We start from the raw sequence: 84,448 nt of genomic DNA, 5'->3' as shown, positions 1-84,448 counted from the left end.
TTGGCGGTGAGGGAGGGATGATTCGCCACTGCGTGGCTCACCCCTTCGGGGCGGCCTACGGCCGTTCATCGCAGCAAGCTGCTCTGCTCGAACCCGGGCGAGGGTTCTCACCCTCCCTCTATTGGCATCAGGGAATGTGGTGCTCCCGGATGCAAAAAACCGACCCTGAGGTCGGTTTTTCAATTTGGCGGTGAGGGAGGGATTCGAACCCTCGATACGTTGCCGTATACACACTTTCCAGGCGTGCTCCTTCAGCCACTCGGACACCTCACCAATTTGTTTTAGTCATCTGCCTGTGGCTTGCGGAGCACGCGTTGCGTGCTTTCTTACCGATTTCATCGGCTGGCAGCCACTTGGGCACATCACCAAATTTTTGTCTGTTGTTTAAGGTGTTCAGCCAACACCGGTTCGTTGCGCCACTGCGCCGGAACGGGGCGTAATTTAGGGGAAAGGTCCGCCTGCGTCAACGGCTTTTTGGCTGCCGCGTTCCATTCGCACATTTAACGCACAGATTAATGGACAGACTCCGGTGCAACCTGGATTTCCGGCAGGTTCAGGAAGCCCAGTCGCTCGCACTCGCTCACCACCTCGTGGGTCGCCGCCGTGGTGCTCTCGACGAACAGCAAGAACTGCTCCACGGTGAGCCCGGCCTTGGTGAAGACGGTGTGGCCCACGATGAGGCGCGGCAGGTTGTCGTCGATGATGTCAAGGAACACCTTGAGGGAGGGGTATTGCATGTTGAGGCGACCCAGCTCGGCCATCAGCGGCAGCAGCGATGAGGGACGCACCTCCAGCTCGGATGAAAACAGCAGCCCTTCTTCTTCGACAAAGATCCGGCTCTCCTGAATGCTGTCGACCGACTGCAGGGAGACCATGTGGATGCCATGACACTGGTCGCACACATAGTGCTCGATCCGGGCCTGCTGCAACCAACGCATTATCATTTCAGAGCTGGGGATATTCATCATTTTCACGACACGATAAGGATCAAGGGGCGCAGTCTAAACCAATTTGCCGGCAACCAAAAGTGCGCTGGCCGGATCAGCCCCTGTCTCGCTTCTTTTTGGCAAGCGCTGTGCATATACTCAGCCATTCTCGCTCCTCAGCCGCCGCCAGATAAGGTCCGATGACCATCCAAGAAAAATACCGCCTGCACCTGAAATCCCTCTCGGATGAGTTGCTGAGCCTGCAAAAACCCATCCGCATCCTGGATGCCATCAAGTGGCCACGCCACCTGCAAACCGAGTTTCTGGCCAAGGGCGGGCGCGAGCTGCCCGCCATCGACGCGAACTTCTACCAGTCCCTCCCCCTGGGGTTCGATCCGCGCAACAAATACCTGGAGCTCAAAGAGCTCAGAGACAGGATCAGGCGCCGGCTCGGTCCCCAGGACGATCTGGGCCGCATCCTGCAGGAGACGGTGGATCAGTACATGGTGGTGATCGAGATGCTGCGCCAGCGCGGGCAGCCGGATTTCCAGCGCTACAGCCAGCTGCTGTACGGCTCGGCCAGCGACCACCTGCGCGGGGATCGCAAGACCCTCAAGGAGCTGGGTGCCCGCCTGTGCGACATTTTCTCCCTGCCCGGCGCCCGCCATCTGGTGCGCCCCTACCCCAAGGAGTTTGAGGGGGAAGCCGCGGTGGCCAAGCTGCAGGGCAAGCTGTCGAACTATTTCAGCGACGGCACCGTGCAGGTCAAGCTCAGCGATGGCATCGTCTCGGATGCCGCCGCCGGCGGGGATTACATCAAGCTCAGCTCCCACGCCCGCTTCTCGGAGCTGGACTTGCAGGTGCTGGAGGTGCACGAGGGTTGGGTCCACGTGGGCACCACCCTCAATGGCCGCCAGCAATCCTACGCCACCTGGCTCGGGGCGGGCTCGCCACGCATCACCGCCTGTCAGGAGGGGCTGGCCGTGCTCATCGAGACGCTGACGTTCAGTTCCTTCCCGGACCGGGCCAAGCGCATCTCGGATCGGGTGATGGCCATCGACATGGCCGAGCGCGGCGCCGACTTCATCGAGGTGTTCCGCCACTTCGTCGAGAAGGGGGCCAGCGAGCACGATGCCTACAAGATCACCCAGCGGGTGTTTAGGGGCGGCATGGTCCAGGGAGGCGCCTGCTTCACCAAGGATCTCTCCTACGTGAGAGGCTATGTGGAGACGGTCAACTTCATCCGCAGCGCCGTGCTGGAGGGGGTGCCGGAGATCCTGCCCATGCTGTTCGTCGGCAAGGTGACCCTGGATGACATCCCTGTGCTCTATCAGCACTATCTGGAGGGGCTCATCGATGCCCCGCGCTACCTGCCCCCCATGTTTCGCGATCTCACCGGCCTCTACGTCTGGTTCGGCTTCGCCTCCGGCATGTCGCTCATCGACATCGGCCGGGTACAGCAGCATTTTCGCCAGCTGTTCCAGCGCCTGCCGGTGGCCGATCCCATCATAACGCCGGTGGATATCGAGATAGACTAGGCCCCGCTACACTCTCGCCATGCACCACAAGAAAGGGCGCCCTGTCGGCGCCCTTTGTGATCCTGTCAGCCGTTACTTGAAGGCCCGCCCTTCCAGATAGTGTTTGCGGCAGAGGGACACATAGCGATCGTTGCCCCCTATCTCCACCTGCTCGCCGTCACGCATTACCAACCCGGCTTCGTTCACCCGGGAGTTCATGTGCGCCTTGTTGCCGCACCAGCAGATGCTTTTGAGCTCCTCGAACTTGTCCGCCAGACAGAGCAGGTGGTAGGAGCCGGGGAACAGCTCGCCGCGAAAATCGGTCTTGAGGCCGTAGGCCATGACCGGGATCTTGAGCTCATCGACGATGCGGGCCAGCTGATAGACCTGCTCGCGGGTCAGGAACTGCGCCTCGTCGACGATGAACACATCGATCTTCTTCTCGCCGTGGCGCGCCTTGACCATCTCGAACAGATCGCAGCTGTCACTGAACACCTCCACCTTCAGCTCCAGACCCACTCTGGCGCGGATCACCCCGACCCCGAAGCGGTCGTCGATGACCGGCGTCATGGCCAGCGGATTCATGCCGCGCTCCAGATAGTTGAAATGCGCCTGGATGAGCTGGGTCGACTTGCCCGAGTTCATGGTGGCAAATTTGTAGTGCAGTGAAGCCATGATGCTGTTCCGAAACTGAATTTATGGGGCGCATGCTAACCAAAGCCCCTGCCAAAACCAAGGGGCCCGTGGGCCCCTTGTTTAATTTATACGACCTGGCTTATGCGACGGCCAGCGCGCGATGTTGCCGGGACTTGCGCAGATGGTAGCTGGAGAAGATCACAAACCAGAGCCCGCTGACCGTGAAGCCCGCCAGCACCGAGTGCATCAGCCCCATCACCAGATAGCCGAGCGCCGCCCCGAAGGCAATGGCGAGCGCATAAGGCAGCTGGGTCATCACGTGATCGATGTGGTGACAACCAGCCCCGGTGGCCGAGAGGATACTGGTGCTGGAGATGGGCGAGCTGTGATCACCGAACACAGATCCCGCCAGCACCGCGGCCAGCATCGGCAGCATCAGGCTGATGTCGCTGGCGGCTGCCATGTCACCGGCGAGCGGCAGCATGATGCCGAAAGTGCCCCAGCTGGTCCCCGTGGCAAAGGCCATGGCGCAGGAGAGAATGAACACCACCGCTGGCAGCACCTCGATGGGCAGGTTGCCGTTGGCCATGGAGGCAAGGTACTTGCCGGTCTCCACGTCGCGCACCACGGCGCCTATGGTCCAGGCGAACAGCAGTATGTTGATGGCGGGCAGCATGGCCATGATCCCTTGCGGGGCGGCCTTCATCCAGTTCTTGGCACCGAGCTTGAGGCGCATGGCGAGACCGATGGAGACCACCAGGCTGCACAGGGCGCCATAGACCAGGGAGGAGCCGACGTTGGTGTTCTCGAACGACCCGAGCACGCTGAACGGCAAGCCCTTGCCTTCCAGCACGGCGGCACCGGAATCTATCATGAAGTAGACGGTCGCCAGGGTCAGGGTCAGGATCGGCAGCACCATGTCGATCATGCCACCGTTGCTCTCCTCCGGCGATTCCATGTCCAGCCCGATGGGGCGGCCCTTGGACTCATCCCACAGCTTGCCTTCCAGCGCCCACTGCTCGTGTTGACGCATGGAGCCGATGTCGAGCTGGAACGCGATCACCACCAGCACCATGATCAGGGTGAAGACCGCATAGAGGTTCATCGGGATCATCTCGACGAAGGCGGAGATGGGGCTCTGATCGGTCAGGCCATGGGCCGCCATGATGCCGCCCACCAGGGCGATGATGTAAGCGCCCCAGGAGGAGATGGGCATCAGCACGCAGACCGGCGCCGCGGTGGAATCGAGCAGATAGGCCAGCTTGGCGCGGGAGATCTGGAAGCGATCGGTGACCGGACGGCAGATGGCGCCCACCGACAGGCTGTGGAAGAAGTCATCGATGAAGAAGGCAAACACCATCATGCCGGTGAGCGCCTTGGCGCCCTTGCGGGTCTTGGCGCGGCGCTCGGCCCACTCGGCGAAGGCGCGGGTGGCGCCGGAGACGCTCATCAGACTGATGAGGCCGCCCAGCAGCAACATGAACAGGATCATGTTGACGTTGTCACGGTTGAGCGCACCCTCGACCCAGACGATCTTGAGCACAGTGTTCAACATGTAATGCAGGGAGTCGAGCGGCGAAAACTGGTTCAGCAGCAGGCTGCCGGCGACGATACCTACCCCGAGCGACACCAGGACGCGACGGGTGATGATCGCCAAAGCGACGGCCAACAAGGGAGGAATGACTGACCAACCGGAGTCGGCGTAGTGAACGATGTCCATGATCTCTTTGCACCTAAAGACAACAGGTGGAGATCTACCGAGAGGATAAAGAAACAAAACCCATGGGGAGGTAATACTCCTCAGCCCCTTCAGGTAGCGCTCCATAGTGGATGACTATGGCAGTCCTGCACCTGTTCGATGCAGAACCAGCAACCCGGTATGATGGCCTGGTCACTTCGGCGCCGACTCCTTTCCCCGAACATCGCAGGCATCACCCTCCGCTCGGTTACTCATAGGCAGCGCGCCTCTACTTAAAGGTATTCGGCGCACATTTTATCGAGGCACGGTGTGATAGCAAGTTTTTTGATTAAATTTCAATACTTGTATGGCGGCTGAACGGGAAATGGTAGTCAATTGGTGCGATAAAATTGATCTAGCCGATATTTTCATCTGCCAGGAACTCATTCGGAAATGAATGTCATCAAATAGTCGACATATACCCCTACCTATTATTCGCCAAGCTTAATTTATCCATCGAATTAATTAATTCGCCGTGCTTGACTTGATGCCGAACCACCCTATAAATTATCGAAAAACCATCCTGTCTCTTTAATATTTTCTCGCGTGGTAGCCAATATGAACGAATTTTTGAAAGTACTGCTGAATATCCGCAGCCTGCGAGCTGTCTGCCGTGAGCTGACCCTGGAACAACTGGAAGAGGGTCTGGAAAAATTCACCGCTATCGTCACCGAACGCCAACAGGATGAATCCGCCGATCGTCAGGCGCGCGAAGAGCATCAGAAGAAAATTGCCGAATATGCCGAAATGCTGAAGGCTGCGGGTATTGATCCGTCCGAATTGGTGGGCACAGTTGCCGTCGACAGCCCCAAGGCCAGCAAAGGCAAACGCGCCCCCCGCCCCGCCAAATATCGTTATCTGGACGATGGCGTGGAAAAGACCTGGACCGGTCAGGGTCGCATGCCCTCCACCATTGCCAAGGCCGTGGCCGAAGGTAAATCCGTGGAAGAATTTGCCATCTAATTTCCCGATGTTGGCCAAATAAAAAACCTCGCACTGGCGAGGTTTTTTATTATCCGTGTGACGGTGCTCAGCCCCGATCGGCGGCCTTGACCCAGAGCACCTCGGGGGTGTTGGTGCACACCAGCAGGTATCTCGCCACCGTGAAGAACCAGTCACTCAGCCGGTTCAGATAGGGCAAGACAGCCGGGTTGACCTGCTCGACGCGGCTCAAGCCCAGCAGCAGACGCTCGCAGCGACGGGTCAGGGTGCGCACCACATGAGCCTGTGCCGCCGCCCGGGAGCCGCTCGGCAAGATGAAATTACGCAATACCGGCAACTGGGCGCTATAGGCATCAATCTGTTGTTCGAGTCGCAGTGTCCAGCTTTCATTGACCTGCCACAGGGCCGCATTTTGCGCCTCGCTGGAAAAGGCCAGTTCACCGCCCAAATCAAACAGCTCCTGCTGCAACAATATCAACTCGGCCAATAATCCCGTCTCCTGCACCGGTATTTCGGCCATCAGCAGACCTATCTGGGAATTTAACTCATCGATGGCACCGTAGGTCTCGACGCGCCTGTCATCCTTGGCAAGCTGACTGCCATCGGCCAGTCGGGTGAGTCCCTTGTCGCCCTGCCGGGTATATATTCTCATACTGACATCCTGTTAATAATGGGAATAATCATGGACTCGAGTCCGTTGAGTTTTATCTCGTACGCCAGTGCCAAGGTTTGGCCCAGCGCGCCAGCCGGAAAACCGCTGCGCGCCATCCATACCAGATAGGGCTCGGGAATATCGATGATGCGTCGCCCCCGATATTTACCGTAGGGCATCTTGCCCGCCAGGCTAAGCAATACCCGCTCATCCGATAGATTGTCCATCTTAATCGATATTCAGATATTTATGGGTCTGGATGGAGAGCCGCCAATTACGGGCGATACAGGTTACCATGGCCAGCTCGGTGGCCCTGGGCTTCTGGCTGATGGGTTGCAGCGCGATGACCACGTCTTTGCGTAATTCAGCCGTCGCCAGCAAGACGTCGAGCTCCTCGATGTGGTGCTCGGTCGCCACCGGATGCTTGATCTCGTTGGCCCGCTCGAGGGCCGAGCGCAGCACCGGCAAGCCCCCTTTCATCCCGATCTTCGGCGAGACGGTGACCCAGGTGCTGTCGTGGGTCTGGATCTCGCTGGTGCCGCTGGTCTCGATCTGGACCTGGAAACCCGCCGTCACCAGCGCCGTCGAGAGCTCGGTGAGATCGTAGAGGCAGGGCTCGCCACCGGTTAACACCACATGGCGAGCCCGGTAGCCCAGGGTCTCGAAGCTCCCCAGGATCTCGTCCGTGCTCATCTTGCTCCAGCCATCGGACTCGTTGGAACGATCGAGCACCTCCTTGCTGTCTACCTCACGGGCCGGATCCACCACCCAGGTGTGGCGGGTATCGCACCAGGGACAGCCCACCGGGCAGCCTTGCAGGCGAACGAAGATGGCGGGCAGGCCGGTGAAGACCCCCTCCCCCTGGATGGTCTGGAAGATCTCGTTGATTGGGTAGTGCATGCTGGTCACGACTTGTTGCAAAAGGCGCGGATTATACCCCAAACAGCGGCAAGACTCACAATCCGGTTTTCTTGTGCAGGCGCGCCATGACGCCAACCCTGTCGGCCAGATACTGGTTCAGGCCACGACTGCGCAACGCGCAGGCGGGGCAAGTGCCGCAACCATCGCCCTGAATGCCGTTATAGCAGGTGAGTGTCTGCTGTCGCACGGTGTCGAGCTGACCATAGTGATCCGCCAGTGCCCAGGTTTCGGCCTTGTCGAGCCACATCAGCGGGGTCTCGAAACGAATGCCGCGATCCAGGCCCAGGGAGACTGCCTGATTGAGCGCCTTGACGAACTCGTCGCGGCAATCGGGATAGCCGGAGAAATCGGTCTCGCACACCCCGGTGATCACCGCCTCGGCACCGACCTGATAGGCATAGATGGCGGCCAGAGTCAGGAACAAGATGTTGCGGCCCGGCACGAAGGTATTGGGCAGGCCGTTGTCCTGCAGCTCGCCGCTGACCGGGATCTCGTCACGGGTCAGGGCCGAGATGGCGAGCTCACCCAGCATGCTCACGTCCATCACCTTGTGGGCCTTGATGCCAAACTGACTGGCCAGGCGGCGAGCCGTGTCTATCTCCTCGCGATGGCGCTGACCGTAGTCGAAGGTGATGGCGTGCACTTCGTCATAGCGGGCCTGTGCCTGCACCAGACAGGTGGTGCTGTCCTGACCTCCACTGAATACCACGACGGCTTTTTTCACGTTGTTCACTCCTTCTCTCGGTTCTAAATAAGCGGTTCTAAATGCTCGACTCTAAATACGCGGTGTTAAGTACGGCGGCCCTGGGCAAAGTCATGCCACTGCCGGTTTAAATGGGTAAAGAGGCTCATCAGCGGGGCGAAGCGCTCGGGCCCTCCCTCCCACTGGGATAACAGATGGTAGCCCGCCTCCAGGGTCGACAGGGCCTCGGGAAACGGCTTCTTGCGAATGGAATATTGCCCCGGAATGGCGCCGAGTTTGATCCTCGGCAGCCGCAGCAAGGCCGGGTTGCTGTGCAACATGCGGTAGGCCTTGCGCCAGGTGCCATCGAGCAGGATGAAATGCACCTCTTTGGCTTGCCCGCAGCCCTCGCGTACCTGCGCCAGTGTCAGGGCCTGATCGTCTGGCCACAGCAGACAACATTGCACCCCGGGGTCGCCGAGCAGGGCATTGAGCCAGTCGGCCTCGGCGAAGCTCTCTCCCACATGAATGCGGGCCTGGCTGAGAGAGGCGGCCAGCAAGGCGGCCGTCCCCTTGGGGTGAGCCACCTCGGTCGGATGCTGCAGAATGTGGAGCGGGGCAAGATGGGTCACCTGCTGAATATAATCACACAGGCAGGCTTTGAGGGCTCGGGTGCAGCGTGTACAGTAACGGCTCTCTTTGTCGTTGGGCCGTTTCATGTTGTCAGAAAAATCGGGGTTGCTCTGGGTCATCACGCTTTCGCTCGTCACTGCCTTGCTCTTCTTCACAGTACCAAATCACCTGCTCTCCTTCGATCGTACCCTGATAGCCCAGGGCGAAGGGTGGCGCATCATAACAGGCAATCTGGCCCATACCAATTTATGGCACCTGCTGCTCAACCTGAGCGGGCTGGCGGTGCTCTACAGCCTGTTTCGTGAATATCTCACCGGCTGGCACTTGCCCGCTCTGCTGCTACTGCTGAGCACGGCCGTCGGCCTCGGCATCTGGTGGTGGTGCCCGCAGACCCAGTGGTACATGGGGTTGTCCGGCGCCTTGCATGGCCTGTTCGTGTGGGGCGCGGTGCAGGATATTCGCCATCGCCGCCATTCCGGCTGGCTGATGCTGCTGGGCATTGTCATCAAGCTGGGGCTGGATTTTTACAGCGCGGGAGAGAGTCCGGTGGCCGCGCTTATCGGCGCCAGGGTACACATCGAATCACACCTCATCGGCTCGGTGGCCGGCCTGTTGCTCGGCCTCTTGCCCCTCAGCCTGGGGACTCAACCTCTCAAGTCTTGAAGCCGATGAGGGCGTGAAATGCAACAGGCCGGATCCAGGATCCGGCCTGTTGCATGTGGGCGCTATACGCTAGCCATTCAGCTCGGTGTTGATGCTGGTCAGCATGGCGGCCGGATCGACGGCCTGGGTGATGGGACGACCGATCACCAGATAGTCTGCCCCCGCCTCCACCGCCGCCCGCGGTGTCATGACCCGGCGCTGATCCCCTGCCGCCGCGCCGGTCGGACGAATGCCCGGCGTCACCAGCTTGAAGTCAGTCCCAAGCAAGGCTTTGAGCTCACGGGCCTCCTCGGCGGAGCAGACCACCCCATCCAACCCCGCTTCCTTGGTCAGCTTGGCCAGCCGGATCACCTGTTCGGCCGGGCCGACGCTGAGACCCAGCGGCGCCATGTCGGATTGCTCCATGCTGGTCAGCACCGTCACGGCGATCAGCAGGGGGGCCTTGTCACCATAGGGGACGAGCGCCTCCCTGGCGGCCCGCATCATGCGCTCGCCGCCGCTGGCGTGTACGTTGACCATCCAGACCCCGAGCTCGGCACTGGCCGCCACGGCCTTGGCAACGGTGTTGGGGATGTCGTGAAACTTCAGATCCAGGAAGACATCGAAGCCCTTGGCCACCAGCTGGCGCACGAATTGGGGGCCAAACAGGGTAAACATCTCCTTGCCCACCTTGAGGCGGCATTGGGCCGGGGAGATCTGCTCTATGAAGGCGAAGGCATCGGCCTCGTGCTGATAATCGAGCGCAACCAGTACTTTGGGATCTTGCATGTCACTTCCTATGGGTTGGTATTTCAGGGCCCGCCCCGGGCTTCGCCTGCTGGCACCCGGTCGAGCCCCGCGAGATTCAAGCGTCACGGCTCATGAGCGGCTATTCGCCGTCGAGGCCACGAATGGGTTTGATGGTGCCCCATTGACGGCAGGAGGGGCACTGCCAGAACAGCGAATGGGTGGCGAAGCCACACTGACGGCACTTGTGGGTCGATTTTATCTTGATCTGCTCGCCAACCAGCTGCTGCAGCAGCTCCAGGCTCTCCTTGGCGGGACCCTCTTCGGCGCTGGCCAGCTGGAAGCCGACCAGCTGATAGAACCCCTTCATGGACGGGTGGCGGCGCAGCTGGCGCAGCACCAGCGCACGGGCCTGGTTCAGGCCGTCACGCGCCTCCACCAGATTGGCCAGGGCCAAGGTCACGCTGACACCGGCATGATCCTCCACCGCCTTCTCCAGCAGCGGGATCAGCTCCTGGCTGCGCCCCATCTGTTGATAGCAGACCAATAATTTCGGCATGGCTTCGGAGGCAAAATCCATGTCCTGCTCGAACACCCGCAACAGATCCTTGCTGGCCTCCTCGAACTTGCCCTCCTCCATGGTGAGTTCGGCCAGACGCAGGCTGGCGCGAGCGCAGGCAGGATTGACGCTGAGCGCCCGTTTCAGGCGGGTACGCCCAGTGGCCAAGTCCCCGTCACGCAGGGCACTCTCAGCCTGCTCGCAATAGAAGTGGGAGATGGGATCGGCCAGCTTCTTGCCCTGGAACTTCTGCAGACGCACGGCGACCTCGATGGCCTTGTCCCAGTCACGCAGCTGTTGATGGATGACGAGCAGTTGCGCCAGCGCCGTCTCCTCGTAATCACCGTCCTCGCACAGCTCGTTCCAGATGGCCTCGGCCCTGTCCAGCAACCCGGCCGCAAGAAAATCGCGGGCCAGCTCCTGCAGCGCAAGTTGACGTTGCTCCCGGGTCAGCTGGCGGGTAACGAGGTTCTGGTGGATCTTGATGGCGCGATCGACCTCGCCACGCTGACGAAACAGATTGCCGAGGGAGAGGTGCGTTTCGATGGTGTCGCTGTCGACTTCCAGCAGCTGGATGAAGAGATCCACCGCCTTGTCCGACTCGTCAGACAGCAAATAGTTGAGGCCCGCCACATACTGGCGGGAAAACTGGTTACTCTGTTGCTGGGTGTCCTGGCGAACACTCCTGCGTCCCATGTACCAACCATAACCAGCGGCAATTGGCAACAGCAGGAAAAGCAGTTCAAGCATCGAGGGACATTATTCCTTGGTAGCCGACCGGGCCAGCTCCAACTCGCGGGATTGACGACGCATGGTGCGACTGAGAGTGCGATTTTGCAGCTTGAGGCGCAGGAAGAGCAGACCGAATACCAGCCATCCCAGCAAGAATCCGCCGGCGAAGAAGAATCCCAGCAGCATGGAGAGCGAGAACTCACCTTGTGCTATCAGATAATTGAACTGCACCTGCTGGCCGTTTTGTGAACCTATGGCGAGGGTCAGCACAAACACCAGCACCAATGGGATGAGGGCCAAGATACGCTTCATAAGAGCTCCCTGTCTGTAGCTAATGAGAGACCGATTATCCTTAAAATCATCGGCAGACTCTAGAGCGAATGGGAAAAGACTTTGATAAACCCGACAATTGGCGTAACCAATGTCGCAAAAATAAAAAAGGCATACCCAGGTATGCCATTTTCTGCATTATTCGATGATGTTCACGCGCTCGCGTAACTCTTTACCCGGCTTGAAGTGAGGGACATATTTCCCGGTCAGTTCAACCTTGTCCCCGGTCTTGGGGTTGCGACCCACTCGGGGGGCACGATAGTGCAGTGAAAAACTTCCAAATCCTCGGATTTCAATCCTGTCGCCGTTTTGCAAGGTCGACGCCATCTGCTCAAGGATCTCCTTGATGGCGGCTTCGACATCTTTGGCCGGCATATGCATGCGGTTGGCAGCCAATTTTTCGATGAGATCTGATTTGGTCATAAGGTTAAATCTCCTTCCCCGATCACATGCAATATTCATTTTGCCAAGATAAAAAAGGGCGGCGTAAAGCCGCCCTTTTCTTGCATCAAGGATTACTCACCCTTGGCGGCTTTGAACGCTTCCATCATAGCATTGCTGAACACAACTTCTTCTTGTTGGTTCAGGCTATCGATAGCAACACGCTCGTCAGCTTCGTCCTTAGCACGGACAGACAGGCTTACGGTGCGGTTCTTACGATCAACGCCCATGAATTTAGCTTCAACTTCGTCACCAACAGACAGCACCAGAGTGGCGTCTTCTACACGGTCACGAGCAGCGTCGGAGGCACGCAGGTAGCCTTCTACGCCATCAGCCAGTTCGATCACGGCACCCTTGGCATCAACCTCGGTAACCTTACCCTTCACGATAGCACCTTTCTTGTTATCAGACAGGTACTTATTGAACGGGTCTTCTTCGATCTGCTTGACACCCAGGGAGATGCGCTCGCGCTCCGGGTCCACTTGCAGAACAACGGCTTCGATCTCGTCGCCCTTCTTGAATTCACGCACGGCTTCTTCGCCCTGGTTGTTCCAGGAGATGTCAGACAGGTGAACCAGGCCGTCGATGCCGCCATCCAGACCGATGAAGATACCGAAGTCAGTGATGGACTTGATCTTGCCGGAAACACGGTCGCCCTTGGCGTGAGTTTCGGCAAACAGCTGCCACGGGTTGGATTTGCACTGCTTCAGACCCAGGGAGATACGACGACGCTCTTCGTCGATGTCCAGAACCATCACGTCAACCACGTCGCCAACGTTAACAACCTTGGACGGGTGGATGTTCTTGTTGGTCCAATCCATCTCGGATACGTGTACTAGGCCTTCCACGCCTTCTTCGATTTCAACGAAGCAGCCGTAGTCGGTCAGGTTGGTCACGCGGCCAGACAGACGGGTGGTCTCCGGGTAACGCTTGGCGATAGCAACCCAGGGATCTTCGCCCAGCTGCTTCAGACCCAGGGATACACGGGTACGCTCGCGGTCGAACTTCAGAACCTTGACAGCGATCTCGTCGCCAACGTTGACGATTTCGGAAGGATGCTTAACGCGCTTCCACGCCATGTCGGTGATGTGCAGCAGGCCGTCAACACCACCCAGATCTACGAATGCACCGTAGTCGGTCAGGTTCTTGACGATACCCTTAACTTCTTGACCTTCTTGCAGGTTGGCCAGCAGGCTTTCGCGCTCGGAGGTGTTCTCGGTTTCGATCACGGCACGACGGGAAACCACAACGTTGTTGCGCTTCTGGTCCAGCTTGATGACTTTGAACTCGAGTTCTTTGTTTTCCAGGTGAGCGGTGTCACGGATCGGACGCACGTCAACCAGAGAACCCGGCAGGAAGGCACGGATGCCGTTCAGCTCAACGGTGAAACCACCCTTGACCTTGCCGTTGATGATACCGATAACGGTAGCTTGCTCTTCGTATGCCTTCTCAAGCTGCAGCCAGGCTTCGTGGCGCTTGGCTTTTTCGCGGGACAGCTTGGTTTCGCCGAAACCATCTTCGATAGAGTCCAGAGCCACGTCAACGGTGTCGCCTACATTGATTTCCAGCTCGCCCAGGGCGTTCTTGAACTCTTCAGCAGGGATGGCAGACTCGGATTTCAGACCGGCGTCAACCAGTACAAAACCGTTCTCGATAGCAACGACGGTACCCTTGACGATGGAACCTTGACGGGTTTCAACGGCGTTCAGGGACTCTTCAAAGAGTTGAGCAAAAGATTCGATCATTGTTTGTGTCACAAATGAAACATCCACTCGCAATCCGGCACAAGCGGGGTTGTTTTAAATTATCTGCGCCATCCATGGTGCAGACGACTGACATCAACTTGCGCTGATATCACCAAGTTGTTGCTCTGCATAGGCCAGTACCGTCACCAGCACTTCGTCTATGGTCATCGACGTTGAGTCTACGACGAGCGCGTCTTCTGCGGGTTTCAGGGGGGCAACGGCGCGATTTCTGTCGCGATCATCACGTTCCCGAATCTCGGTTAAAAGACGCTCAAAGTTAACATCAAAGCCCTTATCTTGCAACTGCTTATAGCGGCGCTGCGCCCGCTCTTCCGCGCTGGCGTCGAGGAAAATCTTCACCTCGGCCTCGGGAAAAACCACGGTACCCATGTCGCGGCCATCGGCGATGAGACCCGGTTGCTGACGAAAAGCGCGCTGACGACGCAGCAGGGCTTCGCGCACCCGGGGGAAGACCGCAATCTTGCTGGCGGCGTCGCTCACTTCCTGAGAGCGGATGGTACGGGAGACATCCTCCCCTTCCAGCACCACCTTCACCTGGTCACCCTCGACCTGGAATTGCACATCCAGATTCGCGGCCAGGGGCACCAGCGCCGCCTCGGCGTCAAGCTCGACATCGTGGTGCAGGGCGGCCAGCGCCAACACCCGGTAGATGGCGCCGGAGTCGAGCAGGTGCCAGCCCAGTTTCTCCGCCAACAACTGGCACAGAGTGCCTTTGCCGGCACCGCTCGGGCCATCGATTGTCATCATGGGGGCCATCTGGGGCATAATTTTTCTCCTGCGCACGCTGCATGTTGACGGGTTGCACACATCCCTGCCGGGATGGGGTAATGGGCGCCGATTATACCCGAATGCACGGAGTCTGGCAGTTGTCAGACCACAGATTTGCGCGGAAGTCGTCGTGATTGCGCCTATTATGACCAATCCGGCCAAGCAGTCCTCACGGCAAGGTTTTGTTCTTATGGTTGTTATGGATGAGGCGCGCTAAACTAGCCGCCTTTTTTAAGCAGTTGTAGTCAGGAGCAACCCTATGAGCAGCATTAGCCTGGTGGCTAAATCCAAGTTGCCGACCCCTTGGGGCACCTTCACGCTAGTTGGCTTTCAGGAAATCGGTACAGGCAAGGATCACGCCGCACTGGTGATGGGTGATATCGCCGACGGCGAGCCCGTGCTTGGACGCATTCACTCCGAGTGTCTGACCGGAGACGCCCTGTTCAGCCTGCGCTGCGACTGTGGCTTCCAATTGCAGGCCGCCATGCAGAACATCGCCAAGGCTGGCCGTGGCGTCTTGCTGTATGTCCGTCAAGAGGGCCGTGGCATCGGCCTGCTCAACAAGATCCGGGCCTATCATCTGCAGGATCAGGGCGCCGACACCGTCGAGGCCAACGTGGCGCTCGGATTTGCCGCCGACATGCGCGATTACACCATCTGCGCCGACATGCTCAAGGCGCTGGAGGTCAAGAGTCTCAAGCTGATGACCAACAACCCGCGCAAGCTGAAGGCGATGGAGAGCTTCGGCATCCCGGTGGCCGAGCGCGTTCCCCTGCAGGAGGGACGCAACCCCCACAATGAGTTCTACCTCTCCACCAAGGCGAACAAGCTGGATCACCTGCTCAAGAAGTAGTGCTTAATTCTCTTGCGCCCCTTGAGAAACGCCTCCCAACGGGAGGCGTTTCTATTGGATAAAACGGCATTCAACAAGATCCCATGCTGTCTATCTTGCTTGTGACAGCAGGAAATCTCTCAGCGCCCGGTTGGCCATGGAGAGGGGATCCCCACGCCGCCAGGCCACGCAGAGATCGAGGAAGATCGGCGGCGCGAAGGGCACGCCGATCAGGGCTGTCTCCTCGTCCAGCGCCATGCGCAGGAAGGTGGTCACCGCAAAACCCTGCCTCACCACCGCCTTGAGCAGCGGGATCAGGTTGCTCTCGAACGCGATGTTCGGCTCACAGCCCAGCCCCTGCGCCAGCACCTCCATGTGTTCGCGATGATAGAAGCCACGTCTGAACATGGCGAGCTCCTGGCCGAAGAATTGCGGCAGCGAGACGCTGGTGGCCTGGCGCAGCGGATGCTCCTCCCCCACCACCATCAGCATCTCTTCGCGCAGCAGCTGAGCGCCCTCCAGCGCCGGCGGCAGATCGCTGGTGATGAGGATCGCCAGATCCAGGCTGCCGTCCACCATGCGGCTGAGCAGCTCCCGGGAGCCCGCCTCCTCCACCCGGATCTTGAGGCCGGGATAACGGTGCTTGAACGCCATCAGGATCGGGGGGAAATAATAGGAACCCATCATATAAGGGATGCCGATGCGCACCTCCCCCCGCTCCAGCCCCTTGAGCTCCGCCATCTCCGCCTCGGCCTGATGCATCTGCAATAGCAGCCGTTCGGCGTGGCGGCAGAGCACCTCCCCCTCCGGGGTGAGCCGCACATTGCGATCCTGCCTGTCGAACAGACGCAGATCGAGTTGGCTCTCCAGCTTGGCGATGGCCATGCTGACGGCCGGCTGCGCCACGTGCAGCGCGCTGGCGGCCCGGGTGAAGGAACCCGCATCGCGCACCGCCAGCAAATAGGTCAACTGCTTCAGGTCCATATCAATTTCATTTATGAGGTGGATAACATAAATATATTATATTTATATTCAGCACCGCACTATTCTGCCAAAAAGTCATCGGGACAACCGCATATGATCGAAATCGGCAGCCGCGAATGGATACGCGCCACCTTGGCCCTCAGCCTGGGTTCCTTCCTGGTGTTTCTCAATCTCTATCAGACCCACCCCCTGCTGCCCCTGCTGGCGCAGGTGTTCTCCGTCAGCTCCCTGTCGGCCGGCTGGACCCTGGCGGGTTGCACCGCCGGCCTCGCGGCCTCGTTGCTGCTCTGCGCCCGGCTGGCGGATCGTTTCGGCCGCCGCCGGATCATGCTGTGGAGCCTGGCCGGCGCCATCCTGCTCTCCCTGTGCATCCCGCTGATCAGCCAGTTCGATCAGCTGGTGATGCTGCGCATCCTGCAAGGCGTGCTGCTGGCTGGGCTGCCTGCCACCGCCATCGCCTACATGGGAGAGGAGTTCAGCAAACGCGCCCTGCTCTCGGCGGTGGGCGTCTACATCGCCGCCAACTCCCTCGGCGGGATCGCGGGCCGGGTAGTGGGCGGCCTGCTGGCTGGCTGGTTTGGAGATTGGCAGCATACCTTCTTCGGGATCGGGCTGATAAGCCTCGCGCTGCTGCCGCTGGTCATCTGGCTGCTGCCGCCCCAGACCCGCTTCGTGGCCGTGGTGGCCGAACCCGGCCAGTTGCGCCGCGCCATCGCCAGTCACCTCGGCAATCCGCTGCTGGTGGGCGCCTATCTCATCGGCGGCCTCAACTTCATGGTGTTCCTGAATCAATACAGCTACCTCACCTTCCTGCTGGCGGAAGCCCCCTTCTCCCTGCCGACCCAGTGGCTCGGTATGCTGTTTCTGACCTATCTCACCGGCACCGTCGCTTCCTCCTTGAGCGGTCGCTGCGCCAATCGCTGGGGGGCCCAGCGGCTGCTGCTGGCCGGTATCGTGCTGATGGCCATTGGCAGCCTGGCGCTGCTACAAGGCTCCCTCACCGCCATCCTCATCGGTCTGCTCATCTCGAGCTTCGGTTTCTTCCTCGCTCACGCCTGTGCCAGCGCCTGGGTCGGCCAACACGTGGAGCACAACAGGGCGTTGGCCTCGTCGCTCTATCTGGTGGGGTACTATCTGGGGGCCAGTCTGGGGGGGCTGTATTTGCACCCCTTCTGGGAGCGCGGGGGGCTTGGGGGATTGGTGCTCGGCATCGAGCTGGTATTGTGCGTCACCGCCGCCTTGAGTCTCTGGCTCGGTCAGCTGAAGGGACGCGCGGCGCGTCCCCTCTCCTGCCATTCCGCGCCCTAGCACATCCGAGGCCCTGCTCATCGAAGCAAGGGCCTGGCATCACGAATTTATATGCCGTCGTAATAGTCCGGCGGCACCGGCACCACGGCGCCGGTACCCAGCTCCTCGTCGATCACCTCGCTTAAGGGACGCAAGTGGAATTTCACCTGACCCGAGGGCAGCATCAATCCCAGGTCCGGGTTGCGACCATCATCAATATTGCCTGTCTTGAACGGCAGAGCCGGGTGCGCGGCCAGTAGCGCGTGCAGTGAGGGCACCACCAGCTCGATGTGTTCCAGCCCCGCCTGATGGCTGCGACCCGGTTTGGGGGCGGCCAGCTCGATGCAGGGCACGCTCACCTCGTTGACGCAGACCGGCTGATGCAATCGATAGGTGGCGATGGGTCGCCCGCCAATCATGCCCTCCACCAGCAAGACCCCGTGGCGCGCGAGCTGCTCTTTCAATTCGAGGTACTCGGGCAGGCTGGCGGCGCGGTAGCAGAGGTGATCCACCTGCGGGGCGCCTTGCTCCCCCATGAGGGCGTGCATTTCAGTGAGCAGTTGGCAAACAAATGGGGCCATGGGCCCCAGTGTGGTATCCAGTGGATGAGACATGATCACCATTTCTTCTTGGGTTGGAACAGGACATCCAGCTCGTCCGCCTCTTTGTCCTTGAGGTGTTGCAGCTCTTTCTCGCTGTGCTGCTGCAGGTGCTCTTCCAGCTGACGCATCCCCTGACGCATGTCTTCTTCCCGCGCCAGCAGGTAGGCGTCCTTGTCGGAGACGCTGGCCAAGGCACCCAGCCCCTTGGTAAAGAGCTGACGACAGGTACCGTATTGCCCCTGGATCTGGGCATCCATGGCCCGCTTGACCAGGTTGGCGATGTTGATCTTGAGCTGCATCAGCTCGAGGCGCCGATCCTCCTGGGCAAAGCCATGGGGATCTATCTTGCCCTTGTTGTGCTCGACCCGCAGCACGGCCCGCATCTTCTTGGCCAGCTGCAACATCTGGATCGCCTGCCGATCGGACTCCGGGGTCTTGAAGTGCCCCTCGTCCTGGCTGCTGTAGTTCTCCTGCACGTTCTTGATCTGGGTCTGGACGTCGGCGATACGCTGCTTGATCTGATTGCCGGGCATCACTTGTGCTATGGCACGATAGGCATCCAGGATCCTGTGCTGCAACAGCAGCACCATGTTCTTGGAGAAGGGCACCAGGTTGACGTTCAGCAGCACCTCTTCGGTCTCGTCCGCCACGGCCTTGTGGCGCGCGATGGCCTGGCGCTTGTCGGCTTCGGCCTTCTGTTTGTATTGCTGCACCACGTTATAGGCGATGACCAGAAACAGGAGTGCGCCAATCGACAGCAATATCAAGGTCAAAATCATAGGGTGTACAAACTCCTGTCCCAATCCAATTGCGTGATCCTACAACAGCTTACCCGCATAAGGTAGCGCGGGGTTCTGCCCTGTCTCACAGAATGCAAGCCGGCTCCGCCGCGGGTCGCGACAGGCACGTCGCCACCACTCATATCGCCCTCGCCCCTCATTACTTGAGGCAAAAACCCTTGGAATGCAGGAATCCCAGCATGAAGGGGCGCGCCTCCTTGCCGAGGATGGCCTTGATCTGGCCGCTCCAGGTCTGCTGCTTGTTGTTGCCGCTGCGGGCCAGGTAGTAGTCGTGGATCTGCTCATCATATTGGGCAAGCAGAGCGCGATCCAGGGTCTCTGGATAGCGGTTCTCGTGCACCACCAGCCCCCTCGGCAGACGCGGTTTCTGCTCCGGCTGCTGGGCGGGATGACCGAGGCAGAGGCCAAACAGCGGGATCACCAGATGGGGCAACCCGACCGCCTCGCTCACCGCCGCCACATTGTTGCGAATGCCGCCGATGTAGACGCCGCCCAGCCCCAGGGACTGGGCCGCCAGCAAGGCATTCTGGGCCATCAGGGCGCCGTCGATGGCGCCGATCAGGAGCTGCTCCGCATAGCCGGTCTGAGCATCGGGCACTATCTGGCTGTGGCGCTGGTAGTCGGCGCAAAACAGCAGGAACTCTGCCGCCTCCGCCACATAGGCCTGGTGCCCGGCGAGCTCGGCCAGGGTGGCGCGCAGCCCCTTGTCCGTCACCCGGATGATGCTGTTGGCCTGCAGGAAGCTGGAGCTGGAGGCGCACTGGGCGGCGCTCAAGATCTGATCGAGCTGCCTGGTCGTGATGGGCTCGGGGGTGAACTGACGAATGGAGCGATGGGAAAGGATGAGATCGATGGTCGGGTTCATGAGGCCTCCAGGAAGAAGGCCACACTGTACCCAAAAAAAGCGAGGGGCCCAAGGCCCCTCTTTCCCCTTAAGGGACAGGATACACATACGGCGCCTGCAACCCGAGGGGGAAGCCCAGCGCCCAGTACAGCAGCAGGAAGCAGGTCCAGCTCACCAGGAAGGCCAGGGAGTAAGGCAGCATCATGGAAACCAGGGTGCCAATCCCGGTGCTCTTCACATACTGCTGGCAATAGACCACCACCAGCGGGAAGAACACCATCAGCGGGGTGATGATGTTGGAGGAGGAATCTCCCACCCGGTAGGCCGCCTGGGTCAGTTCGGGGGAGATCCCCACCGCCATCAGCATGGGCACCAGAATGGGGCTGATCAGCGCCCACTTGGCGGAGGCCGAGCCCACCACCAGGTTGACGGTGGCGGTGAGCAGGATCATGCCGACTATGGTCACCTCCCCCGGCAGCGCCAGGGCATGGAGCACCTCGGCGCCGGACAGCGCCAACAGGGTGCCGAGGTTGGAGTCACCGAAGGCCTTGATGAAGAGCGCGCAGAAGAAGGCCATCACCATGTAGGAACCCATCTTGTTCATGGTGGCCGACATGGCGTCGATCACGTCCTTGCCGCTCTTGAAGTTGCCCGCCACGAAGCCATAGACGATGCCGGGCAGGATGAACAGCAGGAAGATGAGCGGGACGATGGACTTCATCACGGGGGCGGCGAAGGTGGTGAGCGAGCCATCCGCGGCCCGCATCGGCGAGTCGTCCGGTGTCAGGGCCAGCCCCAACAGGACGATGGCCGCCAGCATGGCGAAGCCGGCCCAGTTGAAGGCCCGACTCTCCCGTGCACTGTAGCGCCCCATCTCGTCGGCACTCGCCAGATCCGTGTTGAGCGGCACATGCTGGAGGCGCGGCTCCACCACCTTCTCGGTGACAAACCAGCCCACGCAGATGATCAGCAGGGAGGAGGCGCCGGTGAAAAAGATGTTGCACAGGGTGTTGACCAGATAATCGGGGTCGAGCAACTGGGCCGCCGACTGGGTGAAGCCTTGCAGCAGAGCGTCCCCGCCGGAGGGCAGGAAGTTCGCGGCAAAGCCACCGGAGACCCCGGCGAAGGCGGCGGCTATCCCCGCCAGCGGGTGGCGTCCGGCGGCGTGGAAGATGATGCCGCCGATGGGGATGACCAGCACATAACCCGCGTCCGCCGCGGTGTGGCTGACGATGGCCACCAGGATCAGCATGGGGGTCAGGAAACGGGCCGGGGTGACCTTCAGCAGCTTCTTCAGGCCGGTATTGATGAAGCCGGACTGCTCGGCGACGCCGACCCCCAGCATGGCCACCAGCACTATGCCGAGCGGCGCGAAGCTGGTGAAGGTGGTGACCATGCTGGCGAGGAACTCGGCCAGCCCGGTCCCGGTCAGCAGGTTGTTGACCACCACGACCTCCCCGCTGCGGGGATTGACCAGATCGAAGGAGAACCGGGAGAGGACCCAGGAGCCGACCCAGACGATCAGCAGGGCGTAGAGGAACAACATGGCAGGATCGGGCAGCTTGTTGCCCGCTTTCTCGACCCCGTTCAGGAAGCGATTCAACCAACCCTTTGACGGGTTGGCAGAACGCTCGTTGGTAGTAGCCTGACTCATTTGGTGATACTCCATGACCAAGGAATGAGCGCGCATACTAGCGATAACGTCTAATGAATCCCATAACGTGAGACAAAAATTAGATTAATTATGTTTAATTTGGCATGTCGCGCTTCAAAAACGCGACATACCGCACATTATCTGCGGCAGCGTCAGCCGCTCGTCAGCGGAAAATGCCCCACCTTGCAGCGGATCCCGAAGCCCGTCTCCGCCACCTCGGCCGGTGTCATGGGGGTGCTGAACAGGAAACCCTGGAAGACGTGACAGCCCTGGGCGCGCAGGGCCGCCAGCTCGTGCTCTTCCTCCACCCCTTCCGCCAGGATCCCGAGCCCGAGGCTGGTGGCCATGGCGACCGTGGCCCGGATCACCGGCAGGTTCAGGCCGACCACGAAGGAGCGATCCAGCTTGATGGTGTCGATGGGCAGCCGGTTGAGATAGGCCAGGGAGGAGTAGCCAGTGCCAAAGTCGTCGATGGCTATCTTGATCCCCTGCTCGCTCAGGGCGTCGAGGATTTCGATACAGCCCTTCATGTCCAGCATCAGCACGGTTTCCGTCAGCTCCAGGGTCAGCAGGCTGGCCTCGACGCCAAACGCCTTGAGCTGCTGCGCCACCAACGCGGGCAGGCTGGCGGATAGCTGGAAGCCGGACAGGTTGACCGACATCGGCACCCGCACCTGCCACTGGCGCTGCCAGGCCCCCATCTGGCACAAGGCGGTGGAGAGCACCCAGTTGCCGACCTCGCGAATGAGCCCCATCTCCTCGGCCAGCGGAATAAACTCCGCCGGCGAGACGTGCCCCAGCACAGGGTTGTACCAACGCAGCAGGGCCTCGAAGCCGATGAGCTTGCCCTGGGCCACGTCAACCTGGGGTTGATAACGCAGGCTCAGCTCGCCCCGGCCTATGGCCTTGGCCAGAAACTGTTTCAGGGTGAGCTTGCGGTGCAGGGTCTGCTGCATGCTGGGGGTGAAGCGCTGCCAGCGCAGGCGGCCCATCTGCTTCGCCTGGTACATGGCCATGTCGGCGCGGGTGATGAGGTTGTCGCCGTCGTCCGCATCGTCCGGGTAGATGGCGATGCCGATGCTGCCGCCGATAGTGACCTCGGGCACGCCGCTCAGCTGCAGCGGCTTGGTCATCTGGGAGAGCATGAGATCCGCCACCTCCTGCGCCCTGTCGCTGGAGTTGCTAAGCGGCACCAGGGCGGTGAACTCGTCCCCGCCGAGGCGCGCCAGCTCCACGTCCCGCGGACAGATCTGCTTGAGCCGCCCAGCCACCCGCTCCAGCAGGCGATCCCCCGCCTTGTGGCCGTAGTTGTCGTTGACCAGCTTGAAGTTGTCGAGATCCATGAACACCAGGGCGAAGCGCCCCCCCAGGCCGCAATAGGCCTCGAGGGATTTCATCAGTCCGTAGCGGTTGAGCAGGCCGGTGAGGGAGTCGTGCCAGGCCAGGTGACGGTGCTCAAGCTCCTCGAGCTTGCGATCCGTGATGTCACGCATGGTGAGCAGGATCCGGGCCCCTTGCTGGATGTGGCGAAACTGGTATTGAAACCAGCGCATCCCCTTGAGGGTGCGGCACTCCCCCTCGGCCACCACCTCGTCAAGGCGAGACAGGCGCCGATAAAAGACCTCGTCACAACCGGAGAAAATCTGGGTCAGCTGGGTGGTGCCCGCCCCGAAACACATGTCGAAATGGTGGTTGCCGCTTTCGAGGCGCCCCTCGTTGTCGAACAAGCAAGCCAGGGTGTCGCCGGTGGCGAGGGAGGATTCCTGATAGAGGGTGTCGGCATCGATCACCGCCTCCGTCATCATCATCAGCCGTCCGGCTATCTCGACCCCGGAGAGCCGCAGATAGACCTGCTTTTTTACCCCCTTCGGGGAGAGGGTCCACCACTCGTTGTAGCTGCGACCCTGCTGAAAGTCGCCGAGATAGCGTTGCAGCAATAGATCGATGGCGGCGGCCATGTCGGCCGAGAAGTCGCGGGATTGCAGCTCGGCCAGGGAGCTCGACTCCCACAACCCCAGTGCGGGGCCATTGGCCCAATAGATGTGATGACGCTGGATGTCATAGACCCAGATGGGCGTATGGAGGACATCCATCCCATGGAGCAGGCGTTCGTCTAGCGTATTCATGTAAGGTGATGATTCATGCTGAGAGCTCATAGCAAACACCAGCCACGGCAGGCTCCTGAACGCTCCCCCGTGCTGGTACAAAATCCGATCCGGCCCATAATCTGGAAACATGCACGCGAGAAGGGGCAGACATCATATGAAAACGCTACATGTGATCCCCATGGTCAGAAGAAATGGACTCACACTGATATTGTTGGGCATGGTCATAACCATTGCTATGATTTTTATACTTTTTTTTCTCCATGAACAACTATTAATCCCTGCCATATCCGCCCTGCTGGTCGGCTTGCTGACAGTTCTTGTCGGGGTGCTGAAGTTGGGTGAGCCTCATTTTAGCCTCTCTCTGTGTCAGGATTGCCTGCAATATCACCACAAGTACGGTGGCTGGCTCCTGAAATGGAGAAATATTCAACGTATTGACCAACCGCGTATTCATTTGGGCTGGGATCTGGTGGCCCTGCCCTACATCGGGTTGAAGATAAAAGATTACGACGATTTTTTGACGCTGATCACACCCAGACTGGCCGTGCGTCTGCTGACCGAGCAGCGGGCCGTGCTGCTGCAGGCGATGCGCAGTGAAGGCTCCGATTGCCCCGCCGGTGGCTGCGGTGCCGGGCTGCTGGGAGAGGGTCTGCTGGAGGAGAGCCGCTTTCGCTCCCCCTCGGGTCAGCGCTACGAGGGGGTGATCGCCATGCTGGGCAACCGCATGGTCAGGCTGCGGGATCTGCTGGGGTATGATCTGCTGGTGCCGGACAACAGCCTGGACCGCCCCCCTGCCGATTTCGTCCATTTGCTGAACCAATACCGGCGCGAGTCGAATCTAATCCAGATCAATTAAACGCCGGATTGCGCTTGCCAAGCCCGGCGACTCTTCATAAGGTCTCCGGCTTGTTACAAACACCCCCTAAGCCGCTTATGAAGTACATCGAAGAGTTCTATCTGTTCGTCAAGGTGGTGCAAGAGGGCGGTTTCTCCCACGCCGCCGCCGCGCTGGGCATGCCGACCGGCACCATCAGTCGACGAATTTCCCAACTGGAAGAGCAGCTCGGCTGCAGCCTGCTACACAGATCCACCCGCAAGCTCCGCCTCACCGATGAAGGGCTGCGCTATTACGAACGCCTGTGCACTCCGCTCGCCGAGATAGAGCAGGCCACCGGCGAGATCCAGGGCCAGGAGCACGACATCAGCGGCCTGATCCGCCTCGCCGCCCCCATCGCCCTCTCCAATACCATCCTGGTCGACATGCTGGCGGACTTCGGTCTGCGCTATCCCCAGGTGCAATTTGACATCAGCCAGACCAATGATCACGCCCCCCTCTGTGATCAGGACAGGGATCTGGTGTTCTTCAACGGTGAGCTGCCCCAGTCTCTGCCCAACGCCCTCTGTCTTGGCCACATCCAGTACGGCCTGTTTGCCTCCCCCCTCTATCTGGAGAAGATGGGCACCCCCTCACACCCGGCCCAGCTGGAAGAGCACGATCTCATCCATTGCTGGCCCCACCAGCACTGGCAGTTGACCGGGCGGGACGATCAGGGCGAGCAGGTGGTGCAGATCAAGCGAGTCCCTCGCCTCAACGTCAATCAGACCCAGGCTGCCGTGCGAGCCGCCAGGCGCCACCTCGGCATCGTCAACGCCCCGCTGCACTATGTGCACCCCTTCTTGCAAGATGAGCAACTGGTCGCCGTCCTGCCGGACTGGCAATCGGGCCGTCGCCCCTTCTACATGCTGCTCTGCCAACCCCAATTCACCCCGCTGCGTGTTAAGATGTTCGCCGAATTCGTTGAAAAATATTCCGCACGCTACCGCAGCCATCAACGGGACGATCAATTTTTACCGGCGATGCCCCTGCCCATTGCATCTGACGATTGATGGCGCACACTTAGCGCAATGCTCGTTGCACAGGCCGCTAACACTATGAATGTATTGATATGTGATGACTCGGGGTTCGCTCGTAAACAATTGGCCCGCGCCCTGCCTGCCGACTGGCATGTCAACCTTCATCAGGCCGCAGACGGTCTGGAGGGGGTAGAGCAGATCCTGATGGGCCACGGGGACCTGATCTTTCTGGACCTGACCATGCCCCAGATGGATGGCTATGGCGTGCTGGAAACCCTCCAGCGGGAGGGATTGCGCAACAAGGTGATCGTGGTCTCCGGCGACATCCAGCCGGAAGCCTATCAGCGCGTGATGGCGCTGGGGGCCCTGGACTTCATCAAGAAACCCGCCTCCCCCGAGACTCTGCGAGCCCTCCTTCGTCAGCACGGTCTGTGGCAGACGGCCACGCCGGCGGCGCTCGCCGCCGCCCCGGATCTCAGCCCGTCCCCGCTGCAGAGCGCCATCTCGTTCACGCCCGAGCTGCGGGATGTCTATCAGGAGCTCGCCAACGTCGCCATGGGTCAGGCCGCCGATCTGCTGGCCCGCCTGCTCGATGCCTTCGTGCTGCTGCCCATCCCCAACGTGAATGTGCTGGAGGTCTCTGAGCTGCACATGGCGCTCTCGGCCGCCGCCGAGTCGGATACCCTCTCCGCCGTCTGCCAGGGCTTCATCGGCGCCGGTATCGCCGGCGAGGCCCTGCTGCTGTTCCACGATGCCAGCTTCCAGGATCTCGCCCGCTTGATGAACCACCAGGGCGAGCTGGATCACAACGCCGAGCTGGAGCTGCTGATGGACACCGCCAACGTGCTGATCGGCGCCTTCCTGCGCGGCTATGCCAACCAGCTCGACACCCCCTTTAGCCAGGGTCATCCTGTGGTGCTCGGTCAACACAGATCCATTCAGGATCTTATTCAGACCAACCAGAGCCGCTGGCGCCGTACCCTGGCCATCGAGATCAACTACCGGATCCAGGGGCATGCGGTGCAGTGCGATCTGTTGCTGCTGTTTACCGAAGATTCCATCGCCACCATGAACAATAAAATCATGCATATGCTCTAGCGGTTTGCTGACGATGCCATCGCCAACATCAATAACAACATCAGGCATATGCCCTAGTCGTTTACCGAAGAGCCTATTGCCAGCATCCATAACAACATCATGCGCATACCCCGGGAGTGACCATGGAAATCCGTGAATTTCATTGGCTGATGAACATAGTCCAGAACCTGGACGTGGGGCTGGTCGTGCTCGACAAGGGCTACAGGGTGCAGGTGTGGAACGGCTTCATGGAGAGTCACAGCGGCCGGCTGGCCGGTGCGGTGCGGGATCAGGTGCTGTTTGACCTCTTCCCCGACGTCGACAGGGCCTGGCTCGAGCGCAAGGCGAACATGGTGTTCAAACTCAACAACCGTGCTTTCAGCACCTGGGAGCAACGCCCCTACCTGCTGCGCTTCTCCAACTACCGCCCCATCACGGGCTCGGCGCCGCACATGTACCAGAACCTGACCCTGGTGCCCCTGGCCGATTTTGGCGGTGAGGTCACCCACCTGGCCATCATGATCTACGATGCCACCGATGAGGCCATGCTGATCATGGGCCAGCGCCAAGGCTGATCCCGCTCCTCACCCGCACAAGTAAAGAACCAAGAAGGGCGCCTCAAGGCGCCCTTCTTGTCATTGCTCTGAATGACCCTGCTTGATCTGCGAAGCCGCCACCATCAGGCGCTCAGGTACTCGGTGAAGGCATCGATCACCTCGTCGATGTCGTCGTCGGTGATCTGCAGGTGGGTCACCAGCCGCAGCTCGCCGTAGCCGGAGAAGAGGATGCCGCGCTCCTTCATGAAGACCAGCAGCGGGGCCGCTTCTCCCTCCTTCAAACGCAGGAACACCATGTTGGTCTGCACCTCGGCCAGATCCAGCACTATGCCGGGCAAGGTGGCCAACCCCTCTGCCAGCCGTCTGGCACGGCGGTGATCGTCGGCCAGCCTGGTCACGTGCTGATCCAGGGCAAACAGCGCGGCCTGGGCCAGGATCCCCGCCTGGCGCATGCCGCCCCCCAGCATCTTGCGCAGCCGTCTGGCACGGGCGATGAAATCCCGGGAGCCCACCAGCAGGGAGCCCACCGGGGCACCCAGCCCCTTGGAGAGGCAGATGGAAACACTGTCGAAGGGGGCGGCGATGGCCTGCACCGTTTCACCGCTCGCCACCACCGCATTGAACAGCCGGGCACCGTCCAGGTGCAGTTGCAGACCCCGGCTGTCGACGAAGGCCCGCACCTCGCGCAAATAGCGGAGCGGCAGCACCTTGCCGTTGTGGGTGTTCTCGAGGCAGACCAGCCGGGTCTGGGCGAAGTGAGCGTCATCGGGGGCCAGAGCAGCACTCAGGTCATGCAGCGCCAGGGAGCCATCGGCCTGCATGGGCACCGGTTGCAGGGCCACCGAGCCCAGCACGGCACTGCCTTGCGCCTCATAGCGGTAGATGTGGGAGGCCGAGCCGAGCACGGCCCCTTCGCCGCGCTGGCAATGGCTCATCATCGCCAGCAGGTTGGACATGGTGCCCGATGGCACGAACAGAGCCGCCTCCTTGCCCAGCAGCTCGGCACCCTGCTGCTCCAGCCTGTTGACGCTGGGATCCTCCCCGTAGACATCATCGCCTACCTCGGCGTGCAACATGCTCTGGCGCATGGCTTCCGTGGGTTGGGTCACGGTATCACTTCGTAAATCGATGTAGCGCATGGTCATCCTCCTGAATGCAGGGGGATGACATTAACCAGCCAGGGCGGAGCTGGCAAGGGATGGGACGCGGGAATGTGAGCCCGATGCTCACCAGGGCAGAGGCTGGCCCTGCAAGTCCAGGAAGCTGCCGGACTGGGCTGGCGTCAGGCCCGCGATGAGGTCAAGCAGCCGCGGGGCCACCTGGGTGGGATCCTGCAGCAAGGTCCTGTCGAGCTCACTCTTGAAGGGTTGTTGCATGGGGGTATCCATGAGCCCGGGATGCACGGTAATGACCCCCGCTCCGGGGAAGCGGTCGACCCACTCGGCGGCCAGGATCCTGGCTCCCATGTTGAGCGCCGCCTTGCTCATCCGGTAGCTATAGCGACTCGCACCCTGGCCGTTTGACTCGAGGCCGCCCAGGCTGCCCGCCAGATCGGAGAGGCTGCAGAGCCACAGGCGGGAGCTCGGCCCCATGAGTCGGCTCAAGTTGGCGCCAAGGGCGAGCTGGGGCCAGGCATTGGCTTGCAGGCTCTCGCAGAGCCACTGGGGTGTGACCTCCTCCACCCGCCGCTCTGGCATGTGGTTGAGATCAGACAGCAGGCCTATGGTGTTGATCACCACGGTCGGCAGACTGGCGCCGTCATAGAGGGTGAACAGTGCCTCGAAGGAGAGCGGGTCCACCTCCTGCAGCGGAAAGTAGCAGGTAGGATCCAGCCCCCTTGGCGACTGCCTGCCCGCCAGCAACCACTCTTCGCCACGGGCAGCCAATTCGTGCGCCAGCGCCGTGCCCAACCCACCACTGCCCAGGATCAGATAGCCCATCTCCATGTCCTTGGATTTGCCCTTTGTTTAGAGGGTATCAGAAGAATGAACGGCCGTGTCCGTACGCATCCCGAGGACTCAGGCCTCGGTCAGATGACGGCCAAATTCCCTCGCCCGCGCCAGATCCAGAAAACCGTCTGCCTGCTTGTGGCTGCGCAAAAACTGATAATACGCGAGCAGGATCACCAGCTGCTGCTCACCGGGCAACGGCTGCTCAGGGAGCCGCTCCTGCAGCAGGGAGCCCGCTGCCGCCAGCGCCTCTCTGTCCACCACCTCGGCCTGGCGATAGAGATAACCGCAGCCGGTGGCGAGCCACTCCAGCGAGCAGTTGGCCCCCATGGCGATCTGGTTCGCCTTGCCAAGGCCAGGCTCGGCTCCTTTCAGGTACTTGCGGATCAGCGCCTCACTCAGCCCCACCTTGCGGGCGAAGGCGCTGACACTGCCCTCCCCGATCAGGCTCTGCAGCCTGCCGGCAAATCCTTCCATGACAGTCTCCCCATATTCTGTCTGACTCCAGCCCTCTTTTCAGAACCAAAGTTCGAATTCACGAGGAGCGCATTATTGCCTTGTCCGCCAGATGAGACCAAGATGCTGACAGCATTTATTCTGCCTTTATTATCTATCCCCCAAGGAGTCATCATGTCTGTATCCCGCTTAGCCTTGCATGCCGAGGGCCCGACCTTCTCCCGCCTCATCATGGGTTACTGGCGCCTGATGGAGTGGCAGCTCTCCCCCACGGCCCTGCTGGATCTGATGAAATACCATCTGGATCTGGGGGTCACCACCATAGATCACGCCGACATCTATGGCGGCTATCAGTGCGAGGAGGCCTTCGGTCACGCCCTGCGCCTCGAGCCCTCGTTGCGTGAACGCATGGAGATCGTCAGCAAGTGCGGCATCGCCCTCACCGCCAAGCCGGAGCATGCCCTCAACCACTACAACACCGGCAAGGCCCACATCATTGCCAGTGCCGAGGCCTCATTGCAAAAACTCGGCACCGACCATCTGGATCTGCTGCTGATCCACCGCCCGGATCCCCTGATGGATGCCGACGAGGTGGCCGATGCCTTCATCAGCCTCAAACAGGCGGGCAAGATCAAACACGCTGGCGTCTCCAACTTCACCGCCCATCAATTCGAGCTGCTGCAGTCCCGCCTGCCCTTCCCGCTGGTCACCAACCAGTTGGAGATCTCGCCGCTCAACCAGGGCGCAACACTGGACGGTACTCTCGATCAGTGTCAGCAATTGCGCATCAAGCCGATGGCCTGGTCTTGTCTGGGTGGCGGCCAGTTGTTCAACGATCCGGCCTATGGCCCGCTGCGCGCCGAGCTCGAGCAGATCTGCCAGGAGGTGGGTGCCCAGCACATCGAGCAGGTGGTCTACGCTTGGGTGATGATGCTGCCGAGCCAGCCGCTGCCACTCATCGGCTCCGGCAAGCGGGAGCGGATCGCCGCCGCCGTCGCCGCCGAATCCATTCAGCTCAATCGCCAGCAGTGGTTCCGCATCCGCAAGGCCGCGCTCGGTTACGACGTGCCCTGATCCTCGCAGGCAAACCGCCCACAAACAAAAACGGCATGGAGTGATCCATGCCGTTTTGCGTTATCGAGACGATTCAACGATGGCGCTGGGGGCGACCACGAGGTGCATCTGTCTTTGGTTTGGCCTGATTGACTGTGATGGTGCGGCCGCCTATTTCGGTGCCATGCAATCCGGCGATGGCCTTCTCGGCATCCCCGTTGACAGGCATTTCAATGAAGCCAAATCCCTTGGACTGACCGGTATCGCGGTCGATGATGATATCGACCTTCTCTACCTCTCCAAATTGGCTGAACACATTTGTCAGTTCGTCGGCCGTCATCCGGTACGACAGATTACCTACGTAAATCTTCATGCCATCCACTCTCGATTCAAGGTGCCTTATCTATGCATCCACCAGCATAGAAGTAAGGGCACAACCCCCATGCCGGACCTGCCACGGCATCATGCCATGGCACTCCCCACCCCGTGGCCCAAGCCGTTGATCTCTTGGACTATCGGAGCAGAAAAGATCAATTCGAATCAGAGGCAGTATCTGAGCTTTGTGGCAAATTGTCGAGAAAATAGTCAACTTGGGGCGGTTGCAAGGCGCTCAGGATCCCATCGAGGGCACGACGACCGTGCCAGGCCCGCTTAAAGCCGAAACGATAGATGCCGGGCGCCACCTCATGAGTCGCCTCCCGGGTCAGGCCCAGCAAGGTGGTGGCATCGGCCAGGGCTTTGGGATCGAGCCGTAGATCCAGGCTGAACGCGAGCCACTGGCCATCGTGACCTATCTGGCGCGTCCGCTCGATGCCGACCAGCGCCGTCCTGGGCAGGGCCAGTGCCTTGTCGCTACCGCCGTTGAGCAGATAGAGGTGGCGCTCATCCCAGGCCAGCTCGGCCAGCCGCCAGCGCTGCCAGTTACGGGGCAGGATCATCATCAGCAGCACTATGCCGCCAAATACCAGACCGACCCAGGGCAGCAGCCCCATCTCGGGATACCCCAGCCCGACAGCGGCCACCACAGTCCCCAGGCTCGCCAGCAGCAGGCTGCTCATGACCCCGTAGAAGCGCACCACCGGCGGCATCAACCAGCAGATCCCTGCCTGTGATGCCAATTCACTGACTCTCATCTCATACTCCTCACATGGACTCGGGCAGCCGGGCTGCTCCTGCATTGCCGCGCATTGTGCGCGAGCCCGCCCACCCCTGGCAACCCGCGCGGCGGGACGGATGACGACGGCGCGGGCTTGTTGATATGATGGGAACCATCCAAGCCACTCTTAAGTCCACTTGAAGTGGCACCATTGCCGGACACCCTATGCTTGCCACCAGCCTGTTGTTCATGACCAGTGCCCTCTATGCCGAAGCCATCGGTGGCTATTCGGCCGGTTGCCTGAAAAATGCCGTGGCCCTGCCGCTGTCGGGACCCGGCTATCAGGTCATTCGCAGCAAGCGCCTGCGCTACTACGGCCACCCCGATCTAATTCACTACCTGCAGGGGCTGGCGAGCCGCACCAAGATGGCCGGCATGCCGGATCTCTACATCGCCGATCTGGCCATGGCGCGGGGCGGCCCCTTCAGCTCCGGCCACCGCAGCCACCAGACCGGCCTCGACGCCGACATCTGGTTTCGGATGGCCGACAGGCCCATCAGCAAATGGGAGCAGGATGCTCCCAAGGAGTGGGCGCTGATCGACGAGCCCAGCTACCGGGTATTGCCCGGTCGCTTCGGGCCCCAGCAGCTCACGCTGCTGCGCCTGGCAGCCAACCAGCCCGAGGTGGCGCGCATCTTCATCAACCCCGTGCTCAAGGCCGAAGTCTGCAAACGGGCGGGGGATGAGCCCTGGGTTGCCAAGCTGCGGCCCTGGGTCGGCCACTTCAGCCACTTCCATGTCCGGTTGCGCTGCCCCGCCGGTAGCCCCGATTGCCAGCCTCAGGCCCCTATCCCACCCGGCAACGGCTGCGGCGCCGAGCTAGCCTCCTGGCTGAAAGACAAACCCCAGTTGCCCAAGGTGTCGATGAGCTACCAGCCCCCGACCCTACCCAGCCGTTGTGGCGGCTGACCACAAGCTGGTATGGTGTCATACGCCAAACTTAATAGATCCAATGGAGACAACGAGATGGCCACTTCTCTCTGGCACAAGACCACCCAGAGCCTGTTGATGTTGACCCTGCTGCTGGGGCTGACCGGGTGCGGCATGAACAACATCCCGACCCTGGATGAGCAGGTCAAGGCGAGCTGGGGCCAGGTCGAGAACCAGTACCAGCGCCGTGCCGATCTCATCCCCAATCTGGTGGCCACCGTCAAGGGCTACGCCAGCCACGAGCAGGAGACCCTCAAGGCGGTTACCGATGCTCGTGCCCGGGTTGGCAGCGTGCAGGTGAGCGACCCTTCCCAGCTCAAGGAGTTTGAAACGGCCCAGAACCAGCTCTCCAGCGCCCTCTCCCGGTTGATGGTGGTGGTGGAGCGCTACCCGGATCTGAAAGCGGATCAGCAATTTCTCACCCTGCAGGCCCAGCTGGAAGGCACCGAGAACCGCATCGCCGTGGCTCGCCGCGACTACATAGAGGCGGTGCGTCAGTTCAATACCGAGATCCGCACCTTCCCGGGCGTCATCTGGTCCAAGCTGCTCTACTCGGATCTCACCGCCAAGCCGAGCTTCAGCGCCAAGCCAGGCACCGATGAGGCGCCCAAGGTCAGCTTCCAATGAGTTGGATGCTGCGCGCCCTGCTCCCCTGCCTGCTGCTGTGGACGGCGGCCCTGCACGCCGCCCCCAGCTTCCCTGCCCTCAGCGGCCGGGTGGTGGACCAGGCGAACCTGATGTCCCGCACGCAGGCCCACCAGCTGACCCAACAACTGGCGGCCTTTGAGAAACGCAGCGGTATCCAGCTGGTGGTGGTGTCCATCGATACCCTGGCCGGCGAGACCATCGAGGAGTACGGCTACCAGCTCGGTCGTCACTGGGGAATAGGCCAGAAGGACAAGAACAACGGCGTGCTGCTGCTGATCGCCCAGGATGAACGCAAGGTACGCATCGAGGTGGGCTATGGCCTGGAAGGCGCCCTGCCCGATGCCATCGCCGCCAACATCATTCAGACCCGGATCCTGCCCGCCTTCAAGCGCGGTGACATGGTGGCCGGCATCGTCGCCGGCAGTCAGGGCATCATGCAGGCCCTCGCCGGTGAGTACAAACCGACGGACGTCGCCAAGGAGGACAAGGGGGGCGGCCCCTGGCTGTTTATCCTGGTGGTGATCGCCATGATCGTTTTGCACAACCTGCGCGGTGGTGGTGGCGGTCCCGGTGGTCGTCGTCGAGCCGCCTATCTGGCCGGTGGCTTCGGTGCCGGACGCACCGGCGGCGGTTTCGGTGGCGGCGGCGGTTTTAGCGGCGGGGGTGGCAGTTTCGGTGGCGGCGGCGCCTCCGGCGGTTGGTAATCAGGGATCAAGAGACAACATAATGATTTCAAAACAGTTCTATCACACCCTCCAGGCCAAGGTGCGACAAGCCGAGCTGGCCACGGACGCCGAGCTGGTCACTGTGCTGGCCCCGGCCAGCGACGGTTACCGCTACATTCCGACCCTCTGGGCGGCCCTGCTGGCCATGCTCACTCCCTTGCTGGTGTTCCAACTCGGTTTCTGGCTCGGCTGGTACGAGATCCTGCTGGTGCAGTGGTCGGTCTGGCTGCTGCTCAGTCTCCTGTTTCACTGGACCCCCATCAAGATGCGGCTCATCCCGAAGAAGGTACGCCAGCACAGGGCGTCCCTGATGGCGCGCTTGCAGTTCGTCGAGCAGGGGCTGCACCGTACCCGGGACAGGCTCGGGGTGCTGATCTTCGTCTCGGTGGCCGAGCACTATGTGGAAATCCTGGTTGACGACGGTATCGCCCAGCACATCGACAATGCCCAGTGGCAGCAGATCATCGACGACTTCGTGGTGCGGGTGCGCAACAAGGAGGTCGAGCAAGGTTTCCTCGAATGTGTCGAGCGCACCAGCGCCATCCTGACCGATGCGTTCCCAGCCACCCGGGATCAGAACGAGTTGCCCGACAGCCTGATCATCCTGGACAAGCCTTGAAGGGTTTAAAAAACCGCCATTCTGCTCAAGGGATAAACACTCGATAAAGATTATGAAAAATAAGGGGAAAAGTGATTGACCCATGGCCAGCTTTCCCCTAAATTACGCCCCGTTCCGGCGCAACGGCGCAGCGAACTACGTGGCGATTGAACACGTTAAACAGCAGTAAAAAATTTGGTGAGGTGTCCGAGTGGCTGAAGGAGCACGCCTGGAAAGTGTGTATACGGCAACGTATCGAGGGTTCGAATCCCTCCCTCACCGCCAAATAAAGTAAAAGGGCCTGTCGCAAGACAGGCCCTTTTACTTTATCCGATGACGGGCGGCTCGATTCTAACCCTGGTTCGACAAGGGGGCAGGACAGCCGCAGGCTGCCCGCAGGGCGAGCGCCAGGGATGGCGCGAGTCAATCCCGACCCACCGCCAAATTAAAAAAACCGACCTCAGGGTCGGTTTTTTGCTTTCTGGTATCGATTTTAAGATAGCCATCCCGATACCCCCCCAGGCGGCCAGACACCCACAGGCCTCGCACTCCCCCATTACACCTGCTTTATTCTGCCGCCGGGCTGAAATCCATCAGCAGGATGTGATGGGAGTCTGAACCTAATGCTCATGATTCTGCCAGCCGGGCCGAAACAAGAGGGTCACCACATTCGGTTCAGCCTCTCGGATATTGCTCACCGATTGGATATCATTTTGAAAAACTGATAGTTAAGTGGATACACTAGCCACATTTTTCGCATAGGGACACGGACACATGAGTCTGATCGGTTTGCTGTTAGCCTTGGCAGCCATTTTGGGTGGCAACCTCATTGAGGGGGGGCATCCCAGCGCCCTGCTCGACTTGCCCGCCTTCCTCATCGTGATCGGGGGCACAGTGGGTGCCGCCCTGACGCAGTTTCCCTTCTCCGTGGTGGGTAAAACCTTGAAGCGCTTCAAGTGGCTCATCACCCCTCCTCGCCTCGACATGCTGGAGCAGGCCCAGTTGCTGGAGAATCTGGCGGGCAACGCACGGCGCAGCGGCATGCTGGCGCTGGAGGGCATGATCGATGACATCAAGGATCCCTTCCTGCAAAAGGGAGTGCAGATGATGGTCGACGGCTACGAGAAGACCAAGATCCACGAGGTGCTGGAGAACGAGATCGAATTCGAACACGAGGATCTCGAGCAAACCGTCAAATTTTACGAGGCCATGGGCGGCTACTGCCCGACCATGGGGATAGTCGGTGCGGTGTTCGGTCTGATCCACGCCATGGGACTGCTGGATGCACCGGACAAGCTCGGTGGTGCCATCGCTGTGGCCTTCATCGCCACCATCTACGGGGTCGGCGCCGCCAACCTGATCTTCCTGCCATTTGGCAACCGCTACAAGGGGTTCGCCCATCAAATCCGCCACTACAAGGAGATGACCCTGACCGGCATCCTCTGCATCGTGGATGGCGAGTCACAGCAGCGGCTGCAAGTGACCCTTGAACCCTACCTCGGAGGTCACGGTGGCCAAAAAGAAAAAGCCTGAGGCCCCGGAGAACCATGAGCGCTGGCTGGTCTCCTATGCCGACTTCATGACCCTGCTGTTTGCCTTGTTCGTGGTGCTCTACTCCTTCGCCATGGCCAAGCAGTCGGAGACCCGGGTACTGATCCAGGGCTTTATCGAATCCTTGGGTAAAATAGGCCTCATCTCCATGCCTGCGGGCTCCCCGGTGATGCAAGGCGGTACCGGGATCCTGGAGCCCGAGTCCAAGACTACCCCCGGCTCTTCCCAGAAGGAGCAGGTACTGGACACTCAGACCCCGGCCGCCGCGGCCGATCCCTTCAACGAGACCATAGGTGCTTCGGAGAAACCCAGCGCGACTCAGTCCTGGCCACACAAGACCAAGGAGCAGGATTGGGCCGCCATCACCAAACAGAAGCTGGAGCAGCAGCTCAAGAGCCAGATTGAATCCAAGGAGCTGGAGGTGGAGCAGCTCGGCAGCCAGCTGGTGATCCGGATCGGCGAGAAGACCCTGTTCCCCGCAGATTCAGCCTTCCTGCAGCCCCAGTTCATTCCACTGGTCAACAAGGTGTCCGATGTGTTGGCCAATATCCCCGGCAGGGTGGTGGTGACCGGCCACACCGACAACTCACAGGCACCGGTGGAGCTCTATCGCAACAACTGGGAGCTGTCGGTGCTGCGAGCCGCCACCATAGTCCACACCCTGCTCACCAACCCCAAGCTGGATTCACGGCGGGTCGTCGCCCAGGGGGCGGCCGACACTCAACCCCGCTACCCCAACGACACCCCTGCCCATCGCCAGGCCAACCGGCGAGTGGAGATAGTGCTCTCCCAAGGCAAGGCCGCAGAGCAGGCGCTTCCCCTCCTCACCCCCTGATAACAAGACCCCGCCACGCGGGGTTTTTCATCTTTTCGATTAGTTTATTTTTCCAACGATCCAGTGATTTACCCTGCACCGTAAAGCGATTGAAAATGATTCTCAAATAGGAACCTTGACCTCGCTAGCAAAAACCGATTTTCTTCCCCGCGATTAATAATTAATCCTTTGAAATGACATGTGAATCAACATCTCCATGGCATAATACGTAACACCCTTGTTAACTCACGTGATTAATTCGGTTAGGGAACACTCCTATGTTTGCTGATATTGCTGTCCAGCATTGGGCTTTTGCTGTCTATGTCGTTGGGGCCATCTGTATCTGCCTGACCATGATCGGCCTGGCGTCTTTGTTGGGGGGGCGAGCTTACGGCCGAGCCAAGAACAAGCCTTTCGAATCCGGCATCGACTCAGTCGGTAATGCCCGGCTGCGTTTCTCCGCCAAGTTTTATCTGGTTGCCATGTTCTTCGTCATCTTCGACGTCGAGGCACTCTACCTCTTCGCCTGGTCCGTTTCTGTTCGGGAAAGTGGCTGGGTCGGTTTCATCGAAGCCGCCATCTTTATCTCTCTGCTGCTGGTAGGCCTCATCTACCTGTGGCGCATCGGTGCGCTCGACTGGGCACCAAAGAAACCTGTCCTGACTGACAAGAAGCCAGACTGAATTACTGATACTCCCTTTGAGGTTGCACCATGAAGTACACCCTGACCCGGATTGACCCGGATGCGCCCGTTGAGCGCTACCCGCAGGAACAGCGCCAAACCGTCGAGGATCCCCTGGCCCAAGAGGCCTCCCGCGGCATCATGATCGGGCGCCTCGAAGAGGTGTTGCAAGACACAGTCAACTGGGGCCGCAAGAACTCCCTCTGGCCCTACAACTTCGGCATCTCCTGCTGTTATGTGGAGATGTGTACCGCCTTCACCTCCCCCCATGACGTCGCCCGTTTCGGCGCCGAAGTCATCCGGGCCTCGCCTCGTCAGGCGGATTTCATGGTGATAGCAGGGACCCCCTTCATCAAGATGGCACCTGTCATCCAGCGCCTGTATGAGCAGTTGCTCGAACCCAAATGGGTTATCTCCATGGGCGCCTGCGCGAACTCCGGCGGCATGTACGACATCTACTCAGTGGTACAGGGCGTGGACAAGTTCCTGCCGGTCGACGTCTACATTCCTGGCTGCCCGCCCCGCCCCGAGGCCTTCTTGCAGGCGCTGATGCTACTGCAGGACTCCATCGGCAAGGAGCGTCGCCCCCTCTCCTGGGTGGCCGGCGATCAGGGGATATACCGCCCGCAGATGCAGGCCGAGAAGGAACGCAAGCGCGGCGAACGGATCAACGTCACCAACCTGCGCACGCCGGATGAGATCTGATCATGAAACTGACCCGAGAATTTCCCAGTAACTACACCATGTCCCAGTGGCAGCCTTCCGATCACAGTGATGCCCAGGTGGTCGGCGAGTTGTTCGCTCACTTCGGTGCCGAGCGCTTCACCGTCCAGACCACCCGCACCGGCGTGCCGGTCATCTGGCTCTCCCGCGAGCTGCTGCTGGACGTGATCGGCTTCTTGCGCAAGCTCCCCTCCCCCTTCGTGATGCTGTTCGATTTGAGCGCCACCGACGAGCGGATGCGCAGCCATCGCGACGGCCTGCCCGAGAGCGACTTCACCGTCTTCTATCACCTCATCTCCATCGACCGTAACGCCGATGTGATGCTGAAGGTGCCGCTCAAAGAGAGCGATCTGAACCTGCCCACCATCAGCAAGCCCTTCCCAAACGCCAACTGGTACGAGCGGGAAGTCTGGGATCTGATGGGGATCACCTTCGAGGGCCACCCCCATCTGACCCGCATCATGATGCCCAAGAGCTGGCAGGGTCACCCGCTGCGCAAGGACTACCCGGCGCGCGCCACCGAATTCGATCCCTTCATGCTCGATGCGGTCAAGCAGGATCAGGAGCAGGACAACCTGCTGTTCAAGCCCGAAGAATGGGGCATGAGCCGGGGCAACGAGAACGAGGACTACATGTTCCTCAACCTCGGTCCGAACCACCCTTCCGCCCACGGCGCCTTCCGCCTGGTGCTGCAGCTCGATGGCGAAGAGATCCGCAACTGCGTCCCCGACATCGGCTATCACCACCGCGGCGCCGAAAAGATGGGTGAGCGCCAGTCCTGGCACAGCTACATCCCCTACACCGATCGGGTCGAGTATCTGGGCGGTTCGCTCAACAACATGCCTTACGTGCTGGCGGTAGAGAAGCTGGCAGGGATCAAGGTGCCGCAACGGGTCGACATGATCCGGGTGCTGATGTCGGAGCTGTTCCGCATCCAGAGCCACCTGCTGTTCATCGGCACCTACATCCAGGACGTGGGCGCCATGACCCCTGTGTTCTTCACCTTTACCGACCGCCAGAAGATCTACACCATCATCGAAGCCATCACGGGCGCACGCATGCACCCGGCCTGGTTCCGCATCGGTGGGGTGGCGCACGATCTGCCGGTGGGCTGGGCTCGCCTCATCCAGGAGAACCTGCTGGACTGGCTGCCCAAGCGGCTGATGGAGTATGAAAAAGCCGCCATGCGCAACAGCATCTTGCGTGGCCGCAGCATCGGCGTCGCCGCCTACTCGACCTCGCAGGCACTGGCCTGGGGCACCACAGGCGGTGGCCTGCGTGCCACCGGCCTCAACTTCGACGTGCGCAAATGGCGTCCCTACTCCGGCTACGATCAGTTCGAGTTCGAGGTGCCGGTGGGTGCCAACGGCGATGCCTATGACAGAGCCATGGTGCGCTTCGAGGAAATTCGCCAGAGTCTGCGCATCATAGAGCAGTGCGTGAAGAACATGCCGGAGGGACCGTTCAAGGCGGATCACCCGCTCACCACGCCACCGCCCAAAGAGCGCACCCTGCAGGACATCGAGACCCTGATCACCCACTTCCTGCAAGTGTCCTGGGGCCCGGTGATGCCGGCCGCCGAGTCCTTCCAGATGATAGAGGCGAGCAAGGGGATCAACAGTTACTACCTGACCAGCGACGGCTCCACCATGAGCTACCGGACCCGGATCCGCACCCCGAGCTTCGCTCACCTGCAGCAGATCCCCTCGGTGATCCGCGGCCAGATGGTGTCGGATCTCATCGTCTATCTGGGCAGTATCGATTTCGTTATGTCGGATGTGGATCGTTAAGTCCCCGCCGCGTTCGCACCAGAACGCAACGGGACAAGAAGAATAAGCGACAGAAGGTCAAGTCATGAGCCAGCAATGTCAGTGCCAAAATACAGCGTCCCCAGCGGGACAGGGCGGGTGCCAGGGCAAGGGGGACGGTTTCGTCCTGAGCCAGGCCGAACGCGACGCCATCGGGCATGAGATACACCACTACGAAGACCCCCGTGCCGCCAGCATCGAAGCGCTCAAGATAGTGCAGCAGGCCCGCGGATGGGTACCGGATGGTGCCATCCATGCCATCGCCGCCGAGCTCGGCATCCCCGCCAGTGACGTGGAAGGGGTCGCTACTTTCTATAGCCAGATCTTCCGCCAGCCGGTGGGTCGTCACATCATTCGTGTCTGTGACAGCATGGTCTGCTACATCAACGGTCACGAGCAGTTGTTGGCCGGCCTGAAAGAAGTCATGGATCTGGGCCCTGGCCAGACCTCGGCTGACGGTCGCTTCACCCTGCTGCCGGTCTGCTGCCTCGGCAACTGCGACAAGGGGCCGGCGCTGATGATCGACGACGACACCTATGGCGGGCTCGATGCCGTCAGCCTGCTCAAGACCCTGGAGGCTTATCCATGAGTTTGGCATCCTTTGGCACCGCCAACCGCATCGCCCGTGCGGCCGAGACCCATCCGCTCACCTGGCGGTTGCGCGATGACGGCCAGCCGGTCTGGCTGGACGAATACCAGAGCAAGCAGGGCTACGATGCGGCCCGCAAGGCACTGAGTCAGATGAGCCCTGATGAGATCGTCGGCACCGTCAAGGACGCCGGCCTCAAGGGCCGCGGCGGCGCCGGCTTCTCCACCGGTGTGAAGTGGGGCCTGATGCCCAAAGACGAGAGCATGAACATCCGTTACCTGCTCTGCAACGCCGACGAGATGGAGCCGAACACCTGGAAGGATCGTCTGCTGATGGAGCAACTGCCCCATCTGCTGATCGAGGGGATGATCATCTCCGCCAAGGCCCTCAAGGCCTACCGTGGCTACATCTTCCTGCGGGGCGAATACGTCGATGCCGCCATCAACCTGCGCCGCGCGGTGGAAGAAGCCAAGGCCGCCGGTCTGCTCGGCAAGAACATCCTGGGCTCTGGCTTTGACTTCGAGCTGTTCGTCCACACGGGCGCCGGGCGTTACATCTGCGGCGAAGAGACGGCGCTGATCAACTCCCTGGAAGGGCGCCGCGCCAACCCGCGCGCCAAGCCCCCCTTTCCAGCCGTCTCCGGCGTCTGGGGCAAGCCGACCTGCGTCAACAACGTCGAGACCCTGTGCAACGTGCCCGCCATCATCGGCAACGGCGTCGAGTGGTATCAGGGATTGGCGCTGCCGGGCTCGGAAGATCACGGCACCAAGCTGATGGGCTTCTCCGGCAAGGTCAACAACCCGGGTCTGTGGGAGCTGCCCTTTGGCATCACCGCCCGCGAGCTGTTTGAAAACTACGCCGGTGGCATGAAACCAGGCTATCGCCTCAAGGCCTGGCAACCGGGCGGCGCCGGCACCGGCTTCCTGCTGCCCGAGCACCTGGATGCCCAGATGTATGCCGGTGGCATCGGCAAGGTCGGCACCCGTATGGGGACGGGCCTCGCCATGGCGGTGGATGACAGCATCAACATGGTGGGACTCTTGCGCAACATGGAAGAGTTCTTCGCCCGTGAATCCTGTGGCTGGTGCACCCCCTGCCGCGATGGCCTGCCCTGGAGCGTCAAGCTGCTGCGCGCGCTGGAGCGTGGCGAGGGTCAGCAAGGAGATCTGGCCACGCTGGAACAGCTGGTCAGTTTCCTCGGCCCGGGCAAGACCTTCTGCGCCCATGCCCCTGGCGCCGTCGAGCCCCTTGGCAGTGCCCTCAAGTATTTCCGCGCCGAATTCGAGGCCGGGATCAAGGGACCGCAGGACAATCACAAGCTGCTCAAAGGGATCCAGCCCAATCTGCTGGGCGAACGCTGGTAAGACGCGACTGCGCGTCCGCAGCTGGTCCTCTGAACTAGCGCGAGCCAAAGATTTTATCTAATTGAAGTCAGGGAAGTTGTATGGCCACCATTCATGTAGACGGTAAAGAGTACGAGGTAGACGGGGCAGACAATCTGCTGCAAGCCTGTCTGTCCTTAGGGCTTGACGTCCCCTATTTTTGCTGGCATCCGGCGCTCGGTAGCGTCGGCGCCTGCCGCCAGTGTGCGGTCAAGCAATATCAGAATGCCGACGACAAGCGCGGCCGCCTGGTCATGTCCTGCATGACCCCCTCCACCGATGGCAGCTATATCTCCATCGAGGACGAAGAGGCGAAAGAGTTCCGCAAGACGGTGGTGGAGTGGCAGATGACCAACCACCCCCACGATTGCCCGGTGTGTGAAGAGGGCGGCGCCTGCCACCTGCAAGACATGACGGTGATGACGGGCCACAACAGCCGTCGCTACCGCTTCACCAAGCGCACCCACCAGAATCAGGATCTGGGCCCTTTCATCAATCACGAGATGAACCGCTGCATCGCCTGCTATCGCTGCGTCCGTTACTACAAGGACTACGCCGGTGGCGAGGATCTCGGTGTCTACGGTGCCCACGACAACGTCTATTTCGGCCGGGTCGAAGACGGCACCCTGGAGAGCGAGTTCTCCGGCAACCTGGTGGAGGTCTGCCCCACCGGCGTCTTCACCGACAAGACCCACTCAGAACGCTACAACCGCAAGTGGGACATGCAGTTCGCCCCCAGCATCTGCCAAGGCTGCGCGGTCGGCTGCAACATCAGCCCGGGTGAGCGTTATGGCGAGCTGCGCCGCATCGAGAACCGTTACCACGGCGCCCTGAACCACTACTTCCTGTGCGATCGCGGCCGCTTCGGCTACGGTCACGTCAACCTGGCCGATCGTCCGCGCCAGCCCCTGCTCCATGACGGCAGCGACAGACTCGCCATCACGGTGGACGGTGCCCTGAACCGCGCCGCCGATGCCCTGCGCACCGCCGCCGGCGTCATCGGCATCGGCTCGCCGCGCGCCTCGCTGGAGAGCAACTTCGCCCTGCGCGAGCTGGTGGGCGCCGCCAACTTCTACAGCGGCGTCGAGCAAAGCGAGTGGGAATGCCTGCAGAAGATGCTGCAGATCCTGCAACAGGGTGGCGTACGCACCCCGAGCCTGCGTGACATGGAAGAGGCCGACGCCGTGCTGGTGCTCGGCGAAGACGTCACCCAGACCGCCGCCCGCATCGCCCTGGCCCTGCGCCAGGCGGTCAAGGGCAAGGGGCGCGAGATCGCCCGCAAGCTGAAGGTGGACCTGTGGCAAGTCGCCGCGGTGCAGACCCTGGCCCAGAACGAGCGCTACCCGCTGCTGATCACCAGCCTGGATAGCACCCGTCTGGACGACGTGGCGAGCGGCACCCTGCACGCGCCCCACGCGGATCAGGCACGCCTCGGCTTCGCCATCGCCCACCTGCTCGACGGCTCGGCCCCTGCCCTGGCCGATCTGGCGCCCGAGCAGCAAGCCCTGGCCGAACGTTGGGCCGAGCTGCTTGGCAACGCCAAGAAGCCGCTCATCATCGCCGGCTCCGGCGCCCGCTCCCAGGCGCTGCTCGAGGCGGCCAGTAACATCGCCCGCGCCCTCAAGGGTCGTGGTCAGGCCGTGGAACTGGCGCTGGTGGCGCAAGAAGCCAACAGCCTGGGGCTGGCCATGCTGGCCGGGACCGCCGCACCGCTGGAAGCTGCCCTCGAGCGCATCGAAGGGGAGGAGAAGCTCGCGCTCATCACCCTGGAGAACGATCTCTATCGCCGTGCCGCCCGCAGCCGCGTCGATGCCGCCATCGACCGCCTGCAACACCTGCTGGTGGTCGATCATCAGGACACCGGCACCGCCCAGAAAGCGGGTCTGGTACTGCCCGCCGCCAGCTTCGCCGAGGCCGACGGTACCCTCATCAACATGGAAGGCCGCGCCCAGCGCTTCTTCCAGGTCTATGCCCCCGCCTTCTACGACGCCGACATTCAGGTGCGCGAGAGCTGGCGCTGGCTGGCCGCGCTGCAAGGCGCTCTGGACAGAAAACCGCTGCGCTGGAGCACCTTCGACGAGGTGAGCACGGCCTGCGCCGCCAGCGCCCCGCTGCTGGCTGCCATGCGTGAAGCCGCCCCCAACGCGGGTCTGCGCATCCGTGGCATGAAGCTCGCCCGCGAGCCGCACCGCTACAGCGGTCGCACCTCCATGCTGGCGGATCAGGACGTGAGCGAACCCCGGGTCGCGCAAGATCCCGACTCGCCGTTCGCCTTCTCCATGGAAGGCTACGCCGGTGCCCGCCAACCGATGCAACAGGTGCCCTTCGCCTGGGCGCCGGGCTGGAACTCCCCCTCTGCCTGGAACAAGTTCCAGGACGAAGTGGGTGGCAACCTGCGTGCCGGGGATCCCGGTCGCCGTCTGCTGGAACCGGGTGAGGACAACCTCGGCTGGTTCGACAGCATCCCGACTCCCTTCCAGGCCCAGGAGGCGCTGCAGGTGGTCAGTTACGATCAGCTGTTCGGTGGCGAAGAACTCTCCGCCAGGAGCCCGGTCATCCAGGCACGCATGAGCGAGCCCGTGCTGGTACTGAACCCGGCCGACGCCGCCCGTCTGGCCCTCAATGCCGGCAGCCTGATTGCCTTCTCCTGGGGTGGCCACCACTGGCGGCTGACCCTGCGCCTGAGCGACAAACTGGCCAAGGGCCTGCTCGGTCTGCCCCTCGGTGCCAATGGCCTGCCGACCGCGCTGCATCAGACCTATGTGAACAACTTGCAGGAGGCCATCGCATGAGCCACGTGCTGATCACCCTTTCTCAACGCGACAACCGGCAGGAGGTCCGCCTATGAGCGATTCGCTGATTGACCTGCTGCTGGAGGTGGGCAAGGCCCTGATCGTGCTGGTGGGGATCGTGGGGGCCGGTGCCTTCATGAGCTTCATCGAGCGTCGCCTGCTGGCGCTGTGGCAGGATCGCTACGGCCCCAACCGGGTGGGCCCCTTCGGCCTGCTGCAGCTGGCCGCCGACATGATCAAGATGTTCTTCAAGGAAGACTGGATCCCGCCGTTTGCCGATCGCCGGATCTTCGTGCTGGCCCCCATCATCGCCTTCACCGCCTTCATTCTGGCGTTTGCGGTGGTGCCCATCACCCCCACCTGGGGCGTGGCGGATCTCAACGTGGGCCTGCTCTACATCCTGGCCATCGCGGGGCTGGCGGTCTACGCCGTGCTGTTCGCCGGCTGGTCGAGCAACAACAAGTACTCCCTGCTCGGCAGCCTGCGGGCCTCGGCCCAGACCCTCTCCTACGAGGTGTTCCTCGGCCTGTCCCTGATGGGCATAGTGATCCAGACCGGCAGCTTCAACCTGCGGGAGATCGTCGAGGCGCAAGCCGGGCTCTGGAACGTGGTACCCCAGATCCTGGGCTTCGTCACCTTCCTGTTTGCCGGCGTCGCCGTCACTCACCGTCACCCGTTCGATCAGCCTGAGGCCGAGCAGGAGCTCGCCGATGGCTATCACATCGAGTATGCGGGCATGAAGTGGGGCCTGTTCTTCGTGGGTGAGTACATCGGCATAGTGCTGATCTCCTCCCTCATCGTGACCCTGTTCTTCGGTGGCTGGCACGGCCCCTGGCTGCCGCCCTTCATCTGGTTCGCCCTGAAGACCGCCTGTTTCATGGTGTTCTTCATCCTGCTGCGGGCTTCCCTGCCTCGCCCGCGCTTCGACCAGGTGATGTCCTTTGGCTGGAAAGTCTGCCTGCCGCTTACCTTGCTCAACATGCTGGTAACCGGCGCCGTAGTGCTGATGAACGTGCAGTGAGGCACCTATGAAAATCATTAATATCATCAAGGGTGTTGGCACCCAACTGCGGAGCCTCGGGATGGTGTTCTCCCATGCCTGGCGGCCCCGCGAGACCCTGAGCTACCCGGAGCAGGCCGTCTATGCGGCGCCCCGTTTCCGTGGCCGCATCGTCCTGACCCGGGATCCGGACGGTGACGAGCGCTGCGTGGCATGCAACCTGTGCGCCGTCGCCTGTCCGGTCGGCTGCATCTCGCTGCAAAAAGCGGAGCGGGACGATGGTCGCTGGTACCCGGAGTTCTTCCGCATCAACTTCTCCCGTTGCATCTTCTGCGGCCTGTGTGAGGAAGCCTGCCCCACCACCGCCATCCAGCTCACCCCGGATTTCGAGATGGGTGAGTATCGTCGCCAGGATCTGGTGTACGAGAAGGAAGATCTGCTGATCAGCGGCCCCGGCAAGTACCCGGACTACAACTTCTATCGCATGAGCGGTATGGCTATCGACGGCAAGCCCAAAGGGGATGCCGAGAACGAAGCCAAGCCCATCGATGTCAAGAGCCTGCTGCCCTAGGAGTCAATCATGGAATTGGCATTTTATGCCGCGGCCCTGGTCGCCATTTACAGCACGCTGCGGGTGATCAGCACCAGCAACCCGATGCACGCGCTGCTCAATCTCATCATCTCGCTCATCGCCGTGGCCATGATCTTCTTCTGCCTTGGTGCCTCCTTCGCGGGTGCCTTGCAGGTGATCGTCTACGCCGGCGCCATCATGGTGTTGTTCGTGTTCGTGGTGATGATGCTGAACCTGGGCTCGGCCCAGGATCAGGAACGCAACTGGCTCACCCCCAAGACCTGGGGCGGGCCAGCCCTGCTCTCCCTCATCCTGCTCGGCTTCCTGGCCTACGGCATCCTCGGCGTCACCGGGGGTGTGCTCGGTCTGACCGACGTCAGTGCCAAGGAAGTCGGCATCGCCCTGTTCGGCCCCTACGTGCTGGCGGTGGAGCTCGCCTCCATCCTGCTGCTGGCGGGCCTGGTCACCGCCTATCACCTGGGCCGTGAGGACAAGAACGGAGAGGTGCTCTCCGTGCCCAAAACCCCCGTGCGCCCATCTCAAGAAGGAGGTCAGCAATGAGTGGCATTCCCATGGAACACGGTTTGCTGCTTGCGGCCATCTTGTTCTGTATCGGCCTGTGCGGCCTGTTAATTCGCCGTAACTTGCTGTTTATCCTCATGAGTATCGAAATCATGATGAATGCGTCCGCACTGGCGTTCGTGGTGGCTGGCAGCCGCTGGGCCCAGGCCGACGGCCAGATCATGTACATACTGGTGATTTCTCTGGCGGCAGCGGAGGCCAGCATTGGCCTGGCCCTGTTACTGCTGCTCTATCGTCGTTACCACACCCTCAGCGTGGACACTGTGAGCGAGATGCGCGGATGAGCCTCCTATTCCTGACTTTCCTGTTCCCGCTGCTGGGATGGCTGGTGCTGGCCTTCTCCATCGGCCGTTTCGGCGAGCGCACCTCGGCGCTCATCGGTGTCGGCAGCATAGGCCTGTCGGCCCTGACCACCCTCTGGGTTGGCATCGATTTTCTCGGCAACATGCCGGAGGGCGGCGTCTACACCCAGACCCTGTGGCAGTGGATGGCGGTGGGTGAATTCACCCCCAGCTTCCGCCTGGCGCTGGACGGCCTGTCGCTGACCATGTTGGGAGTGGTGACCGGGGTGGGTTTCTTCATCCACCTGTTCGCCTCCTGGTACATGCGTGGGGAAGAAGGTTATTCGCGCTTCTTCACCTACACCAACCTGTTCATCGCCAGCATGGTGTTCCTGGTGCTGGCCGATGATCTGCTGTTCGTCTACCTCGGTTGGGAAGGCGTGGGCCTGTGCAGCTACCTGCTGATCGGCTTCTACTACCGCAATCCCGCCAACGGGGCCGCTGCCCTCAAGGCGTTCGTGGTGACCCGGGTCGGTGACGTCTTCCTCGCTATCGGTCTGTTCGTCCTGTACCGGGAGCTCGGTACCCTCAACATCCATGAGCTGCTGGTTCGCGCGCCCGCGATGTTTGCCGAAGGCTCCCCTGCCCTGTCGTTCGCCTGTCTGATGTTGCTCGGTGGCGCTGTCGGTAAATCCGCCCAGCTGCCGCTGCAGACCTGGCTGGCAGACGCCATGGCGGGTCCAACCCCGGTCTCGGCGCTGATCCACGCGGCCACCATGGTGACCGCTGGTGTCTATCTCATCGCCCGTACCCACGGACTGTTCCTGCTGGCCCCCGAGATCCTGCATCTGGTGGCGCTGGTGGGTGCCATCACGCTGGTGCTGGCGGGCTTCGCGGCCCTAGTGCAGACCGACATCAAGCGGATTTTGGCCTACTCCACCATGAGCCAGATCGGCTACATGTTCCTGGCCCTCGGGGTCGGTGCCTGGGATGGGGCCATCTTCCACCTGATGACCCACGCCTTCTTCAAGGCGCTGTTGTTCCTCTCCGCCGGTGCCGTCATCGTCGCGACCCACCACGAGCAGAACATCTTCAAGATGGGGGGCCTGCGCAAGAGCCTGCCGCTGGTCTATGCCTGCTTCCTGGTCGGGGGCTCGGCACTGGCCGCGCTGCCGCTGGTGACCGCCGGTTTCTACAGTAAGGACGCCATCCTCTGGCAGGTGCAGGCCAGTGGCCAGAACACCCTGCTGTGGGCCGGTCTGGTGGGGGCCTTCCTGACCTCCCTCTACACCTTCCGTCTGATCTTCATCGCCTTCCACGGCAAGCCGCAGACGCAGGCCCATGCCGGTCACGGCCTGGCGCACAAGCTGCCGCTGCTGGTGCTGTTGGTGCTCTCCACCGCCATCGGCGCCTGGATCACCCCCCCCTTGGCGGGCGTACTGCCGGCGGGCCCTGGCGATCACATCGAAGAGGGTCGTCACAGCCTCGAGATCCTGTCCGGCGTCATCGCCGTGGCGGGGATAGCACTCGCCGCCTTCCTGTTCCTTGGCGAGCGTCGCCTGGCAAGAAGTATTGCCGAGAGCGCCCCTGGCCGTCTGCTCAGCACCCTCTGGTTCAACGCCTGGGGCTTTGACTGGTTGTATGAACGGCTCTGGGTCAAGCCCTACCTGCTGGCGACCCGCTTGCTTGGCAAGGATCCGCTGGACTGGATGATGAACCTGCCCGCCGTACTGGCATACAGTGGTCATCAGATGCTGGCCTGGACTGTCACCGGCAAGTTGCGCTGGTACGCAGCCTCCATGGGGATGGGCGCCGTCCTGATCCTGGCGCTGCTGCTGCTCGGTTGACGTCGATGCATTCCCTGAATTCACTGCAGGCCTGCGGGCCTGCACAGCGACTAGAACCTATGAGAGAGCTGATATCGTGACCTTACTCTGGATCTTGTTAATTCCTTTTATCGGCGGCTTGCTCTGCTGGCAGATGGAGCGCCTCGGTGGACAGTTCGTCCGCTGGGTAGCCCTGTTGTCCATGAGCGCCTGCTTGTTGCTCTCCGGCGCCATCTGGTTTAGTGGTGATTTCAGCCTGGCAAACCCCGGCCTCCCCGTCTGGGCGGCCGAGTGGCAATTGCCCTGGATCCCCCGCTTCGGCATCTCCCTGCATCTGGCGGTCGATGGCTTGTCGCTCTTGATGGTGATGCTCACCAGCTTCATCGGCGTGCTGGCCATCCTCTGTTCCTGGAAGGAAATCGTGCAGCGCATCGGCTTCTTCCACCTGAACCTGCTGTGGATTTTGGGCGGCGTGCTCGGCGTATTCATGGCGGTGGATCTGTTCCTGTTCTTCTTCTTCTGGGAGATGATGCTGGTGCCGATGTACTTCCTGATCGCGCTCTGGGGCCACTCGGTCACCGACGGTAAATCCCGTATCAACGCCGCCACCAAGTTCTTCATCTACACCCAGGCGAGCGGCCTCATCATGCTGGTCGCCATCCTGGGGCTGGTGCTGACCCACCACGCCGCCACCGGCGTCTTCACCTTCAACTACCTGGACCTGCTCAACACCCCGATGAGCACTGGTGTGCAGTGGTTGCTGATGCTGGGCTTCTTCATCGCCTTCGCGGTCAAGATGCCGCTGGTGCCGCTGCACGGCTGGCTGCCGGATGCCCACAGCCAGGCGCCGACCGCGGGTTCCGTGGATTTGGCGGGGATCCTGCTGAAGACCGCCGCCTACGGCCTGCTGCGCTTCACCCTGCCGCTGTTCCCCGAGGCGTCCGCCCAGTTCGCCCCCTATGCCATGGGGCTGGGTCTGTTCGGCATCGTCTACGGTGCCCTGCTGGCCTTCGCCCAGACCGACATCAAGCGACTGGTGGCCTACACCAGCATCTCCCACATGGGCTTCGTGATGATCGCCATCTATTCGGGTAGCGAGCTCGCGCTGCAAGGCGCCGTGGTACAGATGATCGCCCACGGCCTCTCCGCTGCCGGTCTGTTCATCCTGTGCGGCCAGCTCTACGAGCGTCTGCACACCCGTGATCTGCGCCAGATGGGCGGCCTGTGGGGGCGCCTGCGCTACCTGCCCGGTGTCATGCTGTTCTTCTCGGTCGCCTCACTGGGGATGCCGGGTACCGGCAACTTCATCGGCGAGTTCCTGATCCTCATCGGCAGCTTCCAGGTGGCGCCGATCATGACCATCATCGCGACCTTCGGTCTGGTGCTGGCCTCGGTCTACTCCCTCATCATGCTGCAACGGGCCTGCTTCGGTGCCCCCAAGGATGACAAACCCCTCAAGGGACTGGACAGCCGCGAGCTGGCCATGATGCTGACCATCGCCGGCCTGCTGGTGCTGCTCGGGGTCTATCCCCAGCCGGTGCTCGATACCGCCAGCAGCAGCCTGCTGAACGTGCTGCACTGGTATGCGCTGCCGAGCACAGGAGCCTTGCAATGATGCCTTCTCTTCTGATGCCTTCTCTTCTGCTGCCTTCCTTGTCCATTACAGGAGCACTGTCATGACGTTTACCGCAGCTCAACTGCTGGCCCTGCTGCCCCTGCTGCTGACCACGGGGGCCATGGTGGCCCTGATGCTGGCCATCGCCTGGAAGCGCTGTGATGACACCGCCTTCGTGGTGACCATCACGGGTCTGAACCTGGCCCTCTTCTCCCTGCCCATCGTGATGGCCCAGGGGGATCAGGGTGTCACGCCCCTGCTGCAAGTGGACAGCTACGCCGTCTTCTACATGGGGCTGGTGCTCATCGGTGCCCTGGCGACCTGTACCTTCGGCCGCTCCTGGCTCAAGGGCTATCCGGACAACCGGGAAGAGTTCTACCTGCTGCTGCTGATCGCCACCGCCGGCGGCCTGGTGCTGGCGGGTTCCCGCCACCTCGCCTCCCTGTTCATCGGGATCGAGATGCTGACCCTGCCGATGTTCGGTCTGGTGGGCTACGCCTACCGCGAGCGCCATTCGCTGGAGGCCAGCATCAAGTACATGGTGCTCTCCGCCGCCGCCACCGCCTTCCTGCTGTTTGGCATGGCGCTGCTCTACGCCCAGGCCGGCAGCCTGAGCTTCAGCGATCTCGGTCTGACCCTGGCCCAGAGCCCGGCTCACCATCCGCTGCTGATGGGTGGCCTGGGTCTGATGCTGGTCGGCTTCGCCTTCAAGCTCTCCCTCGCCCCCTTCCACCTCTGGACCCCGGACGTGTACGAGGGTGCCCCGGCACCGGTCGCGACCTTCCTCGCCACCGTCAGCAAGATCGCGGTGTTCTGCGTGCTGCTGCGCTTCTATCTGGCGGTCCCTGCCACCGGCGATCCCATGTTCCACTGGCTGCTGGCGGCCATTGCGGTCGTGTCCATCGTCGTCGGTAACCTGCTGGCACTGATCCAGACCAACATCAAGCGGATGATGGGTTACTCCTCCATCTCCCACTTCGGCTACCTGCTGGCGGTGGTGGTGGCGAGCCGCCTCGGCCAGATGCCGGTGGAAGCGGCCGGGGTCTACCTGCTGATGTACCTGTTCACCAGCCTGGGTGCGTTCGGCGTCATCAGCATGATGTCCAGCCCCTATCGTGGCAAGGATGCGGACTCCCTGCACAGCTACCGCGGTCTGTTCTGGCATCGTCCCTACCTGACCGCCGTCATGACGGTGATGATGTTGTCGCTCGCGGGCATCCCCATGACGCTCGGCTTCATCGGCAAGTTCTACCTCATCGGGGTGACGGTCGATGCCCAGCTGTGGTGGCTCTCCGGCGCCATCGTGCTCGGCAGCGCTCTGGGGCTCTACTACTACCTGCGGGTCATGGTCACCCTCTACCTGCGCGAGCCCGGCATGCAGCTGCGCGATGCCAAGGCCGACTGGGCCTTCTCCTCCGGGGGCCTGGTGGTGCTGCTCTCCGCCATTCTGGTGGTGGCGCTGGGTATCTATCCCCAGCCGGTCATCAGCCTGGTACAGGGCTTCCAGAACGTGGTGCTGCACTAAGCACTCACCCGTCACAGCACAACAAACCGGCCCAAGTGGCCGGTTTTTTTATGCTCCATCCAAAACGATATTCATCCTGCTCCAGCCGGTAACGCGTCGCCCTCCCCTCTCCCCCCTTGCCATCCCCTCCTATCCTGATCCAGAGTCAACGCTCCGGGGCTGCTACATGCTGAGTCCTAAGTCCTAAGTCCTAAGTCCTCACTCAGAATCATTCACACAACGCTTATGCTGCGCCCATAAAAAAACCGGCCACTTGGGCCGGTTTTTCATTGTTGCTGTGTACGCGGCGGGATTACCCCAGACGCACGCGCGCGTTTCTGAACATCCGCATCCAGGCACCGTCCTCGCCCCAGTTGTCCGGGTGCCAGGAGTTGGCCACTGTGCGGAACACCCGCTCCGGGTGCGGCATCATGATGGTGGCACGACCGTCAACGGTGGTGACCGCGGTGATGCCGTCCGGTGCGCCGTTCGGGTTGGCCGGGTACTGCTCGGTGACCTGGCCGCGGTTGTCCACGAAACGCAGCCCCACCAGGCCGCTCTGTTGCAGCGCGGCAAGGTGAGCGGCATCGCGCACTTCCACCCGCCCTTCCCCGTGGGAGACGGCGATGGGCATGACAGAGCCGGCCATGCCCGCGAAGAAGGCGGACGGGGAGTCCTGTACCTGCACCAGGCTGAAGCGCGCCTCGAAGCGCTCGGAGCGGTTGCGCACGAAGCGCGGCCAGAGCGTGGCACCCGGGATGAGGTCACGCAGGTTGGACATCATCTGGCAACCGTTGCAGACGCCAAGGGAGAGCGTATCACCGCGCTCGAAGAAGCGCTGGAACTGCTCGCGGGCACCGTCGTTGAACAGGATGGACTTGGCCCAGCCCTCACCTGCCCCCAGCACGTCGCCGTAGGAGAAGCCACCACAGGCCACCAGAGTCTGGAACTGATCCAGCTTGATGCGGCCGCTGAGGATGTCGCTCATATGCACGTCGACGGCGGTGAAGCCGGCGCGATCAAACGCCGCCGCCATCTCCACGTGGGAGTTGACTCCCTGCTCGCGCAGCACCGCCAGACGGGGGGAGACCCCGCGGGCGATATAGGGCGCGGCCACGTCCTCGGACGGGTTGTAGGTCAAGCTGGCGTGCAGACCCGGGTCGGTCGCGTCCTGGCGGGCGGCATGCTCCTGATCCGCGCACTCGGGGTTGTCCCGCAGGCGCTGCATCTGCCAGCTGGTCTCGCCCCAGAGGGTGCGAAGGGCGGTGCGACTGGCGCGGTACACTTCGGTCCCGGCACGCTGGAACAGGATGAGATCGTCTTCACGTACCGTCCCCAGCACATGGGAGCAGGCCGCCAGGCCATGGCCGGCCAGCAGGGTCAGCACGGCTTCTTTATCGTCGCGGCGCACCTGAATGACGGCACCCAGCTCCTCGTTGAACAGCGCCGGCAGCAGCTCGCCACCGATGCGATCGAGCTGGATGTCGAGGCCGCAGTGACCGGCGAAGGCCATCTCGGTCAGGGTGACGAAGAGACCGCCGTCGGATCTGTCGTGGTAGGCGATGAGTTTGCGGTCCGCCACCAGCGCCTGGATGGCGTTGAAGAAGCCCTTGAGCTGGACCGGATTGTCGAGATCCGGCGCGCTGTCGCCGAGCTGACGATAGACCTGGGCCAGGGCCGAGGCGCCGAGACGCTGCTTGCCATTGCCAAGGTCAATGAGGATAAGGTCGGTCTCACCGAGATCGGTACGCAACTGCGGGGTGACGGTGTTGCGCACATCCTCCACCCGGGCGAAGGCGGTGATCAGCAGGGAGAGAGGCGAGGTGACGCTACGCTCCTCACCCTCTTGTTGCCAGCGGGTCTTCATGGACATGGAGTCCTTGCCGACCGGGATGGTGATGCCAAGGGCCGGGCAGAGCTCCTCGCCCACCGCCTTGACCGCCTCATAGAGGCCGGCGTCTTCCCCCGGGTGACCGGCGGCGGCCATCCAGTTGGCGGAAAGCTTGACCCGCTTGAGGGAACCGATGTGAGCCGGCGCCAGGTTGGTCAGGGCCTCGGCCACCGCCATGCGGGCGGAGGCGGCGTGGGAGAGCAGCGCCACCGGGGTGCGTTCCCCCAGGGACATGGCCTCGCCGTGATAACCGTCGTAGGTGGCGGCGGTGACGGCGCAATCCGCCACCGGGATCTGCCAGGGGCCGACCATCTGATCACGGTTGACCAGCCCGGTCACGCTGCGATCGCCGATGGTGATGAGGAAGGACTTCTCCGCCACCGTCGGCAGGCGCAGCACCCGCTCGGCCGCCTCGGAGAGGGTGATGCCGTCGAATGCAAGAGGCTTGCCCTGGGCCGGCAGGCTGGCGACGTCGCGGTGCATCTTGGGCGCCTTGCCGAGCAGCACGTCCAGCGGCAGATCGATGGGCTGATTGTCAAAATGCGCATCGCTGAGGGTCAGATGCTTCTCTTCGGTGGCGGTGCCGATGACGGCATAAGGCGCCCGTTCACGCTCGCACAGCGCCTTGAACTGGGGCAGCTTGTCCTGGGCCACCGCCAGCACGTAACGCTCCTGGGATTCGTTGCACCAGATCTCGAGGGGGCTCATGCCCGGCTCGTCGCACTGGATGGCGCGCAAGTCGAACTTGCCACCGCGCTCGCCGTCGTTGACCAGCTCAGGCATGGCGTTGGAGAGGCCGCCGGCGCCCACGTCGTGGATGAAGACGATGGGGTTGTCATCGCCCAGCTGCCAGCATCTGTCGATCACTTCCTGACAGCGGCGCTCCATCTCGGGGTTGTCCCGCTGCACCGAGGCGAAGTCCAGATCCTCGGCCGACTGGCCGGACGTCATGGAAGATGCCGCACCGCCACCAAGGCCGATGTTCATGGCCGGGCCACCCAGAACTATGAGGGCGGCTCCCACCGGGATCTCCCCCTTCTGGACGTGCTCGGTGCGGATGTTGCCGATACCGCCCGCCAGCATGATGGGCTTGTGATAGCCACGCACCTCGACGCCGTTGTGGCTAGGTACCTGCTCTTCGAAGGTACGGAAGTAACCGAGAATGGCCGGACGGCCGAATTCGTTGTTGAAGGCGGCGCCACCGAGCGGCCCCTCCTGCATGATGTCAAAGGCGCTGACGATGCGGCTGGGTTTGCCGAAATCCTGCTCCCAGGGCTGCTCGAAGCCGGGGATGCGCAGGTTGGATACGGAGAAGCCCACCAGACCCGCCTTGGGCTTGGCGCCACGGCCGGTCGCGCCTTCGTCACGGATCTCACCACCGGAGCCGGTAGCCGCCCCCGGGAAGGGAGAGATGGCGGTCGGGTGGTTGTGGGTCTCCACCTTCATCAGGATGTCGACCCGCTCCTGGTGGTACTGATACTCACCGCTGGCGGGGCTCGGGAAGAAGCGGCCACCTTCGCTGCCTTCCATCACGGCGGCGTTGTCTTTATAGGCAGACAGGACATGGTCTGGCGTCTGCTCGAAGGTGTTCTTGATCATCTTGAACAGCGACTTGGGTTGCTGCTCACCGTCTATGGTCCAGTCGGCGTTGAAGATCTTGTGACGGCAGTGCTCGGAGTTCGCCTGGGCAAACATGTAGAGCTCGATGTCGTTCGGATTGCGGCCAAGTCGGGTGAAGTTCTCGACCAGATAGTCGATTTCGTCTTCGGCCAGGGCCAGACCCAGACTGATGTTGGCAGAGGCCAGGGCGGCGCGCCCTCCCCCCAGCACATCGACCTGAGTGAAGGGGCGTGGCGTCTGGTGCGAGAACAGGGCACTCGCCTGGCTCATCTCGCCAAACACCACCTCCATCATGCGATCGTGCAGCAGCGCCATCACCTCGGCCCGCTGGCCTTCGGTCAAGTCAGCCTTGGGCTGCAGGTAATAGGCGATGCCGCGCTCCAGCCGCTTGACCTGGTTCAGGCCGCAGTTGTGGGCAATGTCGGTTGCTTTGGAAGACCAGGGGGAGATAGTGCCGGGACGGGGGGTAACGAGAAACAGCTGACCGCTGGGGGTGTGTTCTGGGATGGTCGGGCCGTAGCGCAAGAGCTGGCCCAAGGTCGCTCGCTCCGGTGGCGACAAGGGGCTTGAAAGCTCGGCGAAGTGCACATATTCGGCATAGACGCTCTCTATCTCGACTCCTCTCTGCGCACAGCTTTGCAGCAGCTTGTGGACACGAAACTCAGACAGTGCAGGGGCACCACGCAAGATTTCCATATACCTTTCTCACCAAGTTTTAGAGTGTGGGGGGATTTGAGACGCGCGTATTATAGGGATCAGGCCGATAACGGACAAACGTTTTTCTCATCTAGCGCGATGTGACTCGCCCCACACTCTCTGGTATAAAGGAGCCTCTTTTTTGACAAATGCCGATTTTTTCAACAAGGGTACTCACCTACTTGCGCTGCATTTTTCGACTGTGTATCGGGATGCTGTTGACGCTGGCCCTCGCCGGTTGTGACTTCTACTCCCCCTCCAGCCAGCTGGAGCAGATCCGCCAGCGTGGCGAGATCCGGGTTGGCACCCTCTATGGGCCGACCTCTTATTACCAGCGTGACGACGTCGCCCAGGGCTTCGATTACGAGCTGGCGAAAGACTATGCCGACTGGTTGGGGGTCAAGCTGACCATAGTCCCCACCTACAGCACTGCCGAGCTGGTGGAGTTGCTTGAGAAGAAGAAACTGGATATCGCGGCCGCCGCCATCGTGGTGACACCGGAGCGGCGCAAGCTGTTTCGCTTCGGTCCTGGCTTCTACCAGGTCTCCCCCAAGCTGGTCTATCGCAACGGCTCCCCCAGACCTAAGGATCTCGGCGATCTCAAGGGCACCATAGTGGTACCCGCCGGCTCCACCGGCGAGGATCTGATGAAGGAGCTCAGCAAGCAAAACCCCAAGCTGAACTGGAGCGTCAACCGAAACGCGGACGTGGAGGAGCTGCTCAAGCAAGTCGTCGACGGCAAGGTGGACTACACGGTGGTGCAGGACACCGTGCTGGCCCGCACCCAGCGCTACTATCCCGAGCTCACCGAGGGGCTGACGCTGGCCAAGAAGCAAGCCGTGGCCTGGGCCATGACCAAGCTGCCCGATGACAGCCTCTACGCCAGCATCATCGACTTCTTCGGTCAGCGTTTCATGGATGGCTCCATCGCCAAGCTGGACGAGAAGTACTTCGGCCATGTGCAGAACTTCGATTTTGTCGATACCCGCACCTTTCTGCAGCGGGCCAAGAGCCTGCTGCCCAAGTATCAGGAGCTGTTCCAGACCCACGCCAAGGAGATCGACTGGCGCCTGCTGGCCGCCATCAGCTATCAGGAGTCCCACTGGGACCCACAGGCAAAATCCTACACCGGGGTGCGCGGCATGATGATGCTGACCGAGCCCACCGCCAAGGCGATGGGGGTCAGTGACAGAACCCACCCGGAGGAGAGCATCAAGGGCGGCGCCCGTTATCTGCAGGAGATGATGGAGAAGGTGCCGGACTCGGTGCCGGATGACGAGAAGGTGTGGTTCGCCCTCACCGCCTACAACATCGGTTATGGCCACATGATGGATGCCCGCCGCCTGACCAAGGATCTGGGCAAGAATCCCGATGCCTGGAGCGACGTGAAGGAAGTGCTGCCGTTGCTGCAACAGTCTCGTTGGCATCGCAAGGTGCGCTACGGCTACGCCCGGGGCGGCGAGGCGCGCAACTACGTCAACAACGTTCGCCAGTATTACCAGAGCCTGCTCTGGCTCGACAACGAGCAGCGCAAGGCCCATCGCCGGGAAGAGCTGGACGAGGATGACAACAGCGAGCCGAGCGCCACGGATGAACGCCCCACCATCATTGCCGAGGTGGTCAAGCAGATCATTCCCTGAGAACCTGTTCACGATCTGTGACGAGAGGTCGGAAGCAAGGTAAAGAGCAGCGCAGGAACCGGAGTGTATATGGATACATGAGCACTCTTTACCCCACATAAGCGAGCAGCACAGGAGCCTTGATCACGGCCTCGCAGTAAGATCATGAACAGGTTCTGAGGCCGACCCGGGTTTGTTTTCAGAGGGGAGGATCTGTTACCATCCTCCCAGACCTGTGACTGTCCGGGACGTGCGTATCGCAATATTTTCACCCACTTGCGATGCCGAAAGCAGAATGCACCGACGCACCCTCGACAGCGCCAGGATGACCAGGGAGGAAACAAGATGAGAACACGCAGAAGAGCCACGCTGACCAGGAAGAGCAAGTGTGCCTGGAGCCCCAGACGCAAGCTCAAGCTCAACGACATGAAACGCAAGATATGGCGCAGGAATCGCTCCTACACCCTGTTGATTGCAGAGCACACAGAATAAACCCGGCCAAGGCCGGGTTTTTTAATGCCTCATTATTGCGCCGCCTGCGCCGTCACCTCGAACGCGACCGCACGCTTGGAGACCAGGCTGTTGCAGTGGTTGCAGAAGTAATCCACGGCGCCGCAGGCCTTGAGCCGCTCAAGCTCCTGCTCACAGGTCGGGCACAGGGCCCGGATCCGGTAGCGAGCCTGACACTGCGGGCAGCTCGTCTCGCGGCTGCGGCTATCGAGCGCGGCGCTGCAGGCCGGGCAAATCAAGGGGTTCATACTGGACTCCTCTCATTGGGGCAGATCAAGGCAGCATAACCTCCTTTCTCCATCCCGTTTACCAGAAAAAACGGCTGCCACAGGCAGCCGTATTCGCTTATTTCTTGGTCTTGTTTCGCGCCTTGAGCAGGCGATCCCGTTGCCGCTCCTGGCTCAGGGTCAGGGTATTCTTCCTGCCCTCGAACGGGTTGGCCGACTCCTGGAATTCGACCCGGATCGGGGTACCCATGATCTTCAGCGACTTGCGGAAGTAGTTCATGAGATAGCGCTTGTAGGAATCCGGCAGATCGTTCAACTGGTTGCCGTGGATCACGATGCGCGGCGGGTTGTAGCCACCGGCGTGAGCATACTTCAGCTTGACCCGGCGACCGTTCACCATGGGCGGCTGGTGGTCTTCCTGCGCCATCTGCATGATGCGGGTCAGCATGGCGGTACTGGTCCGACGAGTCGCGGACTGGTACGCCTCCTGGATGGATTCGAACAGGTGGCCAACGCCGCTGCCGTGCAGGGCGGAGATGAAGTGCACCCGGGCGAAGTCGATGAAGCCCAGACGGCGGTCCAGCTCGTTCTTGACATCCTCTTTGATCTTCTGATCCAGACCGTCCCACTTGTTCACCACCAGCACCACGGAGCGGCCGGAGTTGAGCACGAAGCCCAGGATGCTCAGGTCCTGATCCGTGATGGTCTCGCGAGCGTCGATCACCAGCAGGCAGACGTTGGCATCTTCGATGGCCTTGAGGGTCTTGATGACGGAGAACTTCTCCACCGTCTCATGGACTTTGCCGCGACGACGCACACCGGCGGTATCGATGATCACGTACTTCTGCTCGTCGCGCTCCATGGGAATGTAGACGGAGTCGCGGGTGGTGCCCGGCATGTCATAAACGATGACGCGGTCTTCACCCAGCATGCGGTTGGTCAGGGTCGATTTGCCGACGTTGGGACGACCGACGATGGCGAACTTGATGGGCAAGTCGGCGAACGGCGTCTCCTTGGTATCTTCCCGGGTGTCGAGCTCACCGGCGGCCACCATGCGCAGCAAGGCTTCTTCGTCGAAGTCCTCATCCAGTTCGTGTTGCGCATCCTCTTCGTCACCCGCCGCCGCTTCGACCAGCTCTTCCAGGTGGGGAGCCAGGGCCAGCTCCAGCAGGCTCAGCACGCCACGGCCGTGGGCCGCCGCGATCTGGTAGACCTCGCCCAGTGCCAGCGCATAGAACTCGGACACGGCGGAGTCGCCATCGATGCCGTCGGTCTTGTTGGCAACCAGGAATACCTTCTTGTGGGTCTTGCGCAGGTGCTCGGCGATGGCCTGATCCGCGGCAGTCAAGCCCGCGCGCGCATCCACCATGAACAGCACTACATCCGCTTCTTCAATGGCCAGCAGGGATTGCTCGGCCATCTTCAGCTCGATCCCCTCTTCACTGCCATCGATACCGCCGGTATCGACCACGATAAATTCCAGCTCGCCCAACTTCGCCTGGCCATATTTGCGATCCCGGGTCAGGCCGGGGAAATCGGCGACCAGGGCATCCCGGGTACGGGTCAGGCGGTTAAACAGGGTGGATTTCCCCACGTTGGGGCGGCCCACCAGGGCTACTACAGGAGTCATAAAAGCCTCATTCTCAAGACGACAAAGGCTCCGGGTCCGAAGACCAGGAGCCGGATATTCAGATTGATGGGTGATCAGGGACGCGCTAGCGCGTACAACTTGCCACCACGGCTCTGCACATACAGGGTGTCACCGTCCACCAGAGGGGCGGCGTAGAGACCACTGCTATCGAGCTGCTGCATGGACTTGATGGTACCGTCGGTACGATCCAGCCAATACAGGTAACCTTCCACATCGCCGACCACCACGTAGTCGCCAAGGACGACAGGGGCGGTCACCGACCGGTTTTCCAGCTGGGTGTTGGACCACAGCTCCAGACCGTTACGACGGTCCACCGCGAACAGGTGACCACGGCTGTCGGTCAGCACGATGGCGTTGCCGGTCACCGCCATGTCGCGGTAGCCGGAATACTTGCGCTTCCACACCTCGTCACCGGTCATCAGCTTGCGCGCCATCAACTGCCCATTGTAGGCAATGGCATAGAGCTCATCGCCAGCGATGAGCGGGGCTGCATCCACGTCCACCATGCGATCCAGCTCGGTCGCACCGCGCGGATCCGCCACCTTGGACTGACGCACCGGCTGACCGTTGCTCAGCAGGGCGATGCCCACCTTGCCATCGGCACGGCCGTAGATCACGGCGCCGTTGGTGATAACGGGGGCGCCGGCACTGCGCAGGGTCAGCGGCGGCTGCTCTTCGCTGAGGGACCACTGTTGCTTGCCTTCATCGGTATCGAGGGCGATCAGCCGGCCCGAGGTGGTCAATACCACCACCCGGCCATCCTCGACGGCGGGGCTGGCGACCACTTCACCCGGCACATTGGTCTGCCACAGCACTTCCCCGTTTGCCTCGTTCAGGGCGTAGACCACCCCGTTCTCGGAACCGAGGAACAGCTTGCCGTAACGGGACACCAGGCCACCGGAGAGGCGGGCGCTGCGCTTGTCGGCGTTGACCGGCAGGTCTGCCAAGTCCACGCTCCACAGCACCTTGCCGCTGGCACGATCGAAGGCGGTCACATCCCCATCCCGCGCGGCGGCATAAACGTGATCCTCTTCCACCACCGGCTGCAGCTGGGAGTAGAAGTCACCTATGCCATCGCCAACGGAGGAAGACCAGCGGGTCTCGGCGCTGAAGCTGGAGGTGACCACCGGCAGCGCTGCCATCGGGGTCAGGTCTTCTTCCGAGCTGAACAGGGAGCACCCCTGCAAAGCCAGGGCGACGGCGGCGCCCAGCGCCATTCGCTTGTAGCTGTTACGCATCTGGTGCCTCATTTGCAGTCACGGCTGGCAGCGCCAGATCGTCCATCTTCAGCTTGAGTTCGCTGCTCGCCTGCAGACCGCCGGCATCCGCCGCCGCCTGATAGGCATCGCGCGCCTCTTCCGGCTTGCCCTGCTTGAGCAGCACGTCGCCACGGGCTTCCGCGACCTGAGCCTTGAATGCCTCGTTGTTGATCTTGGCAAGCTGGGCCAGGGCCTCGTCGGCCTTGCCCTGATCGTTGAGCACGCGGGCCAGACGCAAAGCGGCGATGGGGCGAATGCTCTCATCCCCATTGGTGGCAACCTGGGTCAACTGCTCGGCAGCCAGATCCAGCTTGTTGGCCTTGACCGCGGCCGCGGCCAGCTGCAAGGCGGCCAGTTCGGCGTAGGAGTCACCCTGGTGAGCGCTGATGAAGCTCTTGGCCTGCTCCAGCGCGGCGTCATCACCCTTGGCCAGCTGCGCGGTCACCTCGTTGTAAGCCGCGGAGGCGGTCTCCTGGCCAACCTGCTGCTGCTCGTTGTAATAACGCCAGCCAAAGAGGCCGACCAGACCGATCACAGTCCCTGCAAGCACCGAGGTCCCGTTCTCTTTCCACCAGCTCTTGATGACCTCAACCTGTTGTTCTTCGGTGGTATAAACTTCCACAGCTTATTCTCCTTTAGCTGCCAGCAGGGCGATGGCGGCATCGACCGAGATGGTCTGTTGCTCGGCCTGGCCACGCAAATATTTGAGGGTGATCTCCCCGTTTTGCACCTCGGTCTCACCGAGGATCAGGGCAATGGCCGCGCCGCTCTTGTCGGCACGCTTGAGTTGTTTCTTGAAGTTGCCACCACCGCAGTGGCTCATCAGGCGCATGTCCGGCAGCGCATCACGCAGCCGTTCGGCCAGCTGGAAGCCGGCTTGCTCGGTCCCCTCGCCCACCATGCACAGGTAGACATCCACCGCCGGGCGGATGTCGGCATTGAGCTCTAGGGTTTCCAGCATCAGCACCAGTCGCTCCATGCCCATGGCGAAGCCCACTGCGGGGGTCGGTTGACCGCCGAGCTGCTCCACCAAGCCATCGTAACGACCACCGGCCAGGACTGTGCCCTGGGCACCCAGGCTGTTGGTGACCCACTCGAACACGGTGAGGTTGTAGTAATCGAGACCGCGCACCAGCCGCTCGTTCACCTCGAACTGGATGCCAGCGGAGGTCAGCAGAGCCTTGAGTCCCTCGAAGTGCGCCAGGCTCTCTTCCCCGAGGTGATCGAACAGACGCGGCGCATTGACCAGAATGGCCTGCACCTTCTCATCTTTGGAGTCGAGCACCCGCAGCGGGTTGCTGTACATGCGCCGCTGGCTCTCTTCGTCCAGCTGATCCTTGTACTGCTCCAGATAGGCCACCAGCGCATCGCGGTAGGCGGCGCGCTCGCCGCTCTGGCCCAGGGTGTTGAGCTGCAGGGTCACGTGATCGCTGATGCCGAACAGACGCCACAGACGGTGGGTCAGCATGATGAGCTCGGCGTCGATGTCCGGCCCGTTGATGCCAAACAGCTCGACCCCGAACTGGTGGAACTGGCGATAACGGCCCTTCTGGGGACGCTCGTGACGGAACATGGGACCCATGTACCACATCCGGCGTTCCTGGTTGTAGAGCAAGCCGTGCTCGATGCCGGCACGCACGCAGCTGGCGGTCCCTTCGGGGCGCAGGCTCAGGCTGTCGCCGTTGCGGTCATCGAAGCTGTACATCTCTTTTTCGACCACGTCGGTCACTTCACCGATGGCCCGTTTGAACAGATGAGTCTGCTCGACGATGGGCATGCGGATTTCGCTGTAGCCATAATTGGCCACGACCTGGCGCAGGACCTGTTCCACTTTCTGCCATACCGGGCTCTGCTCCGGCAGGCAATCATTCATACCGCGAATTGCTTGGATCTGTTTTGCCACGTTGATACTCGAGAAAAAGACGTGAAATTTGGCCGCATTATAGGGATTTTCGGCCCCAAGGTAAAATCAGGGTGGCCGGATGCGGGATGTAAAATCAACTACCTAAAGCCGGGGCCACCCTCGGTGGCCCCGCTGTTGTTCAATGTTTCGCGGCTCAACCCTTGTCCAGGGCGATCTGGTTGGCCGGATCCAGCATGGCTGCCCGGGCGCGAATGCGGCGCTCCAGGATCGGGATGAGATCCTTGTTGTCGAGCCGGTCGACCCGCTGGCCCCCTTCGTAGAAGGCGCTCTTGTTGGCCGCCCCGGCCAGTCCCAGATCCGAGACCAGGGCCTCGCCCGGGCCATTGACCACACAGCCGATAATGGATACATCCATCGGCGTGATGATGTCTTCCAGCCGCTCTTCCAGCGCATTGACGGTGCTTATCACGTCGAATTCCTGGCGGGAACAGGAGGGGCAGGCGATGAAGTTGATACCGCGGGCGCGAATACGCAGGGACTTCAGGATATCGAAGCCCACCTTCACCTCTTCCACCGGGTCGGCGGCCAGCGAGATGCGCAGGGTGTCACCTATACCGTCGGCCAGCAGCATGCCAAGGCCAATCGCTGATTTCACCGCGCCGGCACGGAATCCACCCGCCTCGGTGATACCGAGGTGCAGCGGCTGCTCGATCTGCTTGGCCAGCAGGCGATAGGCGCCGACGGCGAGGAACACATCGGATGCCTTGACGCTCACCTTGAAGTTGTCGAAGTTGAGACGGTCCAGGTAATCCACGTGGCGCATGGCTGATTCGAGCAAGGCCTCGGGGGTCGGCTCACCATATTTTTCCTGGATGTCCCGCTCCAGGGAGCCGCCGTTGACGCCGATGCGGATAGGAATGTTGTAATGGCGCGCACAGTCGACCACGGCACGCACCCGCTCTTCGTTGCCGATGTTGCCCGGGTTGATGCGCAGGCAGTCAGCCCCGTACTCGGCCACTTTCAGGGCGATGCGGTAATCGAAGTGGATGTCGGCGACGATGGGGATGCGCGTCTGTTGCTTGATGAGCTTGAAGGCTTCGGCCGCCTCCATGGTCGGCACCGAGACCCGGACTATGTCCGCCCCCACCCGCTCGATCCGCTGGATCTGCTCGACGGTGGCGGCCACGTCCGTGGTCTTGGTGTTGGTCATGGTCTGTACCGTGATGGGAGCATCGCCCCCAACCGGTACATTGCCGACCATGATCTGCCTGGATTTGCGACGAATAATGGGGGATTCGTGAGCGGACATGGCGGACAGATTACTCCTGCGGCAGTGAGAAGCGAGCAGTCCGGCCGTTGTTGTAACGGCTCATGTCAAAGGACTTGCCCTTGTATTCGAGGTTGACCGCCATGGGCGCGCCAACGGTGAATTTGAGTGGCTCGGGTCCTTCCAGCACAAGTACGTCGTTCGCCTTCTTCAGACCGCTGAACAGGGTCTTGCCGTTGGCATCCTTGACATCCAGCCAGCAGTCGGCAGTGAAGCTCAACTTGAGCTGGGGCACCATGGCTGGCTCGTCGGTGGCGGCAGCCTCGGTTGGCGCAGTCGCGACGGATGCAGAGGCATCGTTCGCCACGGCGCCACTGACGGCGGGCAGCGGTTGTGCGGTCGCAGCAGACTCGCTCACCACGGGTTCGAGCACGGTGGGCGCGGCATCGGAGACAGCAGGCAGCGCCGGATCGACGACATCCACGGCTGGCGCGGCATTGGCAACGGAGAGGCTGTCGGTCGCCCCCATCTCGGTCGCCGCCAGGGCCTCCTCACCGGCGGAGCGACGGGCCGTGCTCTGCCACCACCAGGCGATGGAGAGCGCGATCAGCACCAGGATCACCAACCAGGTCACCACCTTGAGCCGACTGTCGTTGGCTTGCTGGCGGGAGCGGCGGGAGAAGCTCTGCATGTCGATGTTGTCGGGCGGCGTCAATCCCAGCTTGTCGTAAGCGGCGAGAATGGTCTCTTCCGGAATACCGACCAGCTTGGCATAGGCGCGCAGATAGCCGCGAATGAAGGTGTGAGACGTATTCTTGTCGTAGGTATCCGCCTCGATGGCGGCGATCAGGGTCAGACGAAGGTGAATGCGGGACGCAACCTGCTCACGTGTCCAGCCGAGCTGCTCACGGGCGTTACGCAGCAGTTGGCCTGGGCCCACTGCCTGGGAGTCGTCTTGGAAATCGTGTGGCTGTTCAGTAGTCATTGGCTAAGTAACGCTTGGCTTGTTGCGAAGTGGGATATTGCCTTACCAGCTCTGTCCCGAATTGGTGTAATAGTGCCGGCTTGTCCATGGCTTGCGCCAGCCGTAGCCTCAACCAGAGGCTATCTTCGTTTTCGTCTGCCACCTCGGCATAACGAACGAGGTAGGACTGCACATCAGGCAGCTTGCCATCTTTCATGGAAAGCTCGGCCATGTCCAGCAATAACCCCGGATTGCGGGGATTATACCCCAAGGCCAGACGATAGTACTCGCTCGCCTGCTCATTTCTGTGATTTTGCAGGGCGCAGAGCGCCGCATTCTCGTAGGTATCGGCGATCTTGACGTAATTGGGCTGGCTGACGGCCTGCAGGAACGCCTTGTCCGCTTCATCGAAGCGGCCCCGGTTGCAGAGGAAGGCACCGTAGTTGTTCATTGCGTCAGCATTGGTCGGGTCTATCTCCAGCGCTTTCTTGTAGTTCGCTTCGGATGCCTTGAAATCCCCTACGTGCTGATAGAAATAGGCGAAGCCAATGTAGACTTGGGAATTGCTCGGATCGTACTTCAGGGCACGGTCAAGATTGAACTTGGCCTGTTCGGCATTGCCCTGACGCAGATATTGAAGACCCAGATCGAGGCGGGTTTGGGCCGCCGCCTTGAGATCGGGTCCCACTTCACGCTGGGTCGAATTCTGACCCGCGTAAGTGGTTTCGGTAACACAGCCGGGCAGTGCGCAAAGCGCCGCTACCATGATCAATGTATGTGTATTCATTCCCTGACTATACAATGGCTTAGCACGTTAAACCATTTTGACGGAAATCCCGCTCTGTTGCATCCGATTTTTCATGGTGCGCTTGGTGCGGTCGATCACCTCCCCCACCAGCTGGCCACAGGCCGCATCGATGTCTTCACCGCGGGTCTTGCGGACGATGACGGTGAAGCCGTACTCCATCAGCACCTTGGAGAAACGGTCGATGCGACTGTTGCTCGGCTTGCCAAACGGATTGCCCGGGAAGGGGTTGAACGGGATCAGGTTGATCTTGCAGGGGGTGTCTTTGAGCACCTTGGCCAGTTCGTGGGCCTGCTGCATATCGTCATTGATATGATCGAGCAGCACATACTCCACTGTCACACGGCCACCGTTGGCGTTGGACTTGGCGAGATAACGACGCACACCGGCGAGGAAGGCCTCGATGTTGTACTTGTCGTTGATCGGCATGATCTGGGAGCGCAACTCGTCGTTCGGCGCGTGCAGGGAGATGGCCAGGGCCACGTCGATCTGATCACCCAGCATGTCCAGCGCAGGAACCACACCCGAGGTGGAGAGGGTGACGCGACGCTTGGAGATGCTGAAGCCGAAGTCATCCATCATCAGGCTCATGGCCGGCACCACGTTGGCCAGGTTGAGCAGCGGCTCGCCCATGCCCATCATCACCACGTTGGTGATGGGGCGCTTGCCACCGACGACCTTGGCGGCGCGCCAGACCTGGCCGATGATCTCGGAGACTTTCAGGTTACGGTTGAAGCCTTGCTGCGCCGTAGAGCAGAAGGTACAGGCCAGGGCACAGCCCACCTGGGAGGAGACGCACAGGGTCGCACGGTCCGCCTCCGGGATGTAGACGGTCTCCACTTCCTGATCGCCCACCTGCAGGGCCCACTTGATGGTGCCATCGGAGGAACGCTGCTCGCGGCTGATCTCCGGGGCACGGATCTCGGCGATCTCCTTGAGGCGCTCACGCAACGCCTTGTTGACGTTGCTCATCTGATCGAAGTCATCACAACCGTTGTGGTAGATCCACTTCATTATCTGATCTGCCCGGAACGGCTTCTCGCCCAATTCGACGAAGAAGGCACGCATGGCATCCCGATCGAGATCCAGCAGGTTGGTTTTTGTTTCGCTCATCAGGGGCCTCGGCTCACACACTTCATAAATTTATTGGCTGACCTACGTCAGGGGGCGGCATTGTACAAATAATGGGTCTGCCTTTCCACCTGGAGAATAAGGGGAGATAGGCCAAAAGACCAAAAAACAAAAGGGAGCCGAGGCTCCCTTGGTGATCACCGGGTGAAAATCAGCCGCGCGGGCAGATCTCGTCGTCGGAGAAGAAGTAGGCAATTTCGCGGGCGGCAGAGGCCGGGGCGTCGGAGCCGTGCACGGCGTTGCGATCGATGCTCTCGGCGTAGCAGGAACGCAGGGTACCGGCCAGGGCTTCTTTCGGGTTGGTGGCGCCCATGATCTCGCGATGACGGCGAATGGCCTCTTCCCCTTCCAGCACCTGTACCATGACAGGGCCTGAGGTCATGAAGGCGACCAGACCGTCATAGAAAGGCTTGCCCTGGTGCTCGGCGTAGAAGCCGGCGGCCTGTTCGCTGCTCAGGTGCAGCATCTTGGCGGCGACCACTTTCAGGCCGGCGCTCTCGAAGCGACCGTAGATGGCACCGATCAGGTTCTTGCTGACGGCATCCGGCTTGACGATAGAGAAGGTACGTTCGATAGCCATTGAGTTCTTTCCTTAACTACAGAGTTTTATTGTAGGAATCCATGTTCGGCGGCGATTATACGTAAACAAAAACCGAAATAACACACAAAATAGCAACTTTTTATTAAACAAAAGCACCCTTGAAACAACATGGTGACTCATCTTGTCCCATGGCGGCAGGAAAAAATGTGCGCTTGTGCACGATAGCGTCCTTAATCCCTTAAAACTGCATCTGTTGCTCATTTTTCAAACGCCATGAAAAAGGGCACCCATGGGTGCCCTCATCCGTCATACCGCGAGTCAGCGCGTCTCCGCCAGCAGGGTATGGGCTATGGTACGCATGCCCAGGGTGTTGGCCCCCGGCGCCCACAGATTGTCGCCGTTCTCGCTGAAACAGGCGGCAAGATCGACGTGCAACCAGCCCTGCCCCTCGTTGGCAACAAAGCGGGAGAGGAAACCCGCCGCGTTGGAGGCGCCCCCCGGACCACCGCCCGGCACCGGCCGGCTGTTGGCCGTGTCGGCGTAGTGGGACGGGCACTGCTGGCGATGCCAGGGCTCCAGCGGCAGCGGCCAGGCAGCTTCCTGCTCGGCATCCGCATAAGCCATGGCCCGGCTCACCAACCCCTTGTCCAGGCCAAAGAGCGCGTTGTAACGCCCCCCCAGCGCCATCACGGCCGCCCCGGTGAGGGTAGCGGCGTCGATGACCAGGGGCGCCCCGGACTCACCGGCGAGCTGCAGGCCGTCTGCCAGCACCAACCGCCCCTCGGCGTCGGTGTTGACTATTTCCACCGTGGTGCCGTTCTTGTAGGTGAGGATGTCACCCAGCTTGTAGGCATGGCCGGAGACCAGGTTCTCGGCGCAGCAGAGGATGAGCTTCACCCGCTTGTCCAGACCGCGCAAGATGGCCAGCGCCAGCGCGCCGGTGACGATGGCCGCCCCCCCCATGTCATGCTTCATGGTGAGCATGCCCTGGGAGGTCTTCATGGAGTAGCCACCGGAGTCGAAGGTGATGCCCTTGCCCACCAGAGCCGCCGCCACCGGCGCCCTCGGATCCCGGCTCGGGTTGAAGTCCAGCTCCAGCATCACCGGCTCCCGATCGCTGCCACGGCCGACCTGATAGAGACCGACCCAGCCCGCCTGTTGCAGCGCCTCCCCCTTGAGGATGCGATGACTGATGCGATCCGGTGCCAGCTCGGTGATGAAGGCGGCCGCCTCCACCGCCAGATCCAGCGGCCCCAGCTGCTCCGGGGTGGCATTGGTCATCTCGCGCACCCAGCGGCCGCACAACCAGCGCGCCTCCAGCTCCTCCCTGTCCTCCTCGGACGAGGTGGCCCACTGCAGCTCAACCTCGGCCTTGGGGGTCTGCAGCCCTTGGGCGAAGGCCCATTGCTGCTCCCGCTCCCAGTGACCGCACAGGGCGACCGTCTGGATCCCCTGACCACAGAGGCGGCGGGCCGCCTGCTGGATGTCCAGCAAGGGGCTGGCGGTCACCAGATGGATCACCATGCCATCGGCGCGGTGTGAGAGCAGCGCTCCCTCGCCCCACTCGGCGGCGGCAAATTCACGACTCAGCCAGACGTTCATTCAGTCACCTCTTGCAACCAGCGGGCTACCGATAGTACGCAGGCCGTGGCCCCTTGCGCCGGCTGTCCCAAACCATCACCCAATTCTTGATTCAGCCAGACACTCATTCGCTCACCTCCTGCAACCAACGGGCAATAGTACGCAGACCGTGGCCCTTGGCACCGGTCGCCCACAGCTCGTTGCCGGATTTTTGATAGGAGGCGGCCAAGTCCAGGTGTACCCAGCCTTTGCCCTCATCGCGCACGAAGCGCGACAGGAAGGCTGCCGCCGTGGTGGCACCGGCGGTGCCTTCGGCGGAGGCGACGTTGCCCAGCTCGGCGAAGGCCGAGGTGAGCTGGCCCGCATGCCAGGATTCCAGCGGCAGCGGCCAGGCCTTCTCGTTTTCCGCCTTGGCGGCGGCCAGGGCACGGGCCTGCTCGGTTTCATCCAGCGCAAACACGGCATTGTAGTCGCGACCCAACGCCGTCTTGGCGGCGCCGGTCAGGGTGGCGGCATCGAGGATATAGGCGGCGCCGCTCTCGCTCGCGGCCAGCAGACCGTCAGCCAGCACCAGCCGACCTTCCGCGTCTGTGTTCTGGATCTCCACCGAGATGCCGTTCTTGTAGGTGAGGATGTCGCCGAGTTTGAAGGCGTTGCCCGACACCAGGTTCTCGGCGCAGCAGAGGATGAGCTTGACCCGCTTGTCGAGGCCGCGGCTGATGGCCAGCGCCAGGGCTCCGGTCACCATGGCGGCGCCCCCCATGTCGGACTTCATCGGCAGCATGTTGTCAGAGGACTTCATGGAGTAGCCGCCGGAGTCGAAGGTGATGCCCTTGCCCACCAGGGCGGCGGTCACCGGGGCATTGGCATTCCCGGTCGGGTTGTAGTCGAGCTCCAGCAGCACGGGCTCGCGCTCGCTGCCCCGGCCCACCGACCAGATCCCGATGTGACCGGCCTCGCGCAGGGCCTCGCCGGCGGTGATGCGGGCGGTGACCTTGTCCCCCGCCAGACCGCGAATCAGCAACAGGGCGGATTCCGCCAGGCTCATGGGGTAGATGGCTTCCGGGCAACCGTTGGTCACCTCGCGCACCCAGCGGCTCGCCTTCTGCAGCGCAGCCAGCTCGCGGGCATCGGCGGCGCTCTGCTCACCGACATCCAGCTCGCGCTCACCCTTGGCGGCATAGAAACCCTGGGCGAAGGCATAGCGACGTTCCAGATCCCAGCCCTCCCCGTCCAGCTTGACGCGCTTGATGCCGCTGGATTCGAGTCGGCGGGCGGCACGCTGGATGGCGCGCAGGGCGTCCTGCTCCTGGCGAACAAGGCCCAGGTGGATCAGCGCCTGATCACCACCGAAACTGAGCAGGGCCCCTTCGCCCCAATGGGCGGCGGCTGCCTGGGTGGATAACAATACCTTCATCATCTCAGCCATCTTCTCTTGCTTCCTTTTTTATGGGCTCTTTTCATGAACAAATACGGGAATGACGAATACAAAAAAGGCCGTCCCCCGAGGGGTCGGCCTTCACCATATCACTACTGCACCGCCGGATGCTGCACGTGCAATTCACTCATGTGTAATTAACGTGCCATCAATGCCGTTCGGAGGCGAGGTTGATGGTGTACTTGGGCAGCTCCACCACCAGATCCTCGTCCGCCAGACGGGCCTGGCAACTCAAGCGGGATTCCGGCTCAAGTCCCCACGCCTTGTCCAGCATGTCATCTTCCAGCTCGTCGCTCGGCTCGAGGGAGTCGAAGCCTTCACGCACCACGCAGTGGCAGGTGGTGCAGGCGCAGGACTTCTCGCAGGCATGCTCGATCTCGATGCCGTTGCGCAGCGCTATATCCAGAATGGTCTCACCGCTCGCGCCCTCGAGGGCGGCGCCGTCCGGACAGAGTTCGGGGTGAGGCAGAATGATCAGTTTTGGCATATTACACCTTGTTGACGTTTTGGCCGGTCAGCACCTTGCGAATGGAGGCATCCATGCGACGGGCCGCAAACTCGCCACTGACGGCATCCGCCGCCTCGATGGCATCTTTGATTTGATTGGTCGTGCCCGCGCTGCGCATGGCCAGCAGATGATTGATCGCAGCATCGATCTCGGCGCGCTCAGCAGGGCTCAATAAAGCCTCGCCATCGGCGGCCAGGGCGGCATTGAGACTCTCGACCACGCGATCGGCCTCAACCTGCTGCTCCGCCAGCATGCGGGCATCCATGTCTTGCTGGGCATTGGCGATGGAGGCACTCAGCATGCTGAGAATATCCTCTTCCGCCAGCCCATAAGAGGGTTTTATCTGGATTTCTGCCTGCACACCGGAGGATTTCTCCATGGCGCTGACCGACAGCAGACCATCCGCATCCACCTGGAAGGTGACCCGGATGTGGGCGGCGCCCGCCGCCATGGGCGGAATGCCGGTCAGGGTGAAGCGGGCGAGGGAGCGGCAATCCGCCACCAGCTCACGTTCCCCCTGCACCACGTGGATCGCCATCGCGGTCTGGCCATCCTTGAAGGTAGTGAACTCCTGGGCACGGGCCACCGGTATGGTGGTGTTGCGCGGGATCACCTTCTCGGCGAGGCCACCCATGGTCTCGAGCCCCAGGGAGAGCGGGATGACGTCCAGCAGCAGCATCTCGGCATCGGGCTTGTTGCCCACCAGGATGTCGGCCTGGATGGCGGCACCGATGGCCACCACCTTGTCCGGATCTATGCTGGTCAGCGGCGTGCGCTGGAAGAAGTCTCCCACCAACTCGCGCACCAGCGGTACCCGGGTGGAGCCACCAACCATCACCACTTCCAGCACCTCCACCTGCTCCAGCCCCGCATCGCGCAGGGCGCGGCGACAGGCCAGCAGGGTGCGCTTGACCAGGGGGGTGATGAGCGCATCGAACTGGGCACGGGTCACCTCCCCCTGCCAGCTGGCAAAGGTGCAAGGGACGCTGTCCGCATCGGTCAGGCCGTGCTTGACGCTGGCGGCCAGGTCCAGCAGCTCGCGCTGGGTACGGGCATCGAGCTGGCCATTCAGACCGGCCTGCGCCTTGATCCAGTCTGCCAGCAGGTGATCGAAGTCATCACCACCCAAGGCCGAGTCGCCGCCGGTGGCCATCACCTCGAACACACCGCGATGCAGGCGCAGGATGGAGATGTCGAAGGTGCCGCCGCCGAGGTCGTACACGGCGATCACCCCTTCCTGACCGGAGTCGAGGCCGTAGGCGATGGCGGCCGCAGTCGGCTCGTTCAGCAGACGCAGCACATGCAGACCGGCCAGACGGGCCGCATCCTTGGTGCCCTGACGCTGGGCGTCATCGAAATAGGCGGGCACCGTGATGACCACGCCGTCGAGATCACCACCGAGGGAGGCGGCGCCGCGGGCGGCCAGGGCTTTCAGGATCTCGGCCGAGACCTGCACCGGGTTGACCAGTCCCTGACGGGTCTGCAACTGGGGCATGCCGCTGTCGCTGGCAACGAATTCATAGGGCTGCTGGCGGGTGTCGATGTCGGCCAGCGCCTTGCCCATCATCCGTTTGACCGAGACGATGGTGTTGTGGGGATCGAGGGCGGCTTCACGCTTGGCGTCGAAACCGACCCGGATGGCGTCGGCCTGATAGTGGACCACAGAAGGCAGCAAGGAGCGCCCCTGCTCGTCACCCAGGGTATCGGCCCGGCCGCTGCGCACGGCGGCGACCAGCGAGTTGGTAGTACCGAGATCGATGCCAACGGCGCGTTTATGCTGATGAGGGGCGGCGCTCTGGCCGGGCTCGGCGATTTGCAATAATGCCATGGATAATCAAACTTCCAGCGTTAGAGGATCAAGACTCGAACAGCGAGTCTTCGAATCGTTCCAGCTCCTCGAGGAGCTTGTCGACAAACTTGAGTTTGCGCACGCAATCGGCGGCGGCAAGATCATCACCCGCGGTGAGACTGGCGGTGAGCCGTTGCATCAGCGACTGGTGATCATGCCTGATTTCGCGGCGAAAATCTTCGATGACCCCCTCAGGACTCGCATTCCCTTTCAGGTCAGCCAGACGCTCGCGCCATTCCAGCTGCTGCATCAGGAAGCCGGTATCTTGCAGGGTCTGTTGTTCACCACGGATGTCGGTGCCGCGCAGGGAGAGCAGGTACTCGGCCCGGCGCAGGGGTGCCTTGAGGGTGGTGAAGGCGTCGTTGATCTGGGCGGCACGCTGCACCGCAGCCAACTGCTCCCGCTCGGGGGCGGTGGCGAAACGATCGGGATGGAACTGGGTTTGCAACCGGCGGTAGGTCTCGGCCAGCTGGCGGGTATCGAGCTCGAAGCCCTCTGCCAGCCCGAACAGCTCGAAATGATTCATCATGGGTCCTTAGACTCGAAGGCTTGCACCTGGCTCGCCATCCACCTTGAAACGGCTGAACCGGCAGCAAGCTGCCGGTTCAATCGCTCATACACTGAAGCTTTCGCCACAACCACACTCGCCCTTGGCGTTGGGATTGTTGAACTGGAAACCCTCGTTGAGGCCCTCCTTGACGAAGTCCAGCTCGGTGCCATCCAGATGGATCAGGCTCTTGGCGTCGACGATGATCTTGACACCGTTTTGCTCGAACACCTGATCCTCAGCGGCCAGCTCATCCACGAACTCGAGCACATAGGCAAGGCCCGAACAACCTGTGGTCTTGACGCCGAGGCGCAGGCCGATGCCCTTGCCCCGGTTGGTTATAAAAGAGGAAACCCGCGCCGCTGCGGCATCTGTCATGGTAATGGCCATACTGCTCTCCGGACCTTAGAGACCTTTCTTCTGCTTGTAATCGGCGATGGCGGCCTTGATGGCATCCTCCGCCAGAATGGAGCAGTGGATCTTCACCGGTGGCAGTGCCAGCTCTTCGGCGATGTCGGTGTTCTTGATCCCGGCCGCTTCGTCCAGGGTCTTGCCCTTGACCCATTCGGTCACCAGGGAGCTGGAGGCGATGGCGGAGCCGCAACCGTAGGTCTTGAACTTGGCATCTTCGATGATGCCGTCGTCGCTGATCTTCAGTTGCAGTTTCATCACGTCGCCACAAGCCGGGGCGCCGACCATGCCGGTCGCGATGCTCGGATCGTTCTTGTCAAAACCACCGACGTTACGGGGGTTCTCGTAGTGGTCTATTACTTTTTCACTGTAAGCCATATCTAACTCCTGCTAATTCCGTTGTTCACCAAACACTTGCCTCTTGGCCGTGATCAGTGATGAGCCCATTCGACCGTGTTCAGATCGACGCCGTCCTTGAACATCTCCCACAGGGGAGACATCTCGCGCAGGCGGCCGATGGAGTCGCAGATGAGCTTGATTGCGTAGTCGATCTCTTCCTCGGTGGTGAAGCGACCGATGCTGAAACGGATGGAGCTGTGTGCCAGCTCGTCGTTCAGGCCAAGGGCGCGCAGCACATAGGAAGGTTCCAGGCTGGCAGAGGTACAGGCCGAGCCGGAAGAGACCGCCAGATCCTTCAGTGCCATGATGAGGGATTCCCCTTCCACATAGGCGAAGCTGACGTTCAGGTTACCCGGGACACGGTGGTCCAGATCGCCGTTGATATAGACTTCTTCGATGTTCTTGATGCCGTTCCACAGACGCTGGCGCAGGGCCATGATGTGCTGGCTCTCGCTCGCCATCTCTTCCTTGGCGATGCGGAAGGCTTCGCCCATGCCGACGATCTGGTGAGTCGGCAGGGTGCCGGAGCGCATACCGCGCTCATGACCACCGCCGTGCATCTGGGCTTCCAGACGTACGCGGGGCTTGCGGCGCACGAACAGGGCACCGATCCCTTTCGGGCCGTATACCTTGTGGGCGGACATGGAGAGCAGGTCAACCTTGAGCGCTTCCACGTCGACCGGGATCTTGCCCACGCTCTGGACAGCATCCACGTGCAGCAGGATCTTGCGGGAGCGGCACAGCTCGCCGATGGCGGCGATGTCTTGCACCACACCGATCTCGTTGTTGACGTGCATGATGCTCACCAGGATGGTGTCATCGCGCAGGGCGCCTTCGATCTGCTCGATGGTGAACAGGCCATTTGGCATCGGCTCGAGGTAGGTCACCTCGTAGCCTTCACGCTCCAGCTGGCGGCAGGTGTCAAGCACCGCCTTGTGTTCGGTCTTGGAGGTGATGATGTGTTTGCCCTTGCCAGCGTAGAAATGGGCAACGCCCTTGATGGCCAGGTTGTTGGATTCAGTCGCACCTGAGGTGAAGACGATTTCGCGAGGGTCCGCGCCAATCAGCTCTGCCACTTGATTACGGGCCAGATCCACCGCCTCTTCGGCCTGCCAGCCGAAACGGTGAGAGCGGGAGGCAGGGTTGCCAAACAGGCCGTCCATGGTGAGGCACTGCATCATTTTTTCTGCGACCCGCGGGTCTACCGGGCAGGTTGCCGAATAATCAAGGTAAATAGGCAGTTTCATGTTTTTCTCCGTTACGACGAATCACACTGCGAACCGTCGTGGAAAGCACGTTTGTTTATAGTTGGACTTTCAAGCTCACATCACCGCGTTCCGCCCGTTCAACCAGGGACAACACAGTCTTCATTTGTTCATCTTGCTTGCCGGCGATGCGTCTCACATCGGCCTGGCCAACCAGCTCGGCCAGGGTGATGTTCCCCAGGAAACTGGAAATACGCTCGCTGAGGTCACGCCACAGGGAGTGGGTCAGACACTGGGTACCACCGTGGCAGCCCCCTTTGCCGAGACACTTGGTCGCATCGACCGACTCATCGACCGCGGTGATCACCTGACCGACCGAGATCTCGCCAGGGGCCAGTCCGAGGCGGTAACCGCCACCCGGGCCCCGCACGCTGCTCACCAGGCCATGCTTGCGCAGGCGGGCAAACAACTGCTCCAGATAGGACAATGAGATGCCCTGGCGCTCTGAAATATCAGCCAGGGGCACGGGCCCCTGCTCTGCATGCAACGCCACGTCGAGCATGGCTGTCACTGCGTAACGTCCTTTTGAGGTCAGTCTCATATGCCTTACCGTTTGCGAACAAATCAATATGGGCACATGGTCACATACCCGACTATTTCAGTCAAGTATATGGTTGAGCAATTCAGTCGGGATTAGTCCTGCGGACGGGGTTTCTGCACCGAGGTGAGAATACCGCGCAAAATGTTCAGTTCAACCACTTCCGGCCGAGCCCGGTTGAACAGGCGGCGCAGCTTGCTCATCACGTGACCGGGATGTTCTTCGGTGATGAACCCCGTCTTCTGCAGCGTCTGCTCAAGATGCTGATAAAAACCTTCCAGTTGCTCGGCACTGGGATAGTCCATCGGCTCTTCTTGTGGCTCGGGCGCCTGCTCCTGCAACCAGCGCATGCGCACCTCGTAACAGAGGGTCTGCACCGCCATGGCCAGATTGAGGGAGCTGTACTCGGGGTTGGCCGAAATGGCCACGTGGTAGTGGCACTTTTGCAGCTCATCGTTGGTGAGACCAGTACGTTCACGGCCAAACACCAGGGCGACCGGATGCGTCACCCCCTCGGTCACCAGCTTCTCGGCGGCTTCGCGGGGATCCAGCATGGGCCAGCTCAGGGTACGGGAGCGGGCACTGGTGCCGATGACCAGGGTGCAGTCGGCGATGGCGTCATCCAGGGTCGGGACGATGCGGGCATTGGCCAGAACATCGCTGGCCCCTGCCGCCAGGGCCATGGCGTTGTCATCGGGCAGCGCTTGTGGATCGACCAATACCAGCTGGGTCAGCCCCATGGTCTTCATGGCCCGCGCCGCGGACCCCATGTTGCCGGGGTGGGAGGTATTTACCAACACGATACGAATCTGGTCCAGCATGCCCTGTCAATCTTCCGTCAAAAATGGCGCGCAATTGTAACATAACCAATCGCTATTTTGGCATCGCTTCTGACCCCGCATTTCAGAACAAAAATGGGCAGGCGTATAACCAAGCAGCATGAGGGCAAGAGAAGGGGCGGGCTAACCTTAAAAGAGTTCAAGATGCACGATCCGGAGTCGCCACCCATGCTTCCCTCCTGGCTCTACGAGCAGTTGCCCGGCCTTTACCTGCTGTTGTCGGCAGGGCTGGTGCTCTTCGTCCACTCCCCGCTGCTCTGGCTCGCGGCGGCCTTGTTGTTCGGGGTGGGCGCCATCCTCTGGATGATGCGATCCAACTACCGACGCACCGATCTGATCATCTTCCCGGCCAAACGCTGGTTCCAACCCGAGTGGTACTACGAGGCGCTGCCGTTTGTGTGGCTGGCACTGGCGCTGCTGTTGCTGCGCCTGCCGGGTAACACGGCGCTGCTGGCCCTGCTACCCGGTCTGTGGGGTTGCCGCTGTCTGTGGGCCCGGCGGCGCCATCGCCATCATGCCCCAGGCCTGGCGCTGCACCTGAGGCGCAGTTCAGGCCGCCGGCGCGGGCACCGGATCCTGCGCTGAGCGGGCCCGCTCGACCAGGGTCGCCAAGTCCATCAGCGGGTACTTCATCAGCCTGGGCAGGCCGTCGAGATCCAGGCTGTCCATCAGGTTCTTCACTTCCAGTCCGAGCTCTGTGTCCCCCTCTATCTTCAGCTTGCGCTGGAAGAAGAGTGAGTCCGGATCCTCCCGGCGGGCGGCGATCAGGATAAGATCCTGGCTGTTGCCACTGAAGCAGACGTCTGCGTGTTCACAGTCACGAGCCACCACCAGCTTCCCCTCCCGATCGCTGATAAACCAGCAGAGTTCGAGATCCGTCACCTCGACTTTCAGCCACTTGCCCGCCAGGAACGCGAAGTCGCCGTCCTGGATGGCCTCCTTGAACACCTGGGCCAGCAGCCCCTCCATCAGATTTTGCTGAAGGGAGAAGGGCACCAGCTTGAGGGGATGACGCAAGAGACGAGGTGCCTGTTCGACCAGGCGACGTTGCAGTTGTTGAAACACGATAAACTCCCAGTTTTTTGCGCATTCAAACACAGTGCAATTGTCAGGATCCTGTTGAAAATCAAAATTGTGGCCACTTACCTCAAGAAGGGTAAAGCCACACAAAGCTGCCTCAGGTCAAAAAGTGGGAGCGCGCCGGTGCATACAATCGGGCCACTTTTGCATTTTTGCCCTCTCGGAGCGTACCCGATGGAATTACTCTGCCCGGCAGGCAGCCTGCCGGCACTGAAAACGGCCGTGGATAACGGCGCCGATGCGGTCTATATCGGTTTCAAGGATGACACCAATGCCCGCCATTTTGCCGGCCTCAACTTCACCGACAGCAAGCTGGCCAAGGCGGTGGATTACGTGCACCAGCACGGCCGCAAGCTGCACATCGCCATCAACACCTTTGCCCATCCGGGCTCCGACGCCAGATGGAAGCAGGCGGTGGATCGCGGGGTGGCGCTCGGCGCCGATGCGCTGATCATCGCCGATCTCGCCGTGCTCGATTACGCCAGTCGCCAGTATCCGGACATGGAGCTGCACGTATCGGTGCAGGCCAGTGCCACCAATGCCGCCGCCATTCGCTTCTACCAGCAGCACTTCAACGTCGCCCGGGTGGTGCTGCCACGGGTGCTCTCCATGCACCAGGTCCGGCAACTGGCTCGCGAGACCGACGTCGGCCTCGAGGTCTTTGCCTTCGGCAGCCTCTGCATCATGGCGGAGGGGCGCTGCTACCTCTCCTCCTACATGACTGGGGAGAGCCCCAACACAGTCGGTGCCTGCTCGCCAGCCAAGTTCGTGCGCTGGGAGGAGACCCCGGGCGGCCTCGAATCCCGCTTGAACGAGGTGCTGATCGACCGCTACGGCCCGGGTGAGAACGCCGGCTACCCGACCCTGTGCAAGGGACGCTTCGAGGTGGATGGCCAGACCTATCACGCCCTGGAGGAACCCACCAGCCTCAACACCCTGGGCCTCTTGCCCGAACTGTTCCAGACCGGGATCCAGTCGGTCAAGATCGAGGGCCGCCAGCGCAGCCCCGCCTATGTGGAGCAGGTGACCCGGGTCTGGCGCGCCGCCATCGACAGCTACCAGGCCAACCCGGAGGCTTATAGCGTCAAGGCCGAATGGGATGCCCAGCTCGCCCGCGTCTCCGAGGGGAGCCAGACCACCCTGGGTGCCTACCACCGCCAGTGGCAATAAGGAGAGGCCCCATGTCCCGCTTTCTCAGACAAGACGGCAACATCTTCCACTGCCAGCATCACAGCAAGGAGCACAATTAATGCAATTTTCTCTCGGGCCCATTCTCTTCTACTGGCCCAAGGCCGACACCCAGGCCTTCTATGAGGCCGCGACGCACAGCCAGGCCGACATCATCTATCTGGGGGAGACGGTGTGCAGCAAGCGCCGTGAACTCAAGGTGGATGACTGGATTGCCCTGGCTCGCCAGGTGGCCGCCTCCGGCAAGCAGGCCGTGCTCTCCACCCTGGCGCTGATCTCGGCCCCCTCCGAGCTCAAGGAGGTCAAACGGCTGGTGGACAATGGCGAGCTGCTGATCGAAACCAACGATCTGGGCACAGCCCAGCTCGCCTGGGAAGCCGGTCTGCCGTTCGTGTGCGGCCCGGCCATCAATGCCTACAACGCCGACGTGCTGCGCATGCTGCTCAAACAGGGGATGCAACGCTGGGTGATGCCGGTGGAGCTCTCCCGCGACTGGCTGGTACAGCTCGAGCAGGATCTGGGCCCGGCCCGCCGCCAGTTCGAGGTGGAGGTGTTCGCCTACGGTCACCTGCCGCTCGCCTACTCGGCGCGCTGCTTCACCGCCCGCTCCCTCGACAAGCCCAAAGATAGCTGCGAGCTCGCCTGCATCCACTACCCCACAGGGCGCCTCGCCAGCAGCCGGGAGGGGCAGAAGGTGTTCAATCTCAACGGTATCCAGACCCAATCAGGCTACTGCTACAACCTCGGCAACGAGCTGGCCAGCATGGCGGATCTGGTGGACGTGGTGCGCCTCTCCCCCGAAGGGATGGAGACGCTGGAGATGCTCGCCCGCTTCAGAGCCAATGCGCAGGGTCAGGCTCCCCTGCCCCTGCAGCAGGAGCGGGACTGCAACGGCTACTGGCGGCAGATCCCCGGCATGAGCCTGGTGGAATAATCCAGCCGCGAAGGGGACTCGGCAAAGCGGCTGCCACGGCTGCCGATGCCCACGATTCTCCGGCATGCGCCGAGTGGGGAAAAAACCAACATTGCCGGATCCCAGACAGCAAAAAGGCCTCATCAAGAGGCCCTTTTTCATTTAATGACTCTTTTCCAACTTTCCTCTTAAATATCAGGTCATTACCGCAAATCCTCACTGCATTTGACTTGCCTCAACATTCGCGGCTGGAGAGTGGCCTACTCTGGTGAGTTGTCATTCACCCCCTTTCCTGCATTGGTATGGTCAACGATGTGGACAATCCAAGGCAGCAGCCCTCTACCTGACAGGCGAATTATTCACACTGCCCCGCTGCACCTTTGAGTGGGTTGAAGCACACAGCATCCTGTAAAAAATCTGGAGCAAAGTGGGCATAGGGCATTGTCTGCTGGATGGTTGCATGGCCCAGGATTCGCTGTAGCACCAGGATATTGCCGCCATTGGCCATAAAGTGGGTGGCGAAAGTGTGTCGCAGCACATGCACCGCTTGCCCCTTTGGCAAATCTGGCTTCACCGCTTTGAGCATCTCCCGCACTTGCGGATAGTTTGCGACAGGAACAACAGCCCGCGCCGGTTCGCCACCCACTCGTGCTCGACCTCCTAACTGATCGGCACCGTGCGTTTCTTGCCGTTCTTGGTGGTCACGAAGGTAACCCGACGGTTCACCACATGCTCGGCCATTAGATTGGCGGCCTCACTTCACCGTGCCACCGTGCTCAGGCACAACACAGCGATACCTCGATCATCCCCTGCCAACCCAGCCAGCCCAGAATTGCTCGACCTCAAGTGGAGAGAGATAGCTCATCTCTCTGGGGGCAACCTTCAATGCCTTCAGCTCCCGAATCGGGTTCTCATCCCTGAAAAAGCCACCCTCTATGAGGACCCCCTCGCTCCACCACCAAGCGGTTGACGCAATTGGGGGGGATGCCTGCGGTCAACATGCACGAACATAACAGGGTCAGCGCATGGTTATCGAGCTGGCTAACCCTGCCCCCCCAATAACGATCGGCCCGCTTCAAGGTGCGATGGAAATGCACACCCCATTTTTGATACTGCCCTTTGTGAGCCCACCAGATCTCGATGAGTTCTGCCAGTGTGCGGCCAGCCCTTGTAGCTTATGGACGATGAAACAATGCATCATGGTTACAGAACCGAGAGGCAATTTATGAGCGGGCCGGGGGATTGAGATTACCAAATAGTCTCATATCAAATTTCCTAAGGCGTAATTCAGAATCCATCACGCATTAGTACAACAGTTCATTACATCAAAAAATATTGTTCGATTTTTACAACAAAAAAATAAATAGTTTAAGTTTCATTTAGTTCATAAAATCCAGAAACCTGCACTGGAGCTGAACACGCTTTAAATAACCCTCATGAGTCCTGTTTTCGTGATTTTGATCCCTTTATTTAATCAACCACTTCCCTTATGTTTAATAAATTGCTCAAGCCATAAGGAGGTGAACTGAAAGCAATAGACATAGGATTTATAAATATAAAAAATTCCATGGATCTTATTTTTAAAAAACAGGGATAAATCATGAAAAACAAAAAATATATTTTTATGACGCTGGTGCTTGCGTCCACATCCTCCATAGCAGAAGAATTCCCCAAGCTTGATGAGGCGTATCCCAGCAATATTAATATTCGTGGTTTCGAACCTGTTTTTGACTTCGATACCGATGGCTGTTATCCGGCCGCAGGCATCAGTCGAAGCGGAGTGAAAAACCCAGGGCTGAAGACATCGGGAGCCCTGAACGGTAGTTGCCGTGACGCCGGCTTCCTAGAAATATCAAACACATTACATAGATACGCATGCATCCCAGGCTCCGGTGGCACTTATTGCGCTCAGGTCTATGACATGTATTTCGAAAAAGATCAGGCTCAGAATGGCCCTGTAGGATTGGGCCATAGACATGACTGGGAAACGGTAACAGTATGGACATTGAACGGCGCTATTACTCATGTAGGCGCTAGTGCTCATGGGAAAATGGATGTTAAACCATTTGGTGAAATTGCTAAAGAAGGAAACCATGCAAAGATCGTGTACCATAAAAGTGGTTCATCAACACATGCGTTTAGATTCGCATCAAGCACTGAACCACCTGAAAATCATTATCAGTACTGGGTCACACCAGCTGTCACTACTTGGTATGAACTAAGAGGGGATGGAATAAGTAATCAAGATATGCGGAACAGACTTAACAGCTTTGACTATGGAGATGCGTCGATTAAGGTGAAAGATAGTTCTTTCTTAAGTTCCATAAATTCATGGAAACCGTCTGGCTATCCGACATTCACTCAAAGTAGTGTCGAAGCGTCAAATCCCAATCCATAATTAGTTGCTAAAAAACAGCCTCAGGTGATGAACTTTCCTGGGGCTGTTACTGTGAAAAAATTAAATTACTTCATCATTCGAGCATATCAATTGCGCTATTACGCTATCAGTCTTGCTATACCATTTTTCATCTATGGTAACCAGATTCAATATCACTTGGCAGGCCATTCGAGAAGAAAAGCTTAAGCTATGACGAAATAACAAGGCGGCCATACTCTGAATCGCCCCGAGTTTTCTAGACACTCTGCTGCTGAATATTGAGCTGCTTTTCAAACTCTACCGGTGACAGTCCGTTATTGGTCATCATGATGCTGTTTCTTACTTATGAAAGCGCGACGAATCAGCACAATGCTGGCACTCAACATGCCACCTAGCAGGGTGGCAAGCACCACGATCAGGGGACGCTTGGGTTTATCGCGACTCAGCTGCACTTCAGGAGCATCAAGATAGGAAAAAGGTTTGAAACGAATCGCTTCAACACGGACCTGTTTCAAACGTTCGATCTGTATTTGCAACTCGGCTAGTTTGGGCTGGTAGATGTTTAAGTCGATTATTTTCAATAGCTTCAGCTTTTCTTCCAACCCTTGGGTACCCAGGTTAATGGGGAAGCGCTCACTGCTGTTGTAGTTCTCTAGGGGCTGAGTCACGCCAGCCGCTTTTGCCACCTTAACCGCCAACTCGGTATTAATGATGTCACGCTTCAGCGCTTGCCTGGCATCTTCACTTGTGAGTTTCAAACTCATTGTCAGCGTATCCAGCCTGAGTGATTTCTGATCAGTCAGCTCATTTACCAGGCTCTGGTTTTGTTTGACGATAATGAAGTCGATGTAGTCCTCCAACATCTTCAAGGCATGCTCGGAGGTATCGGCACTGGTCGTCAGCCTCACACCCGGCTTATTTCCTTTTTCATCGACCGGTTCGGCAGAGATAAACTTGGACCAGTCACGGAGCCAGCGTCTTTTCCCCTGTTCATCTGGCTTAGC

84 protein-coding genes, 2 tRNA genes, 1 other RNA gene, 1 pseudogene and 1 riboswitch are annotated in these 84,448 nt (G+C 61.0%); of the genes and pseudogenes, 36 read left to right on the top strand and 52 right to left on the bottom strand.

The window, feature by feature from the left end; translation table 11 throughout:
* Position 1: 1 nt before the first annotated feature.
* The 3 genes from LG30_RS21275 to LG30_RS0102695 all read right to left on the bottom strand — a co-directional run bounded on the left by LG30_RS21275 (position 2) and on the right by LG30_RS0102695 (position 968).
* Positions 2 to 131: non-coding RNA, RtT sRNA (locus tag LG30_RS21275), on the bottom strand.
* Between the two features lie 54 nt (positions 132 to 185).
* A tRNA-Ser gene (locus LG30_RS0102700) sits at positions 186 to 273 on the bottom strand.
* A gap of 239 nt (positions 274 to 512) precedes the next feature.
* Positions 513 to 968 carry a type III secretion system chaperone family protein gene (locus LG30_RS0102695; protein WP_081965959.1) on the bottom strand — a complete coding sequence of 152 codons (456 nt, stop codon included), beginning with the start codon at positions 966 to 968 and terminating at the stop codon, positions 513 to 515.
* 158 nt (positions 969 to 1,126) lie between these two features.
* Here LG30_RS0102695 and LG30_RS0102690 point away from each other — a divergent pair, with 158 nt between their 5' ends.
* Complete coding sequence (locus LG30_RS0102690; RefSeq protein ID WP_033129172.1) at positions 1,127 to 2,464, top strand: flavohemoglobin expression-modulating QEGLA motif protein; 1,338 nt, start codon at positions 1,127 to 1,129, stop codon at positions 2,462 to 2,464.
* A gap of 72 nt (positions 2,465 to 2,536) precedes the next feature.
* Here the strand turns inward: LG30_RS0102690 and LG30_RS0102685 are convergent, their stop codons facing one another.
* A complete protein-coding gene (locus LG30_RS0102685) occupies positions 2,537 to 3,118 on the bottom strand; it encodes a thymidine kinase (RefSeq protein WP_033129171.1) in 582 nt (193 codons plus the stop codon).
* 100 nt (positions 3,119 to 3,218) lie between these two features.
* The gene (locus LG30_RS0102680; protein ID WP_033129170.1) at positions 3,219 to 4,799 is read right to left on the bottom strand and encodes a Na+/H+ antiporter NhaC family protein; all 1,581 of its coding nucleotides are present in this window, start codon (positions 4,797 to 4,799) and stop codon (positions 3,219 to 3,221) included.
* Between the two features lie 86 nt (positions 4,800 to 4,885).
* Positions 4,886 to 5,057: riboswitch (Lysine riboswitch) on the bottom strand.
* A 318-nt stretch (positions 5,058 to 5,375) separates the two neighbouring features.
* Here LG30_RS0102680 and LG30_RS0102675 point away from each other — a divergent pair.
* Positions 5,376 to 5,780, top strand: coding sequence for an H-NS family histone-like protein (locus tag LG30_RS0102675; protein ID WP_033129169.1), 405 nt, complete (start codon positions 5,376 to 5,378; stop codon positions 5,778 to 5,780).
* A gap of 67 nt (positions 5,781 to 5,847) precedes the next feature.
* On the opposite strand, the gene LG30_RS0102670 is transcribed toward LG30_RS0102675, so the two are convergent.
* The 5 genes from LG30_RS0102670 to LG30_RS0102650 all read right to left on the bottom strand — a co-directional run bounded on the left by LG30_RS0102670 (position 5,848) and on the right by LG30_RS0102650 (position 8,766).
* Positions 5,848 to 6,411 (bottom strand): cob(I)yrinic acid a,c-diamide adenosyltransferase, encoded by a 564-nt coding sequence (locus LG30_RS0102670; protein WP_033129168.1) that lies wholly within the window; start codon positions 6,409 to 6,411, stop codon positions 5,848 to 5,850.
* Positions 6,408 to 6,638, bottom strand: coding sequence for a DUF3820 family protein (locus LG30_RS0102665; protein WP_033129167.1), 231 nt, complete (start codon positions 6,636 to 6,638; stop codon positions 6,408 to 6,410). Before LG30_RS0102665 ends, LG30_RS0102670 begins: the two co-directional genes overlap by 4 nt.
* A 1-nt stretch (position 6,639) precedes the next feature.
* The gene (gene queE, locus LG30_RS0102660; RefSeq protein ID WP_033129166.1) at positions 6,640 to 7,311 is read right to left on the bottom strand and encodes a 7-carboxy-7-deazaguanine synthase QueE; all 672 of its coding nucleotides are present in this window, start codon (positions 7,309 to 7,311) and stop codon (positions 6,640 to 6,642) included.
* Positions 7,312 to 7,366: 55 nt separating this feature from the next.
* Positions 7,367 to 8,056, bottom strand: a complete 690-nt coding sequence (gene queC / locus LG30_RS0102655; protein ID WP_033129165.1) for a 7-cyano-7-deazaguanine synthase QueC — start codon at positions 8,054 to 8,056, stop codon at positions 7,367 to 7,369.
* 65 nt (positions 8,057 to 8,121) lie between these two features.
* Positions 8,122 to 8,766: a tRNA-uridine aminocarboxypropyltransferase gene (locus LG30_RS0102650; protein WP_193354245.1), complete on the bottom strand. Its 645-nt coding sequence runs from the start codon at positions 8,764 to 8,766 to the stop codon at positions 8,122 to 8,124.
* Here LG30_RS0102650 and rrtA point away from each other — a divergent pair.
* Positions 8,732 to 9,310, top strand: coding sequence for a rhombosortase (rrtA, locus tag LG30_RS0102645; protein ID WP_081965957.1), 579 nt, complete (start codon positions 8,732 to 8,734; stop codon positions 9,308 to 9,310). The two genes, LG30_RS0102650 and rrtA, sit on opposite strands and share 35 nt — an antisense overlap.
* 69 nt (positions 9,311 to 9,379) lie before the next feature.
* On the opposite strand, the gene pyrF is transcribed toward rrtA, so the two are convergent.
* The 6 genes from pyrF to cmk form a co-directional block, all read right to left on the bottom strand.
* Complete coding sequence (gene pyrF, locus LG30_RS0102640; protein ID WP_033129163.1) at positions 9,380 to 10,078, bottom strand: orotidine-5'-phosphate decarboxylase; 699 nt, start codon at positions 10,076 to 10,078, stop codon at positions 9,380 to 9,382.
* Positions 10,079 to 10,178: 100 nt separating this feature from the next.
* The gene (lapB, locus tag LG30_RS0102635; protein WP_033129162.1) at positions 10,179 to 11,345 is read right to left on the bottom strand and encodes a lipopolysaccharide assembly protein LapB; all 1,167 of its coding nucleotides are present in this window, start codon (positions 11,343 to 11,345) and stop codon (positions 10,179 to 10,181) included.
* 9 nt (positions 11,346 to 11,354) lie between these two features.
* Complete coding sequence (locus LG30_RS0102630; RefSeq protein WP_033129161.1) at positions 11,355 to 11,639, bottom strand: LapA family protein; 285 nt, start codon at positions 11,637 to 11,639, stop codon at positions 11,355 to 11,357.
* A 156-nt stretch (positions 11,640 to 11,795) separates the two neighbouring features.
* A complete protein-coding gene (gene ihfB, locus LG30_RS0102625; RefSeq protein ID WP_033129160.1) occupies positions 11,796 to 12,080 on the bottom strand; it encodes an integration host factor subunit beta in 285 nt (94 codons plus the stop codon).
* A gap of 92 nt (positions 12,081 to 12,172) precedes the next feature.
* Positions 12,173 to 13,843 carry a 30S ribosomal protein S1 gene (rpsA, locus tag LG30_RS0102620; protein ID WP_005327816.1) on the bottom strand — a complete coding sequence of 557 codons (1,671 nt, stop codon included), beginning with the start codon at positions 13,841 to 13,843 and terminating at the stop codon, positions 12,173 to 12,175.
* A gap of 93 nt (positions 13,844 to 13,936) precedes the next feature.
* Positions 13,937 to 14,629, bottom strand: a complete 693-nt coding sequence (cmk, locus tag LG30_RS0102615) for a (d)CMP kinase (RefSeq protein WP_033129159.1) — start codon at positions 14,627 to 14,629, stop codon at positions 13,937 to 13,939.
* Positions 14,630 to 14,891: 262 nt separating this feature from the next.
* Between cmk and ribA the strand changes: the two genes are divergently transcribed.
* On the top strand, positions 14,892 to 15,485 hold the full coding sequence (gene ribA, locus LG30_RS0102610) for a GTP cyclohydrolase II (RefSeq protein WP_033129158.1): 594 nt from the start codon (positions 14,892 to 14,894) through the stop codon (positions 15,483 to 15,485).
* Between the two features lie 90 nt (positions 15,486 to 15,575).
* On the opposite strand, the gene LG30_RS0102605 is transcribed toward ribA, so the two are convergent.
* On the bottom strand, positions 15,576 to 16,448 hold the full coding sequence (locus LG30_RS0102605) for a LysR family transcriptional regulator (RefSeq protein WP_033129157.1): 873 nt from the start codon (positions 16,446 to 16,448) through the stop codon (positions 15,576 to 15,578).
* A gap of 93 nt (positions 16,449 to 16,541) precedes the next feature.
* Between LG30_RS0102605 and LG30_RS0102600 the strand changes: the two genes are divergently transcribed.
* Entirely contained in the window at positions 16,542 to 17,756 is a 1,215-nt protein-coding gene (locus LG30_RS0102600; RefSeq protein ID WP_033129156.1) for an MFS transporter, read from the top strand.
* A 47-nt stretch (positions 17,757 to 17,803) separates the two neighbouring features.
* Here LG30_RS0102600 and LG30_RS0102595 read toward each other — a convergent pair whose 3' ends face one another.
* The 5 genes from LG30_RS0102595 to LG30_RS0102575 form a co-directional block, all read right to left on the bottom strand.
* On the bottom strand, positions 17,804 to 18,358 hold the full coding sequence (locus LG30_RS0102595; protein WP_033129155.1) for a VOC family protein: 555 nt from the start codon (positions 18,356 to 18,358) through the stop codon (positions 17,804 to 17,806).
* Positions 18,352 to 19,116, bottom strand: coding sequence for a hypothetical protein (locus LG30_RS0102590; RefSeq protein ID WP_033129154.1), 765 nt, complete (start codon positions 19,114 to 19,116; stop codon positions 18,352 to 18,354). The genes LG30_RS0102595 and LG30_RS0102590 overlap by 7 nt, the downstream gene beginning before the upstream one ends.
* Before the next feature lie 160 nt (positions 19,117 to 19,276).
* Complete coding sequence (gene nfsA, locus LG30_RS0102585; protein ID WP_033129153.1) at positions 19,277 to 20,002, bottom strand: oxygen-insensitive NADPH nitroreductase; 726 nt, start codon at positions 20,000 to 20,002, stop codon at positions 19,277 to 19,279.
* A gap of 67 nt (positions 20,003 to 20,069) precedes the next feature.
* Positions 20,070 to 21,635: an AbgT family transporter gene (locus tag LG30_RS0102580; RefSeq protein WP_033129152.1), complete on the bottom strand. Its 1,566-nt coding sequence runs from the start codon at positions 21,633 to 21,635 to the stop codon at positions 20,070 to 20,072.
* 152 nt (positions 21,636 to 21,787) lie between these two features.
* Positions 21,788 to 23,728, bottom strand: a complete 1,941-nt coding sequence (locus LG30_RS0102575; RefSeq protein WP_033129151.1) for a putative bifunctional diguanylate cyclase/phosphodiesterase — start codon at positions 23,726 to 23,728, stop codon at positions 21,788 to 21,790.
* Between the two features lie 169 nt (positions 23,729 to 23,897).
* Here LG30_RS0102575 and LG30_RS0102570 point away from each other — a divergent pair, with 169 nt between their 5' ends.
* From LG30_RS0102570 to LG30_RS0102555, 4 genes and pseudogenes are all read left to right on the top strand, one after another.
* On the top strand, positions 23,898 to 24,599 hold the full coding sequence (locus tag LG30_RS0102570) for a DUF2982 domain-containing protein (protein ID WP_033129150.1): 702 nt from the start codon (positions 23,898 to 23,900) through the stop codon (positions 24,597 to 24,599).
* A 77-nt stretch (positions 24,600 to 24,676) separates the two neighbouring features.
* Positions 24,677 to 25,623, top strand: a pseudogene (locus LG30_RS0102565) (LysR family transcriptional regulator).
* 52 nt (positions 25,624 to 25,675) lie between these two features.
* Positions 25,676 to 26,695: a response regulator gene (locus LG30_RS0102560; protein WP_033129148.1), complete on the top strand. Its 1,020-nt coding sequence runs from the start codon at positions 25,676 to 25,678 to the stop codon at positions 26,693 to 26,695.
* Between the two features lie 122 nt (positions 26,696 to 26,817).
* A complete protein-coding gene (locus LG30_RS0102555; RefSeq protein WP_033129147.1) occupies positions 26,818 to 27,249 on the top strand; it encodes a PAS domain-containing protein in 432 nt (143 codons plus the stop codon).
* A gap of 104 nt (positions 27,250 to 27,353) precedes the next feature.
* Here LG30_RS0102555 and ltaE read toward each other — a convergent pair whose 3' ends face one another.
* From ltaE to LG30_RS0102540, 3 genes are all read right to left on the bottom strand, one after another.
* Entirely contained in the window at positions 27,354 to 28,370 is a 1,017-nt protein-coding gene (gene ltaE, locus LG30_RS0102550) for a low-specificity L-threonine aldolase (protein ID WP_033129146.1), read from the bottom strand.
* Positions 28,371 to 28,457: 87 nt separating this feature from the next.
* On the bottom strand, positions 28,458 to 29,171 hold the full coding sequence (locus LG30_RS0102545; RefSeq protein WP_033129145.1) for a Rossmann-fold NAD(P)-binding domain-containing protein: 714 nt from the start codon (positions 29,169 to 29,171) through the stop codon (positions 28,458 to 28,460).
* A gap of 78 nt (positions 29,172 to 29,249) precedes the next feature.
* Positions 29,250 to 29,657, bottom strand: coding sequence for a hypothetical protein (locus LG30_RS0102540; protein WP_033129144.1), 408 nt, complete (start codon positions 29,655 to 29,657; stop codon positions 29,250 to 29,252).
* A gap of 153 nt (positions 29,658 to 29,810) precedes the next feature.
* Between LG30_RS0102540 and LG30_RS0102535 the strand changes: the two genes are divergently transcribed.
* Positions 29,811 to 30,710: an aldo/keto reductase gene (locus LG30_RS0102535; protein ID WP_033129143.1), complete on the top strand. Its 900-nt coding sequence runs from the start codon at positions 29,811 to 29,813 to the stop codon at positions 30,708 to 30,710.
* 73 nt (positions 30,711 to 30,783) lie between these two features.
* Here the strand turns inward: LG30_RS0102535 and LG30_RS0102530 are convergent, their stop codons facing one another.
* Entirely contained in the window at positions 30,784 to 31,062 is a 279-nt protein-coding gene (locus LG30_RS0102530; protein ID WP_081965963.1) for an RNA recognition motif domain-containing protein, read from the bottom strand.
* 157 nt (positions 31,063 to 31,219) lie between these two features.
* On the bottom strand, positions 31,220 to 31,822 hold the full coding sequence (locus LG30_RS0102525; protein ID WP_238566370.1) for a hypothetical protein: 603 nt from the start codon (positions 31,820 to 31,822) through the stop codon (positions 31,220 to 31,222).
* Positions 31,823 to 32,010: 188 nt separating this feature from the next.
* On the opposite strand from LG30_RS0102525, the gene mepA reads away from it, so the two are divergent.
* The 20 genes from mepA (at position 32,011) to nuoN (ending at position 52,487) form a co-directional block, all read left to right on the top strand.
* Entirely contained in the window at positions 32,011 to 32,754 is a 744-nt protein-coding gene (gene mepA / locus LG30_RS0102520) for a penicillin-insensitive murein endopeptidase (protein ID WP_033129141.1), read from the top strand.
* A 57-nt stretch (positions 32,755 to 32,811) separates the two neighbouring features.
* Positions 32,812 to 33,402 carry a LemA family protein gene (locus LG30_RS0102515; protein WP_033129140.1) on the top strand — a complete coding sequence of 197 codons (591 nt, stop codon included), beginning with the start codon at positions 32,812 to 32,814 and terminating at the stop codon, positions 33,400 to 33,402.
* Entirely contained in the window at positions 33,399 to 34,127 is a 729-nt protein-coding gene (locus LG30_RS0102510) for a TPM domain-containing protein (RefSeq protein WP_033129139.1), read from the top strand. The genes LG30_RS0102515 and LG30_RS0102510 overlap by 4 nt, the downstream gene beginning before the upstream one ends.
* Before the next feature lie 22 nt (positions 34,128 to 34,149).
* On the top strand, positions 34,150 to 34,767 hold the full coding sequence (locus LG30_RS0102505; protein ID WP_033129138.1) for a TPM domain-containing protein: 618 nt from the start codon (positions 34,150 to 34,152) through the stop codon (positions 34,765 to 34,767).
* A 176-nt stretch (positions 34,768 to 34,943) separates the two neighbouring features.
* Positions 34,944 to 35,031 (top strand) — tRNA-Ser (locus LG30_RS0102500).
* Positions 35,032 to 35,520: 489 nt separating this feature from the next.
* Positions 35,521 to 36,279, top strand: a complete 759-nt coding sequence (locus LG30_RS0102495; protein WP_033129137.1) for a flagellar motor protein — start codon at positions 35,521 to 35,523, stop codon at positions 36,277 to 36,279.
* A complete protein-coding gene (locus LG30_RS0102490) occupies positions 36,257 to 37,132 on the top strand; it encodes a flagellar motor protein MotB (protein WP_033129136.1) in 876 nt (291 codons plus the stop codon). Before LG30_RS0102495 ends, LG30_RS0102490 begins: the two co-directional genes overlap by 23 nt.
* Positions 37,133 to 37,389: 257 nt before the next feature.
* Positions 37,390 to 37,794, top strand: a complete 405-nt coding sequence (locus LG30_RS0102485; RefSeq protein WP_033129135.1) for an NADH-quinone oxidoreductase subunit A — start codon at positions 37,390 to 37,392, stop codon at positions 37,792 to 37,794.
* Between the two features lie 29 nt (positions 37,795 to 37,823).
* A complete protein-coding gene (locus LG30_RS0102480) occupies positions 37,824 to 38,498 on the top strand; it encodes a NuoB/complex I 20 kDa subunit family protein (protein ID WP_033129134.1) in 675 nt (224 codons plus the stop codon).
* Between the two features lie 2 nt (positions 38,499 to 38,500).
* Positions 38,501 to 40,306: an NADH-quinone oxidoreductase subunit C/D gene (gene nuoC, locus LG30_RS0102475; RefSeq protein ID WP_033129133.1), complete on the top strand. Its 1,806-nt coding sequence runs from the start codon at positions 38,501 to 38,503 to the stop codon at positions 40,304 to 40,306.
* A 64-nt stretch (positions 40,307 to 40,370) separates the two neighbouring features.
* Positions 40,371 to 40,913 carry an NADH-quinone oxidoreductase subunit NuoE gene (nuoE, locus tag LG30_RS0102470; RefSeq protein WP_033129132.1) on the top strand — a complete coding sequence of 181 codons (543 nt, stop codon included), beginning with the start codon at positions 40,371 to 40,373 and terminating at the stop codon, positions 40,911 to 40,913.
* Positions 40,910 to 42,277: an NADH-quinone oxidoreductase subunit NuoF gene (gene nuoF / locus LG30_RS0102465; RefSeq protein ID WP_033129131.1), complete on the top strand. Its 1,368-nt coding sequence runs from the start codon at positions 40,910 to 40,912 to the stop codon at positions 42,275 to 42,277. The genes nuoE and nuoF overlap by 4 nt, the downstream gene beginning before the upstream one ends.
* Positions 42,278 to 42,357: 80 nt before the next feature.
* On the top strand, positions 42,358 to 45,087 hold the full coding sequence (gene nuoG / locus LG30_RS0102460) for an NADH-quinone oxidoreductase subunit NuoG (protein WP_033129130.1): 2,730 nt from the start codon (positions 42,358 to 42,360) through the stop codon (positions 45,085 to 45,087).
* 52 nt (positions 45,088 to 45,139) lie between these two features.
* Positions 45,140 to 46,108 (top strand): NADH-quinone oxidoreductase subunit NuoH, encoded by a 969-nt coding sequence (gene nuoH, locus LG30_RS0102455; RefSeq protein WP_033129129.1) that lies wholly within the window; start codon positions 45,140 to 45,142, stop codon positions 46,106 to 46,108.
* Positions 46,109 to 46,115: 7 nt separating this feature from the next.
* Positions 46,116 to 46,658: an NADH-quinone oxidoreductase subunit NuoI gene (nuoI, locus tag LG30_RS0102450; protein WP_033129128.1), complete on the top strand. Its 543-nt coding sequence runs from the start codon at positions 46,116 to 46,118 to the stop codon at positions 46,656 to 46,658.
* Between the two features lie 9 nt (positions 46,659 to 46,667).
* Positions 46,668 to 47,219 carry an NADH-quinone oxidoreductase subunit J gene (gene nuoJ / locus LG30_RS0102445; RefSeq protein ID WP_033129127.1) on the top strand — a complete coding sequence of 184 codons (552 nt, stop codon included), beginning with the start codon at positions 46,668 to 46,670 and terminating at the stop codon, positions 47,217 to 47,219.
* Positions 47,216 to 47,524, top strand: a complete 309-nt coding sequence (nuoK, locus tag LG30_RS0102440; RefSeq protein WP_033129126.1) for an NADH-quinone oxidoreductase subunit NuoK — start codon at positions 47,216 to 47,218, stop codon at positions 47,522 to 47,524. The genes nuoJ and nuoK overlap by 4 nt, the downstream gene beginning before the upstream one ends.
* Entirely contained in the window at positions 47,521 to 49,368 is a 1,848-nt protein-coding gene (nuoL, locus tag LG30_RS0102435; protein WP_033129125.1) for an NADH-quinone oxidoreductase subunit L, read from the top strand. Before nuoK ends, nuoL begins: the two co-directional genes overlap by 4 nt.
* A 76-nt stretch (positions 49,369 to 49,444) precedes the next feature.
* Positions 49,445 to 50,962 (top strand): NADH-quinone oxidoreductase subunit M, encoded by a 1,518-nt coding sequence (nuoM, locus tag LG30_RS0102430; protein ID WP_033129124.1) that lies wholly within the window; start codon positions 49,445 to 49,447, stop codon positions 50,960 to 50,962.
* 61 nt (positions 50,963 to 51,023) lie between these two features.
* Positions 51,024 to 52,487 carry an NADH-quinone oxidoreductase subunit NuoN gene (nuoN, locus tag LG30_RS0102425; RefSeq protein WP_033129123.1) on the top strand — a complete coding sequence of 488 codons (1,464 nt, stop codon included), beginning with the start codon at positions 51,024 to 51,026 and terminating at the stop codon, positions 52,485 to 52,487.
* Positions 52,488 to 52,779: 292 nt separating this feature from the next.
* Here the strand turns inward: nuoN and purL are convergent, their stop codons facing one another.
* Complete coding sequence (purL, locus tag LG30_RS0102420; protein ID WP_033129122.1) at positions 52,780 to 56,673, bottom strand: phosphoribosylformylglycinamidine synthase; 3,894 nt, start codon at positions 56,671 to 56,673, stop codon at positions 52,780 to 52,782.
* Positions 56,674 to 56,822: 149 nt separating this feature from the next.
* Here purL and mltF point away from each other — a divergent pair, with 149 nt between their 5' ends.
* Positions 56,823 to 58,313 (top strand): membrane-bound lytic murein transglycosylase MltF, encoded by a 1,491-nt coding sequence (gene mltF, locus LG30_RS0102415; RefSeq protein ID WP_033129121.1) that lies wholly within the window; start codon positions 56,823 to 56,825, stop codon positions 58,311 to 58,313.
* 324 nt (positions 58,314 to 58,637) lie between these two features.
* Positions 58,638 to 58,784, top strand: a complete 147-nt coding sequence (locus LG30_RS22315) for a hypothetical protein (protein ID WP_161785787.1) — start codon at positions 58,638 to 58,640, stop codon at positions 58,782 to 58,784.
* A gap of 32 nt (positions 58,785 to 58,816) precedes the next feature.
* On the opposite strand, the gene LG30_RS0102410 is transcribed toward LG30_RS22315, so the two are convergent.
* From LG30_RS0102410 to trmJ, 20 genes are all read right to left on the bottom strand, one after another.
* Positions 58,817 to 59,050: a zinc ribbon domain-containing protein gene (locus LG30_RS0102410; RefSeq protein ID WP_033129120.1), complete on the bottom strand. Its 234-nt coding sequence runs from the start codon at positions 59,048 to 59,050 to the stop codon at positions 58,817 to 58,819.
* Between the two features lie 97 nt (positions 59,051 to 59,147).
* Positions 59,148 to 60,659 (bottom strand): ribosome biogenesis GTPase Der, encoded by a 1,512-nt coding sequence (gene der, locus LG30_RS0102405; RefSeq protein ID WP_033129119.1) that lies wholly within the window; start codon positions 60,657 to 60,659, stop codon positions 59,148 to 59,150.
* A 74-nt stretch (positions 60,660 to 60,733) separates the two neighbouring features.
* A complete protein-coding gene (bamB, locus tag LG30_RS0102400) occupies positions 60,734 to 61,918 on the bottom strand; it encodes an outer membrane protein assembly factor BamB (protein ID WP_033129118.1) in 1,185 nt (394 codons plus the stop codon).
* On the bottom strand, positions 61,911 to 62,561 hold the full coding sequence (locus LG30_RS0102395; protein ID WP_033129117.1) for a YfgM family protein: 651 nt from the start codon (positions 62,559 to 62,561) through the stop codon (positions 61,911 to 61,913). The genes bamB and LG30_RS0102395 overlap by 8 nt, the downstream gene beginning before the upstream one ends.
* Before the next feature lie 3 nt (positions 62,562 to 62,564).
* A complete protein-coding gene (hisS, locus tag LG30_RS0102390; RefSeq protein ID WP_033129116.1) occupies positions 62,565 to 63,842 on the bottom strand; it encodes a histidine--tRNA ligase in 1,278 nt (425 codons plus the stop codon).
* Positions 63,843 to 63,996: 154 nt separating this feature from the next.
* The gene (gene ispG, locus LG30_RS0102385; RefSeq protein WP_033129115.1) at positions 63,997 to 65,112 is read right to left on the bottom strand and encodes a flavodoxin-dependent (E)-4-hydroxy-3-methylbut-2-enyl-diphosphate synthase; all 1,116 of its coding nucleotides are present in this window, start codon (positions 65,110 to 65,112) and stop codon (positions 63,997 to 63,999) included.
* 10 nt (positions 65,113 to 65,122) lie between these two features.
* The gene (locus LG30_RS0102380) at positions 65,123 to 66,055 is read right to left on the bottom strand and encodes a RodZ domain-containing protein (protein WP_033129114.1); all 933 of its coding nucleotides are present in this window, start codon (positions 66,053 to 66,055) and stop codon (positions 65,123 to 65,125) included.
* Positions 66,045 to 66,836: a PilW family type IVa pilus biogenesis/stability lipoprotein TapF gene (tapF, locus tag LG30_RS0102375; RefSeq protein ID WP_152598988.1), complete on the bottom strand. Its 792-nt coding sequence runs from the start codon at positions 66,834 to 66,836 to the stop codon at positions 66,045 to 66,047. The genes LG30_RS0102380 and tapF overlap by 11 nt, the downstream gene beginning before the upstream one ends.
* Positions 66,837 to 66,848: 12 nt before the next feature.
* Positions 66,849 to 67,952 carry a dual-specificity RNA methyltransferase RlmN gene (rlmN, locus tag LG30_RS0102370; protein WP_033129112.1) on the bottom strand — a complete coding sequence of 368 codons (1,104 nt, stop codon included), beginning with the start codon at positions 67,950 to 67,952 and terminating at the stop codon, positions 66,849 to 66,851.
* 169 nt (positions 67,953 to 68,121) lie between these two features.
* Positions 68,122 to 68,550 (bottom strand): nucleoside-diphosphate kinase, encoded by a 429-nt coding sequence (gene ndk / locus LG30_RS0102365; RefSeq protein WP_033129111.1) that lies wholly within the window; start codon positions 68,548 to 68,550, stop codon positions 68,122 to 68,124.
* 279 nt (positions 68,551 to 68,829) lie between these two features.
* Positions 68,830 to 70,113, bottom strand: a complete 1,284-nt coding sequence (pepB, locus tag LG30_RS0102360; RefSeq protein WP_033129110.1) for an aminopeptidase PepB — start codon at positions 70,111 to 70,113, stop codon at positions 68,830 to 68,832.
* A 103-nt stretch (positions 70,114 to 70,216) separates the two neighbouring features.
* A complete protein-coding gene (gene pepB, locus LG30_RS0102355) occupies positions 70,217 to 71,521 on the bottom strand; it encodes an aminopeptidase PepB (protein WP_033129109.1) in 1,305 nt (434 codons plus the stop codon).
* A 157-nt stretch (positions 71,522 to 71,678) separates the two neighbouring features.
* Entirely contained in the window at positions 71,679 to 72,017 is a 339-nt protein-coding gene (gene fdx / locus LG30_RS0102350) for an ISC system 2Fe-2S type ferredoxin (protein WP_033129108.1), read from the bottom strand.
* Position 72,018: 1 nt separating this feature from the next.
* A complete protein-coding gene (hscA, locus tag LG30_RS0102345) occupies positions 72,019 to 73,866 on the bottom strand; it encodes a Fe-S protein assembly chaperone HscA (protein ID WP_033129107.1) in 1,848 nt (615 codons plus the stop codon).
* A gap of 28 nt (positions 73,867 to 73,894) precedes the next feature.
* Positions 73,895 to 74,413, bottom strand: coding sequence for a co-chaperone HscB (gene hscB / locus LG30_RS0102340; protein ID WP_033129106.1), 519 nt, complete (start codon positions 74,411 to 74,413; stop codon positions 73,895 to 73,897).
* A gap of 87 nt (positions 74,414 to 74,500) precedes the next feature.
* The gene (gene iscA, locus LG30_RS0102335) at positions 74,501 to 74,824 is read right to left on the bottom strand and encodes an iron-sulfur cluster assembly protein IscA (protein WP_005324290.1); all 324 of its coding nucleotides are present in this window, start codon (positions 74,822 to 74,824) and stop codon (positions 74,501 to 74,503) included.
* A gap of 15 nt (positions 74,825 to 74,839) precedes the next feature.
* Positions 74,840 to 75,223, bottom strand: a complete 384-nt coding sequence (gene iscU, locus LG30_RS0102330) for a Fe-S cluster assembly scaffold IscU (RefSeq protein ID WP_005299770.1) — start codon at positions 75,221 to 75,223, stop codon at positions 74,840 to 74,842.
* 53 nt (positions 75,224 to 75,276) lie between these two features.
* Positions 75,277 to 76,491: an IscS subfamily cysteine desulfurase gene (locus LG30_RS0102325; RefSeq protein ID WP_033129105.1), complete on the bottom strand. Its 1,215-nt coding sequence runs from the start codon at positions 76,489 to 76,491 to the stop codon at positions 75,277 to 75,279.
* A gap of 55 nt (positions 76,492 to 76,546) precedes the next feature.
* Complete coding sequence (gene iscR / locus LG30_RS0102320; RefSeq protein WP_033129104.1) at positions 76,547 to 77,050, bottom strand: Fe-S cluster assembly transcriptional regulator IscR; 504 nt, start codon at positions 77,048 to 77,050, stop codon at positions 76,547 to 76,549.
* A gap of 92 nt (positions 77,051 to 77,142) precedes the next feature.
* On the bottom strand, positions 77,143 to 77,868 hold the full coding sequence (gene trmJ, locus LG30_RS0102315; RefSeq protein ID WP_033129103.1) for a tRNA (cytosine(32)/uridine(32)-2'-O)-methyltransferase TrmJ: 726 nt from the start codon (positions 77,866 to 77,868) through the stop codon (positions 77,143 to 77,145).
* Between the two features lie 186 nt (positions 77,869 to 78,054).
* Between trmJ and LG30_RS0102310 the strand changes: the two genes are divergently transcribed.
* On the top strand, positions 78,055 to 78,471 hold the full coding sequence (locus tag LG30_RS0102310; RefSeq protein WP_033129175.1) for a hypothetical protein: 417 nt from the start codon (positions 78,055 to 78,057) through the stop codon (positions 78,469 to 78,471).
* On the opposite strand, the gene ubiT is transcribed toward LG30_RS0102310, so the two are convergent.
* Positions 78,436 to 78,951, bottom strand: coding sequence for a ubiquinone anaerobic biosynthesis accessory factor UbiT (ubiT, locus tag LG30_RS0102305; RefSeq protein WP_033129174.1), 516 nt, complete (start codon positions 78,949 to 78,951; stop codon positions 78,436 to 78,438). The two genes, LG30_RS0102310 and ubiT, sit on opposite strands and share 36 nt — an antisense overlap.
* Positions 78,952 to 79,140: 189 nt before the next feature.
* Between ubiT and ubiU the strand changes: the two genes are divergently transcribed.
* Positions 79,141 to 80,136: a ubiquinone anaerobic biosynthesis protein UbiU gene (gene ubiU / locus LG30_RS0102300; RefSeq protein ID WP_033129102.1), complete on the top strand. Its 996-nt coding sequence runs from the start codon at positions 79,141 to 79,143 to the stop codon at positions 80,134 to 80,136.
* Between the two features lie 79 nt (positions 80,137 to 80,215).
* Positions 80,216 to 81,088: a U32 family peptidase gene (locus tag LG30_RS0102295; RefSeq protein WP_033129101.1), complete on the top strand. Its 873-nt coding sequence runs from the start codon at positions 80,216 to 80,218 to the stop codon at positions 81,086 to 81,088.
* 334 nt (positions 81,089 to 81,422) lie between these two features.
* Here LG30_RS0102295 and LG30_RS21840 read toward each other — a convergent pair whose 3' ends face one another.
* Both LG30_RS21840 and LG30_RS22955 read right to left on the bottom strand, forming a co-directional pair.
* Entirely contained in the window at positions 81,423 to 81,713 is a 291-nt protein-coding gene (locus LG30_RS21840; protein ID WP_238566369.1) for a tyrosine-type recombinase/integrase, read from the bottom strand.
* 265 nt (positions 81,714 to 81,978) lie between these two features.
* Positions 81,979 to 82,221 (bottom strand): hypothetical protein, encoded by a 243-nt coding sequence (locus LG30_RS22955; protein ID WP_420796335.1) that lies wholly within the window; start codon positions 82,219 to 82,221, stop codon positions 81,979 to 81,981.
* Positions 82,222 to 82,667: 446 nt separating this feature from the next.
* On the opposite strand from LG30_RS22955, the gene LG30_RS21270 reads away from it, so the two are divergent.
* Positions 82,668 to 83,465 (top strand): NPP1 family protein, encoded by a 798-nt coding sequence (locus LG30_RS21270; RefSeq protein WP_152598987.1) that lies wholly within the window; start codon positions 82,668 to 82,670, stop codon positions 83,463 to 83,465.
* A gap of 293 nt (positions 83,466 to 83,758) precedes the next feature.
* On the opposite strand, the gene LG30_RS0102280 is transcribed toward LG30_RS21270, so the two are convergent.
* The coding region (locus LG30_RS0102280) for a GNVR domain-containing protein (RefSeq protein ID WP_033129099.1) at positions 83,759 to 84,448 on the bottom strand (690 nt) is incomplete at its 5' end.

Origin of the sequence: Aeromonas aquatica (assembly GCF_000764655.1) — a bacterium.
GTDB lineage: Bacteria > Pseudomonadota > Gammaproteobacteria > Enterobacterales > Aeromonadaceae > Aeromonas > Aeromonas aquatica.
This window is presented reverse-complemented; position numbering and strand designations above follow the sequence as displayed.

Coding starts and splice junctions, on each gene's coding strand:
- LG30_RS0102695 (WP_081965959.1), bottom strand. CDS start 968: ATGATGAATATCCCCAGCTCTGAAATGATAATGCGTTGGTTGCAGCAG.
- LG30_RS0102690 (WP_033129172.1), top strand. CDS start 1,127: ATGACCATCCAAGAAAAATACCGCCTGCACCTGAAATCCCTCTCGGAT.
- LG30_RS0102685 (WP_033129171.1), bottom strand. CDS start 3,118: ATGGCTTCACTGCACTACAAATTTGCCACCATGAACTCGGGCAAGTCG.
- LG30_RS0102680 (WP_033129170.1), bottom strand. CDS start 4,799: ATGGACATCGTTCACTACGCCGACTCCGGTTGGTCAGTCATTCCTCCC.
- LG30_RS0102675 (WP_033129169.1), top strand. CDS start 5,376: ATGAACGAATTTTTGAAAGTACTGCTGAATATCCGCAGCCTGCGAGCT.
- LG30_RS0102670 (WP_033129168.1), bottom strand. CDS start 6,411: ATGAGAATATATACCCGGCAGGGCGACAAGGGACTCACCCGACTGGCC.
- LG30_RS0102665 (WP_033129167.1), bottom strand. CDS start 6,638: ATGGACAATCTATCGGATGAGCGGGTATTGCTTAGCCTGGCGGGCAAG.
- queE (WP_033129166.1), bottom strand. CDS start 7,311: ATGCACTACCCAATCAACGAGATCTTCCAGACCATCCAGGGGGAGGGG.
- rrtA (WP_081965957.1), top strand. CDS start 8,732: ATGTTGTCAGAAAAATCGGGGTTGCTCTGGGTCATCACGCTTTCGCTC.
- LG30_RS0102650 (WP_193354245.1), bottom strand. CDS start 8,766: ATGACCCAGAGCAACCCCGATTTTTCTGACAACATGAAACGGCCCAAC.
- pyrF (WP_033129163.1), bottom strand. CDS start 10,078: ATGCAAGATCCCAAAGTACTGGTTGCGCTCGATTATCAGCACGAGGCC.
- lapB (WP_033129162.1), bottom strand. CDS start 11,345: ATGCTTGAACTGCTTTTCCTGCTGTTGCCAATTGCCGCTGGTTATGGT.
- LG30_RS0102630 (WP_033129161.1), bottom strand. CDS start 11,639: ATGAAGCGTATCTTGGCCCTCATCCCATTGGTGCTGGTGTTTGTGCTG.
- ihfB (WP_033129160.1), bottom strand. CDS start 12,080: ATGACCAAATCAGATCTCATCGAAAAATTGGCTGCCAACCGCATGCAT.
- rpsA (WP_005327816.1), bottom strand. CDS start 13,843: ATGATCGAATCTTTTGCTCAACTCTTTGAAGAGTCCCTGAACGCCGTT.
- cmk (WP_033129159.1), bottom strand. CDS start 14,629: ATGCCCCAGATGGCCCCCATGATGACAATCGATGGCCCGAGCGGTGCC.
- ribA (WP_033129158.1), top strand. CDS start 14,892: ATGAGCAGCATTAGCCTGGTGGCTAAATCCAAGTTGCCGACCCCTTGG.
- LG30_RS0102605 (WP_033129157.1), bottom strand. CDS start 16,448: ATGGACCTGAAGCAGTTGACCTATTTGCTGGCGGTGCGCGATGCGGGT.
- LG30_RS0102600 (WP_033129156.1), top strand. CDS start 16,542: ATGATCGAAATCGGCAGCCGCGAATGGATACGCGCCACCTTGGCCCTC.
- LG30_RS0102595 (WP_033129155.1), bottom strand. CDS start 18,358: ATGGTGATCATGTCTCATCCACTGGATACCACACTGGGGCCCATGGCC.
- LG30_RS0102590 (WP_033129154.1), bottom strand. CDS start 19,116: ATGATTTTGACCTTGATATTGCTGTCGATTGGCGCACTCCTGTTTCTG.
- nfsA (WP_033129153.1), bottom strand. CDS start 20,002: ATGAACCCGACCATCGATCTCATCCTTTCCCATCGCTCCATTCGTCAG.
- LG30_RS0102580 (WP_033129152.1), bottom strand. CDS start 21,635: ATGAGTCAGGCTACTACCAACGAGCGTTCTGCCAACCCGTCAAAGGGT.
- LG30_RS0102575 (WP_033129151.1), bottom strand. CDS start 23,728: ATGGATGTCCTCCATACGCCCATCTGGGTCTATGACATCCAGCGTCAT.
- LG30_RS0102570 (WP_033129150.1), top strand. CDS start 23,898: ATGAAAACGCTACATGTGATCCCCATGGTCAGAAGAAATGGACTCACA.
- LG30_RS0102560 (WP_033129148.1), top strand. CDS start 25,676: ATGAATGTATTGATATGTGATGACTCGGGGTTCGCTCGTAAACAATTG.
- LG30_RS0102555 (WP_033129147.1), top strand. CDS start 26,818: ATGGAAATCCGTGAATTTCATTGGCTGATGAACATAGTCCAGAACCTG.
- ltaE (WP_033129146.1), bottom strand. CDS start 28,370: ATGCGCTACATCGATTTACGAAGTGATACCGTGACCCAACCCACGGAA.
- LG30_RS0102545 (WP_033129145.1), bottom strand. CDS start 29,171: ATGGGCTATCTGATCCTGGGCAGTGGTGGGTTGGGCACGGCGCTGGCG.
- LG30_RS0102540 (WP_033129144.1), bottom strand. CDS start 29,657: ATGGAAGGATTTGCCGGCAGGCTGCAGAGCCTGATCGGGGAGGGCAGT.
- LG30_RS0102535 (WP_033129143.1), top strand. CDS start 29,811: ATGTCTGTATCCCGCTTAGCCTTGCATGCCGAGGGCCCGACCTTCTCC.
- LG30_RS0102530 (WP_081965963.1), bottom strand. CDS start 31,062: ATGAAGATTTACGTAGGTAATCTGTCGTACCGGATGACGGCCGACGAA.
- LG30_RS0102525 (WP_238566370.1), bottom strand. CDS start 31,822: ATGAGAGTCAGTGAATTGGCATCACAGGCAGGGATCTGCTGGTTGATG.
- mepA (WP_033129141.1), top strand. CDS start 32,011: ATGCTTGCCACCAGCCTGTTGTTCATGACCAGTGCCCTCTATGCCGAA.
- LG30_RS0102515 (WP_033129140.1), top strand. CDS start 32,812: ATGGCCACTTCTCTCTGGCACAAGACCACCCAGAGCCTGTTGATGTTG.
- LG30_RS0102510 (WP_033129139.1), top strand. CDS start 33,399: ATGAGTTGGATGCTGCGCGCCCTGCTCCCCTGCCTGCTGCTGTGGACG.
- LG30_RS0102505 (WP_033129138.1), top strand. CDS start 34,150: ATGATTTCAAAACAGTTCTATCACACCCTCCAGGCCAAGGTGCGACAA.
- LG30_RS0102495 (WP_033129137.1), top strand. CDS start 35,521: ATGAGTCTGATCGGTTTGCTGTTAGCCTTGGCAGCCATTTTGGGTGGC.
- LG30_RS0102485 (WP_033129135.1), top strand. CDS start 37,390: ATGTTTGCTGATATTGCTGTCCAGCATTGGGCTTTTGCTGTCTATGTC.
- LG30_RS0102480 (WP_033129134.1), top strand. CDS start 37,824: ATGAAGTACACCCTGACCCGGATTGACCCGGATGCGCCCGTTGAGCGC.
- nuoC (WP_033129133.1), top strand. CDS start 38,501: ATGAAACTGACCCGAGAATTTCCCAGTAACTACACCATGTCCCAGTGG.
- nuoE (WP_033129132.1), top strand. CDS start 40,371: ATGAGCCAGCAATGTCAGTGCCAAAATACAGCGTCCCCAGCGGGACAG.
- nuoF (WP_033129131.1), top strand. CDS start 40,910: ATGAGTTTGGCATCCTTTGGCACCGCCAACCGCATCGCCCGTGCGGCC.
- nuoG (WP_033129130.1), top strand. CDS start 42,358: ATGGCCACCATTCATGTAGACGGTAAAGAGTACGAGGTAGACGGGGCA.
- nuoH (WP_033129129.1), top strand. CDS start 45,140: ATGAGCGATTCGCTGATTGACCTGCTGCTGGAGGTGGGCAAGGCCCTG.
- nuoI (WP_033129128.1), top strand. CDS start 46,116: ATGAAAATCATTAATATCATCAAGGGTGTTGGCACCCAACTGCGGAGC.
- nuoJ (WP_033129127.1), top strand. CDS start 46,668: ATGGAATTGGCATTTTATGCCGCGGCCCTGGTCGCCATTTACAGCACG.
- nuoK (WP_033129126.1), top strand. CDS start 47,216: ATGAGTGGCATTCCCATGGAACACGGTTTGCTGCTTGCGGCCATCTTG.
- nuoL (WP_033129125.1), top strand. CDS start 47,521: ATGAGCCTCCTATTCCTGACTTTCCTGTTCCCGCTGCTGGGATGGCTG.
- nuoN (WP_033129123.1), top strand. CDS start 51,024: ATGACGTTTACCGCAGCTCAACTGCTGGCCCTGCTGCCCCTGCTGCTG.
- purL (WP_033129122.1), bottom strand. CDS start 56,673: ATGGAAATCTTGCGTGGTGCCCCTGCACTGTCTGAGTTTCGTGTCCAC.
- mltF (WP_033129121.1), top strand. CDS start 56,823: ATGCCGATTTTTTCAACAAGGGTACTCACCTACTTGCGCTGCATTTTT.
- LG30_RS22315 (WP_161785787.1), top strand. CDS start 58,638: ATGAGAACACGCAGAAGAGCCACGCTGACCAGGAAGAGCAAGTGTGCC.
- LG30_RS0102410 (WP_033129120.1), bottom strand. CDS start 59,050: ATGAACCCCTTGATTTGCCCGGCCTGCAGCGCCGCGCTCGATAGCCGC.
- der (WP_033129119.1), bottom strand. CDS start 60,659: ATGACTCCTGTAGTAGCCCTGGTGGGCCGCCCCAACGTGGGGAAATCC.
- bamB (WP_033129118.1), bottom strand. CDS start 61,918: ATGCGTAACAGCTACAAGCGAATGGCGCTGGGCGCCGCCGTCGCCCTG.
- ispG (WP_033129115.1), bottom strand. CDS start 65,112: ATGTCCGCTCACGAATCCCCCATTATTCGTCGCAAATCCAGGCAGATC.
- LG30_RS0102380 (WP_033129114.1), bottom strand. CDS start 66,055: ATGACTACTGAACAGCCACACGATTTCCAAGACGACTCCCAGGCAGTG.
- rlmN (WP_033129112.1), bottom strand. CDS start 67,952: ATGAGCGAAACAAAAACCAACCTGCTGGATCTCGATCGGGATGCCATG.
- ndk (WP_033129111.1), bottom strand. CDS start 68,550: ATGGCTATCGAACGTACCTTCTCTATCGTCAAGCCGGATGCCGTCAGC.
- pepB (WP_033129110.1), bottom strand. CDS start 70,113: ATGAACGTCTGGCTGAGTCGTGAATTTGCCGCCGCCGAGTGGGGCGAG.
- pepB (WP_033129109.1), bottom strand. CDS start 71,521: ATGGCTGAGATGATGAAGGTATTGTTATCCACCCAGGCAGCCGCCGCC.
- fdx (WP_033129108.1), bottom strand. CDS start 72,017: ATGCCAAAACTGATCATTCTGCCTCACCCCGAACTCTGTCCGGACGGC.
- hscA (WP_033129107.1), bottom strand. CDS start 73,866: ATGGCATTATTGCAAATCGCCGAGCCCGGCCAGAGCGCCGCCCCTCAT.
- hscB (WP_033129106.1), bottom strand. CDS start 74,413: ATGAATCATTTCGAGCTGTTCGGGCTGGCAGAGGGCTTCGAGCTCGAT.
- iscA (WP_005324290.1), bottom strand. CDS start 74,824: ATGGCCATTACCATGACAGATGCCGCAGCGGCGCGGGTTTCCTCTTTT.
- iscU (WP_005299770.1), bottom strand. CDS start 75,223: ATGGCTTACAGTGAAAAAGTAATAGACCACTACGAGAACCCCCGTAAC.
- LG30_RS0102325 (WP_033129105.1), bottom strand. CDS start 76,491: ATGAAACTGCCTATTTACCTTGATTATTCGGCAACCTGCCCGGTAGAC.
- iscR (WP_033129104.1), bottom strand. CDS start 77,050: ATGAGACTGACCTCAAAAGGACGTTACGCAGTGACAGCCATGCTCGAC.
- trmJ (WP_033129103.1), bottom strand. CDS start 77,868: ATGCTGGACCAGATTCGTATCGTGTTGGTAAATACCTCCCACCCCGGC.
- LG30_RS0102310 (WP_033129175.1), top strand. CDS start 78,055: ATGCTTCCCTCCTGGCTCTACGAGCAGTTGCCCGGCCTTTACCTGCTG.
- ubiU (WP_033129102.1), top strand. CDS start 79,141: ATGGAATTACTCTGCCCGGCAGGCAGCCTGCCGGCACTGAAAACGGCC.
- LG30_RS0102295 (WP_033129101.1), top strand. CDS start 80,216: ATGCAATTTTCTCTCGGGCCCATTCTCTTCTACTGGCCCAAGGCCGAC.
- LG30_RS21270 (WP_152598987.1), top strand. CDS start 82,668: ATGAAAAACAAAAAATATATTTTTATGACGCTGGTGCTTGCGTCCACA.